This window comes from Microbispora bryophytorum (assembly GCF_006874465.1).
GTDB lineage: Bacteria > Actinomycetota > Actinomycetes > Streptosporangiales > Streptosporangiaceae > Microbispora > Microbispora bryophytorum.
In genome coordinates, this window is sequence record NZ_VIRL01000012.1 from 114,983 (window position 1) to 230,325 (window position 115,343).

The 115,343-nt window shown below is 72.0% G+C and carries 87 protein-coding genes and 1 pseudogene (2 of these 88 running past the window's edge); 40 read left to right on the top strand and 48 right to left on the bottom strand.

Annotation, left to right across the window (positions count from 1 at the left end):
* The 3 genes in view from cydD to FLX07_RS21545 are tightly spaced (at most 14 nt apart) and all read right to left on the bottom strand, a layout consistent with a single transcriptional unit that may run on beyond the window.
* Nucleotides 1-1,139, bottom strand: partial view of a thiol reductant ABC exporter subunit CydD gene (gene cydD, locus FLX07_RS21535; protein ID WP_142572704.1) — the 5' portion only. 568 nt of this gene lie to the left of the window's left edge; 1,139 of the gene's 1,707 nt are visible here — the first part of the coding sequence; its start codon is at nucleotides 1,137-1,139; the stop codon falls past the left edge of the window.
* Nucleotides 1,140-1,149: 10 nt separating this feature from the next.
* A complete protein-coding gene (locus FLX07_RS21540) occupies nucleotides 1,150-1,896 on the bottom strand; it encodes a cytochrome d ubiquinol oxidase subunit II (RefSeq protein WP_142572706.1) in 747 nt (248 codons plus the stop codon).
* 14 nt (nucleotides 1,897-1,910) lie between these two features.
* The gene (locus FLX07_RS21545) at nucleotides 1,911-3,098 is read right to left on the bottom strand and encodes a cytochrome ubiquinol oxidase subunit I (RefSeq protein ID WP_142572708.1); all 1,188 of its coding nucleotides are present in this window, start codon (nucleotides 3,096-3,098) and stop codon (nucleotides 1,911-1,913) included.
* 82 nt (nucleotides 3,099-3,180) lie between these two features.
* Here FLX07_RS21545 and FLX07_RS21550 point away from each other — a divergent pair, with 82 nt between their 5' ends.
* On the top strand, nucleotides 3,181-3,504 hold the full coding sequence (locus tag FLX07_RS21550) for a PadR family transcriptional regulator (RefSeq protein ID WP_142572710.1): 324 nt from the start codon (nucleotides 3,181-3,183) through the stop codon (nucleotides 3,502-3,504).
* Here FLX07_RS21550 and FLX07_RS21555 read toward each other — a convergent pair.
* Entirely contained in the window at nucleotides 3,467-4,180 is a 714-nt protein-coding gene (locus tag FLX07_RS21555; RefSeq protein ID WP_142572712.1) for a permease prefix domain 1-containing protein, read from the bottom strand. The genes FLX07_RS21550 and FLX07_RS21555 overlap by 38 nt on opposite strands.
* A 401-nt stretch (nucleotides 4,181-4,581) precedes the next feature.
* On the opposite strand from FLX07_RS21555, the gene FLX07_RS21560 reads away from it, so the two are divergent.
* From FLX07_RS21560 to FLX07_RS21570, 3 genes are all read left to right on the top strand, one after another.
* Nucleotides 4,582-5,052: a universal stress protein gene (locus tag FLX07_RS21560; RefSeq protein WP_142572714.1), complete on the top strand. Its 471-nt coding sequence runs from the start codon at nucleotides 4,582-4,584 to the stop codon at nucleotides 5,050-5,052.
* Between the two features lie 87 nt (nucleotides 5,053-5,139).
* Nucleotides 5,140-6,018, top strand: coding sequence for a universal stress protein (locus FLX07_RS21565; protein ID WP_189105037.1), 879 nt, complete (start codon nucleotides 5,140-5,142; stop codon nucleotides 6,016-6,018).
* Between the two features lie 192 nt (nucleotides 6,019-6,210).
* Nucleotides 6,211-8,646 carry an ExeM/NucH family extracellular endonuclease gene (locus FLX07_RS21570; RefSeq protein ID WP_142572716.1) on the top strand — a complete coding sequence of 812 codons (2,436 nt, stop codon included), beginning with the start codon at nucleotides 6,211-6,213 and terminating at the stop codon, nucleotides 8,644-8,646.
* 55 nt (nucleotides 8,647-8,701) lie between these two features.
* Here the strand turns inward: FLX07_RS21570 and ctaD are convergent, their stop codons facing one another.
* The gene (gene ctaD, locus FLX07_RS21575) at nucleotides 8,702-10,390 is read right to left on the bottom strand and encodes an aa3-type cytochrome oxidase subunit I (protein ID WP_142572718.1); all 1,689 of its coding nucleotides are present in this window, start codon (nucleotides 10,388-10,390) and stop codon (nucleotides 8,702-8,704) included.
* Nucleotides 10,391-10,512: 122 nt separating this feature from the next.
* Here ctaD and trxA point away from each other — a divergent pair, with 122 nt between their 5' ends.
* A complete protein-coding gene (gene trxA, locus FLX07_RS21580; RefSeq protein ID WP_142572720.1) occupies nucleotides 10,513-10,878 on the top strand; it encodes a thioredoxin in 366 nt (121 codons plus the stop codon).
* Nucleotides 10,879-10,986: 108 nt separating this feature from the next.
* On the opposite strand, the gene FLX07_RS21585 is transcribed toward trxA, so the two are convergent.
* Nucleotides 10,987-12,357: a class II 3-deoxy-7-phosphoheptulonate synthase gene (locus FLX07_RS21585; RefSeq protein ID WP_357247477.1), complete on the bottom strand. Its 1,371-nt coding sequence runs from the start codon at nucleotides 12,355-12,357 to the stop codon at nucleotides 10,987-10,989.
* Nucleotides 12,358-12,368: 11 nt separating this feature from the next.
* The gene (locus FLX07_RS21590; protein ID WP_142572722.1) at nucleotides 12,369-13,616 is read right to left on the bottom strand and encodes an FAD-dependent oxidoreductase; all 1,248 of its coding nucleotides are present in this window, start codon (nucleotides 13,614-13,616) and stop codon (nucleotides 12,369-12,371) included.
* A 119-nt stretch (nucleotides 13,617-13,735) separates the two neighbouring features.
* Here FLX07_RS21590 and FLX07_RS36575 point away from each other — a divergent pair, with 119 nt between their 5' ends.
* Nucleotides 13,736-13,903, top strand: a complete 168-nt coding sequence (locus FLX07_RS36575; RefSeq protein WP_167748343.1) for a hypothetical protein — start codon at nucleotides 13,736-13,738, stop codon at nucleotides 13,901-13,903.
* 2 nt (nucleotides 13,904-13,905) lie between these two features.
* On the opposite strand, the gene FLX07_RS21595 is transcribed toward FLX07_RS36575, so the two are convergent.
* The 6 genes from FLX07_RS21595 to FLX07_RS21620 form a co-directional block, all read right to left on the bottom strand.
* Nucleotides 13,906-14,910, bottom strand: coding sequence for a phosphotransferase family protein (locus FLX07_RS21595; RefSeq protein ID WP_142572724.1), 1,005 nt, complete (start codon nucleotides 14,908-14,910; stop codon nucleotides 13,906-13,908).
* A complete protein-coding gene (locus tag FLX07_RS21600; RefSeq protein ID WP_229689862.1) occupies nucleotides 14,911-15,807 on the bottom strand; it encodes an aldose 1-epimerase family protein in 897 nt (298 codons plus the stop codon). It lies immediately after the preceding gene.
* 478 nt (nucleotides 15,808-16,285) lie between these two features.
* Nucleotides 16,286-17,608 carry a GH1 family beta-glucosidase gene (locus FLX07_RS21605; RefSeq protein WP_223853660.1) on the bottom strand — a complete coding sequence of 441 codons (1,323 nt, stop codon included), beginning with the start codon at nucleotides 17,606-17,608 and terminating at the stop codon, nucleotides 16,286-16,288.
* 4 nt (nucleotides 17,609-17,612) lie between these two features.
* Nucleotides 17,613-18,866 carry a 2-oxo acid dehydrogenase subunit E2 gene (locus FLX07_RS21610; RefSeq protein ID WP_142572730.1) on the bottom strand — a complete coding sequence of 418 codons (1,254 nt, stop codon included), beginning with the start codon at nucleotides 18,864-18,866 and terminating at the stop codon, nucleotides 17,613-17,615.
* Complete coding sequence (locus FLX07_RS21615; RefSeq protein WP_142572732.1) at nucleotides 18,863-19,840, bottom strand: alpha-ketoacid dehydrogenase subunit beta; 978 nt, start codon at nucleotides 19,838-19,840, stop codon at nucleotides 18,863-18,865. Before FLX07_RS21615 ends, FLX07_RS21610 begins: the two co-directional genes overlap by 4 nt.
* Nucleotides 19,837-20,760, bottom strand: a complete 924-nt coding sequence (locus FLX07_RS21620; RefSeq protein WP_142572734.1) for a thiamine pyrophosphate-dependent dehydrogenase E1 component subunit alpha — start codon at nucleotides 20,758-20,760, stop codon at nucleotides 19,837-19,839. Before FLX07_RS21620 ends, FLX07_RS21615 begins: the two co-directional genes overlap by 4 nt.
* 497 nt (nucleotides 20,761-21,257) lie before the next feature.
* Here FLX07_RS21620 and FLX07_RS21625 point away from each other — a divergent pair, with 497 nt between their 5' ends.
* From FLX07_RS21625 to FLX07_RS21660, 9 genes are read left to right on the top strand one after another with little or no spacing between them, the layout of a single operon-like run.
* On the top strand, nucleotides 21,258-26,897 hold the full coding sequence (locus tag FLX07_RS21625; RefSeq protein WP_142572736.1) for a non-ribosomal peptide synthetase/MFS transporter: 5,640 nt from the start codon (nucleotides 21,258-21,260) through the stop codon (nucleotides 26,895-26,897).
* Nucleotides 26,894-28,558: a class I adenylate-forming enzyme family protein gene (locus tag FLX07_RS21630; RefSeq protein WP_223853661.1), complete on the top strand. Its 1,665-nt coding sequence runs from the start codon at nucleotides 26,894-26,896 to the stop codon at nucleotides 28,556-28,558. Before FLX07_RS21625 ends, FLX07_RS21630 begins: the two co-directional genes overlap by 4 nt.
* A gap of 1 nt (nucleotide 28,559) precedes the next feature.
* On the top strand, nucleotides 28,560-30,131 hold the full coding sequence (locus FLX07_RS21635) for a condensation domain-containing protein (RefSeq protein WP_142572738.1): 1,572 nt from the start codon (nucleotides 28,560-28,562) through the stop codon (nucleotides 30,129-30,131).
* Nucleotides 30,125-30,358 carry an acyl carrier protein gene (locus tag FLX07_RS36580; RefSeq protein ID WP_167748344.1) on the top strand — a complete coding sequence of 78 codons (234 nt, stop codon included), beginning with the start codon at nucleotides 30,125-30,127 and terminating at the stop codon, nucleotides 30,356-30,358. Before FLX07_RS21635 ends, FLX07_RS36580 begins: the two co-directional genes overlap by 7 nt.
* Nucleotides 30,355-32,172 carry a condensation domain-containing protein gene (locus tag FLX07_RS21640; protein ID WP_167748345.1) on the top strand — a complete coding sequence of 606 codons (1,818 nt, stop codon included), beginning with the start codon at nucleotides 30,355-30,357 and terminating at the stop codon, nucleotides 32,170-32,172. Before FLX07_RS36580 ends, FLX07_RS21640 begins: the two co-directional genes overlap by 4 nt.
* Before the next feature lies 1 nt (nucleotide 32,173).
* Nucleotides 32,174-32,380, top strand: coding sequence for an MbtH family protein (locus tag FLX07_RS21645; protein ID WP_142572742.1), 207 nt, complete (start codon nucleotides 32,174-32,176; stop codon nucleotides 32,378-32,380).
* Nucleotides 32,377-33,813, top strand: a complete 1,437-nt coding sequence (locus FLX07_RS21650) for a condensation domain-containing protein (protein ID WP_167748346.1) — start codon at nucleotides 32,377-32,379, stop codon at nucleotides 33,811-33,813. The genes FLX07_RS21645 and FLX07_RS21650 overlap by 4 nt, the downstream gene beginning before the upstream one ends.
* Nucleotides 33,814-33,815: 2 nt before the next feature.
* Nucleotides 33,816-35,759, top strand: coding sequence for a non-ribosomal peptide synthetase (locus FLX07_RS21655; RefSeq protein ID WP_167748347.1), 1,944 nt, complete (start codon nucleotides 33,816-33,818; stop codon nucleotides 35,757-35,759).
* On the top strand, nucleotides 35,756-38,857 hold the full coding sequence (locus tag FLX07_RS21660; protein WP_142572748.1) for a non-ribosomal peptide synthetase: 3,102 nt from the start codon (nucleotides 35,756-35,758) through the stop codon (nucleotides 38,855-38,857). Before FLX07_RS21655 ends, FLX07_RS21660 begins: the two co-directional genes overlap by 4 nt.
* 112 nt (nucleotides 38,858-38,969) lie before the next feature.
* Here the strand turns inward: FLX07_RS21660 and FLX07_RS21665 are convergent, their stop codons facing one another.
* From FLX07_RS21665 to FLX07_RS21690, 6 genes are all read right to left on the bottom strand, one after another.
* On the bottom strand, nucleotides 38,970-39,989 hold the full coding sequence (locus FLX07_RS21665; RefSeq protein WP_142572750.1) for a LacI family DNA-binding transcriptional regulator: 1,020 nt from the start codon (nucleotides 39,987-39,989) through the stop codon (nucleotides 38,970-38,972).
* A gap of 28 nt (nucleotides 39,990-40,017) precedes the next feature.
* Nucleotides 40,018-41,409: a GH1 family beta-glucosidase gene (locus tag FLX07_RS21670; RefSeq protein ID WP_142572905.1), complete on the bottom strand. Its 1,392-nt coding sequence runs from the start codon at nucleotides 41,407-41,409 to the stop codon at nucleotides 40,018-40,020.
* 41 nt (nucleotides 41,410-41,450) lie between these two features.
* The gene (locus FLX07_RS21675; protein WP_142572752.1) at nucleotides 41,451-42,341 is read right to left on the bottom strand and encodes a carbohydrate ABC transporter permease; all 891 of its coding nucleotides are present in this window, start codon (nucleotides 42,339-42,341) and stop codon (nucleotides 41,451-41,453) included.
* Nucleotides 42,338-43,312 carry a carbohydrate ABC transporter permease gene (locus FLX07_RS21680; protein ID WP_142572754.1) on the bottom strand — a complete coding sequence of 325 codons (975 nt, stop codon included), beginning with the start codon at nucleotides 43,310-43,312 and terminating at the stop codon, nucleotides 42,338-42,340. The genes FLX07_RS21675 and FLX07_RS21680 overlap by 4 nt, the downstream gene beginning before the upstream one ends.
* An 84-nt stretch (nucleotides 43,313-43,396) precedes the next feature.
* Entirely contained in the window at nucleotides 43,397-44,743 is a 1,347-nt protein-coding gene (locus FLX07_RS21685; RefSeq protein WP_142572756.1) for an ABC transporter substrate-binding protein, read from the bottom strand.
* 328 nt (nucleotides 44,744-45,071) lie between these two features.
* Complete coding sequence (locus tag FLX07_RS21690; protein WP_142572758.1) at nucleotides 45,072-46,598, bottom strand: sulfatase family protein; 1,527 nt, start codon at nucleotides 46,596-46,598, stop codon at nucleotides 45,072-45,074.
* 213 nt (nucleotides 46,599-46,811) lie between these two features.
* Between FLX07_RS21690 and FLX07_RS21695 the strand changes: the two genes are divergently transcribed.
* The 3 genes from FLX07_RS21695 to FLX07_RS37875 all read left to right on the top strand — a co-directional run bounded on the left by FLX07_RS21695 (nucleotide 46,812) and on the right by FLX07_RS37875 (nucleotide 50,737).
* Entirely contained in the window at nucleotides 46,812-47,843 is a 1,032-nt protein-coding gene (locus tag FLX07_RS21695; protein ID WP_189105036.1) for a hypothetical protein, read from the top strand.
* Nucleotides 47,840-49,075, top strand: a complete 1,236-nt coding sequence (locus FLX07_RS21700) for a DUF6716 putative glycosyltransferase (protein ID WP_142572760.1) — start codon at nucleotides 47,840-47,842, stop codon at nucleotides 49,073-49,075. Before FLX07_RS21695 ends, FLX07_RS21700 begins: the two co-directional genes overlap by 4 nt.
* 498 nt (nucleotides 49,076-49,573) lie before the next feature.
* Complete coding sequence (locus tag FLX07_RS37875) at nucleotides 49,574-50,737, top strand: MFS transporter (protein ID WP_244311164.1); 1,164 nt, start codon at nucleotides 49,574-49,576, stop codon at nucleotides 50,735-50,737.
* A gap of 72 nt (nucleotides 50,738-50,809) precedes the next feature.
* On the opposite strand, the pseudogene FLX07_RS21710 reads toward FLX07_RS37875, so the two are convergent.
* Nucleotides 50,810-51,733 (bottom strand): annotated as a pseudogene (locus tag FLX07_RS21710) (AraC-like ligand-binding domain-containing protein); the annotation flags it as partial.
* A gap of 325 nt (nucleotides 51,734-52,058) precedes the next feature.
* Between FLX07_RS21710 and FLX07_RS21715 the strand changes: the two are divergent.
* Nucleotides 52,059-55,775, top strand: a complete 3,717-nt coding sequence (locus tag FLX07_RS21715; protein ID WP_142572766.1) for a tetratricopeptide repeat protein — start codon at nucleotides 52,059-52,061, stop codon at nucleotides 55,773-55,775.
* 374 nt (nucleotides 55,776-56,149) lie between these two features.
* Here FLX07_RS21715 and FLX07_RS21720 read toward each other — a convergent pair whose 3' ends face one another.
* On the bottom strand, nucleotides 56,150-57,373 hold the full coding sequence (locus FLX07_RS21720) for a benzoate/H(+) symporter BenE family transporter (protein ID WP_142572768.1): 1,224 nt from the start codon (nucleotides 57,371-57,373) through the stop codon (nucleotides 56,150-56,152).
* 63 nt (nucleotides 57,374-57,436) lie between these two features.
* On the opposite strand from FLX07_RS21720, the gene FLX07_RS21725 reads away from it, so the two are divergent.
* Complete coding sequence (locus tag FLX07_RS21725; protein WP_142572770.1) at nucleotides 57,437-58,018, top strand: XRE family transcriptional regulator; 582 nt, start codon at nucleotides 57,437-57,439, stop codon at nucleotides 58,016-58,018.
* A gap of 6 nt (nucleotides 58,019-58,024) precedes the next feature.
* On the opposite strand, the gene FLX07_RS21730 is transcribed toward FLX07_RS21725, so the two are convergent.
* The 5 genes from FLX07_RS21730 to pulA form a co-directional block, all read right to left on the bottom strand.
* The gene (locus FLX07_RS21730; RefSeq protein WP_229689861.1) at nucleotides 58,025-59,293 is read right to left on the bottom strand and encodes an alpha-2,8-polysialyltransferase family protein; all 1,269 of its coding nucleotides are present in this window, start codon (nucleotides 59,291-59,293) and stop codon (nucleotides 58,025-58,027) included.
* The gene (locus tag FLX07_RS21735; protein WP_142572772.1) at nucleotides 59,286-60,251 is read right to left on the bottom strand and encodes a glycosyltransferase family 2 protein; all 966 of its coding nucleotides are present in this window, start codon (nucleotides 60,249-60,251) and stop codon (nucleotides 59,286-59,288) included. Before FLX07_RS21735 ends, FLX07_RS21730 begins: the two co-directional genes overlap by 8 nt.
* Nucleotides 60,248-62,350, bottom strand: a complete 2,103-nt coding sequence (locus tag FLX07_RS21740; protein ID WP_229689860.1) for an N-acetylneuraminate synthase family protein — start codon at nucleotides 62,348-62,350, stop codon at nucleotides 60,248-60,250. The genes FLX07_RS21735 and FLX07_RS21740 overlap by 4 nt, the downstream gene beginning before the upstream one ends.
* 124 nt (nucleotides 62,351-62,474) lie before the next feature.
* Nucleotides 62,475-63,941: a sensor histidine kinase gene (locus FLX07_RS21745; RefSeq protein ID WP_142572776.1), complete on the bottom strand. Its 1,467-nt coding sequence runs from the start codon at nucleotides 63,939-63,941 to the stop codon at nucleotides 62,475-62,477.
* Nucleotides 63,942-64,077: 136 nt separating this feature from the next.
* Entirely contained in the window at nucleotides 64,078-66,738 is a 2,661-nt protein-coding gene (pulA, locus tag FLX07_RS21750) for a pullulanase-type alpha-1,6-glucosidase (RefSeq protein ID WP_229689859.1), read from the bottom strand.
* A gap of 201 nt (nucleotides 66,739-66,939) precedes the next feature.
* Here pulA and FLX07_RS21755 point away from each other — a divergent pair, with 201 nt between their 5' ends.
* Nucleotides 66,940-67,584, top strand: coding sequence for an ACT domain-containing protein (locus tag FLX07_RS21755; RefSeq protein WP_229689858.1), 645 nt, complete (start codon nucleotides 66,940-66,942; stop codon nucleotides 67,582-67,584).
* Nucleotides 67,585-67,602: 18 nt separating this feature from the next.
* Here FLX07_RS21755 and FLX07_RS21760 read toward each other — a convergent pair whose 3' ends face one another.
* The gene (locus FLX07_RS21760; protein WP_142572780.1) at nucleotides 67,603-68,877 is read right to left on the bottom strand and encodes an ABC transporter ATP-binding protein; all 1,275 of its coding nucleotides are present in this window, start codon (nucleotides 68,875-68,877) and stop codon (nucleotides 67,603-67,605) included.
* Between the two features lie 314 nt (nucleotides 68,878-69,191).
* On the opposite strand from FLX07_RS21760, the gene FLX07_RS21765 reads away from it, so the two are divergent.
* From FLX07_RS21765 to FLX07_RS21775, 3 genes are read left to right on the top strand one after another with little or no spacing between them, the layout of a single operon-like run.
* On the top strand, nucleotides 69,192-69,875 hold the full coding sequence (locus FLX07_RS21765; protein ID WP_189105035.1) for an extracellular solute-binding protein: 684 nt from the start codon (nucleotides 69,192-69,194) through the stop codon (nucleotides 69,873-69,875).
* Nucleotides 69,876-69,901: 26 nt separating this feature from the next.
* Nucleotides 69,902-71,515, top strand: a complete 1,614-nt coding sequence (locus FLX07_RS21770; RefSeq protein ID WP_142572782.1) for a glycoside hydrolase family 13 protein — start codon at nucleotides 69,902-69,904, stop codon at nucleotides 71,513-71,515.
* 10 nt (nucleotides 71,516-71,525) lie between these two features.
* Nucleotides 71,526-72,548 (top strand): LacI family DNA-binding transcriptional regulator, encoded by a 1,023-nt coding sequence (locus tag FLX07_RS21775; protein WP_142572783.1) that lies wholly within the window; start codon nucleotides 71,526-71,528, stop codon nucleotides 72,546-72,548.
* A 169-nt stretch (nucleotides 72,549-72,717) separates the two neighbouring features.
* On the opposite strand, the gene eda is transcribed toward FLX07_RS21775, so the two are convergent.
* From eda to edd, 3 genes are all read right to left on the bottom strand, one after another.
* Complete coding sequence (eda, locus tag FLX07_RS21780; protein ID WP_142572785.1) at nucleotides 72,718-73,335, bottom strand: bifunctional 4-hydroxy-2-oxoglutarate aldolase/2-dehydro-3-deoxy-phosphogluconate aldolase; 618 nt, start codon at nucleotides 73,333-73,335, stop codon at nucleotides 72,718-72,720.
* Between the two features lie 79 nt (nucleotides 73,336-73,414).
* Nucleotides 73,415-74,404 (bottom strand): glucokinase, encoded by a 990-nt coding sequence (locus FLX07_RS21785; protein WP_142572787.1) that lies wholly within the window; start codon nucleotides 74,402-74,404, stop codon nucleotides 73,415-73,417.
* Nucleotides 74,401-76,230, bottom strand: coding sequence for a phosphogluconate dehydratase (gene edd, locus FLX07_RS21790; protein WP_142572789.1), 1,830 nt, complete (start codon nucleotides 76,228-76,230; stop codon nucleotides 74,401-74,403). Before edd ends, FLX07_RS21785 begins: the two co-directional genes overlap by 4 nt.
* 240 nt (nucleotides 76,231-76,470) lie before the next feature.
* On the opposite strand from edd, the gene FLX07_RS21795 reads away from it, so the two are divergent.
* The 3 genes from FLX07_RS21795 (at nucleotide 76,471) to FLX07_RS21805 (ending at nucleotide 79,114) form a co-directional block, all read left to right on the top strand.
* Nucleotides 76,471-77,622, top strand: coding sequence for an ROK family transcriptional regulator (locus tag FLX07_RS21795; RefSeq protein WP_142572792.1), 1,152 nt, complete (start codon nucleotides 76,471-76,473; stop codon nucleotides 77,620-77,622).
* A gap of 120 nt (nucleotides 77,623-77,742) precedes the next feature.
* A complete protein-coding gene (locus FLX07_RS21800) occupies nucleotides 77,743-78,540 on the top strand; it encodes an ion transporter (protein WP_142572794.1) in 798 nt (265 codons plus the stop codon).
* Nucleotides 78,518-79,114, top strand: coding sequence for an HD domain-containing protein (locus FLX07_RS21805; RefSeq protein WP_142572796.1), 597 nt, complete (start codon nucleotides 78,518-78,520; stop codon nucleotides 79,112-79,114). Before FLX07_RS21800 ends, FLX07_RS21805 begins: the two co-directional genes overlap by 23 nt.
* Before the next feature lie 47 nt (nucleotides 79,115-79,161).
* Here FLX07_RS21805 and FLX07_RS21810 read toward each other — a convergent pair whose 3' ends face one another.
* Nucleotides 79,162-80,115, bottom strand: coding sequence for a zinc-dependent alcohol dehydrogenase family protein (locus tag FLX07_RS21810; protein WP_142572913.1), 954 nt, complete (start codon nucleotides 80,113-80,115; stop codon nucleotides 79,162-79,164).
* Nucleotides 80,116-80,207: 92 nt separating this feature from the next.
* Here FLX07_RS21810 and FLX07_RS21815 point away from each other — a divergent pair, with 92 nt between their 5' ends.
* Nucleotides 80,208-80,777, top strand: a complete 570-nt coding sequence (locus FLX07_RS21815; protein ID WP_142572798.1) for a TetR/AcrR family transcriptional regulator — start codon at nucleotides 80,208-80,210, stop codon at nucleotides 80,775-80,777.
* Nucleotides 80,778-80,812: 35 nt separating this feature from the next.
* On the opposite strand, the gene FLX07_RS21820 is transcribed toward FLX07_RS21815, so the two are convergent.
* From FLX07_RS21820 to FLX07_RS38490, 5 genes are all read right to left on the bottom strand, one after another.
* The gene (locus tag FLX07_RS21820) at nucleotides 80,813-81,379 is read right to left on the bottom strand and encodes a P-loop nucleotide/nucleoside kinase family protein (protein ID WP_142572800.1); all 567 of its coding nucleotides are present in this window, start codon (nucleotides 81,377-81,379) and stop codon (nucleotides 80,813-80,815) included.
* Nucleotides 81,376-81,627 carry a hypothetical protein gene (locus FLX07_RS21825; RefSeq protein WP_229689857.1) on the bottom strand — a complete coding sequence of 84 codons (252 nt, stop codon included), beginning with the start codon at nucleotides 81,625-81,627 and terminating at the stop codon, nucleotides 81,376-81,378. Before FLX07_RS21825 ends, FLX07_RS21820 begins: the two co-directional genes overlap by 4 nt.
* Before the next feature lie 52 nt (nucleotides 81,628-81,679).
* Nucleotides 81,680-83,041, bottom strand: coding sequence for a S8 family peptidase (locus FLX07_RS21830; protein ID WP_142572802.1), 1,362 nt, complete (start codon nucleotides 83,039-83,041; stop codon nucleotides 81,680-81,682).
* A 180-nt stretch (nucleotides 83,042-83,221) separates the two neighbouring features.
* Nucleotides 83,222-84,580, bottom strand: coding sequence for an LCP family protein (locus FLX07_RS21835; RefSeq protein WP_229689856.1), 1,359 nt, complete (start codon nucleotides 84,578-84,580; stop codon nucleotides 83,222-83,224).
* A gap of 549 nt (nucleotides 84,581-85,129) precedes the next feature.
* On the bottom strand, nucleotides 85,130-87,301 hold the full coding sequence (locus tag FLX07_RS38490; protein WP_263407658.1) for a neutral zinc metallopeptidase: 2,172 nt from the start codon (nucleotides 87,299-87,301) through the stop codon (nucleotides 85,130-85,132).
* A gap of 235 nt (nucleotides 87,302-87,536) precedes the next feature.
* Here FLX07_RS38490 and FLX07_RS21850 point away from each other — a divergent pair, with 235 nt between their 5' ends.
* The gene (locus FLX07_RS21850) at nucleotides 87,537-88,406 is read left to right on the top strand and encodes a LysR family transcriptional regulator (RefSeq protein ID WP_142572806.1); all 870 of its coding nucleotides are present in this window, start codon (nucleotides 87,537-87,539) and stop codon (nucleotides 88,404-88,406) included.
* Between the two features lie 86 nt (nucleotides 88,407-88,492).
* Nucleotides 88,493-89,389 (top strand): dihydropteroate synthase, encoded by an 897-nt coding sequence (gene folP, locus FLX07_RS21855; RefSeq protein ID WP_223853664.1) that lies wholly within the window; start codon nucleotides 88,493-88,495, stop codon nucleotides 89,387-89,389.
* 86 nt (nucleotides 89,390-89,475) lie between these two features.
* On the opposite strand, the gene FLX07_RS21860 is transcribed toward folP, so the two are convergent.
* The 3 genes from FLX07_RS21860 to FLX07_RS21870 are packed head-to-tail and all read right to left on the bottom strand — an operon-like array spanning nucleotide 89,476 to nucleotide 92,969.
* The gene (locus tag FLX07_RS21860; protein WP_142572808.1) at nucleotides 89,476-90,894 is read right to left on the bottom strand and encodes a pyridoxal phosphate-dependent decarboxylase family protein; all 1,419 of its coding nucleotides are present in this window, start codon (nucleotides 90,892-90,894) and stop codon (nucleotides 89,476-89,478) included.
* Nucleotides 90,895-90,902: 8 nt separating this feature from the next.
* Nucleotides 90,903-92,291 carry a sensor histidine kinase gene (locus tag FLX07_RS21865; protein WP_142572810.1) on the bottom strand — a complete coding sequence of 463 codons (1,389 nt, stop codon included), beginning with the start codon at nucleotides 92,289-92,291 and terminating at the stop codon, nucleotides 90,903-90,905.
* A 3-nt stretch (nucleotides 92,292-92,294) separates the two neighbouring features.
* The gene (locus FLX07_RS21870; protein ID WP_142572812.1) at nucleotides 92,295-92,969 is read right to left on the bottom strand and encodes a response regulator transcription factor; all 675 of its coding nucleotides are present in this window, start codon (nucleotides 92,967-92,969) and stop codon (nucleotides 92,295-92,297) included.
* A 134-nt stretch (nucleotides 92,970-93,103) separates the two neighbouring features.
* Between FLX07_RS21870 and FLX07_RS21875 the strand changes: the two genes are divergently transcribed.
* The 4 genes from FLX07_RS21875 (at nucleotide 93,104) to FLX07_RS21895 (ending at nucleotide 96,814) form a co-directional block, all read left to right on the top strand.
* Entirely contained in the window at nucleotides 93,104-94,321 is a 1,218-nt protein-coding gene (locus tag FLX07_RS21875) for a LolA family protein (protein ID WP_142572814.1), read from the top strand.
* Nucleotides 94,318-95,415, top strand: a complete 1,098-nt coding sequence (locus tag FLX07_RS21885) for an ABC transporter ATP-binding protein (RefSeq protein WP_189105033.1) — start codon at nucleotides 94,318-94,320, stop codon at nucleotides 95,413-95,415. Before FLX07_RS21875 ends, FLX07_RS21885 begins: the two co-directional genes overlap by 4 nt.
* Nucleotides 95,402-96,274 carry an ABC transporter permease gene (locus tag FLX07_RS21890; protein ID WP_208762317.1) on the top strand — a complete coding sequence of 291 codons (873 nt, stop codon included), beginning with the start codon at nucleotides 95,402-95,404 and terminating at the stop codon, nucleotides 96,272-96,274. Before FLX07_RS21885 ends, FLX07_RS21890 begins: the two co-directional genes overlap by 14 nt.
* Before the next feature lie 63 nt (nucleotides 96,275-96,337).
* Complete coding sequence (locus FLX07_RS21895; RefSeq protein WP_142572816.1) at nucleotides 96,338-96,814, top strand: hypothetical protein; 477 nt, start codon at nucleotides 96,338-96,340, stop codon at nucleotides 96,812-96,814.
* On the opposite strand, the gene FLX07_RS21900 is transcribed toward FLX07_RS21895, so the two are convergent.
* From FLX07_RS21900 to FLX07_RS21910, 3 genes are read right to left on the bottom strand one after another with little or no spacing between them, the layout of a single operon-like run.
* Complete coding sequence (locus FLX07_RS21900; protein ID WP_142572818.1) at nucleotides 96,738-97,544, bottom strand: ABC transporter ATP-binding protein; 807 nt, start codon at nucleotides 97,542-97,544, stop codon at nucleotides 96,738-96,740. The genes FLX07_RS21895 and FLX07_RS21900 overlap by 77 nt on opposite strands.
* A gap of 3 nt (nucleotides 97,545-97,547) precedes the next feature.
* Nucleotides 97,548-98,336: an ABC transporter permease gene (locus FLX07_RS21905; protein WP_142572820.1), complete on the bottom strand. Its 789-nt coding sequence runs from the start codon at nucleotides 98,334-98,336 to the stop codon at nucleotides 97,548-97,550.
* A 6-nt stretch (nucleotides 98,337-98,342) separates the two neighbouring features.
* A complete protein-coding gene (locus FLX07_RS21910; protein ID WP_308424428.1) occupies nucleotides 98,343-99,143 on the bottom strand; it encodes an ABC transporter permease in 801 nt (266 codons plus the stop codon).
* Nucleotides 99,144-99,532: 389 nt separating this feature from the next.
* Between FLX07_RS21910 and FLX07_RS21915 the strand changes: the two genes are divergently transcribed.
* A complete protein-coding gene (locus FLX07_RS21915; RefSeq protein WP_223853665.1) occupies nucleotides 99,533-100,426 on the top strand; it encodes an alpha/beta hydrolase in 894 nt (297 codons plus the stop codon).
* 275 nt (nucleotides 100,427-100,701) lie between these two features.
* Here the strand turns inward: FLX07_RS21915 and FLX07_RS21920 are convergent, their stop codons facing one another.
* Nucleotides 100,702-101,109 carry a hypothetical protein gene (locus FLX07_RS21920; RefSeq protein ID WP_142572826.1) on the bottom strand — a complete coding sequence of 136 codons (408 nt, stop codon included), beginning with the start codon at nucleotides 101,107-101,109 and terminating at the stop codon, nucleotides 100,702-100,704.
* 619 nt (nucleotides 101,110-101,728) lie between these two features.
* Here FLX07_RS21920 and FLX07_RS21925 point away from each other — a divergent pair.
* Together FLX07_RS21925 and FLX07_RS21930 are read left to right on the top strand one after the other, a co-directional pair.
* Nucleotides 101,729-103,486 carry a serine/threonine-protein kinase gene (locus FLX07_RS21925; RefSeq protein ID WP_142572828.1) on the top strand — a complete coding sequence of 586 codons (1,758 nt, stop codon included), beginning with the start codon at nucleotides 101,729-101,731 and terminating at the stop codon, nucleotides 103,484-103,486.
* Nucleotides 103,487-103,531: 45 nt separating this feature from the next.
* On the top strand, nucleotides 103,532-104,335 hold the full coding sequence (locus FLX07_RS21930) for an ABC transporter ATP-binding protein (RefSeq protein ID WP_142572830.1): 804 nt from the start codon (nucleotides 103,532-103,534) through the stop codon (nucleotides 104,333-104,335).
* A gap of 30 nt (nucleotides 104,336-104,365) precedes the next feature.
* On the opposite strand, the gene aceA is transcribed toward FLX07_RS21930, so the two are convergent.
* Nucleotides 104,366-105,658: an isocitrate lyase gene (gene aceA / locus FLX07_RS21935; protein WP_142572832.1), complete on the bottom strand. Its 1,293-nt coding sequence runs from the start codon at nucleotides 105,656-105,658 to the stop codon at nucleotides 104,366-104,368.
* Nucleotides 105,659-105,902: 244 nt separating this feature from the next.
* Here aceA and FLX07_RS21940 point away from each other — a divergent pair, with 244 nt between their 5' ends.
* From FLX07_RS21940 to FLX07_RS21950, 3 genes are all read left to right on the top strand, one after another.
* A complete protein-coding gene (locus FLX07_RS21940; RefSeq protein ID WP_373292594.1) occupies nucleotides 105,903-107,375 on the top strand; it encodes a helix-turn-helix domain-containing protein in 1,473 nt (490 codons plus the stop codon).
* 125 nt (nucleotides 107,376-107,500) lie between these two features.
* Nucleotides 107,501-108,466: a glucosyl-3-phosphoglycerate synthase gene (locus FLX07_RS21945; RefSeq protein WP_189105041.1), complete on the top strand. Its 966-nt coding sequence runs from the start codon at nucleotides 107,501-107,503 to the stop codon at nucleotides 108,464-108,466.
* A gap of 57 nt (nucleotides 108,467-108,523) precedes the next feature.
* Nucleotides 108,524-109,735 (top strand): acyl-CoA dehydrogenase family protein, encoded by a 1,212-nt coding sequence (locus FLX07_RS21950; protein ID WP_142572836.1) that lies wholly within the window; start codon nucleotides 108,524-108,526, stop codon nucleotides 109,733-109,735.
* Nucleotides 109,736-109,852: 117 nt separating this feature from the next.
* Here FLX07_RS21950 and FLX07_RS21955 read toward each other — a convergent pair whose 3' ends face one another.
* The 4 genes from FLX07_RS21955 to FLX07_RS21970 form a co-directional block, all read right to left on the bottom strand.
* Entirely contained in the window at nucleotides 109,853-111,838 is a 1,986-nt protein-coding gene (locus FLX07_RS21955; protein ID WP_142572838.1) for a hypothetical protein, read from the bottom strand.
* The gene (locus FLX07_RS21960; protein ID WP_142572840.1) at nucleotides 111,835-113,001 is read right to left on the bottom strand and encodes a 5'-methylthioadenosine/S-adenosylhomocysteine nucleosidase; all 1,167 of its coding nucleotides are present in this window, start codon (nucleotides 112,999-113,001) and stop codon (nucleotides 111,835-111,837) included. Before FLX07_RS21960 ends, FLX07_RS21955 begins: the two co-directional genes overlap by 4 nt.
* A 4-nt stretch (nucleotides 113,002-113,005) precedes the next feature.
* The gene (locus tag FLX07_RS21965) at nucleotides 113,006-113,731 is read right to left on the bottom strand and encodes an NUDIX hydrolase (RefSeq protein ID WP_142572842.1); all 726 of its coding nucleotides are present in this window, start codon (nucleotides 113,729-113,731) and stop codon (nucleotides 113,006-113,008) included.
* 254 nt (nucleotides 113,732-113,985) lie between these two features.
* Nucleotides 113,986-115,343 carry the 3' portion of an MGMT family protein gene (locus FLX07_RS21970; protein ID WP_142572844.1) on the bottom strand. It continues 553 nt past the right edge of the window, so only the last 1,358 of its 1,911 coding nucleotides appear in the window; its start codon lies beyond the right edge, outside the window; it ends in the stop codon at nucleotides 113,986-113,988.

Genomic DNA, 115,343 nt, shown 5'->3' on the forward strand with positions numbered 1-115,343 from the left:
GTGCTCTTGCCCGCGCCGCTCGGGCCCACGATCGCCACCCGCTCACCCGGCCGGATGACCAGCGAGACGCGGTGGAGGGCGGTCTCCTCGCGGCCCGGGTAGCGCACGGTGACGTCCTCCAGCCGGATCTCCGGCGGCCCGCCGGCGGGCGCGGCACGCCCGGCGCCCGTCCTGGCGGCGGCCGGCCCGGTCTCCTGTCCAATCTCCGGCCCGGTCTCCTGCTGCGGATTCACCACCGCGAACACCTCGTCGGCGGCGGCGACGCCCTCCATGGCGGCGTGGAAGCGGGTGCCCATCGCGCGCAGCGGCAGGTACGCCTCCGGGGCCAGCAGCAGCACGAGCAGCGCCGTACGCAGGTCGAGCGAGCCCGACAGCAGCCGCAGCCCCACCGGCACCGCGACCAGGGCCAGCGACAGCGACGCCACGAGTTCGAGCACCAGCGACGACAGGAACGCCACCCGCAGCGTGCGCATGGTCGCGGCGCGGTGGGCCTCGGCCACCTCGCGGATCACCGACGCCTGGTAGCGGGCCCGGCCGAAGGCCCGCAGCGTGGGCAGGCCGCGTACGACGTCGAGGAAGTGGCCGCCGAGGCGGGCCAGCGCGCGCCACTGCCGTTCCGTCACGGTCTTGGTGGTCCATCCGACCAGCGCCCCGAAGATCGGGATCAGCGGCAGCGTGAGCACCACGATCACGGCGGTGGCCAGATCGGCCACGAAGAGCCGGACCACGACCGCGAGCGGCACGACCCCGGCCACGGCGACCGCCGGCAGGTAGCCCGTCAGGTAGGGGTCGAGCGCGTCCAGTCCCCGGCCCGCGAGCGTCACCAGCTCACCCGACCGGTACGCCGGTCCGAGACCCTCCACCCGGCCGAGGAGTAGCCGCCGCAGGGCTGACTTGAGCGCGGTGGCCGCGCGGCCCGCGAGCACTCCCTGCGCCCATCCGAGCAGCCCGCGGCAGGCGACGACGAGCGCCAGCGGGAGCAGAACGGCGGCCGCGAACCGGCCGGACAGCACTCCGGCCAGCAGCTCCGCCTGCACGAGCACGAGCAGCCCGGCCGCCACCGCCGCCGCCAGACAGCAGGCGAGATGGACGCGGACGCTCCGCTCCGCGCGGGCCAGCCGGAGGAGATCCCTGTGCAACGGTCCCCCATCAGAAGAACGTCGGCAGCGCGCCCCTGGAGAAGGTGCGCCATACCCATACTTGCGCGCCCACGAGGATGGGGGCGGCCGGGACCACCATGACACTGAGCACAGTCAGTGTCTGATCCGGGGCGGCGTTGCCGAGCATGTGACCGGCCGCGGCCGCCATGACCAGGACCGCGGGCGCGGCGGCGGCGCAGGCCGACAGCAGCAGAGCCCGCCCGCTCCCGCGCGGGCCGTCCTGCAGCCGCCAGGCCGCGAAGGTGCGGCCGTGCCAGGCGAGCAGCGCGAGCAGCGCCAGACCTCCCGCCACGGCCGGGACGTCGAGAGGCGAGGCGGGCAGACCGCGCGCGACGGCCACGAGGATCGCGCCCCAGGCGAGCGCCAGCCCCGTCGAGCCCGCCCACAGCGCGCCGTCCCACGCCAGCCTCCAGGCGGCGCCGTCGGCCCTGCGGCGGAACCACAGCCCCGCGTCGCGCACGATCCAGGCCAGCAGCAGGACGACGACGAGGGGATACAGGCGGCTCAGCGCCCGGCCGTCCAGCACCGGGAACGCGCCGAACAGCACACCGGCGAGCGCGACCAGCCACACCTCGTTGGCGAGCACGAACGGCGCCATCGCGCCGACGAGGCGGTCGCGGTCGGCGGGGGAGCGGCCCAGCACGGGCAGCAGCGCGCCGAGCCCGATGTCGAAGCCCTCAAGGGCGAAGTAGCCGGCCAGCAGGACGGCGAACGTCAGGAACCAGAAGATGTCCATGGGGAGCGTGTCCTCTACAGCGAGTGGGCGGGGACGGGCTCCGCGGTGACGGGAAGGTCCGCGGCGCCGAGCGCGACCCGTCCCGGGCCGCGCCGTACGGCACGGGCGATGAGGACGTAGTCGACGAGGGCGAGCAACCCGAGCACGCCCGCGAACCCCGCGAAGGAGGCGGTGATGTCCGCCCGGGTCAGCCCGGGGGTGAGGGCGTCGGCCACGGAGAGCTTGCCGTACACCATCCAGGGCTGGCGGCCGACCTCGCGGACGAGCCAGCCGGCGATCGCCGCGACGAACGGCAGCGGGGTCATGACCATGAGGAGCGGGTGCAGCCAGCGCGAGCGGGCCAGCACGTCGCGGATGAGCAGCGGCGCCAGTACGAACATCACGGTGAACTGGACGAGCTGCCCGATCGTGATCATCAGTCCGAGCGCGGTGCCGGGGACCGCCCCGTGGAACTTGTCCGGCTGGACGTCGCCGACCGGCCCGAACTGCGCGTAGCCGAACCCCACGGTGAACAGCGACCCGACGAAGGCGGTCAGCACGCCGACGCGCAGGGACCGGGTGAAGAACTCCCGCTCGGGAGTGCGCCGGAACAGGTGGTAGGCGCTGGCGCCCATCACGACGAACCCGCCGGCCCAGAGGCCGGCGCTCAGCACGTGGGGGAGCGCGAAGACGAGGGTCGGGTTGGTGAACAGGGCGCCGAAGTCGCGCAGCACGAGCCGTCCGCCCTCCTCCGCCGAGCCCGCCGGGTTCTGCAGGAAGGAGTTGGCGACCATGATGAACAGCGCCGAGGCGTACGCCGTCAGCGTCACCAGCCAGATGCAGGCCACGTGGAGCCCGCGCGGCAGCCGGTGCCAGCCGAAGATCCACAGGCCCAGGAACGTGGACTCCAGGAAGAAGGCCAGCAGCGTCTCCATGGCCAGCGGCGCGCCGAACACGTCGCCCGCGTAGCGCGAAAGCCCGCTCCAGCTCATCCCGAACTGGAACTCCATCACGAGCCCGGTGACGATGCCGAGCGCGTAGTTGATCACGTAGATCTGCCCCCAGAAGCGGGTCATCCGCTCGTGCAGGGGGTTCCCGCCGATGGCGTACCGGGTGTGCATGATCGCCACCAGCGGGGCCAGCCCGAGCGTGAGCACGACGAACAGGAAGTGGAGGCTTCCCGTCACGGCGAACTGCGTCCGGGCGAGGTCGACGACGTCCATTGATTCTCCATGGGTAGGCTGTCTACATATAGACAGCCTACATATAGACTCGACGCATGAGTAACCGGGATAGGCTGCGGGCGTGAACGCCGACGCGCTCCGGGGCCATATGGACGCCCTGCTGCTGTCCGTGCTGGAGCATGAGCCGCTGCACGGCTACGCGATCATCGAGGCGCTGCGGGAGCGCAGCGGCGGGGAACTCGACGTGCCGACGGGTACGGTCTACCCCGCGCTGCGCAGGCTGGAGCGGGCCGGGCTGCTCGCCGGCGAGTGGGCCTCCGACGGGGGGCGCAAACGGCGGACCTACCGCCTCACCGACGCCGGGCGCAAGGCGCTGACAGGGGAGCGGTCGGCCTGGCGGTCGTTCACTACCGCGATAGGGAGCGTTCTCGATCCATTGCGCTGAGCGCGCGGACCGCCCTCGTGCAGCGCAGGCAGTGCGCCGCGCTGTACAGCATCCACCCGGCGAGCGCGTAGCTGATCAGGGACACGGCCACCCCGGGCAGGTAGCCGGAGAACCCCACCGGGCCCTGCGCGGCCGCCGCCAGCGTGAGGCCCATCACCGCGATCAGCGGCGTCTGGATCCAGACGAACAACCCGAGACCTCGGGTGACCAGCGCGGGGCGGCGGACAAGCCGTGCCCCGCGGCCGAGCGCGAGCAGCGCGAGGCCGCCTATCACGCCCACGCCGAGCTGGAGCAGGTCCACCGTCCTGGCCAGCGGCCCGAACCACACCGGCTTGATCTCGGCGACATGCGGGCTCTCGGGGAAGATCCGCCAGATCACCGCCCACATGAACGCGATGAGCGGCACGCTGAGGAACAGCAGGGCGGCCGTGCGGCGGCCCTGGCTCACCGTCAGCTCCCCCTGGAAGCCCGGTGCGACCTCGGGCACGGTCCCGAAGTCGGCGACCGCCAGCCGTTCGGCCTCGTCCCGGGGGAGACCCTCGCCCTCGTACGCCTCGGCCGCGTCGAGCAGGCTGTCGCGCGCCTCGGTCAGCAGGTCGCGCCTGGCGCCGCCCGGGCCCCGCAGCGCATGGCGCATCGACGCGACGTACTCGTCGATCGGGCCCGCGTTCCCCATCGTCCCTCCCCGGTCTGTGGCAAGCGTACGGCCGGGAGCCCGGGGGCGCATCAGGGTGATCCCTGACCCTGGCCCAAGGTCCTGTGCGGGCGGAGCCGTACGGCACTGCCGCCGCGGGCCGCCGTGCGCTGTGCTTGAGTATGTGGAGCGGGCAACGAGACGGCCAGCGGGCGTCTCCGGATCGGCAAAGGGGGGGAGCGGCACCGCTCCGGTTCGCAGATACCCTGTCCTCAGGTGAGACCGGCCCCCCAAAACATGGCCCTGTCCCTCCTGTGGCTGGAGGTGCGGGCCTTCTTTGTGGGTACAGGGATGCTCGTGGGCGGTGTCTTCTGACCGTTTCGCCGCGGCAACCCCCTGTTAACCCCGGTCGGCGAGACTGAGAGCGGAGAGCGAGGCGGAACGTGAACCAGCCGAAGATCGTGGTGGGCATCAACGGGTCGATGGCGTCGCAGGCCGCACTGCGGTGGGCCGCCGCCGAGGGTTCGCTGCGCGGGGCGCGGGTCGAGGCGGTGTACGCCTGGGAGTGGATGGGCGGGCTGCACGCCCACTACGCGCCGATCGCGAGCCGCACCTCACGGGAGGACGAGCACAGAACCGCGCTGGACGTGGCCGGTCAGGCCGTCGCCGAGCTCGGTGAGCGCCACGTCGAGCCGGTGGTCGTCGAGGGCTCGCCGGCGCAGGTCCTGCTGCGCGCGACCGAGGGCGCCGACCTGCTGGTGCTGGGCGCGCACGAGGCCGAGTCCGAGCCTTACCCCGTGCTCAATCCGGTCGTCTCCGCCTGCCTGCTGCGGGCCAGATGCCCGGTCGTCGTCGTGCTGCCCGGAATGGAGCACGACCGCCGTCCGGAAGTGCTCGCCGGCAGCCGGTCCTGACCCGGCCTCCGCCAGGGGCCGGATGTCCTCCCGGTCTCGGGACTTTCCGCCCTGCCGGATCGCACGGCCCGGGCGGAGCATGAGGCTATGGACCCCAACAGCCCGGCCGGCGGCCCGGCCGCCATCCGGGGCATCGTCGTGGGATACGACGGCTCCGACTTCGCCATGCAGGCGCTCGACTGGGCGATGGACGAGGCCGAGTTCAGGGACTCGCCCATCACCGTCTGCCACGCCTGGCAGTCGCCGTACGGCGCGGGTGACGAGGAGGCGCGCAAGTCGCTGCACCAGGCGGCCGAGCACGTGCTGTGGCACGGCGCGGAATGCGCCCGGCAGTGCACGAGCGGCGTCCGCGTGCGGGAGGACCTGTTCGAGGGGCCGGCCTCCGACCGGCTCGTCGCGCTGTCGGAGACGGCCGACCTCGTCGTCGTGGGGTCGCGCGGCCTGAGCGGCGCGGCCCGCCGCGTGATGGGGTCGGTCGCGGGGCACGTCGCGGCGCACGCGCTCTGCCCGGTGATCGTGGTCCGCGGCACGGGATCGCTGCCGCATCGCAGGAACCCCGGCCCCCTCGTCGTCGGCGTCGGCGGGGGCGACGACCACGTCCTCGCCTTCGCCTACCGCGAGGCGGCCCTGCGCCGGCTGTCGCTGATCGCGGTGCACGCGTGGCGCTACCCGGCCGCCGCCTGGAGCGCGGGCATGGCGCCCATGGTGATGTCCGACGTCCCCGGCCGGGAGGCCGTCGAGGCGCTGGAACGCGCCGTGGAGCCCTGGCGGGCGCGGTATCCGGACGTGCGCACCCTGCTCCAGCCCGTCGAGGGGTCCGTGCTCGACGTCCTGGCCGGCACCTCACCCGGTGCGACCATGCTGGTCGTCGGCGCGACCCGCGCCCGTGGGGTGCTCGGCAGGCTCGGGACGGTCACCCGGCCGCTGATCGACGCGGTCACCTGCCCGGTGGCCGTCGTCCATTGATGTCTTCCACTGATGTCGTCCACTGACGACCGGGGGACCGGTCCGGATGGGAGCGATCCATCCCGGACCGCGATGCGCAAGGGCAGCACGCCAACGGTTGCGACGCCAGGCGATCGGCAAATTCATACAAGTTTGCGGTAAAGACACTTATTGGTCCTGGTGTCGCAGAGGTCTACCCCTAAAGTCCGGGACATGCGTGCTCTTTCCCGGGCCTTTCCCGATGACCACCCCGGTGGCCGCGACCTGAGACGTGGCGCGAGCCGCGGCGGCCGCGTGGTCGCCGCGCTCGCCGCCGCCGGTCTCCTGGCCGCCGGTGTCGCGGTCGCGTCGCCGGCGCCCGCGTCCGCCGAGCCGGGCGCCGTGGTGATCAGCCAGGTGTACGGAGGCGGCGGCAACTCCGGCGCCCCCTACACCAACGACTACGTCGAACTGTTCAACCGCGGCACCGCCACGATCTCGCTGGACGGCTGGTCCCTCCAGTACACGAGTGCCACCGGGACCGGACAGTTCGGCTCCCAGAAGCAGGACCTGTCGGGCTCGCTCGCCCCCGGCGGGTATCACCTGGTCCAGCTGTCCGCCGGATCGACGCCGAGCGGTGCGCTGCCCTCCGCCGACACCACCGGAACGCTCAGCCTGAGCGCCACGGCCGGCAAGGTCGCCCTGGTCCGCTCGGCCGCCGGCCTCGCCTGCAACGGCGGCTCCTCGCCCTGCGCACCGGAGCAGGCCGCGCAGATCGCCGACCTCGTCGGGTACGGCACGGCCAACTACTTCGAGGGCACGGCGGCGGCCCCGGGCCTGAGCAACTCCACCGCCGCGGTGCGCGCCGGCGGCGGCTGCGCGGACACCGACGACAACGCCGCGGACTTCGCCGCGGGCACGCCCGCGCCGCGCAACGCCGCGACGCCCCCGGCTCCCTGCGGCGCCGTCTCCCCGTCCCCGTCCGCTTCGCCGTCCGCCTCGCCGACCCCGTCGCCCACACCCACGCCCACCGGCGACCCGTGCGAGGTGCCGGCGAACCGGCAGATCGCCGAGGTCCAGGGCGGCGGCGACACCTCCCCGCTCGCCGGGCAGACCGTCCGGGCCGAGGGCGTGGTGACCGGCGACTTCCAAGCCGCGAACCAGCTCAGCGGGTTCTACTTCCAGGACCCGACGCCCGACGCCGACCCGGCCACATCCGACGGCCTGTTCGCGTTCGCCCGGCCGACCCTGAAGGACGTCAAGGTCGGTGACCGCGTGCTCGTCACCGGCCGGGTCACCGAGTTCAACGGGCTCACCGAGCTGTCCCCCGTCACGGCCGTGGACGTCTGCGGCACCGGGACGATCACGCCGAAGGCCTACGACCTGCCGCGCGCCGACGGCGCCGCCTTCGAGCCGTACGAGAACGTGCTCGTGACCTTCCCCGAGCCGCTGACCGTGACCGACCACTACAACCTCGGCCGATACGGCGAGGTGACGGTCTCCGCCGGCGGCAGGCTCTTCCAGCCGACGGACCGGCCCGGCGTGGACCCCGCGCTCGACGCCCGCAGGTCGCTGCTGATCGACGACGGCTCCAGCACCGAGAACCCCGCCGCCATCCCGTACACGACGCCGCGGGCCGTACGGCTGGGCGACACCGCCGTGGGCGTGACCGGCGTGCTGACCTACGGCTTCGGGGACTACCTGCTGGAGCCCACCGAGCAGATCACCTTCCTGCCCGCCAACCCGCGGCTGCCCGCCCCCTCTCCGGTGGGCGGCAACGTCCGCGTCGCCAGTCTCAACACGCTCAACTGGTTCACGACGCTCGGCTCGCGCGGCGCGAACACCGCCGAGGAGCAGCAGCGGCAGCTCAAGAAGATCGTCGCCACGCTCAAGGGTCTCAACGCCGACGTCGTCGGGCTCATGGAGGTCGAGAACAACGGGCAGACCGCGCTCAACGCGCTGGTCGACGCCCTGAACGCCGAGGTGGGCGCGGGCACGTACGCCGCCCTGACCCACCCCTTCCCGGGCACCGACGCCATCCACGTCGCCGCGATCTACAAGCCGGCGAAGCTGAGCCTCGTCGGGCAGACGCGCTCCTCGACCGATCCGGTCTTCCGGCGGCCGCCGCTGATCCAGACCTTCCGCCGGGCGGGCGGCGGTCAGCCGTTCACGCTGCTCGTCAACCACTTCAAGTCCAAGGGCTGTGACGAGGAGGCCGACAGCGGCGACACCGACCAGGGCGACGGGCAGAGCTGCTACAACGCCGAGCGCGTACGGCAGGCCAAGGCCGTGCTCGGTCTCATCGACTCGATGGACCTGCCGAACCCGCTGGTGATCGGGGACCTCAACGCGTACGGCGAGGAGGACCCGATCCACACCCTGGAGACGGGCGGCCTGACCAGCCTGTCCAAGCGGTTCGTCCCCGCGGCGCAGCGCTACAGCTACCTGTTCGACGGGCTGTCGGGCGAACTGGACCACGCGATGGCCTGCAAGCAGCTGGTCAAGCGGGTGAGCGGGGCGACCATCTGGCATGTCAACGCCGACGAGCCGCGCATCCTCGACTACAACCTGGAGTACAACCCGCCGAGCCTCTACCGGCCCGACGCGTTCCGCTCCTCCGACCACGACCCGCTGCTGATCGGGCTGAACCTGCCCGGCGGCAAGGGCTGACGACCCGCACGCGAAGGGGCCCCCGGCGACGGGGGCCCCTTACTGTCGCGCGCTCCTATTTCGCGTCGGGATCGACGAAGTCCCGTTTGGTCGCCGGCGGCTCGCCCGGCTTGCCGCCGAGCCGCGGATACCGCAGGTCGAAGGCGGGCCGCTCGGAGCGGATCGGCGGGATCGACACGAAGTTGTGGCGCGGCGGCGGGCAGGACGTCGTCCACTCCAGCGAGTTGGCATGCCCCCACGGGTCGTTGACCGTCACCTTCTCCCCGTGGCGCACGGTCCACCAGAGGTTGTAGATGAACGGCAGGGTGGACAGCCCGAGCAGGAACGCCCCGAGGCTCGACACCTGGTGCATCCAGGCGAAGCCGTCGGCGGACGCGTAGTCGCCGTACCGCCGCGGCATGCCCTGCACGCCGAGCCAGTGCTGGATGAGGAACGTCATGTGGAACCCGATGAACAGCATCCAGAAGTGGATCTTCCCGAGCGGCTCGTTCAACATCCGGCCGGTCAGCTTCGGCCACCAGAAGTAGAAGCCGGAGAACATCGCGAACACCACCGTGCCGAACACCACGTAGTGGAAGTGGGCGACCACGAAGTAGGTGTCGGTCACGTGGAAGTCCAGCGGCGGCGACCCGAGGATCACCCCGGTCAGACCGCCGAACAGGAACGTCACGAGGAAGCCCACGGCCCACAGCATCGGCGTCTCGAAGGTGAGACTGCCCCGCCACATCGTGCCGGTCCAGTTGAAGAACTTCACCCCCGTGGGCACGGCGATCAGGAACGTCATCAGCGAGAAGAACGGCAGCAGCACCCGGCCGGTGGCGAACATGTGGTGCGCCCACACGGTGACCGACAGCGCCGTGATCGCGATCGTCGCGCCGATCATCCCGACGTACCCGAACAGCGGCTTGCGGCTGAAGACCGGGATCACCTCGGTGATGATGCCGAAGAACGGCAGCGCGATGATGTAGACCTCCGGATGGCCGAAGAACCAGAACAGGTGCTGCCACAGGAGCGGACCGCCGGTCTGCGGGTCGTAGATGTGCGCGCCGACCTTCCGGTCGAGTTCCAGCGCCAGCAGCGCGGCGGCGAGCACCGGGAAGGCCAGCAGCACCAGGATCGAGGTGAAGAACACGTTCCAGGTGAAGATCGGCATCCGGAACATCGTCATTCCCGGGGCGCGCATGCACATGATCGTCGTGATGAAGTTGACCGAGCCGAGGATCGTCCCGACACCGGACAGCGCCAGGCCCATCACCCACAGGTCCCCGCCGAGCTGCGGGGTGAAGGCCGCGCGCGCCAGCGGCGTGTAGGACGTCCAGCCGAACGTCGGCGCCCCGCCGGTCAGCATCGATCCGAGGACCATCAGGCCGCCGAAGAGGAACAGCCAGTAGCTCGCCATGTTCAGCCTCGGGAACGCCACGTCCGGAGCGCCGATCTGCAGCGGCATGATTGCGTTGGCGAACCCCGCGAACAACGGCGTCGCGAAGAACAGCAGCATGATGGTGCCGTGCAGAGTGAACAGCTGGTTGTACTGCTGCAACGTGACGAACTGCATGCCGGGATCGAAGAGCTCCGCCCGGATGACCATGGCCTGTAGGCCGCCGATCAGGAAGAACAGGAACGTGGTGATCAGATAGAGGTTGCCGATCACCTTGTGATCCGTGCTCGACAACCATGAGGCGATCCGAGCGCCGGTGCCCCTCTGGGCCGTCAGGTCGCTCGGCCGTGCGGCATGAGTCGTCATCCGGGTGCTCCTTCTACGTCAAGGAGGTCTCCTGCCCAATCACACGAGGCTCATCGGGAAATGGAATGCTGGGATTGTCCGGCTGGTTATGCCCGCTGAAGACCGAGCGAAAGGAGTCGCCCGTGGCGACCATCGAGGTAACCGAGAAGAACTTCAACGACATCGCCGACAACGGCATCGTACTGCTCGATTTCTGGGCATCCTGGTGTGGCCCCTGCCGCTCCTTCGCACCGATCTTCGAAAAGGCGTCCGAGGAGCACGAGGACATCACGTTCGGCAAGATCGACACTGAGGCGCAGCCGGCCCTGTCGGAGGGCTTCGAGATCACCGCGATTCCTACGATCATGGCGATCCGTGACGGCATCGTGGTGTTCGCCCAGCCGGGCGCCCTTCCCGAGCCGGCGCTCACGGACCTGATCCGGCAGCTGCGCGCGCTCGACATGGACGCCATCCGCGCCCAGATCGAGGCGGAGGCCAAGAGCTCCTGACGCCCCGGGGCGTCCGGGAAACGGAAACCGCCGTCACCCCGTCCGAGTGATCGGAGGGCGACGGCGGATTCAGACGAACGGCGACGGGCGGTTCGGGCCCGGCGCGGGTCAGCTCGACCGGTAGAGCTCCGCGACGCGGAAGGCGAGGTCGAGCGACTGACCGCGGTTGAGACGGGGGTCGCACGCCGTCTCGTACCGCAGCGCCAGGTCCTCCTCGACGATCGCGTGCCCGCCGCCCACGCACTCGGTCACGTCGTCGCCGGTGAACTCGATGTGGATGCCGCCGGGGTGGGTGCCGAGCGCGTGGTGCACCTCGAAGAAGCCCGCGACCTCGTCGAGCACGTCGTCGAGGCGGCGCGTCTTGTGGCCGCTCGGCGCCTCGAAGGTGTTGCCGTGCATCGGGTCGCACACCCAGGCCACGGTGGCGCCGCTCGCGTTGACCTTCTCCACCAGCGTCGGCAGCGCGTCGCGGACCTTGCCCGCGCCCATGCGGGCGATGAAGGTGAGCCGTCCGGGCTCGTTGTCCGGGTTGAGCTTGTCGATCAGCGCGATGGCCTCTTCGGGCGTGGTGGTCGGGCCGAGCTTCACGCCGATCGGGTTGCGGATGCGGCTGAAGAACTCGACGTGCGCCCCGTCGAGCTGCCGGGTGCGCTCGCCGATCCACACCATGTGCGCCGACACGTCGTACGGCAGGCCGGTACGCGAGTCGATCCGGGTGAGCGCCCGGTCGTAGTCGAGGATCAGGGCCTCGTGGGAGGAGTAGAACTCCACGGTGTGGAACTCCTCGGGGTCGGCCCCGCAGGCCCGCATGAACGAGAGCGCCTGGTCGATCTCCCGCGCGAGCTGCTCGTACCGGCGCCCCGCCGGGGACTCCGCGACGAAGTCCTGGTTCCACGCGTGGACCTGGCGCAGGTCGGCGTAGCCGCCCTTGGTGAAGGCCCGCGCGAGGTTCAGCGTGACGGCGGAGGAGTGGTAGGCGCGCAGCAGCCGGTTCGGGTCGGGGCGGCGGGTCTCGGCGGTGAAGTCGAAGCCGTTGACCATGTCGCCCCGGTAGGCCGGGAGCTCGACGCCGTCGCGGGTCTCCGTGGGCTTGGACCGCGGCTTGGCGAACTGCCCGGCGAGCCTGCCGATCTTCACGACCGGCACGCGGCCGGCGTAGGTCAGCACGATCGCCATCTGCAGCAGCGTCTTGAGCTTGTTGCGCACGTTCTCGGCCGTCGCGCCCGCGAAGGTCTCGGCGCAGTCGCCGCCCTGCAGGACGAACGCCTCCCCGCGCGCCACGGCGGCCATGCGGTCCTTGAGCTGGTCGCACTCCCCGGCGAACACTAGCGGGGGCACGGACGCCAGCTCCGCGACGACCTTGTCCAGCTCGCCGCGGTCGGGCCAGTCCGGCTGCTGTGCCGCGGGCAGGTCGCGCCAGGTGTCCAGGGCACCCGAGGTGTCCGGGCCGCTCACGGGGTCGAGGTTCGTTGCGCTCACGGGTACCAAGGTTATTGCACCGCGTCCCGTGTGGTCCCCTTCCTGTCCATTTGCTGAGATCTTTTTTCTCGCAGCGGAAGACGTACGTGCTCGGGCAGCACGCCGAGCCCGAGGAACCGGGCCACCAGCGACCGCGCCACCGGCACACGGGTGAGGGCGGGGATCCGCGCCACGGGACCGGCGAGCGCCGGCCGGATGAGGCGTTCCTGCACCACCCGCTGCGCGGTCTGCACGACGGCCGTGGGGACCTTCCTGCGGCGCCCCACTCTGGCGAGCGCCGCGGTGGGGGCCCGGCCGCGCAGTAGGGCCGGCCCGACGATGTTGGCGGTCGCGACCGCGTCCTGCACCGCGAGGTTGATCCCGACGCCGAAGACCGGCGACATCGCGTGGGCCGCGTCGCCGATCAGCAGCAGCCCGGGCAGGTGCCAGCGCGTGAGCCGGTTCAGCTCCACGCTGAGCCTGCCGGCCTCGTCGAAGCGGCGCAGCCCGCCGGTCCTGCCGGCGAGGAAGGGCAGCAGCCGTTCCACCTCGCGGCGCAGTGCGTCGACGCCCTGCGCCTCGAGCGCGGCGAAGCCGCCCTTCGGGATGAGGTAGGCGAGCTGCCAGTACGTGTCCCTGTTGATGGCGACCATGAGCCGGCCGGTCGACGCCCGCAGGAACGGCTGCTCGGGATCGCCCTCCGCCCGTGGCAGCCGGAACCAGAGGACGTCCATCGGCGCGCCGAACCGTTTCGGCGTCAGTCCGGCCGCCCGCCGGACGTCGGAGTGCCGGCCGTCGGCGGCGACCGTGAGCACGGCCCGGATCTCGTGCTCCTCGCCCCGCTCGTCGCGGTAGCGCACCCCGCGGATCGCGCCGTCGCGCCGGATGAGATCGACGACTGTGGCGTTCATCACGAGGTGGAAGCGGGGATACGCGCTCGCCTCGCGGGTGAGGAGGTCGAGGAAGTCCCATTGTGGGACGAAGGCGATGTACTGGTACTTCCCCGGCACGCGTCGCAGGTCGGCGATGGGCACCTCGCCGTCGTCGGTCAGCACGGACATCAGGTACGCCTTGTGGTGCGGCAGCCGGTGGAACGCCTCGGACAGGCCGATCTCGTCCAGGACCTGGAGGGTCGAGGGATGGATGGTGTCACCGCGGAAGTCGCGCAGGAAGTCCCCGTGCTTCTCCAGCAGAGTGACGTCGACGCCCGCGCGGGCCAGAAGCAGCGCGAGCATGGCCCCCGCGGGCCCACCGCCCGCGATCACACATGTCGTCTCCATAATTCATCACCCGCTGAAATCATCTCACGCGGGGGGCCGGGCCACCAGATGTGGGCCTACCGGAGCGCGCGCGGGACCGCTATTTTGTGATCAATGGTGTCGGCCTTCTGGAGTCCGCTGTGAGTGCTCGTGTCAGTCGTCTGCCCCGCGTCGCGGCCGGGGCGCTGGTCCTGTCCCTTATGGCGTCGCTGACCGTGGGAGCGCCCGCCGCCCTCGCCGCGACCGGCGACTCCGAGCCGCACACCGGCAACGGGTGCGGCTCGCAGTCCCTGACGCTGGAGGCGTGACCTCAGACGTGCGCGTGGTTGCGGGACCCCGCGCGCAGCACGTCCAGGCAGGCGACCAGTGACCGCGTGGTGATGTCCCTGGTGCGGGCGTAGGCCTCCTCCGGATACTGCCGCGGGCCGTCCTCCACCAGCATGATCAGGTAGAGGTAGACCCGATAGAGGGCGATCCGGACGCGGGCCGCCTGGTCCAGCCTCACCGGGCCGGCCTCCTGCCGGTAACCTGCGAGCATCGGGTCGTCCTCGCGCAGTTCGTCGAAGATGGTGGGGGTGACGAAGTCGGCGAGCGGGTCGCCCCAGAACGCCCTCTCGTGGTCGATGAGCGCCTGGACGCGCCTGTCGCCGTCCAGGAACACGTTGCCCGGCCATATGTCGAAGTGCACCAGTGACGGGGTGGTGACCTGGTCGAGGACGTGCGCGTTCATGTGGACGAGCCCGACGATCTCCAGGATCGTCGCGGGGAGCGGGGTGTTGAAGTGGACCGCGTCGTCCAGCAGGGCCCCGATCATGACGAGGAACGCCTCCCGCCACGTCCTGCCGGTCAGCCCGGCGTACGGGTAGCCGAAGACGCCCGTGCCCGGGATCGTGTGCAGGCGGGCGAGGTGGCGGCCCAGCTCGAACCGCAGCGCGCTCTCCTCCGCGGAGCTCAGCGACGTCCGGTTCCATGGCACCCCGTCGAGCGCGGACAGGATCAGGAGGTCGCCGCCCAGCAGCGGGTCGTCGAACGACGCCTTGAGCAGGGTGGGCATCGGCAGCCCCGCTGGCTGGGCGAGCTGGTAGACCATGGCCTCGGTGCGCAGCAGGTGGCGCTCGTAGGCCAGCAGCCGCAGGTCGGGCGGCGGCCCGAGCTTGAGCACCACCTGACGTCCGTCGTCCAGGCCGAGCCGCCAGACGGAGTTGGCGAAGCCGTCGGTGAGCTCCTCCGACGAGATCACCCCGCAGCCCAGCGCCTCGCGGGTGACCTCGTCGAGCTGGGCGGGGGACAACCGCCTCTTCGTCTTGCTGTCCATTCACCCTTCCAATGACGCAGTGGTGACCGCGATGGTCCACGTGGCCTCGTGCTTGTCCCCCGGCTGCAAAACGATCAGATCGGTGCCCGAGTTGAACGCGTCGGGCGGGCACGTCATCGGCTCCACGGCCAGCCCCCGGTGGCCGAGCCCCGTGCCGGTGCAGATCTGGACCCACGGCATCACCGCCGGGTCCCAGGTGAGCTCCACCCCGCCCTCGGGCCCGAGCACGCGCACGCGCCCCTCCGTCACGCCGGCGAAGGCGTGGTCGACCGCGGTGTCCCCGATCACACGCGGCGTCGTGAAGTCGTACGGCGACCCCGCGACCTCCACCAGGTCGGTGGGGGCGAGCAGGTCGTCGGTGAGCAGCACCCGCCCGGCCGGCAGGCTGAGCGTGTAGGCGGTGACGTCGGGCCCGGCCAGCAGCCACGGGTGCGGCCCGCAGCCGTACGGGGCCGCCGTCTCGCCCACGTTCTGCGCCGTCAGCGTGGTCGACAGGCCCTCCTCGGACACCGCGTGCCGCACCTCGAGGGCGATCCTGTGCGGGTAGCCCTCGGTGGGCTCCACGACGTGCGTCAGCCGTACGTGGCCGTGGTGGTCCTCGACGGACAGCAGCTCCGCGCACTTCCAATCGAGCTCGGCGACGAGGCCGTGCAGGGAGTGGCCGCGGTCGGGCTCGTTCACCGGCAGGTGTCGGCGCTGCCCCTCGAAGACGTACGTGCCGCCGACCACGCGGTTCGGCCACGGGGCCAGGACGGTGCCGCTGAAGTAGGGGACCGGCCCGCCTTCCGGCCAGCTCGCCACCAGATCGCGGCCCTCGTGGGTCAGCGCCCGGAGCGCGCCGCCCCGCTCGCTGACCGTGGCCTGGTATGCGCCGCCGGCAATCGTGTAATCGGGCACGGGGGAGTCCTCTCGCTGACGCGACGTCAAGAAGCGGGTCATCTGACGGTATGCAGGGACTTTATCCCAGCTCATCGCCCTTGATCCAAGGGGGGTCGGAGCAGAGTGGGAGCGCTCCCACTGCGAGTAAAGTTAAGTCTTTTCGGCTGACGCGTCAACTTATTCGCGGGATTATCGCGTAGATCGGTCTAACGGCACTGATTTGCCGCAAACCTGTTCTCGTATGCACGTGCATGGGCAGCCGCCCACCATTGCGCGCTGAAAGTTTCAGCGGTTATGGGCAGCCGTGCGTCGCACCGCCGCGCGCCGAGGACGCGGGAACGCGAATAGGCGCGGGCGGGTGAGAACCGCGCCCCGGGAACGGCGGCGGAAAGCCACCGGCCCGGTTCGCGGCCATCGGGCCCTGTTCATCGGGCCCTGTTCATCGGGCCCTTTTTCCTCAGGGCTCGTCCTCGGGCCCTGCGGGCCCGCAGGGGTCTCAGCGCAACTCGCCGCTCTTCGCGACGTCGCGGTACCACAACGCGCTGTCCTTGGGAGTGCGCTGCTGCGTCGCGTAGTCCACGTACACGATGCCGAACCGCTGGCTGTACCCCTCGGCCCACTCGAAGTTGTCGAGCAGCGACCACACGTGGTAGGCCTCGACCTGCGCACCGGCCTCCATGGCGCGGTGCGTCGCGCTCAGGTGATCGCGCAGGTACGCGATCCGCCGCTGGTCGCGGACGCGGCCGTCGGCGTCGATCCCGTCCACGGTGGCCAGGCCGTTCTCGGTGATGATCATCGGCACGCCGGGGTAGTCCCGCTGCACTCGTACGAGGATGTCGTGGAGGCCCTCGGGGTAGATCTCCAGCCACTCGGCCTGGGCCCGCTCGTGCCGGAAGACCCGCTCGCCCTTGCCGTCGACGAAGACCGGTGTGTAGTACTGCACGCCGAGGACGTCGATGGGCTCGCTGATGACGCCGAGGTCGCCGTCGAGGATGTGGTCGGCCATCGGGCCGCGCTCGGAGATCCAGCGCAGCGTGTCCTCGGGGTAGCGGCCCTTGAAGACGGGGTCGAGGTAGAGCCGGTTCTCCAGCCCGTCCTGGTGGTGGGCCGCCTCGCGCGCCTCCGGCGTGTCGTCCGCCGGATAGGTGGGGTGCAGGTTGAGCGCCGGCCCGATGCGGCGTCCGGGGTGCCGCTCGTGCAGCACCCGGGAGGCGAGGCCGTGCGCGAGCAGCAGGTGGTGGCAGGCGACGAACGCGCGCGCGTCGTCCTTGAAGCCCGGCGCGTGGCTGCCGAAGCGGTATCCGCAGTCGACCACGGTCTTGGGCTCGTTGATCGTCAGCCAGTCCCTGATCTCCAGGGCGTCGTAGCAGATCTCGGCGTATTCGGCGAAGCGTTCGGCCGTGTCCCGGTTCTCCCAGCCCCCTCGGTCCTGCAGTTCCTGCGGCAGGTCCCAGTGGAAGAGCGTGGCCATCGGCCGGACGCCGCGTTCGGCCAGCCCGTCCACGAGCCGGCGGTAGAAATCGAGGCCCTTCTGGTTGGGCTTGCCCGAGCCGGTCGGCTGGATCCGCGGCCAGGCGATGGAGAAGCGGTAGCTCGCCAGGCCCAGATCGGCGATCAGGTCCAGGTCCTCGTTGTAGCGGTGATAGTGGTCGGCGGCGTGCTCACCGCTGTCACCGTCGCGTACGTTGCCCGGGACCGCGCAGAACGTGTCCCACACCGAGGGTCCGCGACCGTCCTCCGTGGTCGCGCCCTCGATCTGGTACGCCGCGGTGGACGCGCCCCAGACGAAATCGGCCGGAAACCGTGCGGGTGAGTTCATGGCTTCATCCATTCTCGCTGAGGAAACGCGCGGGTGATTCGAGCGCCGTGCGGAGTTCGCCGAGGAACTCCGCGGCATCGCGGCCGTTGATGAAACGGTGGTCGTATGCAAGCCCTATGGTGGCGAACCTGCGTACGGCGAAGCCCGAGCCGTCTTGCACGACCTCCGGACGCGGCGCGGTCAGCGACAGCGCGCACGTCTGGCCGGGGAAGACGATCGGGACGGCGAACACGATGCCGTCGTTCGTGTGCAGGGTGAGCGTGATGGCGCCCCCCTGGAGGTCGCGTTCCCGGAACGACCCGGTGAGCGCCGTCTTGCGGAAGCCGACCAGGTCGGCGGCGATCTCGGCGAGCGGCCGGTTGCCGGCGTCGCGGACGACCGGTATGAACAGCCCGCGGCCCACGTCGACCGTCACGCCCACGTCGGCGGTGGCGGCCCTTCTCGCCCGCGGGCCGGGGCCGGGCGCCGCGAAGAACATGGGGAAGCGGTCGAGCAGCCCGCCGGCCGCCTTCACCACCATCTCGGGCAGGCCGACCAGGGTGCGCAGCCGGCGGGTGAGGTCGCGGGCGAGCGACAGGACCTCGGTCACGTCGACGTTCATCGCCGTGAAGGCGGCCGGGATCTCGCGGAGGGACCGCTCGACGACCTCGGCCGTCCGCTGCTGCGCCCGCGACAGCGTGATCCACTGTGCGTCGTCGTCCCCCGCCGGGGCGTCGCCGGTGACGGCAGGGGAGACGGCGGGGGAGGGCTCCTGCCCGCCGAGCAGTTCCTCTACGTCGGTCCGCCTGATCACCTTGCGGCCGAGGGCGTGCACCCGCTCCATGGGGATGCCGTGCTCCTCGATCAGTTCCCGCGCGGGCGCCGTGACGATCACGCCGGAGGCGTCGCCGGGCGTCGCCGCGGTCCGCGCTCCGCCCGGGTTCCCGTGCGCGGCCTCCTGCGGGGCTTCCCGCACTGCTTCCCGCCCGGCCTCCTGCACGGTTTCCTGCACGGTTTCCTGCGCCGCTTCCGGGGCGGCCTCGTCCGCGCTCCCGAGCAGGCGGGCGATCACCTGCCCCGGCTCGCACTCGGCCCCCTCGGCGAGCAGCCGCCGCAGGACGCCGTCGGTGGGGGCCTCGACCTCCTCGGTCGCCTTCGACGTCTCCAGCAGCGCGATCGGATCGCCGTCCCGCACCGCCTGCCCGTCCTCGGCCAGCCACTCGACCAGGACGTACGACGTGTCGTTGTTGTTGAGCTTGGGCACCCGGAAATCGGTCACGACAGCGCCTCCCTCACCGCGGCTCGGATGCTGTCGGCCTGCACGAGCACCTCACGTTCCAGATGGGGGGCGGCGGGGATCACCCCGTCCGCCGAGTTGATCAACGTGATCGGGCGGCGCAGGCGGTCCCACAGGCGCGGATAGAGCGCCGTGGCCACCTCGGCCGCCCAGGTGCCGCCCTCGGTTCCGTCGTCCACGACGCAGACGTGCGGCGCGTCCTCCAGTCCCGGCAGAGGGGGCACGGGGTAGAGCTGGGCGGGCACCAGCAGCTCGCAGACCAGGTCGTCCTCCAGGAGCAGCGCCCGCATGGCGTCGAGCGTCCGGTGGACGAGCCCGCCATGGGTGACCAGCGTGCAGTCGGGGCGGCCCGCGCCGTCGAGGTACACCCGCGCCACGTCGTCCACCAGCTCGAACCGGAACAGGTCGTCGATGCGGAACATCTGCCGCGTGTAGAGGACCTTGTCCTCGAAGAACAGGCAGGGCCGGCCGAGCCCGAACATCCGGGCGAACAGCTCGCCCACGTCGTGGAACGGCGTCATCTCGAACAGGGACAGCCCGGGCACGCCGATGAAGTGCTTCTGCGGGTTCTGGCTGTGGGTCGGGCCGTAGCCGCGGTTGCCGCCTGTGGGGCAGCGCACCACGAGCGGCACCGGCACCGGCCTGCCGTACATCGAGGTGGACTTGGCCGCGAAGTTCGTGATCTGGTCGAACGCCAGCGCCACGAAGTCGGCGAACATGATCTCGACGATGGCCTTGTCGCCGGCCAGGGCCAGCCCGGCGCCGACCCCGGCGATCGCGCCCTCGCTCAGCGGCGTGGACCGCACGCGGGAGCCGAACCGGCCGGACAGTCCTCGGGTGATCTTGAACGCGCCGCCGTAGGGGTCGCCGACGTCCTCGCCGAGCAGGTGGACCGAGGGGTCGGACTCCATGAGATCGTGCAGCGCCTGGTTGAGGTGCTCGGAGACCCTGGTCACGCCGCTCCCCCCGACCGGGAGTGGGGCCGGGCGGAGACCTCGGCGACCACCCGCTCGACGAGCTCTCGCTGCTCGCGGTCGATTCGGGCGAACCACTCGGGATCGAGCTCGGCGTGCCGGTCGTACCAGTCGGACTCCCGCACCCGGCGGATCTCCTCCGGCGGGCGGGTGTCGTCGCCCTTGCTGTGCGGTCCGAGGCGGTGCGTGGCGAACTCGACGACCAGCGGGGACGGCTCGGCCCGCACGGCGTCGACCAGCGGGGCGAGGGCCTGCCTGATCTCGCCGACGTCGGTGGACGTGACGTGGTGGTGGCGGACGCCGAAGGCCGCCGCCCGGGCGGCGATCGTGCCGGCCATCTGCGCGGACGTGGGGGTCGACTGAGCGATGCCGTTGTGCTCGACCACGACGAGCAGCGGCACCCGCCAGAGGGAGGCCATGTTCAGCGCTTCGTAGACGGCGCCCTCGCCCCAGGTGCCGTCTCCGATGTAGGCGCAGGCCAGCGCTCCCGTGCCGGCCAGTTTCAGGCCCACCCCGGTCGCCACGGGCAGGCTCTCGCCCTGCACGCCGGTGGACAGGAAACGCCGGTGGTAGATGTGCTGGCTGCCGCCCACGCCGCCGCACAGGGCGCCCTCCCGCCCCATGATCTCGGCGAGCAGTCCGTGCGGGTCGGGATGGCGGGCGAGGAAGTGGCCGTGCCCCCGGTGGTTGCTGAACACGAAGTCGTCGTCGCGGAGCAGGGCCGAGACCGCGACCGGAATGTACTCCTGCCCGAGGCAGGTATGGGTGGTGCCGCTCAGCACGCCCTGCTCGAACAGGCGGAGCAGGGCGCGTTCGAAGTGCCGGATGAGGAGGAGTGAGCGAAGATCCCCGTCGTTGAGGGCATGCCGCGGGCTCCGGGACGGTGCAGCGGTGGCGATCACAGGTGGTCCGCTCCTGGTGCGTCTCTGGTCGAGTGCGCGCTCGACGCCGGGACCCGCTGCCAGGGACAGGAGCACCCATTCTGGGAGCGCTCCCACGCAGGGTAGGTGCGGTTAGGGGCCCTGTCAATCCCCCGTAATAGGGCGCAATTGGGAGATTAAGACCTAATTGTCCGTGATCTGCAGCAATATCCTCACATACCCCGCCTTGGGGCTAATAACGGACAGAAACTTCCATGACACTTGACGAACGAAAGGCGCGATCCCTAGCCTCCACTGCCGTGGGAGCGTTCCCACTACCGCGTCCGAAATGGGGGTCACCGGCGCGAGCGGCAGTGGATTCCGCGCCAGGCACCAGGCAGGAAATTCACCGGCGGTGATTCCGCTGCCGGATCGTTGGTCGTCCGCGTCTTCGGATCGTACCGCCGGCGTACCGGGGCGCAGAGCGCACAGAGGAATGCCATGTTCTTAATGCAAGTTTCAACCGAGGTGCCGGCGTCGTGACCCGAACCGGCCTCTCACCGGCCAAGCAGGCGCTGCTGGCACAGCGGCTCAGGGCCGGGGCAGCCGCGAAGGTCACCGTGCCGCCGCGACCGGCCGGCACCCACCCGCCGCTTTCGCACGCGCAGGAGCGCCTGTGGTTCCTGGAGCAGTACGCCCCGGGCACCACCGCCTACACCGTCGCCTTCGCCGTCCGGCTGGACGGCGGTGAGATCGACGGCGCGGCCCTGGAGCGCGCCCTCACCGAGGTGGCCCGCCGCCACGAGACCATGCGCACCCGGTTCGTCACCACGGAGGACGGCACGCCGGAGATCGTGCTGGACGACGAGCCCGTGGTCGAGCTGCGGCTGTCGGACGACCCCGCCACCGTGCAGGAGAACGTGCAGGAGGAGCTGAACCGGCCGTTCGACCTCGTGACCGGCCCGCTGCTGCGGCTGCTTCTGGTCCGGCTCGCCGCCCGCGAGCACGTGCTGCTCCTGACCATGCACCACGCCGTCACCGACGGCTGGTCGTGCGACATCGTGATGGAGGAGCTGCTCGCCCTGCACGAGGCGTACCGGACCGGGACCGACCCCGATCTCGCCGCCCCGCCCGTGCAGTACGGCGACTACGCGCTGTGGGAACGCGGACGGACCCACGAGGACGACATCCGTTACTGGCGGGAGCGGCTGGCCGGGCTGCCGCCGATCGAACTGCCGACCGACCTGCCGCGCCCGCCGGAGCAGGGTTCGGCGGGCGCCGCCCACGGCGTTGTCGTGGACCGCGAGCTGGCGGACGCGCTCACGGCGCTGGGCGGGGCGAACGGCGCGACGCTGTACATGACCCTGCTCGCCGCCTACCAGGTGCTCCTCGCGCGGTACTCCGGCCAGGACGACTTCGCGGTGGGATCGCCGGTGTCGGGGCGCGACCTGCCGGAGCTGGAGCGGGTCGTCGGGCTCTTCATCAACTCGCTGCCGATGCGGGCCGACCTGTCCGGCGACCCGACGTTCACCGAGCTGCTCGGCCGGGTGCGCGAGACGGCGCTGGACGCCTACGCGCACCAGGAACTGCCCTTCGACCGCCTGGTCGGCGAGCTCGGCGTCGAGCGCGACGTGAGCAGGTCGCCGGTGTTCCAGGTGATGTTCGCGCTGCAGAACTACCGGTCGGCCCCGCTGCGCACCCAGGGGCTGACCATGTCGGCGTATCCGTTCGAGGTGACCGCCAGCCGGTTCGACCTCGCGCTCTATCTCATGGACCAGGGCGACGGCCTGCGCGGCAACATCACCTACCGCACCGAGCTGTTCCGGCCGGCCACGATCGCGCGCCTGGCGGAGTGCTTCGAGAACCTGCTCAGGTCGATCGTCGCCGACCCCCACGCTCGGGTGTCCGACCTGGAGCTGCTCCCGGCGGCCGAGCGCGACCGCGTGCTCGGATTCGCGGGAGCGGCTCCCGAGGCGGTGGCGCCCGCGGCGGACGCCTTCGGCGGGGCGACGACGCTCCACGAGTCGTTCGCCGCGCAGGCGGCCCGCACCCCGTCCGCGACCGCCGTCGCCTGCGGCGGCGACGCCCTCACATACGCCGAGCTGGACGCCGCGGCCGACCGGCTCGCCCGGCGGCTGCGCGGGCTCGGCGTGCGGCGCGACGACCGCGTGGCGATCTGCCTGGAGCAGTCCACCGGGCTCGCGGTCGCGGTGCTCGGCGTGCTCAAGGCGGGCGCGGCCTACCTGCCGCTCGACCCGGAGCACCCGCGCGCCCGGCTCGAGTTCGTCCTGGCCGACGCCGCGGCGTCGATCGTCGTGACCAGCCCCGACCTGCGTGACCGGCTGCCCGATGGCGTCACCGCCGTGCACCTCGACGAGGAGGCGCCGGAGCCCGCCGACCACTGGGAGCCCACGGCTCCGGGCGACCTCGCGTACGTGATCTACACCTCCGGCACCACCGGGCGGCCCAAGGGCGTCGCCGTGCAGCACCACGAGGCCATGGTCTACCTCGCCGGGGTGCGCGAGCGGCTGGGCGTGGAGCCCGGCTCGTCCTTCGCCCTGCTCCAGTCCCTCGCCTTCGACTTCGGCGTCACGGTCTTCTACCTGTGCCTGATGACCGGCGGCACTCTGCACCTGGTGCCCTCGCGCACCGCCGGTCCCGAGCTGACGGAGATCTTCCGGCGGACCGCGATCGACTACCTCAAGATCACGCCGTCCCATCTCGCCGCTTTGCTCGCCGACGCCGGGCCGGACGACCTGCTGCCCAGGAAGCTGCTGCTGCTGGGTGGCGAGGCGGCCCCGCGCGGCTGGGCGGCCGAGCTCGCGGCGATGGGCCGCTGCCGGGTCGTCAACCACTACGGGCCGACCGAGGCCACCGTGGGCGTGAGCACCTACGACGTCGCCCGGCTGCCCGCTCCCGACGGCCCGGCCGAGGCGAGCGTGAGCCTGCCGATCGGCTCGCCGCTGCCCGGGGCGCGGGCGTACGTGCTGGACGAGCGGTTGCGGCCGGTGCCCGCGGGAGTGCCCGGGGAAATCTACCTCGGCGGCGACCGGCTGGCCCGCGGCTACCTGAACCGGCCGGGCCTGACAGCCGACCGGTTCCTCCCCGACCCGTACGGCCCGCCCGGGTCGCGCATGTACCGCACCGGCGACCTCGGCCGGTGGTCCGGCTCCGGCGACCTGGAGTTCCTCGGCCGCCGCGACCTCCAGGTGAAGATCCGCGGCTACCGGGTCGAGCTCGGCGAGGTCGAGTCGGTGCTGGCCGACCATCCGGACGTCGCCCAGGCCGTGGTCGAGCCGCGTGGCGAGCAGCTCGTCGCCTACCTCGTCCCCGCCGTCCCCGCCGCCCCCGCGGCCGGGAACGCGGAGAACGAAGTGGACGGCGCGCGGCCGGACACCGCGGCGGTGCGCGCGTGGCTGGCCGACCGGCTGCCCGCGTACATGATCCCCTCGCGGTACGCCTGGCTGGACGAGCTGCCGCTCAAGTCGCACGGCAAGGTGGACCGCTCGCGGCTGCCCGAGCCGGAGGCCGACGTGGCGGCGGCCGAATACCTCCCCCCGGCGCCCGGCGCCGAGGAGGACGTGGCCCGCGTCTGGGCGGAGGTGCTGGACGTCGAGCGCGTGGGGGCGCTCGACGACTTCTTCGCCCTGGGCGGCCACTCGCTGCTGGCGATGCGGGTCATCGCCCGGCTGCGCAAGGCGCATCCGGACCGGCAGATCACGGTGCTCGACGTGTTCAAGCACCGCACCGTCCGCGAGCTGGCCCGGCTGCTCACGGCCGAGGGGGACGTGCCGCGCTCCCTGCTGCACCGGCTCACCCCCGCCCGGGCCGCCACCACCACCCTGGTGTGCGTGCCGTACGGCGGGGGCAGCGCGGTCGTCTACCAGCCGCTCGCGGACGCGCTGCCGGACGACTGGGCGCTCTACTCGGTCGCCGTGCCCGGTCACGAGCTGGGTGAGGAAGCCCGGCCGTTCGACGAGGTCGTGCTCGACTGCGTGGCCGAGATCTGCGAGATCATGGACAGGAACGGCGGCTCGCTGGTGCTGTACGGCCACTGCGGCCTCGGCGTCATGCTGTCCGCCGAGATGGCCCGGAGGCTGGAGGCGGACGGCCGCACGGTGGACGCGCTGTACCTCGGCGGCGTGTTCCCCTTCGCCCGTCCGGGCCGCGGCCTCAACTGGCTCGGAGCCTTCTTCGACCGCCTCACCAGCGACCAGCAGCGGGTCAACGCCCTGACCGCGGCCGGGCTCGACGTGGACGACCTCGGCCGAGAGCAGGTCAAGCTGATCGTGCACAACCGCCGCGAGGGCACCCGCGCCGCCGAGCGGTACTTCACGCGGATCTTCGAGGCGGGCGGCGGCCCGGCGCTGCGCGCGCCGGTGATCTCCGTGGTCGGCGAGCGCGACCCGGCGGCCGAGTTCTACCAGGAACGTTACAAAGAGTGGCACTGCCTGTCAGACGAGACGGCGTGCGTCGTTCTCGACGAGGCCGGGCACTTCTTCCTGCGCTACCGCAACGAGGAGCTGGCCGAGATCGTCACCGGCACCCACGCCGCCCTCGCCTCCGGGCGTACGGAGGGGATGGAACGGGACGAGGGCCGCACCTGGTGGTTGCAGGGCGTGTCACGCCGGTCCGGAACCCCGGTGGTCGAGGGCGAGATGGTCGAGGGCGAGGTGATCGAGGGCGGGGCGCAGGGCGACCCGGGCGACACGGACGGCCCGGGCGACCCGGGCGACCCGGGCGACCCGGACGGCGCGGTGGACACGCGGGTGCGCGTCGGCCCGCCGCCCAGCATGCGGCGGTTCCTCCTCATCGCGGCCGGACAGCTCGTCTCCATCACCGGCTCCGCGTTGACCGAGTTCGCGATTCCGCTGTGGATCTATCTCACCACCGGTTCGCTCGCCCGGTTCGCGCTGTTCTCCGTGCTCGGCCTGCTGCCCGGCATGCTCGTCGCCCCGCTGGCCGGTGCCGTCGTCGACAGGTTCGACCGGCGCAAGGTCATGATCGCCGGGGACGCGGCCGCCGGCGGCACCCAGCTCGCGCTCGGCCTGCTGCTGTGGACCGGCAACCTGCAGACCTGGCACATCTATCCGCTGCTGGTCTGCCTGTCCGTCGCGCTCACCTTCCAACGGCTGGCGTACGGCTCGGCGATCCCGCAGCTCGTGCCGAAACGGTTCCTCGGGCACGCCAACGGCGTCGTCCAGATGGCCACCGGCACCGCGCAGCTCATCGTGCCGCTGATCGCGGTCGGGCTGATGGCGGCGATCGGGCTGGAGGGCATCCTCGTCATCGACGTGGCCAGCTACGTCGTCGCCACGCTCACCGTCGTGCTGATCCGCTTCCCGGCGACGATGGCCTGGAAGCGGCGGGAGAGCGTGCTCTCCGAGATGATGGGCGGCATCCGCCACTCCTGGGGCAACCGGGGCTTCCGCGCGATGCTGTTCTACTTCGCAGTGCTGAACATCTTCCTGTCCCCGCTGTTCATGATGATCTCGCCGCTGGTCCTGTCGTTCGGGTCGCTGGCCGAGGTCGGCCGGGTGTCGTTCGCGGGCGGGCTCGGCGCCTTCCTCGGCGGCCTGGCCATGGCCGCGTGGGGCGGACCGCGCCGCCGCCGGCTGCTCGGCGTGCTGCTGTCGACGCTCGCCCTGTCGGTGTTCTGCCTGCTGACCGGGCTGCGCCCCGACCTGTTCCTCATCGGGGTCGGCGCGTTCGGCATGTCGCTGTGCCTCACCCTGCTGAACGGCGTCTACGCCACGATCATCCAGGTCAAGGTGCCGCAGCGGTTCCACGGCCGGGTCATCGCGCTGAACACGCTGGTCGCCTGGTCCACCCTGCCCATCGGGTTCGGCCTGGTCGCGCCGTACGGCGCGCAGGTCTTCGAGCCGCTGCTCGCCCCGGACGGGCCGCTCGCCGGCACGGCGGGCGTGGTGCTCGGCACCGGCGCCGGGCGCGGGATCGGCTTCATGTACGCCTGCTTCGGGGTGGCGATCGCGGTCATCGCGCTGGTCGCGCTGCGGATCCGGGTGCTGCGCCGGTTCGACACCGACGTGCCCGACGCCCTGCCGGACGACGTCGTCGGCTACCAGGCCCTGACCGAGCGCATCGCGGCCGCCCGCACGGACGCACAGGTGGGCACGGACGCACGGGCGGCCCGCGAACCCGAGAAGGAGCACGTATGACGGGGACGACGGGGACGATGAGGGGGCGGGGAGCGCGGGGCGTGCCCGGTCTGACCGTGCCGGAGCTGCTGCGGCTGCGCGCGGGACAGGAACCGGACGGCGTCGCGATGATCGTGGAGGGGCACGGCACGCTCACCTTCGCCGAGTGGGACCGCAGGTCGGCGGCGCTCGCCGCCGGTCTGACGGACCGGGGAGTCGCCCCGGGCGAGCGGGTGGCGCTGCACTTCGGCAGCCGCGACTGGATCGACTTCGCCGTGGCGTTCTTCGGGGTGCTCAAGGCGGGCGCGGTGGCCGTGCCGATGTCGGACCGGCTGGCCCCCGCCGAGCTGCGCTACATGATCGGGCACTGCGCGGCGTCGGCGGTGCTGCTGGGCCGGGACCTCGCGGCGCCGCCGGGGCCCGGGGAAGGCGCTGTGGAGCCGTGGACCGCGACCCCGGCGGAGCTGGAAGCCGGCTTCGGGCCGGAGACGGTGGGGGAGGGACCGCGGGTGCGGCCCGGCGACCTGGCGCAGATCCTCTACACCTCCGGCACGACCGGGCGGCCCAAGGGGGTCGGCGCGAGCCACGCCAACCTGGCCTACGGGTGCGTCACGCAGCCCAAGCACCGCAGGTTCGCCCACTCGCGCCACCTGCTGCACGCCTTCCCGATCGGCACCAACGCCGGCCAGACCATGCTGATCAACGCGCTGGACGCCCGGCCGACCGTGCTGACCCCGGCGAGGTTCACCCCGGGCCGGTTCGCCCGGCTGATCGAGACCTACCGCCCCGGCACGGTGTTCCTGGTGCCCTCGATGGCGATCGAGCTGCTCGACGCCGGGCTGCACGAGCGGCACGACATGTCCGGTGTGGTGCTGCTGGGGTCGGCGGCGGCCGCGCTTCCCCCCGCCCTGTCGGAACGTCTGTCGGGGGCCTTCCCGAACGCGACCGTGACGAACTACTACACGTCCACCGAGGCCGCCCCCGCTCAGACGATCATGATTTACGACCGGACGCGACCGGCCGCGCTGGGGCGGCCGGCGTTCGGCGGTTCGCTGCGCATCACCGACGAGGAGGGCGACCCGCTCCCGCCGGGGGAGACCGGCGAGGTGTGGATGCGCTCGCCCACCGCCACCCGGTCCTACTACGGCGACGCCGAGGCCAGCGCCCGGTCGTTCCGCGACGGCTGGGTGCGCATGGGCGACGTCGGATACGTGGACGCCGACGGCTACCTCTACCTCGTCGACCGGGAGAGCGACGTGGTCAAGACCGGCGCGTTCAAGGTGTCCACGCTCCAGGTGGAGGCCGCGCTGCATGAGCACCCGGGGATCGCCGAGGCGGCCGTGTTCGGGCTCCCGCATCCGGTGCTGGGCTCCGTGCTGGGGGCCGCGGTCGTGCCCAGCTCGCCGCGGTCGCCGGGACAGCAGGAGGGCCGTGGGTTGTCCGAGGGCCCCGGGTTGTCCGAGGGCCCCGGGTTGTCGGAGAGCCCCGGGTTGTCGGAGAGCCCCGGGTTGTCGGAAAGCGAGGTGCGTGCCTTCCTGATGGACCGGCTGGCCTGGCACGAGCTGCCCGAACGGATCCTCGTGGTCGACAGCCTGCCCAGGAACCAGTCAGGCAAGGTCATCAAGAAGGAGCTGCCCGCGCTGCTGGGCGGCTCCGTGATCAGCACGACGGAAGGCAAGTGAGATGTCACCGACACTCGTCGGCGAGGGGGAGCAGGCGTCCCTCGCACAGCACGGCATGTGGATAACGGAGCAGATGGGCTGCGGCGGCCGGGTTTACCACATGCCGCTGGCCATCCGGTTCGACGGCCCCCTCGACGTGGACCGGTTGCTGGCCGCCTGCCACGACGTGGTCCGCGCGCATCCCCAGCTGGCCGCGGCCCTGGCGGAGCGGGACGGCGTGGTGCGCCTGCTGCCCGGCGCCGTGCCGCCGCCCATCGGTTTCGAGGACGTCTCCGGATTCGAGGACGCAGGGCGGGAGCTCGGCGAGCTGGTCGATCGTGAGACGGCGCTCGCCATGAACCTGGCGACCGGGCCGACCGCCAGGTTCACGGTGTTCCGGCTCGCGCCGGAGCGGCACCTGCTCGTCTTCGTCGCCCACCACGCCGTCTTCGACGGCATGTCGAAGGACATCCTGGTGCGCGGCCTGGCCGCCGCCTACGCCGGGCTGCCGTCGCCGGCCCTTCCGTTGACGTACGGCGAGGCCGTCGAGCGGGAGAACGCGCGGGTGACCGAGCTGCTCGGCGACGCCGCCGGGTTCTGGCGCGGCCGCTGGCAGGACCGGCAGGACCTGCGGCTGCCGGGGCTGTCCGGGGTCTCGACCCGCGCCGCGGACGGCGACGCGGTCGACTTCGCGCTCCCCGCCGATCTCGCCGTCGCCGCGGACAAGATGGGCGTCACCCGGTTCGAGCTGGTGCTCGCCGCCGTGCACACCCTGCTCGCGGCGTACGGCAACGAGGATGCGGCGGTGGCCGTCGACCTGTCGACCAGGACCGAGGAGACGCGGGGCCTCATCGGCCTGTTCGTGAACGAGCTGCCGGTGCCCGCCCCGGCGCCCGGCGGGAAGTTCGCCGAGTTCGCCCACTCCGTACGCGACGAGTTGCGGGCCACGTATCGGTTCCGGGAGGTGCCGCTCGCGCGTGCGGTCGGCGGCGTGAGCCCGCGCACCGCGCTGACGCCGGTGTCGGTCAGCTACCGCGGACGTGACGGGAGCGCGCCGGAGTTTCCCGGCGTCGAGGCGTCGGTGGACTGGATGGCGTTCAACCGCGCGGTGCGCGGCACGCTGCACCTGCAGGTGGTGGACGCGCCGGACGGCGTCGCGGCCCGGCTGCAGTTCAACCCGCTCGTGTTGAGCCGTTCGGGCTGCGAGACCGTCGCCGAGCACCTGCTCGCCCTGCTGCGGGCGCTGGCCGCCGCTCCGGACGCCGCCGTGGCCGACCTGCCGCTGCCGCCCCCCGTGGCCGCCAGCGTGGTCGGCGGCGCGGCCGAGCCGTCCTTCGCCCGGGCCGGGGAGGCGGACGCCGCGCCGTACCTGGCGGAGGTGGGCGAGATCTGGCGCGAGGTGCTCGGCATGCCGGAGATCGGTCCTGACGAGGACCTGTTCGACCTCGGCGGGCACTCGCTGTCGATCACTCAGATCATTGCGAAGGTGCGCGAGCGGATGGACGTGGAGCTGTCCTTCGACGTGTTCTTCGACGAGCCGACGATCACTGGGATCGCCGCCGAGGTCGCCCGCCTGCGGGAGGAGGCATGCTGAGGGAGCGCGTGGCCGAGCTGGTGTCGAAGGCGAGCGGAGGCGACCTGGCCGTCGCCGACATCCTGGCGGCGACCTGCAGCCTGCCGGCGCTCGGCCTCACCTCGATCTCCTACCTCCGGCTGATCGACCTGCTGGAGACCGAGTTCGACTGCGACGTCGACCTGGACGGCGGCCATCTCGACACGCTCGACGGCCTGGTCGAGCACATCGCGGGGCAGCGGAAGTGACCGCGGGCCCGCCGGCGCAGATCACCGGTCTCACGGCGCTGCCGCCGCGAACCGTGGAGTTCCGCGGCGCACGGGGCGGGCAGGCCGCACTGACCTGGGGCCAGCAGGGGATCTGGCGCTCCACGCAGTGGCTGGACGACGGCGACCCCTACTTCAACCTGGCCTGGACCCTGCCGGTGACCGGTGCGGCCGGCCTGGACGCCGTGCTGCGGGCGGTGGGCCGTCTGGTCGAGCGGCACGAGACGCTGCGCACGGCGTTCATCCGGGACGGGGAGGCCGGGGAGACCGGGGAGGCCGGGGAGGACGTCGGGCCGGACACGGTCCAGCGGGTGAGCCGGGAGGGCCGGCTCACCGTCGGCGTGTACGAGGCGGCGGCCAAGCCGATGAGCGCGGCCAAGGCGCTGGCCGCCGAGCTGGCCGCGACCGGGTTCGACTACGCGGCCGAGCTGCCGATCCGGTGCGCGGTGGTCTGCCAGAGAGGCCGGCCGCGCGCGCTGGCGCTCGCGTTGTCCCATCTCGCGCTCGACGGCTGGTCGCTGAACATGGTGGCCGCGGAGTGGCCGCGGCTGGTCGCGGGGGAGGACCTGCCCGACCCGGGCCGGCAGCCGCTCGACCAGGCCGCCTCCGAGCGGTCGGACCCGCCGCCCGGCGGTCAGGCGCTGCGGCACTGGCAGGCCGGTCTGGCGTCCGCCCCGCGTTCGATGTTCGACTTCCCGGCGAGGGAACCCGAGGAGCCGCGCTTCGTCCGGCACGGGATGGACTCCCCGGCGGCGGCCGTCGCCGCCGAGGCGCTCGCCGCCCGGCACGGCGTGACGACCTCCAGCGTGCTCACGGTCGCGAGCGCCGCGCTGCTGGCCGCCGTCACCGGGCACCACACGGTGGCGCTGCAGCTCATCGTGTCGAACCGGCACCACCCGGGGATGGAGACGATGGCCGGGCCCGCCGCCCAGGACGGGCTGTGCGTCGTCGAGCTGGGGGCCGGCACGTTCGCCGACGCACTGCGAATCGGACACCGCAGGACCATGGCGACCTACCGGAACGGGCACTACGACCCCGCGCTCGTGCTGGCCGCCCGGGAGGCGGAGGCGTGGGACCGCGGCGCCGACATCGACCTGGACGTGTTCTACAACGACGTCAGGCAAGGGGGCCGCTGGCAGGGCCTGCCGGCGGTCGATCCAGGGGACGCCGAGGCGCTCGCCGCGCTGCGGAGCCGGACCAGGACGTTCTTCGTCGGCGCCTACTCGAAGGTGAAGGCGAGGATCTTCTTCGCCACCGGCCCGGCCTCGTCGACCTGCGAGTTCTACGTGCTGGTGGACACGGCCTTCCTGCCCGGAGACGTCGCCGGGCGGATGCTCACCGGCCTGGAGGAACTGCTGGTCCGGGCGGTCACCGAGGAGGTGCCGCTGGACCGGGTGGCGAAGGTGGCGGGCCTGGACCCCGTGCGGCGCCCCGCCGGGTGGACGGCGGTCGGCCCCGACTGGGTGGACCTGAAGGAGACCGAGGCGCTGCTGCGCCGGGTGTGCGGGACCGGCCTGGCCGCGGTCGTGGTGGAGGACCCCGAAGACGGCGCCGCGGACGGGGCGGCGGCCCGGCTGACCGGGTATCTCGTCACGCGGCCTGGGCTGGACACGCCCGAGGCCGTCCACACCGCCATGATGCGCGCCGCGGCCGGCCGGACCGACGTGCTCGCCCCCCACCACTACGTCCTGTGCACGGCGCCGCCGGCCGAACCCGGCGGCTGGCCCGGCTGTCCCCGCTCGACCGAGGGCGGCGGCCGGGCCCCGTCTTCCGCAATGACCCTTTTGGAGAGGTGACATGACCGACTCCCCGATGCTCGTGGTCGTCAACGACGAGGAGCAGTACTCCGTATGGTGGAGCGACCGCGAGCCACCCGCAGGGTGGCGGGCCACCGGCTTCGCGGGCACGCGGCAGGAATGCCTGGCCCACATCGAGACGGTGTGGACCGACATGCGGCCGCTGAGCGTGCGCGACCCGGCAACGCTGAGCGCCCGGGACAGATGACCAGCGCGGAGCGCCGCGCCGCGCTGATCGAGAAGCTGGCCGGGCTGCCCCCCGAGCGCCGGGCGGCGCTGCTGCGCTCCCTCGTGGGCGCGCCGCGGGACCCCGGCGGCCAGGAGTGGCCGCTGTCGCCGGGCCAGGAGCGCCTGTGGTTCCTCAGCCGCTTCGACCCCGGTGACACCAGTTACAACACGCCCTGGTGCATGCGGCTGCGCGGGCCGCTCGACGTGGACGCGCTGACCGCGGCGTTCACCCGGATCGTGGAGCGGCACGAGGTGCTGCGGACCCGCTTCCGGCTGCGCGGGGACGCCCCCGTGCAGGTCGTGCTGCCGCCCGGTCCGGTGCCGCTGGAGAAGATCGCGCTGTCCGGCGAGGCGGACCTCGACCGGGAGCTGAAGGAGTTCGTCGAGCGCCCGTTCGACCTGGAGAACGAGCCTCCCCTGCGGGCCGGGCTGGCCGAGCCGGGCACGGACGACGCGGTCGTGTGCATCGTCCTGCACCACATCGTGATGGACGGCTGGTCGCTCGACGTGCTCCTGCGTGAGCTCACGGAGTGCTACGCCGCCGGGCGCGAGGGACGCGAGCCCGAGCTGCCGGAGCTGCCCACGCAGTACCCCCGCTTCGCGGTGCAGGAGAGACAGCGGGACCACACGCAGGGCCTGGAGCACTGGACGCGCCGCCTGGCCGGCGCTCCCACGCTGGACCTTCCGGCCGACCACCCCCGCCCGGACCGCTGGTCCGGGCGCGGCGGACGCGAGCCCCTGCTGCTGCCGCCGGAGGAGATCACGCCGCTGGAGAAGGTGGCCAGGAAGCGGCGCTGCACGTCCTTCATGGCCCTGGTCGCCGCCTACCAGGCGACCCTCTCCCTGGCGTCGGGCCAGACCGACTTCTGCGTCGGCGTGCCGGTGGCCGGCCGGCCCCGCAGCGAGCTGGCGCCGCTGATCGGCTACTTCGGCAACACGATGGTGCTGCGCGCCGACCTGTCCGGCGACCCGTCGTTCCACGAGCTGCTGGACCGCGTGCGGGAGGCGACCCTGGCCGGGATGCGGCACGCGGACGTGCCGTTCGAGCACGTCCTGGCCGCGCTGCGCGTCCCGCGCGACATCAGCAGGCCGCCGCTGTGCCAGGCCATGTTCAATCTGCACAACCTGCCCAAGGACGACCTGCTGGGGACCCGGATGGCCGACCTCGACCGGGAGGTCTACACGGTCCCGCCCAGCCACACGAAGTCGGAGGTCTCGATGGACCTGTGGCGAGGCCCGGAAGGGCTGGGCGGCGTTTTCGACTACAGCAGCGATCTGTTCGCGCCCGCGACCGCGCGCCGCCTCCTCGGCGGTTTCGCCGAGGTCGTACGGCGGGCCGGGGCCGACCCGGACGTCCCGCTGTCGGCGCTGAGCGGCACGTTCGCGAGCGTTCCCGAAGTGAAAGGTGCATGAAAGTGAGTGACGCGGTGAGCGGCGTGACCAGCCCTGATACGGCGCTCGCGCTGATCCGCCGGTGGCGTGACGCGAGCCCCGACGCGGTCGCGGTGAGCGGCGCCGGCGGCGTGCTGACCTACCGGGAGCTGCACGACCGGGTCGACCGGCTGGCGGCGCTGCTGCGCGCCCGCGGGGTCGGCCCGGAGGTCCCGGTGGGCCTGTGCCTGGAGCGCTGCCCCGGCATGGTCGTCGCCCTGCTCGCCGTGTGGCGGGCCGGCGGCGCGTACGTGCCGCTCGACCCGGGATTCCCCGAGGACCGGCTGCGGTTCATGCGGGAGGACGCGGGCATCCGGCTGGTGCTGGCCGGCCAGGGCGTCGAGTCCCGGCTGCTCGACGGCGTCGCCGACGTCGTGGAGCTGGCGCAGGACGGCGTTCCCGCCGGGGGCTGGGCGTCCGGCGACGGATCGGCTGACGGATCGGCCGACGGGCCGGTGGGTGACGTGGCGGGCGACCTGGCCTATCTCATGTACACCTCCGGCTCCACCGGCAGGCCCAAGGGGGTCGCCGTGCCGCACGGGGCGGTGGTCAACCTGCTGGAGTCCTTCGCCTCCCTGCTGGAACTCACCCCGCGCGACGCCTGGCTGGCGGTCACCACGCTGTCGTTCGACATCTCGGTGCTCGAGCTCCTCCTGCCCCTGGCCTGCGGCGCCCGGGTGGTGGTCGCGTCCGGGCACGAGACGGCGGACGGCCGCGCCCTGCGGTCGCGCGCCGTGTCCGAGGCCGTGACGATCATGCAGGCGACCCCGGCGAGCTGGCGCATCCTGCTGGAGTCCGGCGGGGTCCCCGAGAACGTCGCGACCCGGCTGTGCGGGGGCGAGGCGCTGCCCCGCGACCTCGCCGACGCCCTCCTCGACGGCGCCCCTCCCGCCGGGGGCGCCCGGCTCTGGAACGTGTACGGCCCGACCGAGACGACGGTCTGGTCGACGGCCGGGCGGGTGGCGCGGAGCGACGAGAACGGGTCCGCGGTCCCCGTCGACCTGGGCGAGCCCATCGGCAACACGACGGTGCACATCCTCGGCCCCGACGGGCGTCCCGTGCCGCCCGGGGAGGCAGGTGAGCTGCACATCGGCGGCGCCGGCCTGGCGAGGGGATACCGCGGCATGCCGGGCCAGACGGCGGCCAGGTTCCTGCCCGACCCGTTCTCTAAGGCGCCGGGAGCCCGCCTGTACGCCACGGGCGACCTCGCCGCGATCGAAGACGGCAGGCTCCGCTACCTGGGCCGGGCCGACCAGCAGGTGAAGGTGCGCGGGTTCCGGATCGAGCTCGGCGAGATCGAGACCGTGCTGCGGGCCGCACCGGAGGTGGCCGGCGCCGCCGTCGGCGTCTGCGACGGTCCCGACGGGCTCCCGCGTCTGGTCGCCTACGTCGTACGCGCGGCCGGGGAGCCCGAGGGGGCCGACCTGTGGCCGTCCCTGCGTGACCGGCTGCGCCGCGACGTGCCCGAGTACATGGTGCCGGCGCACCTCGTGGTGCTGGACGCCCTGCCGCTCACCCCCAACGGCAAGCTCGACCGCAAGGCCCTGCCCGTGCCCGAGTGGACCCGGGCGCGGAGCCGGCCGTACCGGCCGCCGTCCACCGCGCTGGAGGAGGACCTCGCGGCGATGTGGGGTGAGGTGCTCGGCATCGCGGAGCCGGTCGGCGTCGAGGACGACTTCTTCGAGCTGGGCGGGCACTCGCTGACCGCCACCCAGATCATCGCCAGGATCCAGGCGCGCTTCGCGATCAACGTGCCGATCGTGGTGCTGTTCGAGAACCCCACGGTGGCCGACCTGGCGGTGGCGATGGACCGGCTCGACGACGACGACCTGGACCTCGCCGACATCGCCGCGCTCCGCGACGAGCTCGACGGCCTCAGCGCCGAGGACCTGGCGGCCGTGCTCGACGAGATGGCGTCGGACGCATGAGGGCGCCCCTGTCGCCGGGCCAGGAGCGGCTGTGGCTCCTGCAGCGGCTGGATCCTCGCGACGCCTCCTACACCATGTACACCGTCCGCCGGCTGCGCGGCCCTCTCGACACCGGCATCTTCGAACTGGCCCTCGCGGACGTCGTGGCCCGGCACGAGGGCCTGCGCACCCGGTTCGACGAGGAGGACGGCGTCCCCTGGGCGGTCGCCGTGCCGCCGGGGGCGGCGGAGTCCCTCCCGCCGGTCGAGCGGATCCAGGCTCGCGACGAGGAGGAGGCCCGGCGGCTCGCCGCCGAGCGGGTGAACGCGCCGTTCGACCTCGCCGAGGGCGTGCCGCTGCGCGTCGCGGTCATCGAGATCGGCGCGCTGGACCACGTCCTGTGCGTCACGATGCACCACATCATCGGCGACGGCTGGTCGCTGGGGATCCTCTTCGACGACCTGGCGGAGTGCTACACCGCACGGTTGCAGGGGCGGGCGCCGAATCTGGCGCCGCTGCCGGTCCAGCCGTCCGACTACGCCCGCTGGCAGCGCCGCCGGGCCGAGCGCGCGGTGCCGTACTGGCAGGAGCGGCTGGCCGATCCGCCGCCGCCCGACCTGCCCTGCGCCGTGGGGAGCGGCGGCGTCCGCGACGAGGATCACGCGGGCTTCCAGGTCGCCCGGATCGGCAGGGAGGTCGCGGGCGAGCTGGACCGGCTCGCCCGCGAGCACAGGACCACGCTGTTCACCGTGCTCATGACGGCCTACCAGGTGCTGCTGCACCGGCACACCGGCCACACCGACGTCCTCGTCGGGACGGCCGTGGCCGGCCGCGACCGGGTCGAGCTGGAGCCGCTGATCGGCTATCTCTCGCAGACCGTCGTGCTGCGCGGCGACCTCGACGGCGATCCGTCGTTCACCGAGTTGCTGGGGCGCATCAGGCGCGAGGCGCTGACGGCGCTGAGCCGGCCTTCGGTCCCGTTCGAGCGGATCGGGCACCCTCCCGAGGCGCTGATGCCGACCATGTTCGTCCTGCACACCCAGGACATGGGACTCACCCGGCCGTTCGGCGACCTGTCCGTCAGCTTCTTCCCCGACGGGTACCGGCAGGTCAAGCTCGGCCTGTACGCCGAGGCGTGGTTCGAGGACGGCGAGATCGTCCTGTCGTTCGGCCACGACGGGTCCAGCGGATCTCCGCACGAGGCGGAGGCCGTCCAGCGGCTCGCCGACCGCTTCCTGCTCCTGCTCGAGTCGGCTGTGGCGGAGCCGCATCGCCGGATCTCCGAGCTGCGCGTCTGGACCGGCGACGACGAGGCCGACATCCACGCCATGGCCGGCGACGGCGGCGACGGCGGCGGCGCTGCCGGACCGACGGTCCCCGAGCTGATCGCCGAGACCGTCCGGCGCACGCCCGGCGCCGTCGCGGTCGTCTGCGGGGAGACCGAGGTCACCTACGGCGAACTGGACCAGCGGGCGGCGCGGCTGGCCGCGCAGCTGCGGGCGGAGGGGGTGCGCCCCGGCGACGTGGTCGGCGTCTGCCTGCCCCGCTCGGTCGAGGCGATCAGCGCGCTGCTCGCCGTCTGGCGGGCCGGCGCGGCCTACATGCCGTTCGAGCCGGACGAGCCGGAGGAGCGGCTGACCTTCTCGCTCGCCGACGCCGGGGCGACACACGTGATCACGACCCGGGCGCTGCCCGCCGGGCTCACCGCCGTGCACCCGCGTGAAGCCGGCGACCGGTGTGAACCGCGGGAGACGCGGCCGGGCGACGTGGCCTACGTGATCTCCACATCCGGCTCCACCGGCAGGCCCAAGGGCGTCGCCGTCGAGCACCGCGCCATCGCGGCCCGGATCCGGTGGATGCGCGAGGAGTACGGCCTGGCGCCCGGCGACCGCGTCGTCCAGTTCGCGTCGCTGAGCTTCGACACCCACCTGGAAGAGGTCTTCCCCACGCTCGCCGCGGGAGCGACCCTGGTGCTGCTGCCGGGCGGGGCGGCGACGCTGCCCGACGTGCTGGCCGCCCCGGGCGGGGAGCGGATCACGATGCTCGACCTGCCCACCGCCTACTGGCACCACCTGGTCGAGGAGATCGACCAGATCGCCTGGCCGCCCGCGCTCCGTCTGGTCGTCATCGGCGGCGAGCAGGCGTCCGGCGGCGCGGTGACGCGCTGGCGCGGCCGGTTCGGCGACGACGTCCGCCTGGTGAACACCTACGGCCCGACCGAGGCCGCGGTGATCGCGACCGCGACCGACCTCGGCGCGACACCGTACGGCAGGCCGCCGATCGGGCGGCCGGTCGGCGCGACGACGGTCCACCTGCTCGACGCCGCCGGGGCGCCGGTCCCGAAGGGCGTGATCGGCGAGCTGGTCGTCGGCGGTGCCGGGGTGGCCCGCGGCTACCTGCGCCGCCCGGCGCTCACGGCCGCCGCGTTCGTCCCCGACCCACTGGGACCGCCGGGATCGCGGAGATACCGTACGGGCGACCGGGCGCGCTGGGACCAGGAGGGCGCGCTGGAGTTCCTCGGACGGCTCGACGGGCAGCTCAAGGTCCGCGGCTTCCGGATCGAGCCGGGCGAGGTCGAGGCGCGGCTGCTCGACCATCCGGGCGTCGGCCAGGCGTTCGTGACGGTCCACGCCGAGGAGCTGGTGGCGTACGTGACCGGGACCGCGACCGGGGAGGAGCTCGCCGGGCACCTCGCGCGGACCCTGCCGCGCCATCTCGTCCCGACCGCCTGGGTCGTTCTCGACGCGCTGCCGCTCACCAGCCGCGGCAAGGTGGACCGCGCGGCGCTGCCCGCGCCGGTCCGGACGTCGTCGGCCGGGCACGTCCCGCCGAACACGGACGCGGAGCTGCTGGTGGCCGAGATCTGGGCGGAACTGCTCGGCGTCGATTCCATCGGCGTGAACGACGATTTCTTCACCCTGGGCGGGCACTCGCTGCTCGCGACGAGGATCGCGGCCCGGCTGCGCCGGGGGACCGGGGTGGAGGTCCCGGTCCGGACGATCTTCGAGCGGCGCACCGTGGCCGAGCTGGCGGTCGCACTGGAGGACCTGCTGGTGGCCGAGCTGGAGAACATGTCGGATGAGGAGGCCGAGCGCCTGCTCTCGTCCGCGGGCGGCTGATCCCTCTCCGCCGGAGCACGGGCCGCCGCAACGCGAGACCGCCGCGCACCCGAGGGTGCGCGGCGGTCTCGTCGTTGTGGCCTCGTGTTCGGCCGTGGTCGCCGAGGCCGCGTCAGGCGGAGGTGCGGATCACCAGGTGGGTGTCGAGGATGACGACCGGCTGCTCCAGCGGCTCGCCGTTGATCCTGGCGATCAGAAGCTGGACCATCTGCCGGCCCATCGCCTCCGTCGGCTGGTGCACGCTCGTCAGCTGAGGGTCGGTGTGCAGCGCCACCTTGGAGTCCTCGAAGCCGATGAGCGCGACGTCGTCGGGCACGACCAGGCCCTGCTCCTTCAGCACCCGCAGGGCGCCGACCGCCATCGGGTCGGAGGCCGTGAACACGGCGTCCAAATCGGGGTGGCGGGCGAGCAGGTCGCGCATGCCCGCCTCCCCGCTCTCCTCGGAGAAGTCGCCGTACGCGACGCGCTCGGTCATACCGGTGGCCAGCAGCGCGTCACGGTATCCGGCGAGACGGTCGACACCCACGCCCATGTCCTGCGGACCGGCGAGGGTGGCGATCTTGGTACGGCCCTTGGAGAGCAGGTACTTGACCGCCTGCCGGGCGCCGGCCCGGTTGTCCATGTCGACGAAGCTGTACGGGTTGAGCCCCACCGGGCGGCCGCCGAGCACGGTCGGCACGCCCAGCTCCTCCAGCCGGCCCGGCAGCGGGTCGGCGCCGTGCACCGAGGTGAGCAGCACACCGTCGACGTGCTGCCCGGTCAGGTAGTGCTCCAGCCGGTCGTGCTCGGCACGGTTCTGCGCCATCGTGAGGATGAGCTGGAGGCCGGTCTCCGCCAGTGCGGAGCCGATGCCGCGGATCAGCCCGGCGAAGTACGGCTCGTCGAAGACGCGCTGCTCCGACTCCGACACCACCAGCGCGATGGTGTCGGTCCGATTCGTCACGAGGGTGCGCGCCGCCCGGTTGGGTACGTAGCCGAGCTCCTGGATCGCCAGTAACACCGCGTCGCGGGCCCGGTCGCTCACCTTGGGCGAGCCGTTGATGACCCGCGAGACGGTGCCGCGGCCGACCCCGGCGCGTGCGGCGACCGCTTCCAGAGTCGGCCGGCCTCCGGAACGGCGGTCCCCGTTCATCTATACTGCCCCCTTATCGTGTCTGCGCTTATTGTGCCCGACCCAGCAGGCCGCCGTGCCTGATGGTGTCGGCATACCACAGAGCGCTTGATTTCATGGTCCTCGCCTGGGTCTCGTAGTCGACGTAGACAAGGCCGAAGCGCTTGCCGTATCCCCAGGCCCATTCGAAGTTGTCCATCAGCGACCAGGCGAAGTAGCCCTGCAGCGGGATGCCCGACTCGATGGCCGTGTGGCAGGTCCGCAGGTGGGCGTCGATGTAGGCCACCCGATCGGGGTCGTGCACCGCGCCGTCCTCGCCGATCGCGTCGTCGTAGGCCGCGCCGTTCTCCGAGATGTAGAGCGGGATCCGCGGGTACTCCTCGGCGATCCGGCGCAGCATCTCCTGCAGGCCGCTGTCGTCGATCTCCCAGCCCATCGAGGTGACCGGGCGGCCGCCGTTGACGAAGCCTACGTGCTCGCTGCCGATCCACGGCGACCCGGAGTCGGTGGGCGCCGCGGCCGCGGACGCTGCGCCGCCGGGCGCGCCGGAAACGGTGAAGCGGCTGTAGTAGTTGATCAGCAGCATGTCGAGCGGCGCGGCGATCGTGGCCAGGTCGCCGTCCTGGATGAACTCCATGTCGGACAGGTGGCTCAGATCGGCCAGCACGTCCTCGGGGTAGGAGCCCTTGAGCAGCGCGTCCAGGAAGAAGCGGTTCTGCAGCCCGTCGATGCGGCGGGCGGCGTCCTGGTCGGCTTCGCTGCCCGTGGCCGGCGTGACCGGATAGAGGTTCACGCACCCGCCGATCTGAGAGTCGGCGTTCTGCGCCCGCATCGCCTGGACGGCCAGGCCGTGCGCGAGGTTGAGGTGGTGCGCGGCGCGCAGCGCGGCGGCCGGCTCGCGCCTGCCCGGCGCGTGCTCGCCCGAGGCGTACCCCAGGAACGCCGAGCACCAGGGCTCGTTGACCGTGCTCCAGTTCCTGACCCGGTCGCCTAGCTCGGCGTGCACGGCCGCGGCGAAGTCGGCGAAGCGCTTCGACGTGTCCCGTGCGGGCCACCCGCCCGCGTCTTCCAGGGCCTGCGGGAGATCCCAGTGGTAGAGCGTCAGCCACGGGTCGATGCCGTAGCTGAGCAGCTCGTCGACGAGCCTCTTGTAGAAGTCGAGGCCCTTGGCGTTGTACGCGCCGGAGCCGTCGGGCTGGATCCGCGGCCAGGAGACGGAGAACCGGTAGGCGGTGAGGCCGAGGTCCGCCATGAGCTTGACGTCCTCGCGGTACCGGTTGTAGTGGTCGATCGCGGTCTCGGCGGTGTCTCCGCCCACGATGCGCCCGTCCTGGCTGCAGAAGGTGTCCCAGATGGAGCGGCCCCGCCCGTCCGCGGTGATCGCGCCCTCGATCTGGTAGGCGGAGGTGGCGGCGCCCCAGACGAACCTGGTGGGGAACATCAGGCCGGCCGTCTCCGCTTCGGGTCGTGTGCCTTGCGTTGTCACGCCTTGACCGCACCTTCCATGAGTCCGCCGATGATCTGTCGGCCGAACGCGATGAACACGACGATGAGCGGGAGAATCGACATGAGTGTGCCGCTGAAGATGAGCACGTAGTCCGTGCCGTACTTCGCGTTGAGCGAGTTGATGGCGACCTGGACCGTGGGGTTGTCCGGCGTCAGCACGATCAGCGGCCACATGAAGTCGTTCCAGATCAGCATGAACGTGTTGATGCCCAGCACCGCCATGCCCGGCCGGACGGCCGGCAGGACGACGTTCCACCAGATCCGCAGGGTGGAGGCGCCGTCGACGCGGGCGGCCTCGATCAGCTCGTTGGGCACGGCCTGCTCGGTGTACTGCGTCATGAGGAAGACGCCGAAGCCGTTGAGCAGGAAGGGCAGGATCACGGCCTTGATCGAGCCGACCCATTCGAGGCTGACCATGAGCCGGTAGAGGGGGACGATGCCCATCTGCTGCAGCGGGACCATCATGGTCAGCAGCACCAGCAGCAGCAGGATCTTGCCGCCCTTGAACTTCAGCCGGGCGAACGCGAAACCGGCGAACGTCGAGATCACCACCACCGAGAGCGTCACCGTGCAGGCGATGATCAGGGAGTTGGTGAGACCGGTCAGGTAGTGCGCGTCGGGGTTGGTCAGCACGCGCTGGATGTTCTCCCCGAGCTTGCCGCCCGGCAGGAACGGCGGCGGCATGTCCGTCGCCTCGGTGTTGGTGCGAGAGGCGATGACGATCATGTAGTACAGCGGGAACGCCGAGATGATGATCGTGACCGCGAGGATGAGCCTCGTCATCGGCGTTGCGGTCCAGAGGCTGCCGGCACCTCCCGGCGCCTTGCGGCGCCGCCGCGTGGTGGCGGGCGCGGAGAGCGTGGTCACTTGTTGCCCCCGATCCGGCGGATGAGCAGGAAGTTGATGCCCGATCCGATGAGGATGAGCAGGAACAGCAGCCAGGCGGCCGCGGAGGCGTAGCCGTAGTCGAACTCGCGGAAGCCCTGCTCGAAGATGAACATCGAGACGGTCTGGAACTGGCTGTTGGTGCCGCCGTGGACGTTGCCGTTGTAGAACGTCGTCGGCTCGGAGAACAGCGTGAGGCCGCCGATGGTGGAGTTCAGCACCACGAAGATCATCGTGGGCCGGAGCATCGGGATCGTGATCTGCCAGAACTGGCGCCGCCGGGACGCGCCGTCGATCGAGGCCGCCTCGTACAGGTCCTTGGGGATCGTCTGCATGCCGGCCAGGAAGATGATCGCGTTGTAGCCGGTCCAGCGCCAGTCGATCATGGTCGCGATGGCGATCCAGGAGGGGAGGCGCTCGGCCTTCCAGTCGATGGGGTCGGCCCCGAACCAGCCGAGAACCCAGTTCACCACGCCCCAGTCGCGCCCGTACAGCTGGGTGAAGACGACCGCCACCGCGACGACCGAGGTGACGAGGGGGAGCAGGACGCCCAGCCGGACGCCCAGCTGGAACTTGAACCGCTTGTTCAGCGCGTTGGCCAGCATCAGGGCCAGCAGAATCTGCGGGATCGTCGCGATGAGGAACATCGCGAGGGTGTTGACGACCGCCTTCCAGAAGGCGGCGTCGCCGAGCATGGCGGTGTAGTTGCCGAGGCCCGTCCATTCGACCGTGCCCGTGAGGTCGTAGTCGAAGAACGAGAAGTAGAGGGTGAAGCCGAGCGGGAAGAGCCCGAAGATCAGGAAGAGCAGGTAGTAGGGAGAGACCAGGAGGTACGGTGCGGCCTTGAGGTCCAGCCAGGTCATGAAGGACCGGCCCGGTCTCTGCCGGACGTGTCTCCGGCTGGGCGGCATCGGTGCCCGGGTGGGTTGCCCGGCGTCGACGTGCAGGCTCATAAGTTACCTTTCGGGTGAAAGCAGGCGACCGGCCCGCCGGCGGGGTGCCGCTGCGGCGGGCCGGTGCTCACCTGGCGGGCAGGATCAGCCCGCGGCCTTCACGGCGTCGTCGACGAGCTTCTTCCAGCCGTTCGCGTACGGCACCGAGCCGTCGTCGATGGCGGAAACGACCGACTCGATGGCGTTCTTGACCTGGGCGTGCTTGACGCCGAGGAAGATCGGCTGGAGCGAGGCGGCCGACTTGGCGAAGATGTCACCGACGGGGGCGTCGTTGAAGTACTCGTTCTTCGCGCCCTGAACCGCCGGGTCCTGCTGCGCCTGGACGTTGCTCGGCATGTTGCCGGCGTAGTTGAAGACGCTGACCTCGGCGTCCTTACCGGTCAGGTAGTCGAGGACCTGCGCGGCCTCCTTGGGGTGCTTCGACTGCTTGGGCACGGCGAGCCAGGAGCCACCCCAGTTGCCGCCGCCGCCGGGCACCGCCGCGACGTCCCACTTGCCCTTGAAGTCCGGTCCGGCGCCGCCGTCGCCGCTCACGGCGCCGAGCATCCACGACGGGCAGCCGAGGGTGGCGAACTGCGACTTCTTCATGCCGGTGTTCCACTCCGGCGTGAAGTTGCGCAGCTTGGCCGTGAGGCCCTCCTGGCTGATCTTCTGGGCGAAGTCGTAGGCCGTCTTGACCGCCGGGTTCTTGTCGACGATCAGGTTGTTGTCCTTGTCGAAGTACGTGACGTTGCCGTTCTTGGCGCCCTCCTGCACCAGGACCACGTTGTAGAGCGTGTTGGTGCCGTCGACGAACTTCGTGTTCTTGATCTTGTCCTGGAACTTGTGGGCGACCTGGACGAAGTCGTCCCAGGTCGGCCAGAGCTTGCTGACCTCGTCGCGGTCGGCGGGCAGGCCGGCCTTCTCGAACAGGTCACGGCGGTAGCACAGGCTCATGCCGCCGACGTCGGTGCCGAGGCCGAACAGCTTGCCGTCGGCGGTGACGCCGTTCTCCCACTTCCAGGCGGCGAAGTCGGCCTTGCGGTTCTGCAGGCCGAACTCGCCAAGGTCGGCCCACCACTCGGGGTGCGCCTTGGCCAGACCCATGCCGCCCTCGTCGATGCCGACGACGTCGCCGGCGCCCGCGCCGGACTGCAGCCACTGGATCATCTGGGGCCAGTAGACCTGCTCGAACTGATCGGTCAGGTTGTCATACTTGATCTGGATGTCCTTGTGCTCGGCGTTCCACTTGTCGACGGCCTCCTTGTAGCCGAAGTTCTTGCCGCCGCCGAACGTCTGGAGCGTGACGGTGACGGGGCCGGCTGCCGCCGAGGACCCGCCGCCCGCCGCCGTGTCGGGCTTGTCGTCGGACTGGCAGGCGGTGGCGCCAAGAGTCAGCGCCGCCACCGCGGCGACCGCGAGCAGCCTGCCGCGGCGCGAGTTTGCAATCATTCCGGACCCCTCTCAGGTGGTATCCCGAATCGTTCGTGGGAGGTACATCCCAGGCCGGTCCCCGATCTCACGGCCCGCGATCGAAGGTTCTGCTCGGTGCTCCCGCATGGTGTGTCAAGAGCTGTTGGGAGCGCTCCCACGAAGGGTCCTCTATGAGCAACCGGGGCGTCAATATGCCGAAACCTAACTGTTACTCCCTGGGTGGTTAGACCTGGTCAAGGGGACATACTAGGACATACCACGCTTGGGAGCGCTCCCATCACCATATGGGCAGAAATGAATAGGGGGTGCCCCGAACCTGCCGGGGCACCCGCCCTTTTCCGCTTCGTCACCTCACCCGGTGGTGGGCCGCCGCGTCCGCCCCCAGGGACAGGCCGCCGCCCAGAAAGATCCCCGGGCCCGAGACGTCCATCAGCCGGCACACCGGTCCGGAGCAGGACCGTAGCAGCGCGAGCCGGGCCGCGAGGGTGGCCGTCAGGCCCGGCCCGGCCGTCGCCGCGATGTTGTGCAGCTCCGCCGGATCGTCTCGTAGGTCGTAGAGTTGCCGCTCCCCGGTCTCGTACTCCACGTACGCGTACCGCCCGGTCCGCACCATCGCGTACGTGGGCGGCGAGTGCGGCGAGTAGGAGGGATGGTAGAACTCTGCGAGCACGGCGTCACGCCAGGGGACGTCGTGTCCGTGCAGGAGCGGGACGAGCGAGCGGCCCTCGGCCGTGGGCGGCACCGTGGCCCCGCCCAGCTCGGCGAACGTGGGCGCGAGGTCGACCGTCGAGGTGAGCGCGTCGACCACGCCCCCGGCGGGGACCCCCGGCCCGCGCACCACCATCGGCACCCGGATGTCCTCCTCGAAGGGCGTCGTCTTGCCCGGCCGCAACCGGTGCTGGCCGAGGTGGAAGCCGTTGTCGGAGGTGAAGAAGATGTAGGTGTCGTTCAGGCGGCCCGCCCGGGTCAGCGCCTCGACCAGGGCGCCCACCATGTCGTCGACGCCGAGCATGGCCCGCAGCCGGTCGCGGTGGACGCGGTCGATCCGGCGCGTGTCGGCGGCCGACAGCGGCGTGCGCTCCCTGAGCCAGCGGGGCTCGGCGGACAGGTCGGCCTGGTCGAACGACGCGGTCCGCGGCGCCTGCTCGCCGGCGAAGGCGGCGGCGTGACGCGGCGCGTGATGCGCGGGCAGGTGCGGCGCGACCGGGGCGAGATAGAGGAAGAACGGAGACTGCCCGGCCGCGGAACCCGTCGCGAACGCCGCGGCCTTGGCGCTCAGCACGTCTTCCAGGTAGTCCTCGGGGGCGTCGCCGTACCGCCGTATCGCGCCGTTCTCGTTGAGCGTGTAGCCGTACTCCTGGTAGAGGCGGGTGACCGGGACGTGCCACTCGTCCCAGCCGGGCGGCACGTAGGTGCGCGGCGCGCCCTCCGGGTAGTTGTTGAGATACTTGCCCATGAGCGCGGTGCGGTAGCCCGCGTCGTGCATCCACGTCCCGAGGGTGGAGGCCTCCAGCGGCCGGAACTTCGGGAACCCGCCGGTCGGCGACCGGTTGCTCTTCACCTGATGGCTGTGCATGTACTGCGAGCGCAGGATGGACGAGCGGGAGGGGCAGCACCAGGGATTGGTGACGAAGAACCGGGACAGCGTGGTGCCCTGGCGCACCAGGAGATTGGTGATGTTGGGGAACCGGCTCAGATCCGACGCGTCCAGGTCGTCGGTGAGGATCAGTACGATATTGGGCCGATGAGCCGCGAGTCCGGGGGCGGGCTCGGCATGGGAGGCGCCGGTGAGCCCGAGGCAGAGCAGGAGCGCTGCGGCGAGCCCGGCCCACAGCTTTCTCGGTCGTCGTGGTTGGGGCACGGCAGCAATCATTGCCACACGCTCGCCTGGGGAAACGTACGCCCTGTGATCGCGTGACCGCACCGTGTCCATCACATGGACGACTCTGGTGAATCCTCTGCCGTAGCCGGTCACCTCGGCCGTCATACCTCCCATACCGGCGTGACGTCCGGAAAAGGTCTCTTCGAGGGCTGTTCACCGGGTGTTCCCGCCGCTGTCGTGTCCGGTGGCTAGCGTGAGCGCGTCGTGAACGTTTCTTTACGGGGCGTGGAGAACGAGGGACGGCGCCACGCCGCCGAGCAGGGGCAGGCCGTCGCATGGGTGGAGTCCCCCCTGCAGCTGCTGTGCGTCGTCGAGGCGCACCACGCGGGGCTCCTCGGACCCGTCACCACGGTGGTGCCGCGCGCCGGGCTGCCGGCCCTGCGGCTGACCCGCCGCGAGCTCGAGCGGCTCGGCCTGCCCGAGGGGCTGGAGTTCGCCGAGCCGGCCGAGCGGGTGCCCCGGCCGGGCCGGACGTGGGCGGTGGGCGACGCCTTCTCCGGGCGCGTCCAGCTCGCCCTCGTCACGGCCCTTTCCGGCCGCACGGTGCTGGTGGACGACGGGCTGGCCACGATCCGCCTGCTTGAGCTGCTGGTCGCACGGCGTCCGCTGCTGCGCGCCCGCGGGGCCCCGGGCGTCGTCCGCAAGGTGCTCGCCGCGGCCGCCGGTTTCCGCCTGCGCACCCGCAGGCCCACCGTGTTCACCGCGCTCCCGGTGCCCGCCGGCCTCGCCGAGGCGGTGGAGGGCACGGGCGCGCGGCTCGTCCGGCACGACTTCGCCTGGCTGCGCGCCCAGCCCGCCGTCCGGCCGCCGCAGGAGCGCACCGTCGTGCTCGGCACCTCGCTCGTACGCAACGGGCTCATCCACCGCGACCGCTACCTGCGCTGGCTGGAGCGGATCGACGAGCCCGTCGCGTACTTCCCCCACCGGCGGGAGGACCCCGAAGACCTCGACCGGGTGCGCCGGATCGCCGGGCTGACCGTGTACGACGCCGGGGCGCCCGCCGAGATGACGCTGCGCGACCTGCGGCCGGACCAGCGGGTGCTGAGCCTGCCGTCCACCGCGGTGACCTCGCTGCGCGTCCTGCTGTCGGCCCGGGGCGTACGGGTGGAGGCCGTGGACGTGCCGGAGGACTGGTGGACGGCTTCGGCCGTCCCGTCGCTGCGCTCCCACCTCCAGCTCTTCGCGCACGAACCGCATCAGCCCCACACGCACGATCCCGGAAAGGTCGCTCCTTGACCCGTCTGCTCGCCGTGGCCGACTCCGACTCTTATCTCAAGTGGGCCGCGGGCCTGCTCGACGCGACTCCGGAGGACTGGGTCACGGACCTGGCCGTCGTCCGCACTCCCATCACCCCGTCCGCGGCGCAGATCGCCGCGGCGGTGAGCGGCACCCGCGCGCAGGGCGAGGGGCTTCCCCCGGTGCTGGCGGCGCGGCAGCTGCGCCGGGCCGCCGAACGGTTCCGGCCCGACGCCGTGCTGCTGGCCTGCACCGGGCCGGTGGTGGACGCGCTGGCGGCGGAGACGCTGGCCGGGCTGCGGCCCCGGCCGGTGCTGATGTCGGGGCTGCCCGGCATCTCGGTGCCCGCGACGGAGAAGGCCTGGCTGTTCCGCAGCGGCTGCGACCTGTTCGTCGTGCACAGCGGCCGGGAGGTCGCCGAGTTCTCCGAGATCGGCGCGAGGCTCGGCGGGGGAGGGGCGGTGGCGCTGGCCCGCCTGCCCTACCTCGACCTGCTGGCCCGCGAACCGGCCGCGCACGGCGCGGGGGGCGCGGGGGGCGTACGCGACCGCGTCGTGTTCGCCACCCAGGCCAAGGTGCCCAGGCGGCGCGAGGAGCGGGAGCGGATCCTGCTCGCGCTGGCCGACCTCGGGCGGGCCCGGCCCGACCTCGACGTGGTGGTCAAGCTGCGGGCCCGCGACGACGAGCGGCAGACGCACAACGAACGTCACCACTACGAACGGCTGTGGACCGCGATGGAGGCCGAGGGCCGGGTGCCCGCGGGCGCCGTGCGCTTCGCCGCCGGGCCGATGCACGAACATCTGAGTCGCGCCGCCGGTTTCGTCACGGTCAGTTCGACGGCCGCGCTCGAGGCGATCGCCGGGAACGTGCCGCTACTCGTGCTGTCCGACTTCGGGGTCAGCGCGGAGATGATCAACCTGGTGTTCGAGGGCAGCGGCTGCCTGGGCACGCTCGACGACCTGGCCAAGGCGGACTTCCAGGTCCCCGCCGAGGAGTGGTGCCGGGCCAACTACTTCCACGACTCCTCGGCCAGCGACTGGACCGGCCGCGTCGCCGCGCTGGTCGCCGCGGCTCGCGCGGGGACGCTGGAGCCGGCCCGCTCGCTCCTCGACGGTCCCGAGCACGCGGCCGCCCGGCGCCGCGCCCGGCTGCGCCTGGAGGTGCCGCCCAAGGTCCTGCGGTACGGCTACCGTGCCAAGCGCCGGATGCGCCGCTATCTCAAGGCGTTCTAAAGGCGTTCTAGACGACGCCGGCGGCGCTCCGCCTGACCTGCAACCGCCGGTCGTTCGGCGCCCTTCTGGCGCACCACCCTGGCCGACGCCGCCGAAAGTGGCACGCGTCGTCAACATATTGGCACTCAGGCATCACGACATCCCACCGCCGCAATGCGATCGTCGCACCGCGACTCACCATTTCGGGGAGGGGGTGTCTGATGCGTATCCGTCGAATCATCGACTGGGCCTGACCGCTACGGCGGACGCGTGGAACCGCCGGACTGTCCCCGGCACGGGCTCGGTGACGTGTCACGGTTGGCCAGGCGTCGGCACGGCCGCCCTTGAAGGGGCGTCGATGAACCCGGCCTGAATCAGGGCCCTCAGTGGATCGGCGGAGGCAGCTGCGGCCGCCGATCCACTGTGCTTTCCGAGAGGAGTGGAATGGCCGTCGGTGCTCGTCGGGCTTCGCACGGGGATGTCTTCGGAACCGGGGAGTTCACGGCGTTGTGGTGCACGGTGGCGCTGTCGCGCGGCGGCAGCCAGCTGGCGCGGGTGGCCCTGGCCGTGCTCGCCTTCCAGCGCACCGGGTCGCCGGCCGTCACCGCGCTGGTCTACGCGCTGACCCTGCTTCCGGCGATCGTCGGGGGGTCGCTCCTGGGTAGGCTCGCCGACCGCTTTCCGCACCGCGACCTCCTGGTCGTGTGCGCATGGTCGCGGGCCGGCCTGGTCGCGCTGATCGCCGTACCCGGGATCCCGCTGCCCGTGCTCTGCGGCCTGGTCTTCGTCGTCCAGGTGATCGAATCTCCCGCCAAGGCGGCGCAGATGGCCCTGCTCCCCGAGATCCTCACGGGCGAGACCTACTCACTGGGCGTGGCGGCGGTCACCCTGACAACGCAGATCGTCACCCTTGTCGCGTTCCCTCTCGGGGGAGTGCTGGTGGGGCTGCTCGGGCCGAACTGCACCCTGATGCTCACCGCCGCCGCCTTCGCGGCGATGGCGCCGGTCACGAGGTTCGGCCTCCGTCATCGGCCGGCGACCAGCCCCTCCGGTCCCGGCGAGACGGGGTCACCCGGCCGTCGGGGGGGAGGTCGGCTCATTCTGGGCAGCCCTCCGCTGCGCAGCCTGCTGGCGCTCGCGCTGCTCGCCGGCTTCTACGTGATCCCCGAGGTGCTGGCGGCGCCGTACGCCGCCGAGCTGGGGCGGGGCACGACGGCGGTGGGGTTGCTCATGGCCGCCATGCCGGTGGGCAACGTGGTGGGAGTCTTCCTGCTGACCCGGTTCGTCCCGGCCGGCGTGCGACTGCGCTGGCTGGGGCCGCTCGCCGTCGTCTCCGCGCTTCCTCTGGTCTTCTCCGCGATGCTCCCCGGCTTCGTCCCCTCGCTGCTGCTGTGGGGTCTCGTGGGCCTCCTGAGCGCCTATCAGGTGACCGCCAACACCGAGTTCACCAGGATCGCGCCGCGGGAGCGGCGTGGTGAGGCGCTGGGTATGGCGTCGTCACTGCTGGTGGCGGGTCAGGGGGCGGGAATGCTCCTCGGCGGCCTGCTCGCCGACGGTGTGGGGGTCTCGTCCACCCTCGCGATCGCCGGGGTGGCGGGCTGCCTCGCGGGGATCCCCCCGGCCCTGGGCTGGCGCCGTGCCCGGCAGGAGCTCCTGGGTGAGATGTACGCGCCGGGGGGATGACGGGAGACGCCGGGTCGCCCGGAGCCCGGCCGCCTCCCCTTCGCCGGCGGCGGCGTACCGCAGCCGATAGTCAAGCGGGCTCTGACCGTAGGCGGCGCGGAAGGCGCGGACGAACGTGGCGGTGTCGGAGAAACCCCAGCGGGACGCCGTGGCGTGGATGGGCCGCCCGGCGAGCGATGGATCGGACAGGTCGCGGCGGCAGCGCTCCAGCCGCTGGGCGCGGATCGACGCGGCGACGGTCGTCTCCTGAGACTCGAACAACCGGTGCAACGTACGCAGGGAGATGTTGTGGGCGGCGGCGATCGTCGCAGGAGAGAGCCGTGGATCGGCGAGGTGCCGCTGGATGTGCTCTTGGACGGACAGCAGCAGGGTCCGGCCGCGCGCTTCGGGAGGCACGGCCGCTCCCGCCTGGATGCGGTGGGCGAGCAGCGCGGTGACCAGGTCCATGAGCACGGCGCCGAGCCGGACGGCGTCGGCCGTCGCGTACGACGCCGCGTCGGTGGCCAGGGTGGTGAGGAGGCTCCCCAGCAACCCGCCGAAGTGCCCGCGCGCGGACAAGGACGTGGCCGTGAGCCGTTCGGCCTGATGCCGCGGGAACGGGAGCAAGGTGCCGGGGAAGACCATCAGGAGCCCACGCGCGGGCTCACGCTCGCCCGTCACCCATCGGCAGGGCCGGGAGGTGTGACACAGCACCAGCTCGGACGGCCGCAGCTCCGCAACCCTCTGGTCCTGCGCCACGATGGTCCGCCCGCTGAGGCCGAGCATGAGTTGGAACAGTTCCGGGTCGGACCGGCGGATCATCCGCGGGGTGCGGAACCCCTCGCAGCCGGAGACCATATGCGAGGAGACCTGGATCGCGCCCAGGTCCGTCGCCGCGATGCTGCCGGTGAACCGCACGGGGTCGTCGCAGGCGGCCCTCACCGGCGCCACCATCCGCGATATGTGGTCGAGCCAGCCGCGGAACCGCTCGTCCGGGGGCAGATCGTCGGTGCTCATCACCACGTCCACCGGAGTAGCCCCCTCGAAGATCCACGCACCTCGCAGGGCGCCGGCGTCACCCGCGACGCGGCGAACCTGATCCGTCCGGCCGAGACGTTACGAGGAGGGAACCGTGGAGGCGCCATGGAGGCGACAGGGCCGCGGCCTGGTTCGAGTCCGGCGAAGCATGCCCGTCTGACGCCGGGCGGGTTCCTCTTTGACCTGGCCGAACGCGGCCGATGCGCCATGGGCGCCGCGGCGACAGCGAAAATCGGCAGGAACCGGCAGAATCAACCGGCAGGTAGCTAAATCCTGAAAAGTGACCTCATGAGGACTGGTCCGCATGCAACCGGCACGGTATTCGCTGGGAAGTCTGATCCGTCACCGCCGCCTGAGCGTGGGTCTCGGTCAGGGAGAGCTGGCGGATCGAGCGGGTGTCAGCGCCCGGTCGCTGCGTGACATAGAGGCGGGCCGCGTCGCCCGCCCGCGGGCGTCCTCGCTGCGGCGGCTGGCGTCGGCACTCGGGTTCACCGGCGACGACCTGCGTACGCTGTTGGAGACCGTACAGCCGGCCGCCAGGCCGGCGGATGTGGAGCCGCTCCATATCGGGGTGCTGGGACCGCCCGTGATCCGGAACGGTGACAGGCCCGTCGAGATTCGGTCGGCGATGCGGCGTGAGCTGCTCGGCCTGCTCGCGCTGCAGCCGGGGCAGCGGGTGTCCCGCGAGGAGATCGTCGACGTCCTGTGGGGAGATCGGCCGCCCAGGACATGTCAGGCCCTGGTGCAGGGGCACGTCGCCGCTCTTCGCGGGCTGCTCCAGCCGGAGCCGCGGCGCCGCCCGTCCGCCTCGATCATCACTCTGGATCGCGGCGGATACACGCTGGAGGTGGTGCCGGGACGGCTCGACCTCGCGGAGTTCGACGACCTCGCCCGGAGGGCTGGGGAGGCGCGGGCCTCGGCGGATCCGCGGGCGGCCCTGGAGCTGTGGGACCGGGCTCTGCGCCTGTGGCGAGGCCCCGTGCTCGCCGACACCGGATCCCGGTTGCGGCACCACCCGCTCGCGGCGGCGCTCAACCAGCGCCACATTGCTGTCGCGCTGGCGTTCGCCGACAGCGCGCTCGAGAACGGGAGCATCTCCAGCGCGGCCGATCACCTGCTCAGGCTGGCCGCGGACGAGCCGCTGCACGAAGGGCTGCACGCCCGCCTCATCCTGGCGGTGGCCGGCGGGGGAGATCAGGCGGGCGCTCTGCGCCTGTTCGCCGATCTCCGCCGCAGGCTAGCGGAAGAGCTGGGCGTCGAGCCCGGACGCGAGCTCAGGACGGCGCATCTGCGAGTCCTGCGCCAGGAGCTGCCGCCCCCCCAAGCGGCGGACCGCGGCGTCCCCCCGGCCGTCCCCGGCGGCGTGGCCCTCCCGGAGACGCCCCGCGACCCGGACGCCGGTGCGGGGGCGGAACAGGGGGCGGAACAGGAGCGCGGGGCGGCACCGCTCGGGAACACCGGCCACCCGGCACCGGCACCGGCCGCGCCCTCGGGGACGCGGGCGGAAGCCGTTCCGGCGCAACTCCCGCTGGACGCCCGCGGCTTCGCCGGCCGCACGGCCGAGCTGGCCCGGCTCGACGCCCACCTGGCCGCCGCGGGCCACTCGCCCACCGCGTTGACGATCCTGGCGGTGTCGGGAACCGCCGGCGTCGGTAAGACCACTTTGGCGTTGCACTGGGCACACAGGGTGCGGGACCGGTTTCCCGACGGGCAGCTCTACCTCAACCTTCGCGGGTTCGATCCCACGGCCGCGGCCATAGAGCCGGCGGAGGCGATCCGGAGCTTCCTCGACGCGCTCGGGGTGCCTCCCCAGCGCATTCCGCCGGGCTTCGAGGCCCAGGCGGGTCTGTACCGGAGCCTGCTGGCCAACCGCCGGGTCCTGGTGGTGCTGGACAACGCCAGAGACGTCGAGCAGGTTCGCCCGCTGCTGCCCGGCTCGCCGAGCTGTCTCGTGGTGGTGACCAGCCGCGACCAGATGTCCGGGCTCGTCGCCATCGAGGGCGGTTGTCCGCTGACCCTCGGCCTGCTCTCCGCATCGGAGGGCCGCGAGCTGGTGGTCCGCCGCCTCGGAGCCGAGCTCACCGGGGCCGAGCCCCGGGCGGTCGATGAGATCGTCGCCCAGTGCGCCGGCCTTCCGCTGGCCCTCGCCGTCGTGACCGCTCGCGCGGTCATGAATCCCCAATTCTCACTGGCCACCCTCGCCGGGGAGCTGCGTGCCGTACAGGGCGGCCTCGACGCGTTCCACGGTGGTGATCCGGCCACTCAGGTGCGAACCGTCTTCTCGTGGTCCTACCGCACGTTGAGCGCGGAGGCGGCGCGGCTCTTCCGGCTGCTGGCACTCCACGCCGGGCCGGACATCGGCGTCGACGCCGCCGTGTGCCTGGCCGGTGCGACAGAGGACCGCGTACGTCCGCTGCTCGCGGAGCTCTCCCGCGCGCACCTGATCAGTGAGCACATGCCCGGCCGGTACACCTTCCACGACCTGCTGCGCCTGTACGCCGCCGAACGGAACTGGGAGGAGGACGGTGAGGACGAGCGCGCCGGCGCCATCCAACGGCTGTACGACCACTACGTGCAGGCCACGAACGTGGCTGCGGGCCTGCTCTACCCGAACATGATCCGGCTGCCGTCGACGGTGCCACCGACCGGCCGCGTCCCCGTCGGCCACGGCGGCGCACTGGCGTGGCTGGACGCCGAGCACCTGAACCTCGTCGCAGCCGTCACCCATGCCGAGGAATACGGGCAGCGCGCCGCGGCATGGCGACTCGCCGACGGCCTACGGGGATACTTCGCCCGCCGGCGGCACTCCGTTCACTGGTTCGCGGTCGCCGAGGCGGGCCTGTCGGCCGCGCGAGCGGAAGGTGACCTGCAGGCGCAGGCGGCTCTCCATCTCAGCACGGCGCACGCCTACAATGTCACGGCCCGCCGGCAGCAGGCGCTCGCGCACCTCGGCCGTGCCCTCGATCTGAGCCGGCGGGTGGGCTGGCGGGAGGGTCAGGCCATAGCGCTCACCAATATCGGCTCCGTGCAGATGGATCTGGGCCGGCTGGAGGAGGCCAAGACGAGCCTCCTCCGTTCGCTCGACCTGCGCCGGCAGGGCGGCCACGACGGCAGCGACGCCATGACCTATAACAACCTCGGGGAACTGGAACGGATGCGCGGAAGGCTCGGGGCCGCCACCCGGCATCTCGACCGTGCCATGGAGGAATGGCGGCGTCTCGGCTTGAGCGCGGGCCTGGTGGCGACGCTCGAAACCATCGGTCAGGTTCACTACGACCTCGGTCACCTCGCCGTCGGCGCCGCGCACCTGAACCGAGCCCTGCGCGTCGCCCGTCTGATCGGAGACGACGCCAGCCACGCCAACTCCCTAGTCTTCCTGAGCTGCATCCATCGGGACGCGGGACGGCTCAGCGAGGCGGTGGAATGCGCCCGCGCCGCCCTCCGGTTAAGTGACGATTTCACGCACCGCTACAGGGACTGCGCCGGCCACAACGCTCTCGCCGGGTGCTACCACGATCTCGGCCGCCACTCGGAGGCGATCGATCACTACAGGCGTGGTCTCCGTCTGGCGCGGGAGGCGCCTACCCGTTACTCCGAGTCGGAGGCTCTTGCCGGCTTGGCCCTCGTCAACACCCGCATCGGGAACCACGACGAGGCGCGCGGCTTCGCCCACGACGCCCTGGCCATCGCCCGGCAGGCGGATTTCCGCGTACGGGAGGGCCAGGCGCTGACCGCCCTCGCCGAGGTGCACCTGCGCGAAGGTGACCACGCCGAGGCGGCCGAGCAGGCCCGGCACGCGATCGACCTGCACCGGGAAACCGGGCACCGCCTGGGTGAGGCCAGGGCCCTGATGCTTCTCGGGACCGCGTCGCACCGGTTGCAAGGACCGGCGAGCGCCCAGCACCACTGGCGGAAGGCACTCGCACTCTTCACCGACATCGGCACGCCCGAGGCCGGCCGCCTCCGTGAGCTCATCGGCGGAAGCGGCGACGCGGCCCCCGACGGCATCTTCCAGCTCTGACACCGCAGGCCCGCGGGAGCCCCGAGCCTGCCGACGGGCGTTTTGCATCGCGCTCCAACTCGGCGATCCGCTGCCCCTCGTCGATCTCGGCCTGGCGCAGCCACCCGCGCAGCCCTCGCGGTGAACGCCGAGCTGGTCGGTCACCGGGCGATCGCATCAGGGGCGCCGCCGGTCTGCCGACGGCGCTGGCGGAAGGGAGACAGATCCCTATCTCAGCGACTACTGAGCCGGTCTCGTCCGGCAGGGCACCATCGGTGACGACCAACTCGTCTGCCAGGTTGAGGACGCGCACCCGGCCGCGATCGAACTCCAGCAGAAGCCCGATCTCCGCGTCGAGGTGTCGATCCACGGGAACAGCGCTCCTTGACGGCCGTCTATGCCGAGCGTGTCCGCACGGTTTGTGCGTGCGGGGCCGGTTCGGCCGGCGGCACCGGCGGCTCGGGTGGTCGCGACGCCGCGCGGCGCCGGGTGAGCAGGAGCGCGAGCGATCCGGCGATCAAACCCCAGAAGGCCGATCCGATGCCCGCGATGGACGTCGCCGAGGCGGTGACGACGAAGGTGACCGCTGCCGCCTCCCGCAGGTCCGGCCCGGTGAAGGCGCCGGCGAGTGAGGAGGCGAGCGCCGGGAGGAGCGCGAGCCCGGACACGGCGGTGACCAGGACCGGCGGTGAGGCCACGACGAGCGCGGTGGCGAAGGCGGCGCCCAGCCCCAGCGCGAGCTGCCCGGCGCCGAGGGCCAGGGTGGCGATCCAGCGGCGGGCCGGGTCGGGGTGGGCGTCGGGCCCGGCGGTCAGGGCGGCGGTGATGGCCGCGAGGTTGACGGCGTGCCCGCCGAACGGCGCGGCGGCCGTGCTGACGAGCCCCGTCGTCACCAGTGCGCCGCGCAGCGGCACGGAGTAGCCGTAGGTCGACAGAACGGCCGCCCCGGGCACGTTCTGTCCCGCCATGGTCACCAGGAACAGCGGCAGCGCGATGCCGACGAGGGCCGGCAGGGTCACGGCGGGCATCGTGAACACCGGGTCGGGGCGCAGGGACGCGGCCGGGAACGCGGTGCCGCTGATCGCGAGGCCGGCCACGGCCGCGGCCAGCGCCCCGGCGATCGCCCACCGCCGGGCGTACCGCATCAGCACGGCCCAGGTCAGCGTGACCGGCCCCGCCAGCAGCGGGACCTCGGCCATCGCGTGGAGCGGGGCGGTGCACAGCGGGACCAGAACGCCGGCGAGCATGGCCGCCGCGATGGGGCCGGGGATCGCGGCGACGCCGCGGGCCAGCCACGGGACGATCCCGGCGAGCACGGTCAGGACCCCGCACACGGCGAAGGCCCCGACCGCCGCCGGGTAGCCGCCGGCCACGTGGCCGGTCGCGACGAGCAGCGCGGCGCCCGGAGTGGACCACGCGATCGCGATGGGCATCCGATATCGGACGGAGAGGACGGCGGCGGCGATCGCGATGCCGGCGCACAGCGCGAGCAGTCCGGAGGCCGCCTGCCGGGAGTCGGCCCCGACCGCCCGCAGGCCCGCGAGGACGATCGCGAACGCGCTGGCGTAGCCGACGACCGCACTGACCAGACCGGTGAGCACCGGCTGCAGGATCCGCATCGCCCCTCCCCGGGAACACGACCGTTCCGTTTACGGAACGATTTCAGATGACACCATAGCCAGGTGGGTACAGATGGGACAAGCCGGTTCGACCCGGCTATCGGGCGGCGGCTGCGCGGGCTGCGGGAGGCACGCGGGCTGTCGCTGTCGGAGCTCGCCCGCAGGGCCGGCGTCGGCAAGGCCACCGTGTCCGGACTGGAGCACGGAACGCGCAACCCCACGCTGGAGACGATGTACGCGATCGCGGCCGCGTTGTCGGTCCCGATGAGCGCGCTGACACTGGACCCCGGCGCCCCGGCCGGCGACGCCTCGCCGGTGCGGGGCACGGCCGTCCTGTCCACCCTGCTGGAGGTGTTCAGGGAGCCGGGCGCGACCTACGAGATGTTCCGCCTGCGGATACTCGCCGGGGTCGAGCAGACCTCGCCCGCGCATCCGTCCGGGGTCACCGAGCACCTCTCGGTCGTCGGGGGGACGATCAGGACGGGCCCCGCCGCCGCGCCGCTGACCGCGGGCCCGGGGGAGCACCTCTCGTGGGCCGCGGACGTCCCCCATGTCTACGCGGCCCTCGGCGGCGAGGAGGCGCACGCGATCCTCCTCATCCGCACCCCCCGTGACCGTCCGGCCGCCGGCGGGCCGGCCGAGTAGGGAGCGTCAGCGGTTGAGCAGGCGGCGCAGGCGTGAGGCCGGCTGCTCGGGCGGGGCAGGCGGAGGCGGAGGATCGATCAGGCCGAGCGACTCCAGCCTGCGCTTCTTGAAGTAGCGCGCCGGTCCGTGCGCGCCCACGTACGCCGCCGCGGTCTCGCGCAGGCCGGGGTGGGCCGTGCTCCGCATGCAGTAGCCCACGGCGGCGACCAGGGCGCTGAGGTCGGCGGCGGGCGGCTCGGTGACCGTGCCGTCGGCCTCCAGCCGGGGCAACGTGGCGTCCACGATCGTCGCCGGGATCCGGTTGCTGTTCTCGTACGGCGTGAGCCGTTCGAGCACGAGATCGGCGCCGGTGGTCGTGACCGGCAGGCCGAACAGCCGCCGCGCGGTCACCAGCGCGGTGGAGAAGCACCCGGCGACCAGCTCGGGGCGGTGCCCGGCGAAGCACGCCTCGGCGGGCGTCGTCTCGGGGGCCACGAGGAGGTCGACCCCGAGCTCCGCGGCGACCGGCCGCAGCTCGCGGGCGTGCCGCCGCCCGGCGGCGGGGTGCGGCTTGAACAGCACGGTCCGGTGGCCGCGCGCCGCGACGCCGCGCAGCATGCGCTCGTGCAGCGCGGCCTCCTCGGCGGCGGTGACCAGGCCGAGCGCGGACAGGTACTGGCCGAGGACGACCGCCTCGGCGCGGGGCGCCGGCGCGGCCGCCTGCGCGACCCGGCCCACCACGCTCGCGAACGACGTGTCCGCCAGGGCCTCGGCCGGCACCCCGTGCTCGGCCAGGAGCAGGGGCGCCAGGCCCGGGACGAGGTCGAGGTGGAGCAGCCGGGCGATCCGCCCGGCGATCTCCTGGGGGAGCGGATCCCGGGTCGGTCCGTAGCTCATGAGGCCGTCGGAGTAGACGGTGATCGGGCAGTCCTTGACCAGGCCGGCGAGCGTGCGCGACGGGGACACCGCGATCGACTCCAGGACCAGCTCGTCCGGCTCGCCGATCAGGTCGCGCAGCAGACGGCCGAGCATGGGCGTCTCGATCGAGCGGGGTTTCCAGTCCGACGGGTGCAGCGGCGCGATGATCTCGTTCCAGGACAGGACGCGGTCGAACCGGTCGCGCAGCGCGGCGAACCCCGGCGCCTCGTCCAGCGCCGGGGTGACCTCCGGGATCGCCGCGTTGTTCGACACCAGGAGGACCCGGCCGCCGTCGCGGAACCGCCCCTCGTCGATCGCCGCCGCGAGCGTCATCGCGCCGAACAGCGTGGAGGCGTAGAACAGCGTCGAGTCAGGCACGCGGCCCTCCCGCCAGGTGGGAGCCCGGTAGATAAGGGTCGAGCAGAGCGGCCCGCTCGGGCTCCAGCCCGCCGATCGCCTCGGTCAGCGCCTCGTGGGGCAGCCGGGCGAGCGCCGCCCGCGCCCGCTCGTCGAACCGGGCGCGTACGGCCGGGGCGAACCGGCCGGCCAGCTCCACGTGGTGGGCGAGCAGCGCGCACAGGTTGCGGGCCGCCTTGGGCAGGTAGCGCGGCTCGGCCTCGTCCAGCACGATGTCGTAGGCGTCGAAGAAGTGGAGCTGCCGCTCGTCGCCGATCCGGGTGAGCGAGGCCGCGAGCCCCCGCCGGTAGAACACCCCGGCGAGGGAGACCACGGCGTAGGACCGGGCCAGGCGGTGCAGCCGCCAGATCCACGGGCGGTCCTCGGCGGTGTGCAGCCCGGCGGGGAAGGTCAGCAGGTCGTCCAGCTCGCGCCGGTAGATCCCCGCCCAGGCGTAGGGGTAGTCGACCATCGTCTTGAAGCCGGCCGGCAGGATGCCGTCGCGCGGGTCCAGCACGACGCCGCGGCGCGGCTGCGGCGCCCGGTGCGTCTCCCGTCTGCGGCCCTCGACCTGGACGTGGTCCACGCGCACGAAGTCGCATCCGAGCCCGTCGATGGCGGCGACGAGGCGGGGCAGGTAGCCGGGCGCGAGCCAGTCGTCGGCGTCGAGGAAGGTGACGTACCGGCCGGCGGCCAGCTTCAGCCCGGTGTTGCGGGCGCCGGCCAGTCCCAGCGGCACCGGGTTGCGGACGACCGTGAGCCCCGGCAGGTCGCGCCGGAAGTCCTCCACGACCTCCGGCGTCGCGTCCGCCGAGCCGTCGTCCACGACGACGACCTCGGTCTCGAACTCGCGCGTCCGGTTGCGCGCCAGCGACGTGAGCGCGTCCCCGAGGTACGCCTCGCCGTCCCGGACCGGCACGACCACGGACAGAGTGATCACGCGGTGGCCCGGCGCAGGCGGGCCCGGGGGGCCTCCTCGCCCGGGTAGACGCGCTTGACGCCGTCACCGAGTGCGGTCTCGATGATGCGGATGTCGCGGACCAGGTGCTCCAGGCCGGTGGGCTCCAGCGAGGCGGCGTGGTCGGAACCCCACATCGCCCGGTCGAGGGTGATGTGCCGCTCGACGGTCACCGCGCCCAGTGTCACGGCGGCGAGCGAGATCTGCAGCCCGCGCTCGTGCCCCGAGTAGCCGACCGGCACGCCGTACCGCTGCCCGAGCGTGGTGATCATGCGGAGGTTGGCCTCCTCCGGCGGGAGCGGGTAGGTCGAGGTGGCGTGCATCATCACCAGGCGCTCGGTGCCGAGGATCTCCACCGCCGCGTCGATCTCCTCGATCGTCGACATGCCGGTGGACAGGATGACCGGCTTGCGGGTGGCGGCCAGCGCGCGCAGCAACTCGTGGTCGGTCACCGAGGCCGAGGCCACCTTGTGCGCGACGACGTCCATGTCCTCCAGGAACTCCACCGACGGCACGTCCCAGGGCGAGGCGAACCAGTCGATGCCGCGCTCCTCGCAGTACTTGGCGATGTGGGCGTACTCGTCCGCGCCGAACTCGGTCCGGATCTTGTACTCCATGTAGGTCATCTGGCCCCACGGCGTCTGCCGGATCTGGTCGCGCTGCTCCAGCGGCACGCAGATCTCCGGGGTGCGCTTCTGGAACTTGACGGCCTGGCAACCGGCGTCGGCGGCCACGTCGATCAGCTTGCGGGCGATGTCGACGTCGCCGTTGTGGTTGATGCCGATCTCGCCGATCACGTACACGGGCTGCCCGGGACCGACCAGCGACCGGCCGATCCGCACCGGCCGCGGCTGCCCGAGGTGGCGGGGCGCGGCGACGGGGGCGGGGGCGGGGACGGTCTCCAGCGCGGTGGCCGGGCGGGCCGCGAGCACTCGGTCGGACAGCTCGCGCACGGCTCCGGCGCCTCCGGGGGCCGACAGCACGACGCGGGCGGCGGCGCGCACCCGGGGGTGGGCGTCGGGCACCGCGACCGGCCAGCCGGCGATCGCCATGCAGGACAGGTCGTTGACGTCGTTGCCCACGTACGCCACCCGCTCGGGAGCCAGGCCCTCGGCGGCCAGCCACTCGCGCAGCGCGACGTCCTTGGCGCCGAGGCCCTGCACCACCGGCACGCCGAGCTTGGCGGCGCGGGCGGCGACGACCGGGTTGCGCTCGGTCGACAGCACGAGCACCTTGACCCCGGCCCGGCGCAGCAGCGCGATTCCCATCCCGTCGGAGCGGCTGACCGCGACCATTTCCCGGCCGTCGGAGTCGACGAAGGCGCGGTCGTCGGTGTGCACGCCGTCGAAGTCGGTGACGACGGCGTCCACGTCGATCGGCAGCGGCTCGTCCACGAACGGCGCGAGCGCCCGGGCGATCTCCAGGTCCTCGGGGGTGTCGATCTCGACCGCGTGCCGGGCGGGCACCGGCTGGACCGCGACCCTGCCGAAGAAGCGGTGGCCGCGCTCACGCAGGCCCTCCGTACGCATGACGTAGAACGCGCCGGTCTCGCGGTAGTGGGGCTCGCGGTCCTGGCGGCGCGGGCGCACGGCCGGGTCGTGGTTCACCCCGTGGCCGGCGCCGGTCCACACGAACTCGTAGGTCTCGGTGCCGGAGAAGACCGAGTCGGCCTCGCCGTCCAGCACCTTCGCGACGGCGGCGTCGAGGTCGCGGGGGTCGAGGAACGCGCTGGTGCACTGGACGAGCACGACGATCTCGGGCGCCTCGCCGGAGATCCCGGAGGGGAGCTCGGAGGAGATCTCCGAGGGGAGCTCGGACAGGGCGTGCAGCACGGCCGACTCGCTGGAGGCGGTCGATCCGCTGAGCTCGGCGGGCCGGCGCACGATCCGGGCGCCCGCGGCCTCGGCCACCTCGGCGATGCGGTCGTCGTCAGTGCTGACGACCACCTCGTCCACCAGTTCGGCACGCAGACAGGCGTCCACCGCCCGGGCGACGAGCGGGACGCCGCCCACCTTCTCGAGGTTCTTCAGCGGGACTCCCACCGACCCTCCACGGGCGGGGACGACGGCCAGCACTCGCACGAGTGACTCCTCTACCTGCGACATCGGGAACCCGTGTGACCCATGGGGGCCGGGGTGTCCCGAAAACTAGCCAGCAGGTTCTCCCGTTGGGGGTTACTGGGCTGAACGACCCGGGGCGCGGTCCTTAACTTTGGGTGTCGCCGGACGGGCGGTCGCCGGAGGGGCGGTCGCCGCACGGGTGGTCGCCCGACGGGTGGTCGCCCGACGGGTGGTCGCCGTTGGGGGTGGGAGCGCCCACGGCGCCCGGGGCCAGCGGCAGCGAGATCACGAACCGCACCCCGGGGTCGCCGTCCTTGACGTCCTCGACCCGGATGGAGCCGCCGTGGGCCTCCACCACCTCGCGGGCGATGGCCAGGCCGAGGCCCGTGCCGCCCCGGTCGCGGCTGCGCGCCGCGTCGGTACGGTAGAACCGCTCGAAGATCCGCTCGCGGTCCACCTCGGGGATCGGACTGCCGTCGTTGCGCACGTACAGGACGGCCGCGTCCTCGGTGCGCTCGACCCGCACGCAGACCACCGACAGCGCGTGCCGCTCGGCGTTGTCGAGCAGGTTCGCCACCACTCGGGCGAGGTGGCGGCGCGTGGCCCTGACCGTCACCCCCGGGGTGCTGTGGAGGTGGGTCGGCAGCTGCGCCGACCGCCGCTCCACCTCGTCGACGACCAGGTGGGACAGGTCGACCTCCTCCCTGGCGGCCTCGGGAACCGTGAGGACCCGCGCGAGCAGGAGCAGGTCGGCGACGATCGCCTCCAGGCGCTCGGTGTCGCGCAGCGCGGCGCAGAGCGCCTCGCAGGTGTCCTCGGGATGTAGCCGCGCGCTCTCCAACTGGGCCCGGATCCCGGCGATGGGGGTGAGTAGTTCGTGCGAGGCGTCGGCGGCGAACTGCCGCTGCCGCTGGATCGAGGTGTCCAGCCGGGACAGCGCGTCGTTGGCCGCCTGAGCCAGCCGGGAGAACTCGTCGTCGCCGGGCGGCTCGGGCACCCGGCCGCCGGGGTTCCTCTCGGTGATCTCGGCGAGTTCCGACCGGATCGCCTCCACCGGCCGCAGCGCGCGGCCCGTCACGTTGTAGGCCGTCCAGCCCGCGAGCGCGGCGAGCAGCAGGGCGGCCAGGAGCAGCGCCGGCAGGGTGACGGACATGCCGAAGATCGCCGGGGCCGCCCGGCCCGCGTAGACGGAGTAGGAGCCGGACTCCGGGGAGAGCCGCAGCACCGTGACGTAGAGGCAGTCGCGCCCGGAGGGCGAGCAGACCGTCGTCTGGGTGACCTCGCGGTCGGGGGCAGGGCGTAACGGGCTCAGGCGGGGCACGCTCTTGGCCGCCGTGCTCTCGGCGATGATGCGGCCGTCCGGTCCCGCCACCTCGATCAGGTTGATGTCGTTCCCGCCGGTCGATATGGGGTTGCGCAGGTGCCCGTCGCGAATCTGCTCGGCGATGTGGGTGGCGGTGTCCAGGCTCCGGTCCCAGATGCGGTCCGCGACCATGTCGCATATGAGCACGTGCACCACGAGCGCGAGCGGGATCAGCAGGATCGCCGCCGTCCCGGTGGCGAGGAGCGCCAGCCGGGCCCGCAGTGAAGGGGAGCACCAGGGGAGGAGCATTACCCGAGGCTACTTATGGTCATCCTTAGGGAAACTCGCACCATCGAAAAGCTCGCCCCAAATTTCCCCAAATCCTGGTAATGCGTGCAACCGGACGCGGGGTCTCGTGGCCCGGCGGCCTACCCCTGCGGCGTCCTCATGGTGTTTGAGTGAACACCGCGACCGTGCGGGCGGGCACGGCCAGTGTGCCGGTCGCCGGATCCGCCGACGCCTGCCGGACCACCGGGTCGTCCGACGCCGCCTGCACGGGGTGGAGCGCGACACGGGCGCCCTTCAGCGCGGGAACGGCAGGTGCGGCGGTCTTCCCGGTGGCGTTGAACACCACGTAGATCGCCTGGTTCTCGGGATCGACGCCGGTGGCGTCGATGCGCATGACGATCACGCCGGGGGCGCCGGACGGCGGGAAGGAGACCCGCCTGCCGATCTCCGCGGCGGAGCCCAGCGAGAAGGCGGGGGAGGAGCGGCGGATGCGCAGGAGCTCGCCGAACCTCGCCCGGGCCGCTCCGATCGCCGCGCAGCCGGGCCGCAGCGCGGGGTCGGCCAGCAGGGGCCGCGCGTACGGCCAGCGGGCCTCGTTGTCCTTCGCGGGCGGCAGGCCGCCGCCGAAACCGTTCCCCTGTGCTGATTCGGGCCCTTCGGGGCGGCAGTCCCACAGCAGGCGGTTGAACCAGTCGCCCGAGTCGTAGGAGTTGCGGTCGAGCGACTTGGACCGCAGCCGCTCGCTGCCGGCGTGGACGAACGCGGTGCCCTGCCCGAGCAGGACCGTCGCCAGCGACAGCGACTGCATCCTGACCCGGTCGGCCATCGGGGTGTCCTTCGGCAGCTTGAAGGCGAGCGCGTCGAACAGCGTCTCGTTGTCGTGGGCGTCCACGTAGGTCACCGTGTCGCCGGGCGCGGCGGCGTACCCGGCGGGGCCGCCGTTGTAGCCGACCTCCGACCCCTTCACGGGCGTGCCGGACGACCCCGTGAAGGTGAAGTCGCGCAGGTTGCCCGCCAGTCCGAGCTTCACCAGGTCCTCGTGGTGCGCGAGCCGGTCGCCGGGCTCGTCGCCCAGGCCGGAGCCGAAGCCCCGGACGCCCGGGTCCGCGTCGAACGGCGTGCCGCCGCGCACCGCGTCGCGCAGCCGGTCGCTGAAGGTGCCGATCCCGGTGCCCGCCATGTTGGCCTGGGTGGCCTGCTCGAACCGGGCGCCGTCGGCCACCTCGCCGAAGTTCCAGCCCTCGCCGTACAGAATGATCGACTTGCCGTCCACGCCGTCCTTCCCGGGCGTGAGCGCGTCGAGGGCCTCGCGCACGGCCAGGATGTTCGCCTTCGGGTGGTGGCCCATCAGGTCGAACCGGAACCCGTCGACCTTGTACTCCCTCGCCCACGTGACGATCGAGTCGACGACGAGCCGGCCCATCATCGCGTGCTCCGGGGCGGTGTTCGCGCAGCAGGTGGAGGCGGCCACCGTGCCGTCGTCCATGAGCCGGTGGTAGTAGCCGGGGACGACGCGGTCGAGCACGCTGGTGGGCTCCTGCCCGGCGGCGTGGGTGTGGTTGTAGACGACGTCCATGACCACCCGCAGGCCCGCGCCGTTCAGCCCCGCGACCATCTCGCGGAACTCCTTGATCCTCCGGTCCGGGTCGGTCGCGTACGAGCCCTCGGGCACGGTGTGGTGCAGGGGATCGTAGCCCCAGTTGAACGAGTCCTTCGCGGCGGTCTCCGCGATGCACGCCTGCTGCCGGTCGGAGTCCGGCGGCAGCGCGGCCAGGTCGCAGCGGGGCTCGGTGCGATCGGCCTTCCGGTCGGGCACGGTGGCGAAGTCGAAGACCGGCAGCAGGTGGACGTGGGTCAGCCCGTCCTCAGCCAGCCTCCGCAGCTCGGTCATCCCGGCGCTGCCGGTCTGGGTGAACGCCTTGTACGTGCCGCGCTCGGCGGCCGGCACGGTGGCGTCGGAGGCCGAGAAGTCGCGCACGTGCAGTTCGTAGATCGTCGCCTGGTCCTGGCGCACCGCCGGGGGCTTCTTCAGCGCCGTCCACCCTTGGGGCCGCAGCGACGCGTCGTCCAGGTCGACGATCTGGCTGCGCCCCGAGCCCGCCGAGACCGACAGGCTGTAGGGGTCGGTCACCTCGTTGGTCACGATCTTCCCGGCGGCCGGAGCGTAGACGGTGACGAGGTAGGTGTAGTGCCTGCCCCGCCACGACTCCGGGCCGTCGGCCGACCACACGCCCGTCGCGTCGTCCCTGCGCATCCGGTGGACCGTCCTGCGATCGGTGGACGGGCCGTCGTAGAGGGCCAGCTCGACCTGCCGCGCGGTCGGCGCCCACACCGCGAGTCCGCCGCCGCCGGTGGGGCCGAGCGGGACCGTCGCGGCCCCGGAGTACAGGTCGTCGAGCACGCCGGGGATCTGCACGCCCGTGGCGGTCAGCAGCGCGCCCGACGGCCCGCGCTCGATCGCCACGACCTGGCCGCGCAGCGCGTCGCGGACGAGGCCGGCGTCGCGCGGGTCCACCGTCAGCGCGCCGTACGCCCCGCCGGGAGACGCGAGGTGCGGCCAGGCGGCCTTCTGGGCGTCGCTGAGCCGTCCGGGCCCGTCGGGGGCAGGCGTCAGGCGGATGAGACGGACGTCCCCGGTCAGGTCGCCCCTGTCGTAGCCGATGTCACCCCGGGGCGAATAGGCCAGCGCGTACTGGTTCGCCGCGGTGACCGCGCCCTTCCAGGCGACGGTGTCGCGGTCGATCCACTGGGCCGTGGCCCTGGACAGGCCGGCGTCCGCTCCGGTGGCCGCGGGCTGCGGCGGCAGGTTTCCGTCCACACCTGACAGTTTCCACACATCGTGGCCGGTCACGCCGGGATCTGACGGCCTTGTACGGTGAGCGGGGTGCCCTCGGGGCACGCCGGTGCGGCCGCCGGCCTCGCCGGCTCGTGCAAGGCTTTGCCGCAACTTCCAGAAAGGTTGCCGCCATTTCGCGACCCACCGCCGTAACGGGCGCGAAACGTGTGTCCGACACTGTTGGTGTCGCACGAGAAGGAGGTGGTGGGGATGCTGCTGCGGCTGCGGGTCTCGCTCCCCGACCGGCCCGGGGTGCTCGGCCAGGTGGCGCGCGCTTTCGGGGTGATGGGCGCGGACATCCTGCAGGTCACCGTGCTGGAGCGGCAGGCGGGCCGTGCGGTCGACGACTTCACCGTCTCCTGGTCGGGCGTCTTCGAGCCCGGCGAGCTGCGCGAGCGCATCGGCGTGGTGCCCGGCACGCGGGTGGAGGCCGTGTGGCCGACGCGGGAGGCGCCCGGATCGACCCCCGACTACGACCTGCTCCGGCACGTCGCCGCCGACCCCGACCGGGCGTACGTCACCCTCGTCGACGCGGTGCCCGACCTGGTCAGCGCCGAGTGGGCGGTGGCGGTCGACTCGGCCGACGGCACGATCGTCCACGGAAGCTGGCAGGCCCCCGAGAGCGTGCCCGCGGCCGACCTCACCCCGCTGCGCGCCTCGGCGTTCGAGGAGGGCGGGCTGCACCTGACGAGCGTGCCGATGGACGGCGTCCACCTGGTGGTGGCGCGTTCCCAGGGGCCGGCGTTCCACCGGGCGGAGCTGGACAAGATCGTCCGCCTGGTGGGGATCGTCTCCGTGCTGGCCGGTGGCGTCAGCCGTACCGCGTGACCGTCCTGCCGGACCGGCCTACCGGCGCGGCGGGTCGATGCGGGTGCCGTCCATGGTGAACAGCATGAGCCGGGAGACGTCGACGGCGACCCGGCCGGCGTCGCCCGCGCGCCATACGGGCCGGTTGCCGAGCCTGACGATCAGGTCCGCGCGGCGGTGCGTGCCCGACTGCGCGAGGGCCGGCTGCGGCTCCTCCTCCTCCGCGGGGGCCGAGCCGTTCAGCAGGCGGCGCATCATCGACCGCGCCTTGCCGCCGCCTCCGGTGCCGTTCAGCTGGCGGCGGTCCGGCGGTTCGGGCACGTTGACGGCCGGGATCCCGGCCTCCAGGTAGGCGAGCCACTCGTGACCGTGATACTCCAGCGTCCTGACCCGGCCGAAGAACGTCGGGCCCTCCGTCCGCTCCGGCACCGGCACAAGCCCGTCGGGCCGGATCCCCACGATGATCTGCGTGCCGGTGTGCTGCGACACCGCGTACGCCCGTGGATCGGTCCAGGGCATGGTGATCTGATGAGGGCCGAAGTCCAGCATGATGAACTGGTTCTGCGGGGTGCGCACGGTCGCCGCGAGCAGGTTGAGCTGCTGGGAGTTCAGGAACGCGGCGGTGAACGCGGTCGCGGGGTCGTTGTAGACCTGCGCCGGGGTGCCGATGTCCTGCAGCACGCCCCGGTTCATGATGGCGATGCGGTCGGCCAGGGTGAGGGCCTCGACCTGGTCGTGCGTCACGTAGATGGTGGTGACGCCGAGGGCGCGCACCAGCGACGAGATCTCCATGCGCAGTTCGGTGCGCATGCCGGCGTCCAGGTTGGACAGCGGCTCGTCCATCAGGAACAGGGAGGGCTGGCGCACGATCGCGCGGCCCATCGCGACGCGCTGACGCTGGCCGCCGGACAGCGTGCCCGGCCGCCGGTCGAGCGTCTCGTCGATGTGCAGCGCGCGCGACAGCTCGACGACCCGCTGCTTGACCATCGTGGGGTCCGCCTTGGCGATCTCCAGCGGGAACGACAGGTTGCCGCGTACCGTCCGGTGGGGATACAGGGCGCCGTTCTGGAAGACCATCGCGACGTCCCGGTCCCGGGGCGCGAGGTTGTTGGCGAGCTGCCCGCCCAGCCACAGGTCGCCGGAGGTGATCTCCTCCAGGCCCGCGATCATGCGTAGCAGTGTGGACTTCCCGCAGCCCGACGGCCCGAGCAGGACGAGGAGTTCACCCTCTTCCGCGCGCAGGTTCATACGGTCAACCGCGAGGTACCCCCCCGGGTAAATCTTCGTCACGTTGTCGAGGACGACGGTGCTCATGCGCGCTCGTTCCTCCCGGGCAGGCACGCCCGGATCCCCAGCCTTCGGTGTGAATGATGAGGTAGTACATCGCGTCGTAGGCACTCGTGTCCATACGTGTCGTGAAAGATCCGGCATCTACGTGCAACTTCTCGTTACTGGGAACTTTCCCCTTGCTAAAGGCGGCTGTCAGGGTCGCGCCATGACCTCCCCACGCCCCTTTCTGGGGCGTCAAATGTAACGAAATTACGGAAAGTTTCTGAAAGGCCTTTCATCCCGTTCGCACCCCTGTTACGTTCCGCTCAAATCCCCCCTGAGCAAGGAGTGCGACGCTGATGAGGCGACTCCTCACGTCCGCGGCGGTGGCCGCGGCGCTCGCGGACTTCGCGGCCGAACACCCGAGGATCAAGGTCGGCGATGTCAACGTGCCGTTCGCCTGGCTCGGCTGTCTCGCGCCGTTCGGCGGCACGTACAACGGCAGGTCATACGGCGTGCCGCAGGTGACGCACACCTTCGGGCTCCTGTACAACAAGGAACTACTGAAGAAAGCGGGCTACGACGAGCCTCCGGCGACGATGGCCGACCTCAAGAAGGCGGCGCTCGACGTCAGGTCGAAGACCGGAGCGGGCGGCCTCGCCCTGAACGTGGACGCCTACTTCCTGCTTCCGTTCATCTGTGGCGAGGGCGGCGACTTCGTCGACGTCCGGAACAAGAAGATCACGATTTCGTCTCCGCAGGCACTGGCGGGGGTGAAGATCGTCGAGGATCTGATCACGTCGGGCGCCGCCGTCAAGCCGGCGCTGCAGGACAGCTACACGAACGCCGAGACGGCGTTCATGACGGGCGACGACACGTACACGCTCGAGGTCGGCCTGAGCCGGTTCGTCGGCCGGCACAAGGCGGAGTGGGGCCTGCTCACGGCCTCGTCGGTGCTGATCGCCATCCCGGCGGCCGCCGTCTTCCTGCTCGTCCGGCGCCACCTCGTCACCGGTCTGACGGCCGGCGCGACGAAGGCGTGACCTCATATGAGAATCGGGGGATCCCAATGACCGAACTCGCCGTCCAGCCGTCCGCGGTCACGACCAGGTGGTGGCGCGACGCGGTGATCTACCAGGTGTACGTCCGCAGCTTCGCGGACGGCAACGGCGACGGGATCGGCGACCTGCTCGGCGTGCGCAGCCGCCTGCGGTACCTGGCCGACCTGGGCGTGGACGCGATCTGGCTGACGCCGTTCTACCCCTCGCCGATGGCCGACTTCGGATACGACGTGGCCGACTACCGCGACGTCGATCCGCTCTTCGGCTCGCTGGCGGACGCCCAGGCGCTGATCGCGGACGCCCACCGGCTGGGCCTGCGGGTCATCGTGGACGTGGTGCCCAACCACACCTCCGACCGCCACCCCTGGTTCGAGGCGGCGCTGCGGGCCGGGCCGGACGGCCCCGCGCGGGAGCGCTACGTCTTCCGGGAGGGCAAGGGCGCGGCGGGCGAGCTGCCGCCCAACGACTGGGAGTCGATCTTCGGCGGGCCCGCCTGGACCCGGGTCGAGGACGGCCAGTGGTACCTGCACCTGTTCGCGAGCGAGCAGCCGGACCTCAATTGGGAGCACCCGGAGGTGCACGAGGAGTTCGCCGACGTGCTGCGGTTCTGGCTCGACCTCGGCGTGGACGGCTTCCGGATCGACGTGGCGCACGGCATGGTCAAGGCGCCGGGCCTGCCCGACGTCGGGGCCTCGGGCCAGGCCGAGATGATCGGCGCGCAGGTCGTGCCGTTCTTCGACCAGGACGGCGTGCACGAGATCCACCGGACGTGGCGCCGCATCCTCGACTCCTACGAGGGCGAGCGGATCGGGGTGGCCGAGGCGTGGGCGCCCTCGCCCGAGCGGCTGGCCAACTACGTCCGCCCCGACGAGCTGCACCAGGCGTTCAACTTCCACTTCCTCAAGACGCCCTGGGACGCGGCGCGCTTCCGGGAGGTCATCGACGAGTCGGTGCGCACGTCGGCGCTGGTGGGCGCGCCCCCGACCTGGGTGCTGTCCAACCACGACGTCAAGCGGCACGTCACCCGCTACGGCGGCGGCGAGCGGGGCCTGCGCAGGGCGCGGGCGGCGGCGCTGCTCATGCTGGCGCTGCCCGGTTCGGCCTACGTCTACCAGGGCGAGGAGCTGGGGCTGCCCGAGGTGCTCGACCTGCCCGAGCGGTACCTGCAGGACCCGCAGCGGCTGCGCGACCCCGACAGCGGGCGCGACGGCTGCCGGGTGCCGCTCCCGTGGACCGTCGCGGGCGAGCCGCCGTACGGCTTCGCCCCGCCGGGAATCTACGAGAGCTGGCTGCCGATGCCGGCCGACTGGCGCGACCTGTCGGTGGAGGCCCAGCTGCGGGACGGCGCGTCGATGCTCAGCCTCTACCGGACCGCCCTCACCCTGAGGCGGGAGCGCCCGGAGCTGGGCGACGGCACCCTGACCTGGACCGGCAGCCCGGCCGGGACGCTCGCGTTCCGCCGCGGCGACGCGTTCGTCTGCGTGCTCAACATGACGCCCGAGTGGGTGGAGATGGAGATGCCGGGCGACCTGCTGCTGGCCAGCGGAGGACCGGAAACCGCCGGCGACGTCGTCCGCCTCGCTCCCGATTCCGCCACCTGGTGGTCCGCGAGAGATGTCTAAAGTGACGCTCATGAACAACACACGGCTCGCCGACATCGCCGCCCAGGCCGGAGTCAGCGAGGCGACGGTGAGCCGTGTGCTCAACGGCAAGGCGGGGGTCTCCCCGGCCACCCGCCAGGCGGTGCTGACCGCCCTCGACCTGATGGGCTACGAGCGGCCCCAGCGGCTGCGCCGGCGCAGCAACGGCCTGATCGGCCTGGTGATCCCGGAGCTCGGCAATCCGATCTTCCCGGCGTTCGCGCAGGCGATGGAGAAGTCGCTGGTCCAGCACGGCTACACGCCGATCCTGTGCACGCAGGAGCCCGGCGGCGCCCCCGAGGACGAGTTCACCGAGATGCTCCTCGACCGGGGAGTGTCCGGCATCGTCTTCGTCTCCGGTCTGCACGCCGACACCACCGCGCGGATGGACCGTTACACCCGGCTCACCGACCGGGGGCTGCCGATCGTGCTGGTCGACGGCTACAACGAGGCCGTCCCGGTGCCGTTCATCTCGCCCGACGACCGGCTCGCCGCCCGCCTGGCCGTGCGGCACCTGGTGGACCTCGGGCACGAGCGCATCGGCCTCGCGCTGGGGCAGCGGCGCTTCGTCCCGGTAATCCGCAAGATCGAGGGCTTCCGTCAGGCGATGGCGCAGCTGCTCGGCCCGGCCGACGTCGACGACCTCATCCAGCACTCGCTGTTCTCCGTCGAGGGCGGGCAGGCCGCCGCCGCGGCACTGCTCGACCGCGGCTGCACCGGGATCTTCTGCGCGAGCGACATCATGGCGCTCGGCGCGATCCGCGCCGCCCGCGAGCGCGGGCTGTCGGTGCCCGGGGACGTGTCGGTCGTGGGGTTCGACGACTCGCCGCTGATGGCGTTCACCGACCCGCCGCTGACGACCGTGCGCAAGCCGATCGGCGCGATGGCGGCCGCCGCCGTCGAGACCCTGCTCGAGGAGATCGGCGGCACTCCCGCCAAGCACGTCGAGCTGGTCTACCGGCCCGAGCTCGTGGTGCGCGGCTCCACCGGCTCGGGCCCGCTGGTCAACCGCTGAGACGACGCCGGGCCCGCCACCGCGGGTGAGCGGTCGCGGGCCCGGCACCCATGGACGTTCCCGGGTCGCGGGCACGAGCATGGCCACCGGCTCCGCCGAGGGAGGAAGGACGGACCGGCGAGCTGGGAGAACTCAGGGCGCGCCTACGGGCGCGGCGCGAGGGGAGCGCCTATGGACGCAGCGCGGCGGCCTCGGCCGCGAGTTTCTCGATCCTGGCGAAGTCGCCCGCCGTCACCAGGCTGCGCGGCGTGAGCCAGCTTCCGCCGACGCTGCCGACGTTGGGCAGGGCGAGGTAGGCCGGCGCGGTCGACGGGGTGATCCCGCCCGTGGGGCAGAACCGCACGTCGGGCAGCGGGCCGCTCAGCGACTTCAGGTACGCGACGCCGCCGGCCGGCTCGGCCGGGAAGAACTTGAGCTCGCGCACCCCGCGCTCGGCCAGCGTCATGGCCTCGGTGGCCGTGGCGACGCCCGGCAGGAACGGCACACCCCCGGCGATCATGGCCGCGAGCAGGCCCGGCGTGGTGCCGGGGGAGACGAGGAAACGGGCGCCCGCCTCGGTGGCGGCCTCCACGTCGCCGGGCGAGCGCACGGTGCCCGCGCCGACCACGGCCTCCGGCACCTCGGCGGCGATCCGCCGGATCGCGTCGAGGGCGACCGGAGTGCGCAGCGTGACCTCGATGACCGGCAGCCCGCCCGCCACCAGGGCCCGGGCGAGGGGGACGGCGCTTTCGGCGTCGTCGAGGACGACCACCGGGATGACCGGCGCGAGGTCGAGAAGGTTGCTCATCAGTTACCTCCGAAGAGATCCCCGCCTTTGGCCGGGGGAGGAATAGGTACCCTGCGGGCAGGGCAGGCATGGGCGGATGTCACGCCAGCTCCACATCGGGGTTTCGCTGGGCGAGCCAGGCGGCCGCGCCCGTCAGCGCGGGCTGCTCGGCGGTGATCAGAACGGTGGCGATCCCGGCGGCGTACTCCGTCAGCGCCGGCGCGGTCGTCTCGAAGCGGGCCCGGAACGCGCTGCCGGGGATCCGCGAGATCAGGCGGGGAAGCACGCCGCCACCCAGGTACACTCCGCCCCGCGCGCCGAGGGTGAGCGCCACGCCGCCGGCGAAACCGCCGAGCAGGGCGAGGAAGACCTCCACGGTCTCCACGCACAGCGGGTCGTCCGAGGAGGTGATCTGTGCCGCCGTCATCTGGGCCGCCGTCAGCCCGCTCGTCGTGCGGGCCTCGGCCGTGACGCCCCGCACGAGCGCGAGCCCGCGGTGCAGGCGCGGCAGCCCCGTGCCCGACAGCAGGTGCTCGGCGTCCACGTACGGCATGCCGTCGGCGTGCAGCGCCCGGACGATCTCCATCTCCAGGTCCGTGACGACGGGAACCGCCACGTGCCCGCCCTCGCCGGGCACCGGCTGCCAGCCCTCCCGTACGGGCACGAGACCGGCCACTCCGAGACCCGTGCCGGGTCCGAGCACGGCCTTCGTCAGGCCGGCGGCCGGCGGCGGCCCGCCGAGCGGCACGAGATCGTCCCCCGCCAGATGCGGCAGCGAGATCGCCAGCGCCTCGAAGTCGTTGAGCAGCACCGTTCGCGGGATGCCGAGTTCCTTCACCGACCCCGACCACCCCGCGTTCGTCAGCCGGTACCGGTCGTCTTCGACCGGACCGGCGATCGCCAGGCACGCGGCCCCCGGCCGAACTCCGCCCGCATGGTCTGCGAGATAGGCGGCTACGGCATCGGCAAGGCCGAGATGCTGGGAAACGTCGAGTACGGCTACCGCCTCCGGCTGCCCTCCGGGTCGGGTCACCAAACCGAACCTGGCGTTGGTTCCGCCGATGTCCGCGACCAGCCAGGGAAGGCTCACGCGGCACCTCCGAAGACGCTCGCCCCGCGCTCGGCCGGGCCGACCGTGCGGCGGAAGGAGGCGAACAGCTCGCGGCCGGTGCCGGCCCACTGCTCGTCGGTCAGCGGGGCGCCCCCCGGCGTACGGCCGGTGAGGTCGGCCAGCACGGTGAGCGTCCCGGCGGCCGAGTCGAGGCGGATCACGTCGCCGTCGCGCACCAGCGCGATCGGCCCGCCGTCGGCGGCCTCGGGGGACAGGTGGATCGCCGCGGGGACCTTCCCCGAGGCGCCGGACATGCGGCCGTCGGTGACGATGGCCACCTGCTGGCCGCGGTCGAGCAGGACGGCCAGCGGTGGGGTGAGCTTGTGCAGCTCCGGCATGCCGTTGGCCTGGGGGCCCTGGTAGCGGACGACCGCGACGAAGTCCTGCCCGTCGAGCTCGCCCCGCTCGAACGCGGTGAGCAGGTCGAGCTGGTCGTCGAACACCTTGGCGGGGGCCTCGATCACCAGGTGCGCGGGCTTGACGGCGGAGACCTTGCTCACGGCCCGGCCCAGGTTGCCCGACAGCATGTGGATGCCCCCGTCGGGGGAGAACGGCTCGGCGACCGGCCGCAGGACCTCGGTGTCGGCGCTGGGCTCTGTCCGCTCCTGCCACACCAGCGCGCCCTCCTTGAGCGCCGGTGCCGATCGGTAGAGGGCGAGGCCGCGCCCGGCGACCGTGAGCACGTCCTCGTGGAGCAGCCCGGCGTCCAGCAGGTCGCCGATGAACACCGGCATGCCGCCTGCGGCCTGGAAGTGGTTCACGTCCGCCTGGCCGTTGGGGTACATGCGGGTGATCAGCGGCACGACCTTGGACAGGGCCGCCATGTCGTCCCAGGTCAGCTCGATGCCGGCGGCCGCCGCCATGGCCACCAGGTGCATGGTGTGGTTGGTGGAGCCGCCGGAGGCGAGCAGCGCGACGACCGCGTTGACGATCGCCTTCTCGTCCACGATCTCGGCGACGGGCGTGTACTCCGCGCCGTGCGGGGTGATCTCGACCGCCCGCCGGGCCGCCGCCCCGGTCAGCGCGTGCCGCAGCTCGGTGTGCGGGTTGACGAACGTCGCCCCCGGCAGGTGGAGGCCCATGACCTCCATGAGGAGCTGGTTGGAGTTGGCGGTGCCGTAGAACGTGCAGGTGCCGGGGGAGTGGTAGGACGCCGCCTCGGCGTCGAGCATCTCCAGGCGGCCGATCTTGCCTTCGGCGAAGGACTGCCGCGCCCTGGCCTTGACCTTGTTGGGCAGGCCCGAGGTCATCGGCCCGGCGGGGACGAATATCGCCGGTAAGTGCCCGAAGTGCAGGGCGCCGATGAGCAGTCCCGGGACGATCTTGTCGCAGACCCCGAGCAGCAGGGTCGCGTCGAACATGTCGTGCGACAGCGCGATCGCGGTCGCCATCGCGATCACGTCGCGGCTGTAGAGCGACAGCTCCATGCCCGCCCGGCCCTGGGTGACGCCGTCGCACATCGCGGGCACGCCGCCCGCCACCTGCGCCACGCCGCCGGCCTCCCGGACCGCCCGCTTCAGCTCCGGCGGGTAGGTCTCGTACGGCTGGTGCGCCGACAGCATGTCGTTGTACGACGTCACGATGGCCACGCCCGGCTTCGCCGTACCGCGCAGATCGAGCTTGTCCTCGGCCGGCGCGGCGGCGAAGCCGTGGGCGAGGTTGGCGCAGCCGAGCCGCCCCCGGGCCGGCCCCCGCTCACGCAGTTCGGCCCCGGCGCGGCGCACCCGCTTCAGGTAGGCTCCGCGGCTTTCGCGGCTCCGCGCGACCACGCGATCAGTGACCTCGGTGATAACGGGGTTCGTCACGGAAGGTCCTCCTCCTGCCGGGGCCGCCGTGAGGCGGGGTCCAACGCGTCCCGGGGCTGTCGCCTCGGGACGTGTGCCCGGCGTGACGTCCGGTCCCCTTCAGTGGATCGGGCACCAGGTGTCGATCGGGCACGGATGGGACAGTATCCGGAAGTTATGCGACTTTTCAAGCTCACTTATGTAACTCAAAATGAATAAGTCATTGAACTTAGGTGAGCTTCTGTGCTTCACTTACGCTCGATGTCACGTCTAGCCACCACCGGTGAGGTCCTCCAGCTCATCCGGAGCGGGGAGGCGGTGACGCGTGCCGACATCGGTCGTGTGACGGGCCTGTCCCGCCCCGCCGTCGCGCATCGCGTCGCCGATCTCCTCCAGCGCGGGCTGATCCTGGAGGACGCCGACGGGCCGTCCACCGGAGGCCGCCCGCCCATGCGGCTGCGCTTCGCCGCCTCCGGGGGAGTCGTCCCGGTGGCCTCGCTCGGCGCCCGCCGCACCCAGATCGCGCTGTGCGACCTCGCGGGCGAGGTGCTGCAGCGCACCGACCTGGACATCGACGTCGAGGAGGGGCCGGACGTGGTCCTGCCCCTGCTCATGGACACCTGGGAGAAGCTGCTCGACGGGCGCGACGACGTCGTCGGCATCGGGCTGGGCGTGCCGGCGACGGTGGAGTTCGCCGCCGGACGGGTCGAGAGCGCCCGCGTGATGGCCAGCTGGACCGGCGTGGTGATCCCGCCGATCATCGCCGAGCGGTTCCGCGTGCCGGTGCTCGTGGACAACGACGTGAACGTCATCGCGATGGGCGAGCACCGGGTCGTCTACGCCGCCGAACTCGACGACCTGCTGTTCGTGAAGGTCTCCACCCGGATCGGTGCGGGAGTGATCTCCGGCGGCGGCATCCTGCGCGGCGCGCTCGGCGCGGCCGGGGAGATGGGGCACATCCCCGTGCGGGACGGCGGGGGCGTGCTGTGCCGCTGCGGCAACCTCGACTGCGTCGACTCGGTCGCCAGCGGCACCGCGATCCTGCGCGACCTGCGGGCCAAGGGCCGTGACGTGACGTCGCTCGCCGACGTGACCGCCCTGGTCCGGGCCGGCGACGCGGAGACCATGGCCGTGGTGCGCCAGGCCGGTCGCTGGCTGGGCGAGGTCATCTCCGGCGCGGTCAACCTGCTCAACCCCGCCGTCGTGGTCCTCGGCGGCGACGTCGCCGAGATGTTCCAGCCGCTGGTGTCGGGCGTGCGCGAGGTCGTCTACCGGCGCTCCACCCAGCTCGCGACCCGCAGCCTGCGGATCGAGCGCAGCCGCCTCGGGCCCGGCGCGGGCATCACCGGGTGCGCACTCATGGTCCTCGACCACGTCCTGTCGGCCCGGGCCGTCGACGCCGCCGCCCGCTGACAAGCGCCTCGTACGACGCGGTCACGGGCGGACGGCCGCCAGGTCGACCTGCCGCAGCCGTCCGGGATCGCGGTGGCACTAGGCTCTGTGCCGATCTTCCATGTCCCCCAGGAGTCCTTCGTGCGTGAACGTGTCCGTCGCCTGCTCGAGTCGCGGCGGTTCCAGCAGTCGATCACCGTGGGGATCCTCTTCAACGCGGCCACGCTGGGCGTCGAGACCTCCGCCGAGGCGGTCGCCCGGTACGGCACGGAACTGCACGTCGCCGACCATGTCGCCCTGTACGTCTTCGTGGCGGAGATCCTGGCCAAGATCTACGTCTACGGGTGGCGGTTCCTCCGCGACGCCTGGAACGTCTTCGACCTGCTGATCATCGGCTTCTCGTTCCTCCCCACGGCGGGCGGCCTGTCGGTGCTGCGGGCTCTGCGCGTCCTGCGGGCGCTGCGGCTGATCTCGGTGGTGCCGTCGCTGCGGCGGGTGGTCTCCGCGCTGCTCACCGCGATCCCCGGGATGACCTCGATCGTCGTCCTGCTCGGCCTCGTCCTGTACGTCGCCGCCGTCATGGGCACCAAGCTGTACGGCGCCGCGGCGCCCGACTACTTCGGCGACCTTCCCACGTCGCTCTACACGTTGTTCCAGGTCATGACGGGCGACGGCTGGTCGGAGATCAACCGGCAGTTGATGGAGAGTCATCCCTCGTCGTGGATCTACTTTGTCGTGTTCGTGCTGATCTGCACCTTCGTCGTCCTGAACCTCTTCATTGCGGTCGTGGTGAGCGCGATGGAGGAGGAGGCCAGGGACGACCGCTCGACGCTCGCCGAGCTGTCGGCCCTGCGCGAGGAGATCAGGAGCCTGCGCGAGAGCCTGGGTGATGATCGTCGCTTGGTAAACTCCGCGCATGCGGCTTCCGACGGACGCTGAGATCCGTGCCCTGCACGTGAAACACGCGCCCACGGAGGAAGCGTTCGAGCTCGTGCACACGCACTGTCAGATCGTCTGCGCGATCGCCCTGCGACTGGCCGACCGCGCCGGGCTCGGCGTCGACGCCGAGTTGGTGCGGGCCGGAAGCCTGCTGCACGACATCGGGGTCTACCCGCTCTACGGCGAGGACGGACGGCTCGACCACGCGGGCTACGTGCGCCACGGGATCCTCGGCCACGAACTGCTCCGCGCGGAGGGCCTGCCCGAGATCCTGTGCCGGTTCTGCTCTCACCACACGGGTGTGGGGATCAGCCGGGAGGACGTGCTGCGGCAGGGCCTGCCGCTGCCGCCCCGCGACTATCTCGCGGAGTCGGCCGAGGAAGAGCTCGTGATGTACGCCGACAAGTTCCACAGCAAGACCGATCCGCCGAGATTCGTCACCGCCGGCGCCTACGCGGCCCACGTCCGCCGGTACGGCGACGACAAGGCCGAGGCGTTCGCGTCCATGTGCGCGGCCTTCGGCGTCCCCGACCTGCGGCCGCTCGCCGCCGCATACGGCCACGAGATCGTGTGACCGGCGACCGGCGACCGGCGACCGGCGACCGCCGTGGGCCGCGAGGGCTACGGCGTCAGCACGATCCTGCCGAACACCTCGCCGGCGTCCATCTTCCGGTGCGCCGGCACGGCCTGCTCCAGCGGCAGCACTTCGTGCACCACCGTGCGCAACTCGCCCCGGCTCGCGGCGGCGAACTGCTCGGCCCTCACCGCACGCCGGGAGGGCCCGGCGACCGTGTCGGCGCTGAAGGTGGCGAACGTCAGCGACCTGCGGAACGCCGCCATCATCGCCGTGCCGAAGTCCGCCGGCGGCTGGCCCGCGACCGCGCCGACGACCACCAGGCGGCCGTTCGGGTTGAGCTTGCCGAAGAAGGACGGCAGGTCCGGGCCGGCGACGACGTCGATGATGACGTCGTAACCCGCGGGAGCGTCCGCGGCCCCCTCGCCGGAGCGGTTCAGCACGTGGGTCGCGCCGAGCTCGCGCAGGCGCTCGCCCCGCTCGGCCGACGACGTCGTGACCGCCACCGCGCCGGCGCCGTCACGTGCCGCCAGCTGGACCGTCATGATTCCGATGCTGCCGGCCGCGCCGCGCACCAGCACCGACTCGCCGGCGGCGAAGCGGGCGTGGGAGAGGCCGAAGTGGGCCACCACACCGGAGCTGCCGAGCGTCACCGCGTCGACGGCGGACAGGTTCACGGGGAGCGGAAGGATCTCCTCGACCGGTGCGACCGCCTGTTCGACGTAGCCGCCGCCCACGCCGGTGAACGCCCACACCCGCCGGCCGATCCATGAGGTGTCGACGTCGTCGCCCGCGGCGATCACGGTGCCCGCCACCTCGCTGCCGGGGATGTGGCCCTCCTCGAAACCGTAGGCGGCCAGGGCGCCGCTTCGAATCACGGCGTCCGCGCCGCCGACGCCGATCGCCTCGGTGGCGATCAGCACCTGCCCGGCGGCGGGGGCCGGGGTGGGAAGGTCGATGACCGCCAGGCCCTCGGGGCCTCCGAACGCCTGGATCACCACTGCTCTCAAGGTCGTCTCCACATTCCTGGATCGCTTTGCACTGGCTTCGGACCGTAACGGACGCCGCCGTCCGTTTAGCTAAAGTGAGAGCCGTGACCGGCCGTTCGCCTCAGATCCTGCGTTCCGACGCCCTGGACAACCGTGAGCGCATCCTCGACGCGGCTCGCGCGCTGTTCGCGGCCGAAGGTCTCGACGTCCCGATGCGGGAGATCGCCCGGCGCGCCGGAGTCGGCCCCGCCACCCTGTATCGCCGTTTCCCGACCAAGCAGATGCTGGTCACCGAGGTCTTCACGGACGAGATGCGCGCGTGCCACGCCATCGTCGACGAGGGGCGTGCCGAACCGGATCCGTGGCGCGGTTTCCGCCTCGTCATCGAGAAGATCTGCGAGCTGCACGCCCGCAACCGAGGCTTCACCGACGCCTTCATGTCGGCCCACCCCAAGGAGGTGGACCTCGCGGCGAGCCGTGAGCAGACGCTGAACGCGATCGCCGAACTCGCCCGCCGGGCCAAGAAGACGGGCCACCTGCGCGCCGACTTCGTCCTCGACGACCTGATCCTCATGCTCATGGCTCACCGGGGCATCCGCGCCACCTCGGCCGCCGCCCGGCTCACGGCCTCCCGGCGTTTCGCCGCGCTCATGATCCAGGCGTTCCAGGCCTGACCGGCCGCGCGAGACCGGGTGAAGACCCGATCCGGCTAGGTCCTCGCGGTCAGCCGATCGATCTGGACCTCCAGCGGTGGCGCGCCCAGGCGGTTGTCGACCTCGTCGTACGGCACGGCGGGCGGCTCGTCGACGCGGATGGCGCGCAGGTATGCGGCGAACATCTCCAGCTTCTGCCCATCCCTGGCCAGGCCCCGGCGGACGAGCCGCTCACGCAGCGTCGGGCCGTCCGAGCGAATCCAGATCAGGCGCACCTCGGGTCCGCCCAGCGCCTCCACCCACGCGTGCCAGAGCGCCGCGTCGTGCACCTGGGAGGTGAAGGGCCCGCCGAGCATCACCGGACAGCCGTGGGAGCGGATCTCCCTGGCGGTCGCCGTCATGCCGGCGTATTCGTGCCGTTTGACGTGCTCGTCGTACCACGGCCCCTCACGCTCGCCCGGAGGCCTGCCGTGCGCGGCGAGCGTGGCCTCGACGAAGCCGCCGTACATTGTGTCCTTGTCCAGCAGGGCGGGCACCGGGTCGAGGCGGGCCAGCAGCAGGTCGCAGACGGTCGACTTGCCTGCGCCCGGCGGACCGGACACCACCCAGACGGGAGCGGTCATCGCGGCGGTCCGTAGGGCTCGATGGGCGGATCGGAGTAGGGCCCGCCGTCCGCCGTTCCGCCGTCCGAGTCGCCGACGCGCCGTCCGGCGTCCTCCGTCACCCGCAGCACGTACAGGTTTTTGCCGGGATCGACCGGCACCAGGCCGTACGCGGTGTCGACGTCGTCCTCGGTGAGGCCGAGCCGCAGCATCGCGGTCTCCAGCGTCGCGGGCGGGGCGAGCCGCACGGTGATGAGCACCTCGGCCACCGGCCCCCGCCTCCCCCCGCTGGACGTCTTGTCACCGGACGGCGTGACGGCCTCAGGCCGCTTTCGCGGCGCGGCGGCGCAGCGCGGCGATGATGCCGGCGGCGTCCACCACGCCGTATCCGTAGTCGTGGTCATACCCTACGGCACTGCGATCATCGGCCGTCCGGCGGAGCAGGGTCCTGAGCTGGGCGGGCGCCAGCACGGTGGCGGGCCAGCGGGAGCGGACGGCGGCGACCAGCCCGGCCGCGACGGGGCAGGCCGCCGAGGTGCCCGAGTCGGGCTCGTCGTCGCCGAGCGCGCCGGAGCCGGCGAAGTGCGTGTAGGCGCAGACGTCCGGCTTGCGCGCGGCCAGCCGTCCGGGGCCCTGGGAGGAGTAGCCCACCCGCGTCCCCGACGTGTCGATTCCGCCGATCGACAGCGCGCGGGGATGGGAGTTGGCCCCGACGATGGGCCGGTCCGGGTAGGCGCACCTGCTGTCGCGGCACTGCGCCCCGCAGTTGCCCGCGGCGAACAGGATGTCCGCCCCCGCCTCGGCCAGGCTGCCGACGATCAGGTTGAACGGATGGGCCGGGTTGTCGGAGTAGTTGCCGGGATGTCCGGGCGGGAAGTCCCAGCGCGGGGAGAACGACCCCCAGCTGTTGGTCACCACGAGCGCCCGCGACTCGGCGGGCTGGGCGTCGATGACTTCGCGCAGGTGGGCGTACGCGGCGATCGCGTCGGACAGCAGGCCGTCGAGCGTCGAGCCGCCCTGCCGCCGCGACAGCAGCACGGGCACGTCGACCAGCGACGCCTTGGGCGCGGCGATGAGCGCGTCGAAGGCGCACATCGTGCCGTGGTCGACGGGGAAGTCTCCCGGGGTTCCGGAGACGCTCTGCGGGCTCCAGCTCCGCTCGTGGTCCACTGTCACGTCGTGGCCGCGGGCGGCCTTGACGTACGCCGCGTTGATGCCGGTGTCGACGACCGCGAGGGGGACGCCGGAGCCGTCCAGCCCCTCGGCCGTCAGGTCGGGCACGCGCAGCAGCCGTTCGACGTCGTGCCAGTCGCCGACGGCCGGGTCGCCCCCGCAGGTGAGCGAGCTCTCGATCGCCGGGTCGGCGTACACCGCGACCACGTCGCGGTGGGCCGCGGGCAGGAGTGCGATCCTGCTGGTGACCTCGTCGTCGGCGATCTCCCCGCGGACCACGACCGAGGCGTCCTGGGGCGCCATGGAGAAGACCAGCGGCTGGTTGAGCGACAGCGGATCCCCGCCGAGGGAGGCCGGCATCGGGCGCGGAACCGCCACGGGGGCGTACGAGTGGTCGAGGACGACCCCGGGCAGGTTGTCGGCGACGTCCGACGCCATCGAGGAGACCGACGGGTCGGCGACGGCGGCGACCAGGTCGGGGGACGGACGCAACTGGATGAGTACGCGCACGACGAGTCCACTCCGTTACTAGGCGGATCGTGACTAGGTGGATACGTTACGTGACAACATTGCTGCATCCGAGGGGCCGCGTCCACGCCTTCTCCGAAAACCCGCAGGTGTCGCCCGGTCCCCGTTCAGAAACACTCGTTCGGGAACCCGCGTTCAGGAACCCGGTTCAGGAGTGCCGGCTCAGAAGCCGCACAGCTCCGTCAGGCTCTTGGCCGCCTTGTCGTTCGTGGTGGGCGTACTGCGGGGGCTCGCCCCGGCGACGACCGGCGTACGGGAGGGGGACGGGCTCGGCGACGCCGACGGGGAGTGCGAGCCGGAGGGCGTGGCGGAGGCCGCCGATCCGGCGGAGGTCATCGGCGAGGCGGTGGCCGCGACGGCGCCCCAGTCGGTCATCGACTCCCGGATCGCCTCCTTGGTCAGCTGCCTGATCTTGGCCCAGTCCGGGTTGCCCGTGTAGATGAGAGGCGGCACGAACTGGAGGCTGGTGATCTTGGCGCTGCGCACCTTCATGCCGAGCGGGACGAGGTGCTCCAGCAGGTCGCGGGGGATGTCGGTGCGGAACATGTGCCGGGCCGCCGCGGCGATCTTGCTGAAGTTCGCGAGCACCGTGGCCGGGGTGACCTGCTGGGCGAGCGCGCCGATGACGCAGCGCTGGCGGGCCATGCGGGAGAAGTCGTCGCTGTCCACCCGCGAGCGGCCGTACCAGAGCACCTCCTCGCCGTCGAGCGTCCGGTAACCGGCCTTGATGGTCCCGGCGGTGCCGAACTTGCCGCCCCACCTGATGTCCTGCTCGACCCGGATCTTGAGCCCGCCGACCGCGTCGATCAGGGCCGCGAAGCCGTACATGTCGACGATCGCGTAGTAGTCGATGTTCAGGCCCAGGGTGTAGCCGATGGCGTCCTTCAGCGCCTGCGCGCCCTTGTTCTTGCCACCCATGACCTGGGGGTTGTTGTCGGCGTAGTACCAGACGGAGTTGAGCAGCCCCTGCCCCTCGGCGTTGAAGCCGTTGGGGAACACCTTGCGCAGCGGGCTGCTCGGGGGGAACCGGACGTACTGGAGATTGCGCGGCAGGCTGAACAGGACGGTGTTGCCGGTGGCGACGTTCACGCTGGCCACGGTCATCGAGTCGGTGCGCACCCCGAGCCGGTTGCCCGCCGCGTCGCCGCCGATCAGCAGGAAGTTCACGCGGGTGCGGCCGTTCCACGGGTCCTCGGCGCGTACGGGGACGGGGGTCGAGCCCTCCACCGGGGCCGTGACGTCGTCGAGTAACTGGCTGGCCGTCCTGATCGTGTTGGCGGTGAAGGCGAACGGGGCCATCACGGCGACGCACAGCACGCCCGCGACGATGCCGGACACCACCTGCCCGGTCTGCGTCAGCCGCTGCGGGCGCAGGGCGACGAAAGAAAGGAGCACGAGCGCGAACCAGGCGAGCGCGCACGCGGCGGCGCCGGCCATGATGGCGGTCATCGTGCTGCCGCGCAGCGCGGCCCCCGCGTTGTCCTTCAGACGCAGGACCAGGACCACCAGGGTGACCAGCACGACGCCGAACGTCGCCAGCAGCGCGATCCCGGTGCGGCGGTTGCCCGCCCGCAGGTGGGCCGCCCCGGGCAGGACGGCCGACAGCGCCGTCCAGCCGATCAGGGAGGCGGTGGTCAGCGGAGGGCCGAAACGCGGCCCCCGGCCCCGCCCGGCCGCCGCGGCGCGCGGGCCCGTCGGCTCCTTGTCGTCCCCACTCCCACCACGTCGGCCCGGGTCTGCGCCGGGTTGCGTCGGGTGTTCGCCGGGTTGAGTCGGGTGTGCGCCGGGCCGGCCTAAGTGTTCGCCGGGTTGCGTCGGGTGTCCGCTGGGCGGGCCCGGCTCTGCGCCGGGCGGGCCCGCGTGTTCGCCGGGTTGAGGCGCGTGCCCGCGAGGTCGGCCTGGGTCTCCGCTGTCTCCGCTGGGCTGACCTGGCCGCTGCCCTTTCCGGGGTCCTCCGGCCTCGTCAGCGGGACCCCCGCCGCGCATGGTTCACCGCTCTCTCTTTCGAAGCTGTGGCTAGGGATTCTAACCCCCATATCCGGACAAGAACGACGTAAACCGGGGGGCCCATCACGACACCGAACTGGAGCCGACGGCCCAGGTGTTGCACTGGTAAGCCGACGGGCGGGTGTATCCCTGGCGGAACCAGGCGGCGTTGCTGCGCGTGTTCCCGTGGTCGCGCGGCCCTCCCGGCGGGTCGCCCAGGTGGCTGTACGCCCACAGGAGTGTGTTGCGCCGGGTGGTGTCGATCGGATACGAGGCGGCGATCGACCGCATGAACATTCCGCCGAAACAGGTCGCCTGCAGTTCGTGCCGGCGGCTCAGGGCCAGCTTGCCGCTCCGCGAGCCGGAGTCGAGCGTCTGCCGCCACCAGGAGTCGGAGATGCCCGACAGACTCTGGATGTGATGGCCGTACTCGTGGGCCATCATGCTGACGATGATCCCGTTCCACGACCCGAGCGGGCCGTACTCCCTCGCCATGGCCGAGGTGGAGGCGTAGATCGTGCTGTTGCTCGGGCAGTAGTACGGCACGTTGCTGCCGGGGGAGGGATAGTCGCCGCACGCGCCCCTGCCCTTGCGGGCCGCGATCATGTACTTCGGCGGGCTCCAGTCGATCCCGACCCGCTCCAGCGCCGGGGCCCACGCCTTGCCCATGCACGTGCCGGTCTTGAGAATCAGCGCCTTGAACTGGGCGTGGTTGTAGATGCTGGCGTTCCCTGCCCGGCAGTTCGGTTTCGCCAGCGATCCCGCCCGGTAGAGGGTGTTGTTCTTCGTCGTCCGGTTGAGCACCGGAGTCGGCCGCGTCGTGGGCCGCGACGTCGGCTCCGAGGTCGGATTCCGGGTCGGTCGCGTGTCCGTGGTGGCTTCATCTGAGGGGAACGGAGAGAAGGTCGGGATCGCGATCGGCGAGACCGTTTCGTCGTGGTCCGACAGGCCCACCAGCGCGCCCACGATCACGATGAGCACGAAGACCAGCGCCAGCACGCCCATGAGCGCGCCGATGACCGCCCCCGCGCCGGACTTGCGACGCGGCGGCCGCCAGGCGGGCGGCGGATAAGGGGAGGCGGGCCCGCGGGAGGGAGCCGGAGGCTGCGCGGCCCACCCGGGCCCCTGCGGGGGCGGCACCGGGAACGGCGCTCCCTGGGGTGGCGCCTGGGGTGGCGCCTGGGGTGGCGGCGGGGGTGGCGGCGCCGCCTGGAACGGCATGCCCTGCGAGGGGACGGGGGCCGCGGTCCCCCGCGGTCCCGGGAAGTCCTGCGGGTAGGCGGGCCCGTTCGGCGCGTACGCCTGGCCTCCCTGGTGGCCCGCCGCTCCGTTCGGCGCCCCGTTCGGCGCTCCGTTCGGCGGCCCGTACGGCCCGTACGGAGAGCCGGGTTGGGCGGCGGGGGACGGCGGGGGTGCGTAGGGCTGCGCGTAGGGCCCCCCGTGACCCTGTGCAGGGGCCTGCACGGGATGCTGCGCAGGAGGCTGCACGGAAGGCTGCACGGAAGGCTGCACGGGAGGCTGGGCGTGCGGTCCGGCGCCCGCCGCATCCGGCCATGCCGGAGCCTGCGGCTGCGCCCCGCCCTGGAACTGCGCCCCGCCCTGGAACTGCGCCCCGCCCTGGAACTGTGGCCCGCCCTGGTGGGGCGCCGCGCCCGGGTAGGGGCCGTTCGGTGCATAGGCGCCGCCCCGCGCCTCGGCTCCCGGGTACGCGCCTTGGCTGTAGGGCGGCGCGGCCGGTGGGTAGGGGACGCCGCCGTCCGGTCCGGGGTAGGCCCCAGGTCCCTGCGGCGGCCCGCTCGGCGGGTGGACGGCGGCGTGCGGCTGCTGCCCGAAAACAGGGGGGCCGGGGACGGGGGAGCCGGGGACGGGGGAGCCGGAGATGGGGGAGCCGGGGACGGGGGAGCCGGAGATGGGGGAGCCGGAAGGGTGGGGGCTGCTCTGTGGCGAGGCGTTCCCCGGATAGGCCGGGCCGTTCCCCGGGTATGCGGGCGGGCCCTGGGGATATGCCCCGGGCGGATGGGGGCCGCCGTAGGGCTGACCTCCCGGCGTCTGGGAGCCGTTCTGCGGCTGCGCCGGCGGCGGGTAAGGAGCGGTGCCGGGCGCCTGCTGCCACGCGGCGCCCTCCGGGCCGCCCCAGCTCTCAGTGCCGCCCCAGCCCTCCGAAGCGCCTCGCCCCTCAGGGCCGCCCCAGCCCGGCGGACCGTACGGTCCCGGCGCCGCGCCGGGGGATCGCGATCCGTCCGGTGAGGCGGGCAAAGCCTCCGGTTGCGGCGAATACGGCGGCCCTGAATAGGGAGAACTCTCCCCGGGCGGCTCCTGCGGAGGGTACTGCTGCGCCACGACATTGCCCCCTTTGTGGATTTGGGGCAAAAGAATACTGTTTTCTCATCCATCACGGATGTAGCAGATGTCGGGCACGATGTGTAATCGACCGGCGTGATCTCTGCGATGTTCCAGAATCGCCGGGCTCGTCTGCCCTAGCGTTTTTCGCATGAATCTGCAGCAGCTCCGTTACGTGGTCGCCACTGCGGAGCACCGCACCATGACTGATGCCGCCAGATCGCTCTATATCGCGCAGCCCGCTCTGTCCCGCGCGATACGCGACCTGGAACGTGAACTCGGAATGACGCTTTTCGCGCGCTCCGGCCGTGGGGTCGTCGTGACGGCCCAGGGACGCCGGGTCGTGAAGCTGGCCCGCGAGGCCCTCGACGCGGTGGCCGAGATCGAGGCGCTCGCGACGCAGGGCAACTCCTCCGGCGCCGAGCTGCGGATCGCGTCCACGCCAAGCCTGGAGCCCGGTCTCGCCGGGCGCCTGCTGCCCGCCTACGCCGCCGAGCATCCGGGGATCCGGGTGCACATCGTGCGGTGCGAGGGCCGGGAGGGGGTGGTCAGCGCGGTGCGCGAGCAGCGCGCCGATCTCGGGCTGACGGACCTCCCGGTGCCCACCGACCTGGTGAGCCATCCGCTCGAACGCCAGGAGATCGTGCTGATCTCCCCGCCCGGCCTCGACCTGCCCGATCCCGTCCCCGTGGCCCGGCTCGACGGCATGCGGCTGGTGCTGCCCGCCCCCGGCAACCCCCGGCGCAGGGAGTTCGACCAGATCTTCGCCACGTACGGCGTCCGCCCGATCCCGGCCGTCGAGTCCGACGAGCGGCGGGGCTGGCTGCGGGCCGTGCGGGAGGGGCGGGCCTCGCTGCTGTGGTATCGGGGCATGGCCGAGCAGGCGGCCAGGGCCGGCCTCGTGATTCGCTCCCTCGACCCCTCGCTCCGGAAGATCATCGCGGTCGTGCACGCTCGGCGGCGGTTGCCCGCGACGGCGCAGGACTTCGTGGCCCTGGCCGAGGGCGGCTCCGCGGCGTGAGCGCATGCCGCGCGTTTGGAGCGTTCCACGCCTTCGCCGGCGGCGGGCACGCGAGAGGACGACGTCGACCTAGTACGCTGGCCGCGATGTCCACTATGCCGATGCCCGCCGAGGCGCCCGGCCTGTCGGCCGTCCTGCGCCTGCGCGGCCGTGCCTTCGGTCCCGGCGACTTCGCGGTCATGGCCGTGGTCAACCGGACCCCCGACTCCTTCTACGACCGGGGATCGACCTACGCCTTCTCCGCCGCGGTCGACGCCGCCTCTCGCCTCATCGAGGAGGGGGCGGACATCGTGGACATCGGCGGTGTGAAGGCCGGTCCCGGCACGGAGGTCGATCCGGCCGAGGAGATTCGCCGCGTGGCGGAGGTGGTCGCCGCGGTGCGCGATCGGCACCCCGACGTGATCATCAGCGTCGACACCTGGCGGTCGGAGGTCGCCGAGGTCGTCGCCGAGGCCGGGGCCGACCTGCTGAACGACACCTGGGGCGGGGTGGACCCCAAGCTCGCCGAGGTCGCCGCGGCCTATGACATCGGCCTGGTGTGCGCGCACGCCGGGCGGGTGGAGCCGCGCACCCGGCCGCACCGCATCGCGTACGCCGACGTGGTGGCCGACGTCGTCGCCTACACGACGGACCTCGCCGAGCGCGCGGCCGCCGCGGGAGTCCGCCGTGACGCGATCCTGATCGACCCGGCTCACGACTTCGGCAAGAACACCTGGCAATCGCTGGAGGTCAGCAGACGGCTCGGCGAGCTGACCGCCACCGGGTGGCCGGTTCTGGTGGCCGTCTCCAACAAGGACTTCGTCGGCGAGACGCTGGGCGGCCTGCCGGTGGGGGAGCGGCACGCGGGCACGCTGGCCACCCTCGCCGTGTCGGCGCTGCAGGGCGCCCGGGTGTTCCGCGTCCACGACGCGGCGAGCGCCCGCACGGCTCTCGCGGTCGTCGCCCGTCTCGGCGGCGCACCGCCCCGGCCGGCGGGGCGCTGACTCCGGCCTTCGCCGCGGGGACGTCGGAGCGCCAGGCTGTGACCCCGTGAGCGCCAGGGCTGTGACCCCGCCTGTGAGCGCCCGCGTCAGGAGTACAGGACCGACAGGAACCGGACGAGGATCGCCTCGCGGGTCGTGGCCGGCAGCGCGTCGAGCACGGCGTTCACGACCGCCATCCCGGGCTGTCCCGTCGCGGTGAGGTCGATCCCCACCGACGCGGCGAGCTCGGCGAACGTGGCGTCGTCCAGCGCGTCGAGGTCGAGGGACGCGATGAGCTCGGGCAGGCCCGCGGGCACCTCGGCCGGCCCACGCCGCCGCGCGGCCTCGGCCGCCTGCGCGATCACCTCCAGCATCGCGTCCACCCCCGCCAGCGTCACACCGGTGACGGTCACGTGGATGTTGGCCGGGATCCCGGCGTACGACAGCTGCGGCTGGAGGAACCAGCCGAGCCGGCGCGCCTCGTCGGCGAGCACGAAGACGTCCACGTCGGCGGAGCCGGCGACGGCGACCAGCGCGGCCTCCGGCTCCCCGAGCACCCGCAGTCCGGGGATCTTGCCCACGCCCTCCGCCAGCCGCCGGGTCGCCTCCAGCGTCCTGCGGCCGAGCTCCAGGTAGCCCTCCCGGCCGAGGGCCTGCAGGGTGGCCCAGGCGCCGCCGAGCGGCCCGGCGGACCGCGAGCTCTGCACGGTCGCGTTGATGATCGTGTAGCCGGGCCAGGCCGCGGAGGCGAAGTAGGCCCGGCGGCGCAGTTCGGCGTCGCGGAACAGCAGCACCGACGCCCCCTTCGGCGCGTACCCGAACTTGTGCAGGTCGCACGAGATCGAGGTGACGCCGGGCACGCTCAGGTCGAAGGGCGGGACCGCGGCGCCCGCCTCGCGCAGCCACGGCAGCAGCCATCCGCCGACGCAGGCGTCCACGTGGCACGGCACACCGCGAGCGGCGGCGAGCGCGGCCACCTCCTCGACCGGGTCGACGACACCTTGCGGGTAGGACGGCGCGGAGACCACCGCCAGCGCCGTGCGGTCGTCCAGCGCGGCCTCGAACGCCGGGACACGGGCCCGGTAGGTGGCCGGTTCGACCGGGACCGGCACGATCTCCATGCCGAGGTAGTGCGCCGCCTTGTGGAACGCCGGGTGCGCGGTGACCGGCAGCACGACCCGGGTGGCGCCGGGACGCGCGTCGCGGGCGGCCTTCACGGCCAGCATGATCGACTCGGTGCCGCCGCTGGTGAAGACGCCCGGTGCGCCCGGCCGTCCGAGCAGCTCGGCGACGGCCCCGACCACCTGCCGCTCCAGCGCGACCATGCTGGGGAAGGCCGTCGGGTCGAGCATGTTGACTTCGAGCATCTCCGCGTACGCCCGGTGCGCGGCCTCGTGCACCTCCGGCAGGCCGGTGTCGTAGACGTAGGCCGTCACCTTGCCGCCGCGCACCGGCAGGTCGGCCTCCTTCAGGGCGGTCAGCTCGGCGAGCAGTTCGGTGACGGGCCTGCCGTACTCGGGAAGCATGAAACTCCTCAACGTGCCAGGGGGAGCCGGACGACGGCGCGCAGTCCGGGGGAGGCGTCCTCCAGGTGGACCGTACCGCCGTGGGCCTCGACCGTGGTGCGCACGATCGCGAGACCGAGCCCGGCGCCGCCGTCGTCGCGGCTGCGGGCGTCGTCGAGCCGGGTGAACCGGTCGAAGACCCGCTCCCGGTCCTCGGGCCGGATGCCCGGACCGTCGTCGGTGACGGTGAGCTCGGCGACGCTCCCCTCGGCGCGTACGCCGATCCCGACCGCCGACGCCGCGTGCCGCAGGGCGTTGTCGACGAGGTTGGCGAGCACTCGCCGCAGGTCCAGCGTGTCGCCCAGCACGACGGGAGACGCCACAACGGGAGACACACTGGGCGCCAGGTCGAGGCCGAGGTCGAGGTCGAGGCCGTACCGCTCGGCCGTCCGGCGGGCCATCGAGACCAGGTCGACCGGTTCCCGCCGGCCCAGGCGGCCCTCGTCGAGCCGGGCGAGCGCGAGCAGGTCCTCGGCGAGGCGGGACAGCCGGAGGGTGTCCTCCAGCACCCCCTCGGCCGTCTCCGTCCAGTCCTGTCCCTCCGGGTGACTGAGCGCGACCTCCAGCTGGAGCCGGATGCTCGCGAGCGGGCTGCGCAACTCGTGCGCCGCGTCGGAAACCAGAGCCCGCTGGCGCGCGTCGGCCTCCTCCAGCCGGCCGAGCATGTCGTTGAGCGTCGTGGCGAGCGCGTGCACCTCGTCACGCGCCTCGGGCACCGGCAGCCGCCGCGACCGGGCCGTGGCGCCCACCTCGGCCGCGCCCCGCCGCAGCAGCGCGATCGGCCGCAGCGTGCGCCCGACGACCAGCCACGAGACCGCCGCCAGCAGCGCGAGCAGCAGCGGCATGCCCGCGATCAGCACGTGTCCGATGGTCACCATGCTGCTTTCCACCTCGGCGAACGACCGCGCCACGATCACCGTCACGCCGTGGTCCGCGCTCAGCGCCCGCACGCGCAGCGGCCCCGGCAGGGCGTACGGCCGGCCGTCCAGGAAGAGGGGCGAGCCGGTGCGCACGGCGGCCTCCCGCGACGCCGCGGGCAGCAGGGGGACCAGACGGTCGGTGTTCGGGGTGGCGTCGACGATCCGCCCCTCCCGGTCGAGCACCTGCACGATCGTGTTGTCCGACGAGACGACGGGATCGGACAGCCGGTTCGCGTCGGACAGCGCGACGATCTCCCGTCCCCGCTGGTAGACCTGGTCGTCGATGCCGCGGACGAGCGCCTCGCCGAGCACCGCGACGAACACGTACGCCGACGCGGCCAGGGCGAGGGCCAGCACGGCGGTCGCGGCCGCGGTGACCCGCAACCGCAGGCTCTGCCGCCGCCACCACGTGACCGGGCGCGCGAGTGAGGCGGGCACGGCTCAGCCGCCGTCGCTCGCGAGCCGGTATCCGGCCCCGCGCACGGTCTGCAGGGCGGCGCGGCCGAACGGCGTGTCGATCTTCCTGCGGAGATATCCGACGTACACCTCGACCACGTTCGGATCGGTGTCGTAGGTGTCCCACACGTGCTCCAGGATCTCGGGCTTCGACACCACCTCGCCCGGCCGGCGCATCAGGTATTCGAGCAGGGCGAACTCCCTGGGCGTCAGCTCGACCGGCGCCTCGCCGCGCGTGACCGCCCGCGCGGCGGGGTCCAGCGACAGGTCGCCCGCGCGCAGCACGGCGGGCCTGCGGCCGCCGCCCCGGCGCAGCAGCGCCCGGAGCCGGGCCACCAGCACCACGTACGAGAACGGCTTGGTGAGGTAGTCGTCGGCGCCGAGGTCGAGCCCGTCGGCCATGTCGTACTCGCCGTCCTTGGCCGACAGCATGAGGATCGGCACCCAGTTCTCCTCCGCGCGCAACTGCTTGCACACGTTGTAGCCGGACATGCCGGGCAGCATGATGTCGAGCACGACCACGTCGTAGTCGCCGACGCGCGCCAGGTGCAGGCCCTCGTTCCCGTCGTGGGCCAGGTCGACGGCGAAGCCCTCCGCCTGCAGCCCGCGGCGCAGCGCCGCCGCCATGCGCCGCTCGTCCTCCACCACCAGAACCCGCATTGCCCCAGTGTGGCCCCTTTCGGACAGGCGTATGCGGCGAGCCTGAGAGCCGTCTCAGCCCGTCTCAGCGTCGGCACAGGAGCGTCCAGGCAGTCTCGGGTCATCAGGTTTCCGCCCATAGTGGGAGATGTGAAATGGCGAAGAGAGCCCGCGCCGTGAGGTGGGGAGTGCCGGTGGCGGCGGTGGCCGTGGTGGCCGCGGCCGTGGGGACCGGACCGGTGATCGCGGCCGTGCGCGGCGACCAGGCCCTGCCGGACCGTACGGCGGAGCAGTTGCTGGCCGATGTCGCGCGCACCTGGCAGAGCGGCCGGATGCCGCCGATGTCCGGCACGATCGTCGAGACGGCGTCGCTCGGCCTGCCCTCGCTGCCCGGCCTGACCGGCCTGTCCGGGGGCCCGGGGCCGTCCGCGGCCTCGGCGGCGTCGCTGCTGTCGGGGTCGCACCAGCTCAAGATCTGGTACGCGGGGGAGGACCGGTTCCGCCTCATGCTGCCGGGGGAGATGAGCGAGACCGACGTCGTCGCCGACGGCGACACGGTGTGGCTGTGGGACAGCGCCGCCAACAAGGCGACCCGTCTCACCGCCCCGGCGGCCCCCGGCGGCGGGCACAGCGGCGGGCCCGGCGGCGGGCACAGCGGCGGGCCCGAAGGCGGCTTCCCGCTGCGGCCCGGACCCGCGTCGCCGTACGCGACACCGGAGCAGGCCGCGCGCCAGGCGCTGAAGGCGGCCGGGAGCGACACCGCGATCAGCGTCGGCGACGACGTCACGGTCGCGGGCCGCGCGGCCTACCAGATCGTGCTGACGCCCACGTCGGCCGACTCGCTGATCAAGGACGTCCGGGTGGCGCTCGACGGCGAGAAGCTGATGCCGCTGCGCGTCCAGGTGTACACGAAGGGGGCGGCCGAGCCGGCCTTCGAGGTCGGCTTCGAGTCGCTGTCGTTCACCGCCCCCGCGCCGGAGAACTTCTCCTTCACGCCGCCGGCCGGCGCGAAGGTCGAGCAGGAAACGGCGACACCTCCCGTCGGCCACCGGCCGGAGGCGGTCGCCGAGGCGCACGACCGCGGCAGCGTCGTCGGATCCGGCTGGGACAGTGTGCTCGTCACCTCCCTGCCGGAGGCTCCCGTCCGGGACGTCCCCGCCCAGCAGCAGGACGGGAAGGGGCCGGACGGCCTGGACGTGGCCGCGCTGCTCGACGGTCTGAAGGGGGCGGCGACCCCCGTCAGCGGGCAGTGGGGCAGCGGCCGGCTGCTGCGCACGAAGGTGGTGTCGATCCTGATCACCGACGACGGGCGCCTGCTCGCCGGCGCCGTGACCCCGGAGGCCCTCTACCGGGCGGCCGGTGTGAAGGGATGACCGAGCCCACGCACCGCGGACGAGCGGGGGTCGCGGGGGTCGCGGTGGAGGCGGTGGACGCGGTGGACGCGGTGGACGCGGTGACGGTGGGCACGCGCGCGGGGGCGTCACGGGAGGACACCGGGGCGCCCCCGCCCCCGCCCTCCACGGAGGGCGCGGGCGCGCACGCCGTCGTCACGTCCGGCCTCACCAAGCGCTTCCGCGGCGGCCACGTGGCCGTCGACGGCGTCGACCTGGCCGTGCCGCGCGGATCGGTCTTCGGCTTCCTCGGTCCCAACGGCTCGGGCAAGACCACGACGATCCGCATGCTGCTCGGCCTGGTCGCCCCGACCTCGGGCACGTGGTCGCTGCTCGGGACGCCCATGCCCGCCGGGCTGGCCCGGGCGCTGCCGCGCGTCGGCGCGGTGGTCGAGGGGCCGGCCTTCTATCCGTACCTGTCGGGCGAGGCCAACCTGCGCCGCTTCGACGTGGCCGACCCGTCGGCCGACGCTCGTACGGCGCGGGCCAGGATCGGCGCGGCGCTGGAGCGGGTGGGGCTGACGGCGGCGGCGGGCCGGCGCTACCGCACCTACTCGCTCGGCATGCGCCAGCGCCTGGCCATCGCGGCCGCGCTGCTGGTTTCGCGGGAGCTGCTCGTGCTGGACGAGCCGACCAACGGCCTCGATCCGCAGGGCACCCGGGAGGTCCGCACGCTGATCAGGAGGATCGCCGAGGACGGCACGACCGTCTTCGTCTCCTCCCACCTGCTGAGCGAGGTCGAGCATATGTGCACCCACGTGGGCGTCATGCGCACCGGCAGGCTGGTCGCGCAGGGCCCGATCGCCGCGCTGCGCGCCTCGGGCGACGAGCCGCGCCTGCGGGTGGAGACGCCGGACGCCGGCGCGGCGGCGGCGGTGCTGGCCCGGGCCGGGCTCGGCGACGTGCGCGCCGCGGACGACGAGGTCACCGCGGTCCTCGGCGCCCGGGCGCCGGAAGACATCTGCGCGCTGCTCGTCGGCGAGGGCGTGGCCGTGCGCGGGTTCGGCGTGGAGCGTCCCACGCTGGAGGACATCTTCGTTGGCTTGACGGGGGAGGGGTTCGATGTCGGTGCGTGAGAACGCCGGAGGACTCGCCCCGAGCCACGTGCGGCAGGTGCGGCACATGCGGCACCTGACGCGGCTGCTGGGCTCCGAGATCGGGCTGACGTTCCGCCGCCCGCGCAACCTCGCGATGCTCGGGGTGCTCGCGGTCGTGCCGGTGCTGGTCGGCGTCGCGGTGCGGGTCGCGTCGGACGGCGACGCGGGCGGCTCGATCATCGGCCAGATCGCCGGCAACGGCCTGATGCTGACCTTCGCCGCGTTCGTGGTCATGATGCCGATCGTGCTGCCGCTGACCGTGGCGGTCGTGGCGGGCGACGCGATCGCCGGTGAGGCGGCCCAGGGCACGCTGCGCTACCTGCTGGCCGCCCCGGCGGGCCGGACCAGGCTGCTGCTGGTGAAGTACGCCAACGTCGTGGTCTTCTGCCTCGCGGCGTGCGCGCTGGTGGCGCTGTCGGCGCTGGTGGCCGGGCTGGTGCTGTTCCCCGTCGGGCCGGTGACGCTGCTGTCCGGCACGACGATCCCGGCGGCCGACGCCCTGCTGCGCGTCGGCGTGGTCGTCCTGTACGCCGCCGCGGGGATGGCCGCGCTCGGCGCGGTGGCCCTGGCCGTCTCGACGCTGACCGAGGCGCCGATCGGGGCCGTGGCCACGAGTGTCGTGCTGGTGGTGGTCAGCCAGGTCCTGAGCGCGATCCCGCAGGTGGCGGCCGTACGGCCGGTCCTGCTGACCTCGTGGTGGGGCGCGTTCGACGGGGCGTTGCGGGCGCCGGTGGCGTTCGACGAGATGGGGCAGGGACTGCTGGCCTTCGCCGCGTACGTCCTGATTTTCGGCTCCATCGCCTGGTCGCGCTTCACGAGTAAGGACATCACGGCGTAAGTGCTGCCCTTTACCGTTCTTTGTCGCTAGTGTTGCCGCGGACCTCTCACCAAGGCGGTGTGCATGCGGCACTTCTTCGGGCTGCTCCTGGGCGTTGTCGTCGCGGCGGCTGTTCTCCTGGGTGGTGGATGGGCGTCCCAGGAGGCGGTCCGGGGAGCGGCACAGAGCGTCGACCCGGCCAAGGACACGCGGATGCTGATCGCCCTCGGCGTGATGGCCGTCGTGGGCCTGTTGCTCGGGCTGGTGCTGGTCGGCCGGGTCTCCCCGCTGGCGACGTTCGTCCCGTCGATGGCGTTGCTGGCCTGGACGGTGGTCTACGTCCTCGACGTGTCGCGCGCCGCGAGTCTCGTGCCCACGGGGCCGTCCGTGCAGGCCGAGCTGCTGCAGGCCGGCCGGGGCATGCTCATGCTGCTGTCCACGGGCGTCTACGGCCTGCTCGGCGTCGCGCTGTTCCTCCCGGTGCTCATGCCGTCGCGCTGGGCCCGTCCGGAGTCGGACGAGGAGCAGGAGGAGGAGTACGAGGAGTCGTTCGGCTTCTGAGATAGAGGTCGGTCACCACCTCCTCGATCGACGTCGCGCCGGGCGCGGTCGCCCGCAGGCCGTCCAGGGTGCCGTCGAAGGCCAGCCGGCCGTGGTCGATCAGCAGCACGCGGCGGCACAGCCGTTCCACGTCGCTAAGGTCGTGGGTCGTCAGCAGCACCGTCGTCCCGTGTTCGGCGCATCGCCGCCGCAGGAAGTCGCGCACCTCCGCCTTGCTGACGACGTCGAGCCCGATCGTCGGCTCGTCAAGCACCAGCACGGCGGGGTCGTGCAGGAGGGCGGCGGTGATGTCGCCCCGCATCCGCTGGCCCAGGCTGAGCTGGCGCACCGGGGTCGCGAGGAAACCGCCCAGGTCGAGCAGGTCGCACATCTCGTCGAGCCGCTCGCGGAACACCTTGCGATCTACTTTGTAAAGGAGCCGGATCAGTTCCAGGCTGTCCCGCAGCGGCAGGTCCCACCACAGCGTCGTCCGCTGGCCGAAGACGACCCCGATCCTGCGGGCGAGAGCCGTACGGCGGCGGGAGGGATCGAGACCGGCCACCCTGATCCGGCCCGACGTGGGCGTGAGGATCCCGGTCAGCATCTTGATCGTGGTGGACTTGCCCGCGCCGTTCGGGCCGAGGCAGGCGACGAACTCGCCGGCAGCGACGCGGAAGGACAGGTCCCGCACGGCGTGCACGACCCGGCGGCGGACCGTGAAGGTCCGCCCGGCCTCGTCTGCCTCGATCACTGGTCAGCTCCCCGTCGATCGGTAGCGGCGGATCCCCGCCCGCCAGGCGAGCGCGGCGACGGCGGCCAGCGTGAGCGCGGCGGCGGGGGACAGCAGGCCCGTCCAGGACGGCAGGCCGAGCGGATCGGGCCGGCCGAGCACGTAAAGGCCCGGCTGCCAGTTGACGAACGCCAGGGGCAGCGCGAAGGTCATCCCCCGGACGATGCGGGCGTCGTAGACGCTCAGCGGATACTGCGTGAGCATCGCCCCGCCGTAGGTGAAGGCGTTGGCCACCTCGGGGGCGGCGGTGAGCAGGAACTGCACCGCGCCGCCGAGCGTGAACAGCGCCGCGAAGATCACGATGCCCGAGACCACCATGACGGGCACCATCCAGACCCGGCCGAGGGGGACGTCCAGCCGCGTCAGGCCCACGGCCAGCACGGCTCCGGCCTGAATCGACCGGCCGATCCGGTGCGGCGTGAACTGGTCGGCCGCGACCTGAACGAAGGGCGACGCGGGCCGGATCAGCATGGCGTCGAGCGTGCCGGCCCCGATGTGCCGGCTGACCCTGTCGACGTTGCCGAACAGCAGGTCGGCGAGCGAGAAGGCCAGTTGCGACGCGCCGTACAGGAACATGACCTCGGTCAGCCCGAAGCCGGCCAGCTCGTCGGTGTTGGCGAAGATGACCCAGATGACCGCGATGTCGAGGCCGCCGACCACCAGCCCGCCCACCGTCATGAGCGCGAACGACAACGGGTACTGCGCCGCCGCCCGCGTCCACGTCCAGGCGAGCAGCGCGTACGTCCTGATCACGGGCGCTCAGCCACCTTGGATCACGACCTTCCGCCGGGCGGCGCCGGTCATGAGCGCGCCGAGGGCCAGCAGGACGGCGGCCCACAGGGCCTGGAAGCCGAGGGCGCGGGCGGGGTCGGCCGTGCCCAGGTAGACGTCGGCGGGCACCTGCGCCATCGCCGACCACGGCAGCGCCCGGGCCAGGTCGCCGAACCATCCGGGAAAGATCGCCAGGGGCAGCATGAGCCCGCTGAAGAACGTCGTGAGCACCATCGACAGCACCCCGAGGCCCCGGTCGTCCATGACCCAGCAGGTGGCCAGCGCGACGATGTAGCGCCACCCGAAGCTCACGACCACGCCCAGGGCGACGCTGAGGAGGAACGCGGCCGGGGAGTGCGGGGCGACGACGCCGAACAGCAGCGCGCCCACGAGGGTCGGCGGACCGCCGCGGGCGACGAAGAGGTACGCCGCGCGGCCGAGGTCCTCCGACAGGCACCGCAGCTGGAGGGACGCCGGGCGGACCAGGTCGAGCGCGACGTCGCCGGTGCGGATCCGCTGCGGCAGGTCCAGGCCGCCGCCGAACAACTGCATCGGGCCGATGAACGCCTGCGTGAGGAACGTGAAGGTGACCGCGCCCGCCACGTCGTATCCCCCGAGGCCGGGACGGGCCTGCCACAGCGCGATCAGCACGTACGCGCGCAGCACCCCGAAGACGGTGTTGGTGAACGCCCCGGCGAGGGCGGCGGCCCAGTAGGTCGCGTGCCTGCGGAAGCCGTACCAGGCCAGCCGGGGATAGAGGGAGACGGCGGCGCCGTGGCCGCCGATCACCGCGCGGCGAGGCGGTGGAGGATGCGCACGGGACCCCCGCCGTCCTTGTCGTGATCGTCGATCGGAAGATTTTGCTGAGCGTTTACCATCGCGCGGCGACCGGGCTCGGCACCGGGCCGACGCCGGGCCGATACCGGGCTGACACCGGGCTTCCCGGGGCCGGCGTCGCCCCCGAATATCCATCCAGAGGTGGCCCGTGTCCTGCGACGTTACCTTGTCGTAACCTTGCCGTAAGGGGAGTGAAACATACCCAACGGTAGAACGGATGACCTAAAGGGGAATGTCCCTTTTGGGAGGCTTGCATGACACATGAGCTGAACGTAGACCTTCGTCCGGAATATCCGGTTAGTTGGCAGGCCGCTGCGATCAACGGGGTCCTGCGGGGCACCATGAGACCGATCTCCACCATCCTCGTCCGCAACACCGCGGGGATGGCCGTGGCCAGTCGCATCATGTGCCTCGGCGAGCGGGTCCCCGGCATCCTCCCCAAGCACGTGTCCATCGTTCCAGACAGGTCCGGCTCGTGCACGGGGGAATGGGTGCACGGTGGACCCGGCCTGGACGAGCGCAAGGTGGTGCTCTACTTCCACGGCGGGGCCTACTTCGTCTGCTCCCCGGCCACCCACCGGCCGATCACGTGGCGGTTGTCGGCCGCGGCCGGCTGCCCGGTGTTCTCCCTCGACTACCGCCAGGGGCCGGTCCACTCCCTCGCCGAGTCGCTGTCGGACGCGCTCCAGGCGTACGAGCACCTGCTCGACCTCGGGTACGCCGCCCAGGACATCGTGCTGGCCGGGGACTCCGCCGGGGGCCATCTCACCCTCGCCACGCTGCTGTCCCTCCGGGACCGGGGCATGCCCCTCCCCGCCGCCGGAATCTGCCTGTCCCCCTGGGCCGACCTCAGCTCCCACCGCCGCCGCGCCAACGTCTGGTCCGACCCCATGCTCCCGGCCGGCCGCGTCGACTGGCTCGCCCGCCGCTGGACCGACGGCCTCGACTGCTTCGACCCCCTCGTGTCCCCCGTGTACGGCGACTACACCGGCATCCCCCCGCTGATGATCGTCACCGGCTCCACCGAGGTCCTGCGCGACGAGGTCCGCCGGGTCGCCGTCAGGGCCCGCGAGACCGGCGTGCAGGTGACCTACGAGGAGTGGAACCGCATGCCGCACATCTTCCCCCTTCTCGCCGACGTCCTCCCCGAAGGCCGCCTGCTCTTCGAGCACGTCTCCCGCTTCCTCGACGCCGTCCAGGCTCACCGCCCCACCTCCGGCGTCGAGGCCGCCTGAAGGGCATTTCGGCGACCGCCGCCGGAATATGCGGCCACCGCGCCGTCCGCACGCTGAAAGATTCACGGCGTCGCGTACGTGATCGGCGGTTCGTGAACACGCACGGGTCCGGTTCCGAAAGCCGGGAATGGCAGGTGCGAATTCCGTCGTCCTGGCCAGCCGAATACATGGGAGACCTGGTGTCTGCCGGCTCTGGAGGTCGCCTATTTCGCGGCTGGCCTTCTGTGGTGATGGCGGCGCTGGTCGATCGGGCGGGGCCGCCGCGGTGGCCGGGGTCAGCAGGTGACGGTGTATGCCGGAGTCGTGTAGGTGGCGTAGTCGCCGTAGCCCGAGGTGCTGTACGCCTGGAACTGGGCGGAGGCCTGGTACGACCCGGACTGGCAGGCGACCCCGGTGTCGCAGGAGACCGACCAGCTGGTGGTTCCGCAGACGTTGCTCGCGACAGCGCTGCCGTTGCGCCGCAGTTGCACGTCGACCTGCAGATAGTCGATCGATGAGGAGCAGGAGACGGAGGCGTTCACCGCGACGGCGGCGCCGCCGGCCTGGGTGAAGTAGAGGCTGGGTGAGCAGGTGCCTCCGAGCAGACCGGCGGACGCGGCGGCCGCCTGGGCGGCGGGCGCGCCGGGCACCGCGCACAGCAGCATCGCGACACCGGCGGCGAACAATGTGCCTTTCAGTTTCATCGGCCTCACCTGACTTCATTGGGGGGAATCGGGGCGGCTTGGCGGGGCGTTCGTGAATCCGGCGGACGATCGCCGCGCGAATGAGTGCCGAATTCCGGTTTCCAATTGGATCTTCGTGGCGCGATTCTAACCGGGATCAGGCGATAACGGCACTCCCGCTCGCCGCCGGCCGGAAAAGCGGATGACCGGAACGGCGTGCACACGAGGCACACGAATTGCCGCAGGCGAGCGATATTGCGAATGCTCGAAGAGGGGTCACGCACCCGGCCTGCGATCACTGGGTGTTCGATCACGCGGGGCGGGGGGTCGCGTGCGCTCAGGTCGTGACCGTGATCCGATTCCGGCGAACGGCGGAGAGCGTGTTCGGGCGGGGATCGGGGGACGGCGGGCGTAGCTCGCCGCAGGGGCGGCCGTCGTGCGGCGATCAGGGGCACCCCCTTGGGGAGAGCGGCGCTGATTTGTGGCAAATGAGGCCTATGTGACCTGCGGCTTCTCTATCTGGCCTAACCGAAAGGTGCCATTGGGCTTACCTCTCATGCCGCTTGCCGCTACTTGAGCACGTGGCGCGTTCCAACCGGCCACAGTGGCTGTGCGGCACTTCGAGAGAGGTAGCTTCCGTATGGCACGTGGCGGAACGGCTTCCCAGAACGGCATGCCACCCGGTGTGCGCCCGCTGACCGTGGGCGATCCGGTCGTCATCGGGCGCTACCTGCTGCTCGGCCGGCTGGGCAGCGGCGGAATGGGCGTGGTCTACCTGGCCGAGCACCCCGGCGGGGGGTACGTCGCGCTGAAGACGCCGCATCCGGTGCACCTGGGAGACCCCACTCTGCGGGTTCGCTTCGCCGAGGAGGTCGCGCTCTCCCGGCGCGTGGTGCCGTTCTGCACGGCCGCCGTCATCGAGGACGGCCTGGACGGCGAGCGGCCGTACCTCGTCAGCGAATACGTCCCCGGCCCCGCGCTCTCCCAGGTGGTGGCCGCCCGGGGGCCGCTCACCCCCGACCTCGCGTACGGCGTGGCCCTCGGCACGGCCGCCGCGCTCGTGGCCACCCACGAGGCCGGTCTCGTCCACCGGGACCTCAAGCCCGGCAACGTGCTGCTGTCGCCGCACGGGCCGTTCGTCATCGACTTCGGGATCGCCCGCGACCTCGACGTCGCGATGGCGCACACGCAGGCCGGGCAGATCATGGGCAGTCCGGGCTGGGTCTCCCCCGAGCGGCTTCGCGGCCACCACGCCATCCCCGCCTCGGACGTCTTCTCCTGGGGCTGCCTGGTCGCGTTCGCGGCGACCGGGCTGCATCCGTTCGGCGCCGGCGACCTCGACGTGCTCACCCGGCGCATCCTGGTCGAGGAGCCGCGGATCGACGCCGTGCCGAAGCCGCTGTGGGGCGGCGTGGCGGCGGCGCTGCGGCGCGAGCCTGCCGACCGTCCGGACGCGGCCTGGTTGCTCGCCTCCCTGCTCGCGGCGGGCGGGGTCCACGGGACCGCCGACCCCCGGCGGGCGGTCGCCGCCGTGCTCGACGAGATCTGGCAGCCCGTGCCTCATCCGTCGGGGATCACCGGCCGGGCCGCGCGGGGGCGGCGCACGCGGGGCAGGGACTCCCGGGAAGCGGCACAGAACCCGACACAGGGCGGATGGGCACAGGGTGGGTCGGCACAGGGCGGGTCCACACAGGGCAGGGTGGCGCGGCGCAGGGCGGCGCGCTCGCGGACGCAGGTGTCCCACGCGGGCTTCGCGGCGCTCGCCACCGTGACGATCGCGGCGGTGACGGTGGTGGCGGCGGGCGCCGGGTCGGCCCACATGAACAGCACGGCCGATCCGCCGCCCGCGCTGCCCGTGGTCATCCCCGGTGAGGACAGCGCCCTGCCGCCGGAGGACGTGCTCGGCACCGCCCGGCCGCCGGTGGTGCCCATCGTGGACGGCGCCCGGCCCAGGGTGACGGTGACGGCCACGCGGACGATGCCGCCGCCCGGGACGGTTCCCGGGCCGGCGACCGAAGACGGCGGGCGGACGACCTCGGCGCCCTCGCCCTCGGCGGCCGGAGCCACCCTGCGTCCGCCCGGCGGCGGGCACTGCGTCACCGGAGGGCCGAAAGACTGCGGTTCCTCTCGGCCCTCCCCACCGGCACACCCAGACCGGCCCGGCCGGCCCGGACGCGGCGGTCAGCCCGGACAGGGGGGCCGGCCCGGACGGGGCGGTCAGCCCGGTCAGCCGGGTCAGCCGGGGGGCCAGCCGGGGCAGACCCGCCCGCCGATTCCGCCGGTGATCAGCCAGGAGCCGCAGTGGGGCGACGGGGAGTCGCCCCCGCCGAGCCCGAGCCCGCCGCCGGAGAGCCAACCGCCCAGCGTGGTGGCCACCCCCGCGCCGTCCATACCCTGAAACGACGTCCCGGCCGGATGCCTCCATGCAGCATGCTGTGTGTCCATGGAAGCAGCTCTCGAACTCGACGACGTGACCGTCCGCGTGGTCGGCCGGACTCTGGTGACCGGCGCCGGCTGGCGGGTGGAGCACGGTCAGCACTGGGTGATCCTCGGCCCCAACGGCGCCGGCAAGACGACGATGCTCTCGGTGGCCGCGGCCGTACGGCACCCGAGCTCGGGGACGGCCACGGTGCTCGGGCGGCGGCTCGGCGCGGTCGACCTGCGGGAACTGCGCCGGAGCATCGGCCTGGTCGCGGCGAGCCAGCGGCTCGTGGACGAGTCGCTGCTGGAGGAGGAGGGCGCGACCGCGTTGACCGTCGTGCTCACCGGGCACACCGGGACGAGCGCGCCGCTGTGGGACCGGTACGGCGAGGAGGAGCGGGAGCGGGCGCACCGGCTGCTGGCCGACCTCGGCTGCAAGGACCTGGCCGACCGCAGGTTCCAGGTGTGCTCGCAGGGAGAGCGGGCCCGGGTCCGGGTGGCCAGGGCGCTGATGGCCGACCCGGCGATCCTGCTGTTCGACGAGCCGTTCGCGGGCCTCGACCTGCCGGCTCGGGAGGACCTGATCGAGGCGCTGGAGGACCTGGCCCGCACCCGCCAGGCGCTCACGACCGTGATGGTGACGCACCATCTGGAGGAGGTGCCGGCCACGACCACGCACGCCCTGCTGATGCGGGACACCCGCATCCTGACCGCCGGTCCCGTGGGAGAGGTGCTCACCGGGCCGAAGCTGTCCGAGTGCTTCGGCCGGAGGCTGCGCATCGACTCGCTGGACGGCCGGTGGTACGCCCGCGCGCAGCGCGTCTGACCGGCCGTCCGGGATGTCCGCTGTGGTTAGTTAGTGAGCCGCGGCGAACTGCGCCTCCTCCGTCGAGCCCTTCAGGGCCGTCGTGGAGGAGTCCGGCGAGATGGCCGTGCTGACCAGGTCGAAGTATCCGGTGCCGACCTCGCGCTGGTGGCGGGTGGCGGTGTAGCCGTGCTGCTCGGCGGCGAACTCGGCCTCCTGGAGCCCGACGTACGCCGGCATGCCCTCCTGGGCGTAGCCGCGGGCCAGGTCGAACATCGAGTAGTTCAGCGAGTGGAAGCCGGCCAGGGTGATGAACTGGAACTTGTACCCCATGTGGCCCAGCTCGCGCTGGAACTTCGCGATCGTCGCGTCGTCCAGGTGTTTCTTCCAGTTGAACGACGGCGAGCAGTTGTAGGCCAGCATCTGGTCGGGGTGCTCCCGCTTGATCGCCTCGGCGAACTGGCGGGCCACGTCGAGGTCGGGCGTGGAGGTCTCCATCCAGAGCAGGTCTGCGTACGGCGCGTAGGCGATGCCCCTGGCGACGCAGGCGTCGACGCCGTTGCGGATCCGGTAGAAGCCCTCGGCGGTGCGGTCGCCGGTGCAGAAGGCGCGGTCGCGCGGGTCGACGTCGCTGGTCAGGAGGGTCGCGGCCTGGGCGTCGGTCCGCGCGATGATCAGGGAGGCGACGCCCGCCACGTCGGCCGCGAGGCGGGCCGCGTTGAGGGTCTTGATGTGCTGGCCGGTGGGGATCAGCACCTTGCCGCCGAGGTGGCCGCACTTCTTCTCCGAGGCGAGCTGGTCCTCCCAGTGCACGCCCGCGGCGCCGGCCTCGATCATGGCCTTCATCAGCTCGAACGCGTTGAGCACGCCGCCGAAGCCGGCCTCGGCGTCGGCGACGATGGGCGCCGGCCAGTGCGGTGCGTCCTCGTCGCCCTCGGCCCAGCTGATCTGGTCGGCGCGCAGCAGCGCGTTGTTGATCCGGCGGACCACGGCGGGGACCGAGTTGGCCGGGTAGAGGCTCTGGTCGGGGTAGGTGTGACCGCTGAGGTTGGCGTCGGCGGCCACCTGCCAGCCGGACAGGTAGATGGCCTTGAGGCCCGCCCTCACCTGCTGGACCGCCTGGTTGCCGGTCAGCGCGCCCAGGGCGTGGACGTAGTCCTCCTGGTGCAGCAGGCTCCAGAGGCGCTCCGCGCCCAGCCGGGCCAGCGTGTGCTCCTCCTGCACCGAGCCGCGCAGGCGGACCACGTCTTCGGCCGTGTAGGTCCGCTCGACGTTCGTCCACCGCGGATTGGTGTCCCAGTCCTGCTGCAGCCGCTGGGCGGCTGCGGTGAGGCGATCCGACATCTCCGGTCACTCCCTTGTTGCGTACGTTGTCGTCACCTGGGGGCTTGCTTCGAGTTTGTGTCGATATCAAGACACTCACAAGGAGGCATCGGGCGAAAGAACGCCAAATATTCTTCCTCAGGTAAGACTCGCGGGTATTCGAAGGTGAAGAAACGCAGAGTTTCCGCTGTGGACTAGACCAATCCGACCGGTGTCGATCTCGCGCCGATGGAAGAAACGCCGATTTTCCGCGTAAGATCGGTCTATGACCTCCGTTCTGGGCGAAGAACCGCTGTCTTTGACGCACGAGCTCGATCTCCTGGCCTTCGGCCAGCGGCTCAAGCACCTGCGCAAGCAGCGCGGTCTCACGCTCTCCGACCTCGGCGATCGGGTCGGGCGTGCGCCCAGCCAGCTGTCGCTGCTGGAGAACGGCAAGCGCGAGCCCAAGCTCTCGCTGCTGAAGTCGCTGGCCGCGGCGCTGAACGTGCCGGTGGAGGAGCTGCTGCGCAGGCAGGCGCCGAACCGGCGAGCCCAGCTTGAGATCGCCCTGGAGGAGGCCCAGCGCGACCCGCTCTACGCGGGGCTCGGACTGAGCAGGCTGAAGGTCTCCTCACGGGTGCCCAACGACGTGCTCGAGCACATCCTCGGCCTGTTCGAGGAGCTCAAGGCCAGGGAGGCGAAGGGCACGGCCACGCCGGAGGAGGCGAGGGCGGCCAACGCCGAGCTGCGGCGCAGGCAGCGCGAGCTGGGCAACTACTTCGAGGAGATCGAGAAGGCCGCCGCCGAGGCCCTGACCGCCGTCGGCTACCGGACCGGCGCACTGTCGGAGAGCACCGTCCAGGCACTCGTGTCGCACTTCGGGTTCGCCGTGCACACCGCGCCCGACCTGCCGCGGTCGGCGCGGTCGGTGACCGACCTGCGCAACCGGCGCATCTACGTCAAACGCCAGCAGCTGGGCATGCACACGCCGCGTACCGTGCTGCTGCAGACCCTCGGGCACATCGCGCTCCAGCACCACAAGCCGCGCGACTTCGCCGACTTCCTGCGCCAGCGGGTGGAGGCCAACTACTTCGCCGCGGCCGTCCTCGTGCCCGAGGCGGCGGCCGCGCCGTACCTGCGGGAGGCCAAGCAGGACAAGGCGCTGTCGGTGGAGGACCTGCGCGACGTGTTCGCGGTGTCCTACGAGATGGCGGCGCACCGGTTCACCAACCTCGCGACCCGCCATCTCGACCTCGTCTGCCACTTCGTGCGCAACGACGCCGGAGGGATCATCTACAAGGCGTACGAGAACGACGGGATCGTCTTCCCCGCCGACGAGCAGGGGGCGATCGAGGGCCAGCGGATGTGCCGGCAGTGGTCGGGCCGCCAGGTGTTCCTCTCGCCCGACAGGTTCTCGCTGTACTACCAGTACTCCGACTCGCCCACCGGGACGTACTTCTGCATCGCCCACGTGGACCCGTCGCAGGAGAAGGACTTCGCGATCACGCTGGGCGTGCCGTACCGGGAGTCGCGGTGGTTCCGCGGGCGCGAGACCACCCACCGCACCAAGTCGAACTGCCCGAACGGCGAGTGCTGCCGCCGCCCGCCGGCCGAGCTCGCGCAGCGCTGGGAGGGCTACGCCTGGCCGTCGGCGCGCGCCAACTCCCACGTGCTCGCCGCGCTGCCGCCCGGGTCGTTCCCCGGTGTCGACGAGGCCGACGTGTACGCCTTCCTGGAGCGCCACGCCGCCCACGGCTGAGCCGCGCCGCCCCGATGCACGGCGTGGCGGGGTGCTCGCGCCGGGAGGGGATCGCGCTGATCGCCTCCTTCCGCCCGCCGCATAAGGTGATGCCAGTGAACGTGGCGGACAGGGGGAGGGCGGGCGTGCTGCCTGAGGTGGAGGCCTGGCTGAGTCGGCGTACCTCGTCGGCGGCCGACTGGCCGGCCCGCGCCCTGCTGTCCGCGAAGGGACGCGCCACCGTTTCGGTGGTGCTGCCCGCGAGGAACGAGGAGGAGACGGTTGGGGAGATCGTCTCCGCCGTGCGGCGCGACCTCGTCGAGGCGGTGCCGCTCGTGGACGAGCTGGTCGTGATCGACTCCCGGTCGTCGGACGGCACGGCGGAGCAGGCGTTACGCGCCGGAGCGAAGGTCTTCGCGCAGGACGAGATCCTGCCCGAGCTGCACGATCCGCGCTACGACGGCAAGGGCGAGGCGCTCTGGAAGTCCCTCGCGGTGACGACCGGCGACCTGGTGGTGTTCGTCGACGCCGACCTGCGCGAGTTCCGGACCTCGTTCGTGACCGGACTGCTGGGGCCCCTGCTGACCGACCCCGCGGTCGGGTACGTGAAGGCGTGCTACGACCGGCCCCTGCTCGGCGCGAGGGAACCGAACGCCGGGGGCAGGGTCACCGAACTGGTCGCCCGGCCGCTGCTCAACCTGCACTGGCCGCTGCTGGCCGGATTCGTGCAGCCGCTCGCGGGCGAGTACGCCGGCCGCCGCGCGGTCCTGGAACGCGTGCCGTTCGTCACCGGGTACGGCGTGGAGCTGGGGCTCCTCATCGACCTCCTGGACATGCTCGGGCTCGACGCGCTCGCCCAGGTCGACCTGGGCCGCCGGGTCCACTCCCACCAGTCCACGGAGGCGCTCGGCGGGATGGCCGGGCAGATCATGCACACTGCCTGGGCGCGGCTCGAGCGCCAGGACAAAATCGTTCCGTTGCACGAGCCGTCCACCCGGCTCGTCCAGTTCGAGCGGGGGCCCGCCGGGCACCGCCCGCTGACGCGGGACGTCGGGGTGGCCGAGCGCCCGCCGATGGCGACGGTCCCGCAGTACGCGTCCCGGCTGCGCTGATCGGCTCCTTCCGCCGTGCTGTTACCGTTGGTAACACCGAGAAGAGGAGAGCCCCCGATGACCTTCTGTCCCGAGTTGAGCGACGACCTTCGCGAGCTGCGCACCTGGGTCCACGAGTTCGCCCGCGACGTCGTCCGCCCGGCTGGGGTGGAGTGGGACGAGCGCGAGGAGACGCCCTGGCCGGTCATCCAGGAGGCCGCCAAGATCGGGCTGTACTCGCTGGACTTCTTCGCCCAGCAGTGGTTCGAGGAGTCGGGGCTCGGCCTGCCCGTGGCGTTCGAGGAGCTGTTCTGGGGGGACGCCGGGATCGGCCTGTCGATCGTGGGCACCGGCCTCGCCGCCGCCTCCATCGCCGCGAACGGCACCCCCGAACAGATGGGGGAGTGGCTGCCCCAGATGTTCGGCACCGCCGACGACGTCAAGCTCGGCGCGTTCTGCTCCTCGGAGCCCGACGCGGGCAGCGACGTCGGCGCGATCAGGACGCGGGCCGTCTACGACGAGGCGAAGGACGAATGGGTCCTCAACGGCGTGAAGACCTGGGTGACCAACGGCGGCATCGCCGACGTCCACATCGTCGTGGCCTCGGTCGACCCCACCCTGGGCACCCGGGGCCAGGCGTCCTTCGTCGTCCCGCCGGGTACGCGCGGCCTGTCCCAGGGGCAGAAGTTCAAAAAGCACGGCATCCGCGCCTCGCACACCGCCGAGGTCGTCCTTGACAACGTACGGGTGCCCGGCCGGTGCCTGGTGGGCGGCAAGGAGAAGCTGGACGAGCGGCTCGCCCGGGTGCGCGCCGGCGCGCGGTCCGGTGAGCAGGCCGCTATGCGGACCTTCGAGACCACCCGCCCACTCGTCGCCGCCATGGCCGTCGGCGTCGCCCGTGCGGGCTATGAGTACGCCCGGGACTACGCCCGGGAGCGCGAGCAGTTCGGCCGCAGGATCGGGGAGAACCAGGCCGTCGCGTTCCTGCTCGCCGACATGGCAACCCGGGTGGACGTCGCCCGGCTGATGACCTGGCGGGCGGCGTGGATGGCTCGGCACGGCCGCCGGTTCGAGCAGGCCGAAGGGTCGATGAGCAAGCTGGTCGCCAGCGAGACGGCCGTCTGGACGACCGAGCAGGCCATCCAGATCCTCGGCGGGGCGGGTTACACCCGCGAGCACCCGGTCGAGCGCTTCCACCGCGACGCGAAGATCTTCACCATCTTCGAGGGCACCAGCGAGATCCAGCGCCTCATCATCGGCCGCTCCGTCACCGGCCTCCCCGTCCGTTAGCCGAGGTTGCCGCGGGCTGAGGTCCCGGCGGGCCCAGCACTTCGATGAGGTGCGTACTCGGTCTCTACCGCCGGCTGCCGTTTCGGCCGCCGGCGGAGTCGCACGCTCCCGGCCCGCCTACGCGGCGGGACACCCAGGGTCATCCAGGCCGTTCGCGCCGCGGCGGCGCTCACGGGTCATCCACGCCTTGCCCTCCGCCGCGACACCCTCGAGGACATGCAGAGTGTGGCGCAGCCCGGCCGCATCCAGAGATACCTCGGAGACCTCTTCTGGATCCTCGGACTCTTGGTTCTCCTCGAGCTCCGGCCCGATCATCTGAGCGGTGATCTTCTGGCCGTCCATGAGGGAGAGCTCGAAGGTATGAGAGTTGTCGTCCGCCTGCCGCACGTGGACGGCCGTGACCGCCTCGAAGCGGTAGTTCAGCCGATTCCGGTCTTGAAAGGTGCCGTCCGCGAAGTGCAGCCTGGCGTTGCACTGCCGTACCCCGTCGGCGGTGATGAGGAAGATCTTCATCTCATACTTCCGGTATCGCCAGGGACCGCCCTGTATCCGCGCCCGGGTTGCGGAACCGTTCCGCGCCTCGATGAAGGCGTAAGCGACGACGTCGCTCATCTTGAGCCGATAGTGCCGCAGCGCCTCGTCCAGCAGCACTTTGCGATCGCAGTCCAGCCAGGCGGCCATCTCCCCGTCGTCGGGCTTGTCGGCAAGCCGCTTCTTCCATAGGTCGTAGGCCATATCGCACTCGGCCGACAGTTTCTTGAAGTCAGATATGTCGGCGTTGTGTCGGCGGCGTTCGAGGGCGATCTGCAGCCAGGCACTCCCAGCGATCCAGCCGGCCGCGACGGCCAGGACGACCGACGGAATCCCGGCAGGTCCGCCGGTCTGCAGCGCGCCGCTCACCGCCCAGGCTCCTCCGGCGGCAAGGGCCATCGCACCAAGCACCGCTGTCGCCATCGTGCGCCGGGGAGTGGCCAGTTCCCGACGGTAGCTCCACAGCCTGCCGTTGTCCCATCGGCGCGCCACTTCAGCGGCCCGGCGGCGAATCAGCCAGTTGAACGCGTCGACCTTGAAACCCATGTCGCGATAGGCGTCCGCCACCTCGTCCCGAATGCGCCTGCGGATACCGGCCGTCCACGTGAGCCACACCTCGCGGTCCATACCGTTCGGCATGTACTTGGCGAGGTAGTACGCGAGTTGGTGGTCGATTCTCCGCGCGAGGCGATCAGGGGGCGTGTCGGTGCTGGGGCGTGGTGCCGGCGCGTACGCCTCGTCCATCGCCTGACGGCGGCCGGAACGGAAGCGCCATTCCAGGCCCGCACGGGCGGCGAAACAACCCCCGATGATGCTCAGCAGGTAGGCGAGCAGAGCGGAGACCCGGCCACCCTGAACCAGCAGCAGGCCGATGTGCGCGGTTGCCGGGACGGACACCAGCGTCCCCGCCACCGCCCTGAGCCAGGTGGCACCGGGAACTGTCGGCTGTTCGGGCTGCCGTACCAGGGGAGCGGCCGGCTCCGGCTGGAAGAACTTCCAGACCCGGTCCTGGCGGCTACCGGCCTTCTGCTGCTTACAGGCGTCCCGCAGTGTGAGGTGCCACAGCTGGTCCTTGATCGACCCGTCGAGGAACAGCTCCATATGGCGCAGGATCATGATCCGCTGAGTCGGGCGGAGCTCGTCGAGCTCCATCATCAGACGGCGGACGTCCACGTCGGGTTTCTCCGCGGCGTCCAGAAGCCGGCGAATGGTCCGCACACCATCGGCCCAGGAGTCGTCGCCGCTGAGCGGGAGGAAGCGATCCGAGCCGCGGAGGCGGGCCGCCTCCTGGGCGGACAGTTCCCGGCGGGTCCTGCCGCTGACCATGGCGAGCGGCCAGTAGAAGCACACCTGGTTCGTCACGTAGCCGGATGCGACTGCCTCGTCGATGAGCCGCAGTCCTCGACCCGCCGCACCGCCCTCAAGGAAACGCACGCCGATCTCGAACTTCTTGTCTGCCGGCGAATCCGGGGCGACTGCGTAATAGTAGACATCGCCGTGCACGATGCCCTGCACGCCGACCTGAGCATCGTCGGAAGCGAAGTTCGCTGCGGTGTTGTCGGATGGCGTCATGACAGGGCCTGCGCGAGAGCAATGATGGCAGCCAGCTCCGTTGCCAACTCGCCGACATCGCTGATCAACCCGCGCAACTTCTTGAGCGCCAAGGTCAGCCTGCCCTTGCTCTGCGGCACCTTTGTCTGCAGAGCCTCCTCGGCCACGCCTAGCTCCGCCTGAGCCGCGGCGTAGGTGTCCTCGTCAAGGTGACCGTCGTCCCGCGCGCGCTTGAGCTGGGAGCGGAACCTGACGAGCGCCTCCGCCAGGTCGGTCGGCCGATCAGGCTCGAAGCCGAGCCGAATGCCGCCGTGGACGATGCCGGCCTGCACTCCCACGCGCGCATTGCCGCCTGCGATGTTGTACGTCACCTCGTGCCCACGCATGCCGGGCCCTCCCGCAGTCGTCTTCGTCGCCTGCCAGCCGCCGTCCTCGTCCTCAGTGGTGATCTCTTCGGCTAGCGCCGCCGCGAACGCCGCGGCATTGGCCACCGCCCGCTGCTGCCACTGATCGCGGTCCGTCACTTCCTTGGTCCCGTCGGCCCGGTCGCTGATGCCCCTGATGACGACCACGGGCATCGCGCCGTTCAAATGGCCGGCCTGGGCCACTCCAGCGCCTTCCATCTCGATAGCGAGAGCGTCGTTGTAGTTTTGCTGGATCCATCGGGCATATCCCGACACTTTGGAGTTCAGGACTACCTCACCGGCCGCGATCGGGCCGAAGTGCACATGTGGAAGGCGGCCAGCATCGGGGAGGCCGCGCGTCCACGAATCGGTGCGGCCGATGTGTCGTGCGATTTGATCGGCGGCATGTGAGGTTTCCCAAGCGCGGGGGCGGCTCTTAAGCCCGTCGTCCTCGCTCGTCCCTCCGTGGTAAGCGTAGATGCGGGTTGCAACAACGACGTCCCCGAGGGCGATGTGGGAGTGCAGGGCGCCCGCCACACCCACGAATAGCAGAGCGGCCGGAGCGAACTCGGCGATTGCGCGTTCGGCCAGTACGGCCGCCGACTGGTTCCCCGTCCCGACATGGGCCAGGGCCAGCCGGCAGTGGCTGTTGGAAAGGCGGCCGATCTCGAAACGGGTGCCGTGCTGATGACGGTGCAACTCCGGATCGAGCAGCCTCTTTCGGATCGCTTGATATTCCAGGTCTAGCGCGGTGAGGATCACGATCGGGCGGTCAGTCACTCTCCTACTCCTTTTCGCTCGGCGATTCGGTGGGCCGGACCATCGGCGGATAGAGGACTGTGCAGGGACCGGCCCGGAACAACCGGGCCGGTCGGCCAGTAGTGGCTTTGCGGGCTGTCCCGGCAGGGACGATGAACCCTTCGGTCTTCTGGACCTTGCGGTAGAAGTTCCTGGGGTCGAGTGGGATCCCCCAGACCGCCTCGTACACGTCTTGCAGATCGGTGATGGTGAATGTCGGTCCACAGAAGGCCGTGGCAAGGGAGGAGCGCTCAAGCTTGACGCGAGCGCGCTCTACACCATCCGTGATTATGCGCTGGTGGTCGAAGGCGAGCGTGAGGTCGCCGGAGAGCACTCGCTCAATGGGCTGCCATCCTGCGGCGGCTGCATCCGTTCCTGCGGTCGGCTCCGGTAGGCGGGGTGCGATGGCCAGGTACGCCACCGACACCACTCGGCCACGCGGGTCGCGACCCGGGTCTCCGTACACGCCCAGTTGTTCAAGGCTGAGGGTTTCGAGGTCGAGGTCGGCTTCCTCGGACAGCTCCCGGTGCGCCGCGACGGTGATGTCCTCCTCGGCGTGCTGAAGAAATCCACCGGGTAGCGCGAGGGCACCCCTATACGGCTCGATGCCGCGCTCGACGAGCAGCACGTGTAGGTGTGACTGGCGCAATGTCAGGATCACAAGGTCAACGGCGAGGAGCACGACGGGCGGCACCCATTGGTCCTGGGTCATGCGGCAGAGACTAGCTTCTTGTCAAGCTGACAAAAATAGCCGCGAGGTAAGACGTATCAACCGCGGAACGTGGCCGAGCCGGGCGCAGGTCAGGCATGAACATGCTTCGCTGAGCGACGAGGAAGTGCGCAGCCGGGTGCGCCGGAGGCGCGAGGTGTCCGCAGGCCGCCACTTGGTGGGCCACGCCTGATCGTCCTCCCCAGCTCGGGGCTGTAGCGTCAGGAGCCCGGCCCGGACGCCCTGCCGCTGAGCGGTCAGTGAGGTGTTTCGCCGGTCAGGAACTCGTTCAGGGCCGTGACGATGACCTCCCGGGACTCCGGGCGTGCGAGGGCGGCCGGCTGGAGCGACGGGTATTTCGCGTAGTCGGCGGCTTCGAGCTGGTCGCGGAGACGGGCCGATCCCGGTAGGGCGCCGAGCCTTTCGGCGAGGCGTGCCATCCGTTCTTCTGAGGCGCCGTGCTGGCGGATGGACCCGAAGTTGACGGCCATGACGGACTTGGCCGGGCTCGTGTAGATGCTCCATACGGAGGCGGTGTCCGAGCCGAGATTGAACCAGGCGGTCACCGACGGATACTCGCCATCACCGAAGTAGTACTCGTGGAAGGACGGGTGGCTCTCGGCGTGGCGATAGACGGCCAGTAGCGTCTCGCGAACGTCGGTGGGACAGTACTGCTCGACGGCCCGGAGGAAGCCGGGCTCGTCCCAGGTGCGCTTCATCCGGGAGCCGGTGGCCTGTCCTGTTACCGCTGTCGAAGGGGTGCCTCGCATCTCGCTCGGGCTGTCGGGACTCGGGACGGAAAGGGTGTCGCCGACGGCCAGTTGGATGGCGATGGCCATGGTTTCGAGCCAGTCGATCGTCGCCTCCGCTTCGTCGGCGGTGATCGGGGCCTTCTGCCCGGGGCGTACCGGATCGTGGTCGGCGGTGTGGGCGATGTTGTTCCTGCGCCAGGCGATATCCCGCAGCCTCGTCCGGACGCCGTCCGCGGTGATCGGATTCTTCACGTCCTGTCCGGTCAGGACCTGGGCGACCTTCACCCAGAGGTTCACCGTGCTGACGTGCGCGAACCCTTCCTTGATCTTTTCCGGGTTCTGGAAGGTCATGAAGGAGAAATGGCGCTCGAGATGCGCACGGAAGGCCTTGCCGAGGTCTTCGTTGCGGTGGTGGATGTCCTCGAACAACTCCACGGGGATGCTCAGGTTGGTGAACTTGTGGGGGCGGGGCTCTCCCGGGGTCAGCGCGAGGGTAACGGCCCGATCGACGATCTCGCGCGTGACCCAGTGGTCGAGGGCCGCCACGGCCTGAGTCCAGGCCGCGCGGTAGAGGTCGGTGACGTCGAAGGAGCCGACCCCGAGTCGTTCCAGGCTGCGGCCGCCGTCGACGAGCTGCCGGGCGTACTCGAGGTTCTGCTGGAACTGCTCGAACGCGGCAGGAGTCGGGTCGGGGGGAGGCGGAGGCTGGGGACCGCCCGTCGGCGGGAGGACGACACCGCCCTCGGCGAGGATCGTGCGGAAGCGATCGGCGGTGATGTGCCGCTGCGGGTCGGCGCGGCCGGCGTGGTCGAAGGTCAGGCCTTCCTTTTCGAGCACCTCACGCGGATCATCGGTCCGTTCCG

Coding starts and splice junctions, on each gene's coding strand:
- FLX07_RS21540 (WP_142572706.1), bottom strand. CDS start 1,896: ATGGACATCTTCTGGTTCCTGACGTTCGCCGTCCTGCTGGCCGGCTAC.
- FLX07_RS21545 (WP_142572708.1), bottom strand. CDS start 3,098: ATGGACGTCGTCGACCTCGCCCGGACGCAGTTCGCCGTGACGGGAAGC.
- FLX07_RS21555 (WP_142572712.1), bottom strand. CDS start 4,180: ATGGGGAACGCGGGCCCGATCGACGAGTACGTCGCGTCGATGCGCCAT.
- FLX07_RS21565 (WP_189105037.1), top strand. CDS start 5,140: ATGGACCCCAACAGCCCGGCCGGCGGCCCGGCCGCCATCCGGGGCATC.
- FLX07_RS21570 (WP_142572716.1), top strand. CDS start 6,211: ATGCGTGCTCTTTCCCGGGCCTTTCCCGATGACCACCCCGGTGGCCGC.
- ctaD (WP_142572718.1), bottom strand. CDS start 10,390: ATGACGACTCATGCCGCACGGCCGAGCGACCTGACGGCCCAGAGGGGC.
- FLX07_RS21590 (WP_142572722.1), bottom strand. CDS start 13,616: ATGGAGACGACATGTGTGATCGCGGGCGGTGGGCCCGCGGGGGCCATG.
- FLX07_RS21595 (WP_142572724.1), bottom strand. CDS start 14,910: ATGGACAGCAAGACGAAGAGGCGGTTGTCCCCCGCCCAGCTCGACGAG.
- FLX07_RS21605 (WP_223853660.1), bottom strand. CDS start 17,608: ATGAACTCACCCGCACGGTTTCCGGCCGATTTCGTCTGGGGCGCGTCC.
- FLX07_RS21630 (WP_223853661.1), top strand. CDS start 26,894: ATGACGGGGACGACGGGGACGATGAGGGGGCGGGGAGCGCGGGGCGTG.
- FLX07_RS21635 (WP_142572738.1), top strand. CDS start 28,560: ATGTCACCGACACTCGTCGGCGAGGGGGAGCAGGCGTCCCTCGCACAG.
- FLX07_RS36580 (WP_167748344.1), top strand. CDS start 30,125: ATGCTGAGGGAGCGCGTGGCCGAGCTGGTGTCGAAGGCGAGCGGAGGC.
- FLX07_RS21645 (WP_142572742.1), top strand. CDS start 32,174: ATGACCGACTCCCCGATGCTCGTGGTCGTCAACGACGAGGAGCAGTAC.
- FLX07_RS21650 (WP_167748346.1), top strand. CDS start 32,377: ATGACCAGCGCGGAGCGCCGCGCCGCGCTGATCGAGAAGCTGGCCGGG.
- FLX07_RS21660 (WP_142572748.1), top strand. CDS start 35,756: ATGAGGGCGCCCCTGTCGCCGGGCCAGGAGCGGCTGTGGCTCCTGCAG.
- FLX07_RS21665 (WP_142572750.1), bottom strand. CDS start 39,989: ATGAACGGGGACCGCCGTTCCGGAGGCCGGCCGACTCTGGAAGCGGTC.
- FLX07_RS21670 (WP_142572905.1), bottom strand. CDS start 41,409: ATGTTCCCCACCAGGTTCGTCTGGGGCGCCGCCACCTCCGCCTACCAG.
- FLX07_RS21680 (WP_142572754.1), bottom strand. CDS start 43,312: ATGAGCCTGCACGTCGACGCCGGGCAACCCACCCGGGCACCGATGCCG.
- FLX07_RS21685 (WP_142572756.1), bottom strand. CDS start 44,743: ATGATTGCAAACTCGCGCCGCGGCAGGCTGCTCGCGGTCGCCGCGGTG.
- FLX07_RS21690 (WP_142572758.1), bottom strand. CDS start 46,598: ATGATTGCTGCCGTGCCCCAACCACGACGACCGAGAAAGCTGTGGGCC.
- FLX07_RS21715 (WP_142572766.1), top strand. CDS start 52,059: ATGCAACCGGCACGGTATTCGCTGGGAAGTCTGATCCGTCACCGCCGC.
- FLX07_RS21720 (WP_142572768.1), bottom strand. CDS start 57,373: ATGCGGATCCTGCAGCCGGTGCTCACCGGTCTGGTCAGTGCGGTCGTC.
- FLX07_RS21745 (WP_142572776.1), bottom strand. CDS start 63,941: ATGCTCCTCCCCTGGTGCTCCCCTTCACTGCGGGCCCGGCTGGCGCTC.
- FLX07_RS21760 (WP_142572780.1), bottom strand. CDS start 68,877: ATGAGCACCGTCGTCCTCGACAACGTGACGAAGATTTACCCGGGGGGG.
- FLX07_RS21765 (WP_189105035.1), top strand. CDS start 69,192: ATGAGGCGACTCCTCACGTCCGCGGCGGTGGCCGCGGCGCTCGCGGAC.
- FLX07_RS21770 (WP_142572782.1), top strand. CDS start 69,902: ATGACCGAACTCGCCGTCCAGCCGTCCGCGGTCACGACCAGGTGGTGG.
- FLX07_RS21775 (WP_142572783.1), top strand. CDS start 71,526: ATGAACAACACACGGCTCGCCGACATCGCCGCCCAGGCCGGAGTCAGC.
- eda (WP_142572785.1), bottom strand. CDS start 73,335: ATGAGCAACCTTCTCGACCTCGCGCCGGTCATCCCGGTGGTCGTCCTC.
- FLX07_RS21795 (WP_142572792.1), top strand. CDS start 76,471: ATGTCACGTCTAGCCACCACCGGTGAGGTCCTCCAGCTCATCCGGAGC.
- FLX07_RS21805 (WP_142572796.1), top strand. CDS start 78,518: ATGCGGCTTCCGACGGACGCTGAGATCCGTGCCCTGCACGTGAAACAC.
- FLX07_RS21820 (WP_142572800.1), bottom strand. CDS start 81,379: ATGACCGCTCCCGTCTGGGTGGTGTCCGGTCCGCCGGGCGCAGGCAAG.
- FLX07_RS21850 (WP_142572806.1), top strand. CDS start 87,537: ATGAATCTGCAGCAGCTCCGTTACGTGGTCGCCACTGCGGAGCACCGC.
- folP (WP_223853664.1), top strand. CDS start 88,493: ATGTCCACTATGCCGATGCCCGCCGAGGCGCCCGGCCTGTCGGCCGTC.
- FLX07_RS21860 (WP_142572808.1), bottom strand. CDS start 90,894: ATGCTTCCCGAGTACGGCAGGCCCGTCACCGAACTGCTCGCCGAGCTG.
- FLX07_RS21870 (WP_142572812.1), bottom strand. CDS start 92,969: ATGCGGGTTCTGGTGGTGGAGGACGAGCGGCGCATGGCGGCGGCGCTG.
- FLX07_RS21875 (WP_142572814.1), top strand. CDS start 93,104: ATGGCGAAGAGAGCCCGCGCCGTGAGGTGGGGAGTGCCGGTGGCGGCG.
- FLX07_RS21885 (WP_189105033.1), top strand. CDS start 94,318: ATGACCGAGCCCACGCACCGCGGACGAGCGGGGGTCGCGGGGGTCGCG.
- FLX07_RS21890 (WP_208762317.1), top strand. CDS start 95,402: ATGTCGGTGCGTGAGAACGCCGGAGGACTCGCCCCGAGCCACGTGCGG.
- FLX07_RS21895 (WP_142572816.1), top strand. CDS start 96,338: ATGCGGCACTTCTTCGGGCTGCTCCTGGGCGTTGTCGTCGCGGCGGCT.
- FLX07_RS21915 (WP_223853665.1), top strand. CDS start 99,533: ATGAGACCGATCTCCACCATCCTCGTCCGCAACACCGCGGGGATGGCC.
- FLX07_RS21920 (WP_142572826.1), bottom strand. CDS start 101,109: ATGAAACTGAAAGGCACATTGTTCGCCGCCGGTGTCGCGATGCTGCTG.
- FLX07_RS21925 (WP_142572828.1), top strand. CDS start 101,729: ATGGCACGTGGCGGAACGGCTTCCCAGAACGGCATGCCACCCGGTGTG.
- FLX07_RS21930 (WP_142572830.1), top strand. CDS start 103,532: ATGGAAGCAGCTCTCGAACTCGACGACGTGACCGTCCGCGTGGTCGGC.
- aceA (WP_142572832.1), bottom strand. CDS start 105,658: ATGTCGGATCGCCTCACCGCAGCCGCCCAGCGGCTGCAGCAGGACTGG.
- FLX07_RS21940 (WP_373292594.1), top strand. CDS start 105,903: ATGACCTCCGTTCTGGGCGAAGAACCGCTGTCTTTGACGCACGAGCTC.
- FLX07_RS21950 (WP_142572836.1), top strand. CDS start 108,524: ATGACCTTCTGTCCCGAGTTGAGCGACGACCTTCGCGAGCTGCGCACC.
- FLX07_RS21955 (WP_142572838.1), bottom strand. CDS start 111,838: ATGACGCCATCCGACAACACCGCAGCGAACTTCGCTTCCGACGATGCT.
- FLX07_RS21965 (WP_142572842.1), bottom strand. CDS start 113,731: ATGACCCAGGACCAATGGGTGCCGCCCGTCGTGCTCCTCGCCGTTGAC.